The following is a 111564-nucleotide window of genomic DNA, read 5'->3' as shown; positions in this document are numbered from 1 at the left end:
GAAGCCGCGGATGGGCCCCGTGCCGAAGGCCAGCAAGGCGACCCCGACGATCAGGCTGGTCAGGTTGGAGTCGAAGATGGTCGCCCAGGCGCGGTCGAAGCCCAGGTGTATGGCCTGCTGCGGCGACGCGCCGTGGCGCAGTTCTTCGCGGATGCGTTCATTGATGAGCACGTTGGCGTCGATCGCCATGCCCAGCGTGAGCGCGATGGCCGCGATGCCCGGCAGCGTGAGCGTGGCCTGCAGCATGGACAGCACGGCCAGCAGCAGCAATACGTTGAAGGTCAGGCCGATGGTCGAGAACAGGCCCATCAGGTGATAGTAGATGATGATGAAGACGGCGATCGCGATGAACCCGTAGAGCGTGGCGTCGAAGCCCTGCTTGATGTTGTCGGCGCCCAGGCTGGGGCCGATGGTGCGTTCTTCGATGATCTCCATGGGCGCCGCGAGCGCGCCCGCGCGCAGCAGCAGCGCGGTGTCGGCGGCTTCCTGGGCGGTCATGCTGCCGCTGATCTGCACCTGGCCGCCGGGAATCTCGCTGCGGATGACGGGCGCCGTGACCACTTCGCCCTTGCCCTGTTCGAACAGGACGATGGCCATGCGCTTGTTGATGTTGTCGCGCGTGACGTCGCGGAAAATGCGGGCGCCCTTCGAATCCAGCGTGAGGTTGACGGACGGCTGCTGGGTTTGCTGGTCGCGGCCGGGCTGCGCGTCTTGCAGGTTCTCGCCGGTCAGGATGACCTGGCGGCGCAGCAGCAGGGGCCGGCCGTCGCGGTCGTTGTAGCGTTCCAGCCCGAACGGCACGGTGCCGGCCGAGAGCGCGGCCATGGCCGACGGGGAGTCGTCGACCATGCGGATTTCCAGCGTGGCGGTGCGGCCCAGGATTTCCTTCGCCTTGGCCACGTCCTGGACGCCGGGGAGCTGGACCACGATGCGGTCGGCGCCCTGCTGCTGGATGACGGGTTCGGCCACGCCCAGCTCGTTGATCCGGTTGTGCAGCGTGGTGATGTTCTGTTTCAGCGCGTTGGCCTGGACCTGGGTGACGGCGGCTTCGGTGAGCCGGCCGGTGAGCAGGAAGCGCCCGCCGCTTTCGCCGCTGGGCGTGAAGGCCATGTCGGGCATGGCGCGGCGCAATTCCGAGACGGCGGCGTCGCGGTCGGCCGCGCTATTGAACGAGGCGACCAGCGACATGTCGCTGCGTTCGACGCCCGCCAGCGGCACCTTGGCGTCGCGCAGGGAATTGCGCACGTCGCTCGCCAGCGAGTCGTAGCGCCCGGTCAGGGCGCCCTTCATGTCGACCTGCAGCAGGAAATGCACGCCGCCGCGCAGGTCCAGCCCCAGATACATGGGCCGCGCGCCCAGCGAGGACAGCCAGTTGGGCGAAGCCGGCAGCAGGTTCAGGGCGACGGTGTAGTCGGGATTGGACGGATCGGGGTTGAGCGCTTTCTCGATGATGTCCTTGGCCTTGAGCTGGACGTCGGTCGATTCGAAACGCACGCGCACCGTACCCACCGGCCCGTTCATTTCAAAAAATGAACCGGTGGGGGTGATGTTGTTTTGCGCAAGAATGCCTTCGACCCTGCTGAGGACGTTGTTGTCGACCTTGACCGTGGACTTGGCGCCCGCCACCTGGACGGCAGGCGACTCCCCGAAGAAATTGGGTAGCGTATACAGCAGTCCGATGATCAGGGCCACCAGTACGGTGAGGTATTTCCAGAGTGGATAGCGATTCATTGTCGGTCAACAGGCTGTGGCAAAGAAAATGCCCCGGTGCTGGCGGGGCGCGCGCGGGAAATCAAAGCGCCTTGATGGTGCCCTTGGGCAGAACCGAAGTGACGGCCGTGCGCTGCACGATGACTTCCACCGGCTTGTCCGCCAGGGTGGTGACCTCGACCGTGATGTAGCTGTCGCTGACTTTGCTGATCTTGCCCAGCAGGCCGCCGGAGGTAATGACTTCGTCGCCCTTGGCCAGGGCGGAGACCATGTTGCGGTGTTCCTTCTGGCGCTTCATTTGAGGCCGGATCATCAAGAAGTAAAGGATCACGAACATCAGGATGATGGGCAGCATGCCCATCAGGGCGTTCTCGCCCCCCGGGGCGGCGGCCTGGGCGGTGATCAGTGCGAAGGTGTTGATAGGGGCCATCAAATGTACTCCTGTGGGTTTTTTAGTTAACTGTCTATTGTAGCGACATCTTTCTCATTCGATGCCGCTCGCCCGGTCGCGCGCGAATTTTTCCCGCCATGCGCCGAATTCGCCTTTTTCGATGGCGGTGCGCATCTCGCCCATGATGGCGAGGTAGAAATGCAGGTTGTGCAGCGTGTTCAGGCGCGAACCGGTGATTTCGTTCGATTTCTGCAGATGGTGCAGGTAGGCGCGCGAGAAATGGCGGCAGGTGTGGCACGAGCAGGACGGATCCAGGGGCCGGGTGTCGTCGCGGTAGCGCGCATTGCGGATCTTGACGTCGCCATGGCGCGTGAACAGCCAGCCGTTCCGGGCGTTGCGGGTGGGCATCACGCAGTCGAACATGTCCACGCCCCGGCTGACGCCCTCCACCAGGTCTTCCGGCGTGCCCACGCCCATCAGGTAGCGGGGGGCGTGTTCCGGCAGGCGGGGCGCCACATGGGCCAGCACCCGCATCATGTCCTCCTTGGGCTCGCCGACCGACAGCCCGCCGATGGCATAGCCCTCGAAACCGATGTCGACCAGGCCGGCCAGCGACTCGTCGCGCAGCGATTCGTACATGCCGCCCTGGACGATGCCGAAGAGCGCATTGGGGTTTTCCTGCTCCAGGAAGGCGGTGCGCGAGCGCCTGGCCCAGCGCAGCGACATGCGCATCGAGCGGGCGGCCTCTTCCGGGGTGGCGGGCCGGCCGTCGATGGCGTAGGGCGTGCACTCGTCGAAGACCATGGCGATGTCCGAATTCAGTGCGCGCTGGATGCGCATGGATTCTTCGGGGGTCAGGAACAGCCTGGCGCCGTCGATCGGGGAAGCGAACTTGACGCCTTCCTCGGTGATCTTGCGCAGGCCGTTCAGGCTGAACACCTGGAAGCCGCCGGAGTCCGTCAGGATGGGCTTGTGCCATTGCATGAAGCCGTGCAGGCCGCCGTGCTTCTCCATGACTTCCGTGCCGGGCCGCAGCCACAGGTGGAAGGTGTTGCCCAATACGATTTGCGCGCCGATCTCTTCGAGCTCGTGCGGCAGCATGGCCTTCACGCTGCCGTAGGTGCCGACCGGCATGAAAATGGGGGTTTGAACCACGCCGTGGCTGAGGGTGATTTCCCCACGGCGGGCCGCGCCGTCGGTAGCCAGCAGCTTGAACTGTAGACCGGTCGTCATTGCTCGGGTTTTTCTATGAACATGGCATCGCCGTAGCTGAAGAAGCGATACCTGGATTGGACGGCGTGCGCGTAGGCGCGGCGTATGGGCTCCATGCCGGCCAGGGCGGACACCAGCATCAAGAGGGTGGACTGGGGCAGGTGGAAATTGGTGATCAGGGCGTCGACCCAGGAGAACTCATAGCCGGGGGTGATGAAAAGGCGGGTGTCGCCTTCCAGCGGGCCCGGCCCGGGCGCTTGCCGCGCGGCCGATTCCAGGGCGCGGACGCTGGTGGTGCCCACGGCGACGACGCGCCCGCCGGCCGCGCGGGTGGCGCGCAGCAGCTCGATGGTCGCCGGCGGGACGCTGTAGCGTTCGGCATGCATGACGTGCTCGGACAGGTTTTCGGTCCGGACGGGCTGGAAGGTGCCGGCGCCCACGTGCAGCGTCACGAAGGCGCGCGCCACGCCCTGGGCGGCAAGGCGGTCCAGCATGGCCTGGTCGAAATGCAGGCCGGCGGTGGGCGCCGCCACGGCGCCGGGCTCGCGCGCATAGACCGTCTGGTAGCGCTCGTCGTCCTGGCGGCCGGCGGCATGCTCTATATAGGGGGGCAGGGGCGTGGCGCCATGGCGCTCCAGAAGCTCGAGCACGCTGGAAGGGAACACGAGCTCGAACAGTTCGCCCTGGCGGCCGCGCACGTCCACGGTGAACTGTTCCGCCAGCACCAGCCGGCTGCCCGGCTTGGGCGATTTGCTGGCCCTGACATGGGCCAGCGCCGTGTCGGCGCGGGTGATGCGCTCGACCAGGACTTCGACTTTGCCGCCGCTTTCCTTGCGCCCCGCCAGCCTGGCCTTGATGACCCGGGTGTCGTTGAAGACCAGCAGGTCTCCGGGCCGCAGCAGGCCGGGAAGATCGATGAAGTTCCGGTCGTGCAGCGCTCCGCGCGCATCCAGATGCAGCAGGCGGCTGCCGGCTCGTTGGGACGCGGGGGTCTGGGCGATCAGTTCCGGGGGAAGTTCGTAGTCGAACTGCGAAAGATGAAGACTAGGGTTCACGCGAGAAATGGGTTCTGGTGGGCCCGCCGGACGGGCCTGAAATGATTTTGTCCCGGTATTTTAAGCCGCGGCGTGGAAATTCCGCTTTGGCGGCCTCCCGGCGCGCCGCAGTTTGGTTATGCTGAGGGTTTTTCGGGAGCGGATATTCATGTTTCTGTCGCTGTCGCGGTCGGGGGCCGGCCTGGGCCGCCGGATCCGTGGATGGTCGCGGCGCCTGGGCGCCGCCTTGCTGCTGGCGGGCCTGTGCGCCGCGCCGGCGCTGTCTCAAAACCTGCCCAAGGAATTGGCCGACGCCTGGCGCGCCACGCGCCTGCCCCAGGGCGCGCTGTCGCTGATGGTCAAAGAGATCGGCGGCCCGGTGCTGTTTTCCGTCAATCCGGATACGCCGCGCAACCCGGCTTCGGTCATGAAAATGGTCACCACCTGGACGGCGCTGTCCGGCCTGGGGCCGGACTACACCTGGCGCACGGCGTTCTATGCCAAGGACGGCGGCCGGATCGACGCCCAGGGCACGCTGCAGGGGCCGCTGTACCTGAAGGCGGCCGGCGACCCTCTGTTGACGATGGAAGAGCTCTGGGGGCTGTTGCGCGAATTGCGCCTGCGCGGCGTCAAGAACCTGAGCGAAGTCATCGTGGACCGCTCCGTGTTCGGCCCGGTGGCCATCGATCCCGGCGTGTTCGACGGCGCGCCCGATCGCCCGTACAACGCCAGTCCGGATGCCATGATGGTCGGCCTGGGCGCACTGCGGGTGCTGTTCCAGCCGGATCGCGCCGCGCAGAAATGGGTGCCCGTCCTGGATCCGCCCGTCAAGAGCTACCGGGTGAACGGGGAGGTCAAATGGAGCGGCGGGACCTGCACCGGCTCGCCGTCCGTGTCCGCCCAGGTGGCCGCCGTGGGCGCCGAAATCGTCATCAACGTGTCCGGGACCGCTCCGGCCTCCTGCGGCGAATTCAGCGTGTACCGGCTCGCGATCTCGCAGCCGGAGTATTTCGCGGCCTTGTTCCAGATGCTGTGGAAGGAACTGGGCGGCACGCTCGCCCGCGGCGTCAAGGACGGCAGGATGCCCGCCGGGCTGCGCCAGGTCGTATGGCACGAATCTGAAACGCTGGCCGACACCATCCGGCTCATCAACAAGCAGAGCAATAACGTCATGGCCAGAACCCTGCTGCTCACCTTGGCGGCGCAAACCCACGGCGAAGGCGCCACCCCGCAGACGGGCGCGGCGGCCGCGCTTGCGGTGCTGAAAAGCCAGGGCGTGGACACTCGCGGCTGGGTCATCGACAACGGCGCCGGCCTGTCGCGCGAGGGCCGGCTCACGGCGCAGGGGCTGGTCGGCATGCTGGAAGCCGCCTGGCGTTCGCCCATGATGCCCGAGTTCATGTCCTCGCTGGCGATCTCCGGGGTGGACGGCACCGTGCGCCGGCGCCTGCGGGACGACCAGACGAAAGGCATGGCCCATCTCAAGACCGGCAGCCTGCGCGACGTCCGGGCCCTGGCCGGCTATGTGCTCGGCGCCAGCGGCAAGCGCTACATCATCGTCAGCATCGTCAATGACGAACGCACCGGCGCCGCGCGGCCCTTTGGCGATGCGCTGATCAGCTGGCTCGCGGCGCGCTAGGCGGCCGCGAGCAAACAAGAAGGAAAGAAAGGAAGCCCTATGCCCATACATGAAATACGCCACCCCTTGATACGCCACAAGCTGGGCCTGATGCGCCGCGCGGACCTCAGCACCAAGAATTTCAGGGAGATGGCCCAGGAGATCGCCTCGCTGCTCACCTACGAGGCCTCGAAGGACCTGCCGCTGGAGCCCGCCACCATAGACGGCTGGTGCGGCCCGCTGGGCGTCGAAAAGCTGGCCGGCAAGAAGGTGACGGTCGTGCCGATACTGCGGGCCGGCATCGGCATGCTCGACGGCGTGCTGAACCTCATTCCCGGCGCCAAGGTCAGCGCGGTCGGCATCGCGCGGGACGAGGAAACATTGAAGGCCCAGACCTATCTTGAACGGCTGGTGGGGCAGCTGGACCAGCGCCTGGCCCTGATCGTGGACCCCATGCTGGCCACCGGGGGCTCCATGGTCGCCACCATAGACCTGCTGAAGAAGGCGGGCTGCCGCAACATCCGGGCCCTCGTCCTGGTGGCGGCGCCGGAAGGCATCCGGGCGGTCGAAACGGCCCATCCCGACGTCCATATCTACACGGCGTCGATAGACAGCCATTTGAACGAGGACGGCTACATCATCCCGGGCCTGGGCGACGCCGGCGACCGGATTTTCGGCACCCGGCAGAAAGCGTTGTGAGCATTCCCGGAGCGGCGTCGGCTCCGGGCACAAACTTTGCTTACGTTTTCATCGTCGGGGATTCTTGTCCTTCGGCTTGGATACGGTATAGTGAAGAAAGGTTTTTTTAACGGGCGTTGCACATGCGATTAAGATGGTCCATAGGCACGGCGGTTTTTTCTCTGGGGCTGGCATTGCCGGCCTGGGCCGGCCTGTGCCAGGCGCCCTTCATGCGCGAGGGCGGGCAGACCCAGCTGGTGGGGTCGGGCGCCATGCAGCTGGGGGCGGATTTGTCGTTCACCCAGGTCAGCCGGCAGGGCGACAACGACTGCCAGGCGCGCGTGCAGGGCGTGGCGCGTTTCGGGCTGGCCGGCTTGCCGCCGGGCAAGTCGTCGCTGGACTACTTCATGGTCGTCAAGAACGGCCATGCCACCTTCGAGCGCCGCGACGACGACGGCAAGCGCGTGCCGGTCAGCGGCAAATTCGACCTGCGCATGCTGGGGCTTTTCGCCTACGGCGACTCCACCTTGCGCCAGGGGCAGACTTTCCCGGCCCTGCGCTTCCAGATCGACCTGGATAAGAAAGCCGTCGACACCAAGCCCATCGTGGTCCACACCAGCACCAAGACCGTGGGCCCCAGGCAGCGCATCCAGACTTCCGCGGGCGAACAGGCCTGCTGGCCCATCCGTTACACGCGCCGCACCGAGGCCACGCAAGCCAGTTTCAGCGGCCTGGTGCTGCCCATACCGGCGACCGATTCCGAAGTAACCGATTGGTTCTGTTCCGACCTGCATATGGTCATGAAGCAGGAAAGTCGGCAAAATGGAATTGCTTCGCAAGTCGAAGTCACCCGGCTGCAATAGCGGTTGCAGCCGTTAACTTGTCCATAACCCTTCAGGAGTACACCATGGCAATAAAGAAAAGAGTGCAAGCGACGGAAGACGAATTCATCGATAGCGTGAAGGAAAGCCTGGACGACGCCGAGAAGCTGCTGCGCGAGGCCGCGGAGGCCACCGGCGAAAAGGCGGCCGAATTGCGCGAAAGCGCCATGCGCTCGCTGAAACGGACCCGCGAGGCGCTTTACGACACGCAGGATGCGCTGCTGGAACGCGGGCGCCGCGCGGCGCGGGCCACCGACGAATACGTTCACGACAACCCCTGGCAGGCGATCGGCATGGCCGGGCTGGCGGGCGTCTTGATCGGTGCGCTGATCTGCCGTCGCTGATTTCCGCCGGCAGCGTCTGGCGGTATCCCTCCACATGAAAAAAAAGGCAGCTTATGGCCCTACGTCAATCGGTCGGTGATCTTGCCTGCACCCTGTTGTCCATCGTGCGCACGCGCATCGAGCTGTTTTCGCTCGAAGCGTCGGAGCAGAAAGGGCGGCTCGTCGTGCTGATGGGGCTTACGGCTGCCGCACTCCTTTTCCTGACGCTTGCGGTGCTGGTGTTTTCCATCGCCGTGGCGCTTTATTTCTGGCCCACCGAGCAGCGCTACATGGCGTTGTGCGTGCTGGCGCTCTGCTACCTGGTGATCGGCGCGGGCTTTTTGTGGGCCGTCCGGCGCAAGCTGGTCCATGGCGCCATGCCGTTCGCGGCCACCATAGACGAACTGCGGCGCGACCTCGCCCTCGCCGAGCGCCTGCGCGAGCCCTCCGATGCGGCGCGGCCGCTGGGCGCGAAGGAGCTACCATGAGCAAAGGCATGACCGCCAAGGACCGCGCCCTGAAAATCGAACTCGCCCGGGCGCGGGCGGCGCTCGAGCGCCAGAGCCTGGTGCGCAGCGCCCGCGACGTCGGCGCCGAACTGCGTCCCCGCGCGTTGCTGCGCAGCGTGCTGCCTTCGTCCGGCGGGGGCACGGTTTCCCATTGGCTCGCGCAGGCGGTGTCGCTCACGCGCCGCTATCCCTTGCTGACGTCCGGCGTCACCGCCGTGCTGTCCGGCCGCGGAAAGCGCCGGCGCCTGCTGCGCATCGCCGGCGGCCTGCTGCTGAGCTGGGGCATAACGAAAATGGCGGGGGCCAAGAAGGGCGCCAGTGCCGGCTCCCGCGCGGGCCCCGACCCTTCATAAAAGCCTTATCGGCCTCCGCTTGCCGCCTACAGCCCGAGTTCGCCCCACATGGCGTCCACCCGGGCTTTCACCGCCGCGTCCATGACGATGGGCCGGCCCCATTCCCGCTGCGTTTCCCCCGGCCATTTATTGGTTGCGTCCAGGCCCATTTTCCCGCCCAGGCCGGACACCGGCGATGCGAAATCCAGGTAGTCGATGGGCGTGTTCTCGACCAGCACGGTGTCGCGCACCGGGTCCATCCGGGTGGTCATGGCCCAGACGACTTCCTTCCAGTCGCGGACGTCCACGTCGTGGTCCACCACGATGATGAACTTGGTGTACATGAACTGGCGCAGGACGCTCCAGAGGCCGAACATGACGCGCTTGGCGTGGCCGGGATACTGCTTGCGCATGGAAACCACGGCCAGGCGGTAGCTGCAGCCTTCGGGCGGCAGGTAGAAATCCACGATTTCCGGCAGCTGGCGTTTCAGCAGCGGGACGAAGACTTCATTCAGCGCGACCCCCAGCACCGCCGGCTCGTCGGGCGGCTTGCCGGTGTAGGTGCTGTGGAAGATGGGGTTGCGCCGCATGGTGATGCGCTCGACCGTGAAGACGGGGAACCAGTCCTGTTCGTTGTAGTAGCCGGTATGATCGCCGTAGGGGCCTTCCAGCGCCGTTTCGTAGCGCGTGTCGGCGGGGCCGGCATTGCCTTCGGGCACGGCGGGCGGCAGCGCCCTGGGGTCCGTCGAGGGCAGGATGTGTCCTTCCAGGATGATTTCCGCGAAGGCGGGCACGGACAGGTCGCTGCCCAGGGCTTTGGCGACTTCGCTGCGCGAACCGCGCAGCAGGCCGGCGAACTGGTATTCCGAGAGGCTGTCCGGCACGGGCGTCACGGCGCCCAGGATGGTGGCCGGGTCGGCGCCCAGCGCGACCGCGATGGGGAAGGGCGTGCCGGGATGCGCCAGCGAGTGGTCGCGGAAGTCCAGCGCGCCGCCGCGGTGCGACAGCCAGCGCATGATCAGCTTGTTGCGCCCCAGCTGCTGCTGGCGGTAGATGCCCAGGTTCTGGCGCCGCGCATTCGGCCCGCGCGTGACGACCAGGCCCCAGGTGAGCAGCGGCGCCACGTCCCCGGGCCAGCAGTGCTGCAGGGGGATCCTGCCCAGGTCGACGTCGTCGCCCTCGAGGACGATTTCCTGGCAGGGCGGGTTCTTGATGGTTTTGGGGCTCATGTCCCACAGCGCGGACTTGAGCTTGGACACGGTCGCGAAAGCGTCGCGCAGGCCGCGCGGCGCCTCGGGTTCGCGCAAGGTGGCCAGCAGTTCGCCGGTATCGCGCAGCGCGGCGGTGTCGTCGGCGCCCATGCCCCAGGCCACGCGCTGCGGGGTTCCGAACAGGTTGGCGAGCACGGGCATGCCGCAGGGCGCGCCGCCATGCACCGGGTTCTCGAACAGCAGGGCCGGGCCGGCGGCGCGCAGGACGCGATCGCAGATCTCCGTCATTTCCAGCCTGGTGGACACCGGCGCCTGGATGCGTTTGAGCTGGCCCGCGCGTTCGAGTTGCCCGATGAAGTCTCTAAGATCACGATATTTCACAGATATTGGCCTATTCGCTTATATTGCGGAACCGTGGAAGGTTAACATCCACTGTCGCTATTTTATTGGGATGGGGCGTATGGTAGCCGTTGATTCCGAGAATCTGCTCAGCCGGTCCGCAAGAAGCCTGGTGAGCTGGCTGGGCGAATTCGTGCATGTCTGTGCCATCTATTCGGGCATCGCCGTGCTGGTCACCGCCGTGTTCGGCATGACGGTGCCTTCGCTGCGCCATCAGGTCGCGCAGGTATACGACGCGGTCGTGCTGGCATTGCGGCCCGACGGCTTCAAGCAGGACTTGCTGGCCGTCTACGGCGCGGCGTACAGCGACGGGCTTTTTTATACCGACGATAAAACGCCTCGCCCGGATGCCGGCGGCGCTTCCCCCGCCGACGCCGCCAAGCCCGCGGTGGCGTCCATCCAGAGCTTCAGCGCGGCGCTCAAGGCCTCCATCGCCGACCAGCACGTCACGGGCATGACGTCGGCGCAGTTCCAGGCCTTGCGCAGCTATATCGCCCGCAAATACCGGATCGCGCAGAGCGTGGCGGGCGCCATCGTCAACACCGCCTTCATCGTCGGCCAGGAAAAGAACCTGGATCCGCAGCTGATCCTGGCGGTGATCGCCATCGAGTCCCGCTATAACCCGTATGCCGAGAGCCACGTGGGGGCTCAGGGCCTGATGCAGGTCATGACCAATGTGCACCGCGACAAATTCGAGCCCTTCGACGAAGGCATGATCGCCGCGCTGACGCCCATCGCCAACATACGGGTGGGCGTGCAGATTCTGCACGACTGCATCGAGCGCCGCGGTTCGCTGGAAGGCGGGCTGGCCTGTTATGTGGGCGCCACGGGCCCCGGCGACGGCGGCTACGGCGCCAGGGTGCTGGCGGAGCGCCGGCGCATCGCCCTGGCCTCGGGCATCCCCGTCGGGCGCTAGCGGCTAGCCGCCGACGAGCCGCTCGATGCGCGCGATGGCTTCCTGCAGGCGGTCCAGCCCGGTCGCGTAGGAGAACCGCATGGTATGGGCCGCGTGCGCCGGGCCGAAATCCATGCCCGGCACGGCGGCGACGCCCGCCTCGTGCAGCAGGCGATGCGAGAATGCCGCGCTGTCGCGGCTGTGCCGGCTGATGTCGGCGTAGATGTAAAAAGCGCCGTCGGGCACGACCGGCACATGCAGGCCCAGGCGCTCGAATTCAGGCAGCAGGTAGTCGCGCCGCTGCTTGAACGACAGGCGCCGGTTCTCGTAGATGTGCATGACCTCGGGGTCGAAGCAGGTGAGCGCCGCATGTTGCGCGAGCGCCGGCGCGCAGATCGCCAGGCTGGCAGCCAGTTTTTCGACGGCGGCCAGCATGTGGGGCGGCACGATCATCCAGCCCAGCCGCCAGCCGGTCATGTGGAAGTATTTCGAGAAACTGTTGATGACGATGATGCCGTCGTCCAGCGTCAGCGCGCTCGAGGGGCGCTCGTCGTAATACAGGCCGAGGTAGATTTCGTCCATGATCACGAAGCCGTCGCGCCGCTTGACTTCGGCGATCAGCGCCTGGAGGTCCGCCCGCGCGATGCTGGCGCCCGTGGGATTGCTGGGCGACGCGATCAGGACGCCCTTGGTGGCGGGGCCCCAGTGCGCGCGGACGTCGTCCGCGTTCAGCTGGTAGCGCTTTTCCGGCGTGGAGGGAATCAGGCGGGGCAGCCCGCCGGCGGCCATGATGAAGTTCTGGTTCGCCGGATAGGAGGGGTCCGGCATCAGGATTTCGTCTCCCGGGTTGATCAGCGCCATGGCGGCCAGCAGCAGCGCGCCGGAGGCGCCCGAGGTCACCACCACGCGCGACGGGTCGACCGTGGCGCCGAAGCTTTGCCGGTAGTAGTGCGCAATGGCGTCGCGCAGCGGCGAGATCCCCGACGGGGGCGTGTAGCCGCTCAGCCCCGCCTGCGCGGCCCGGTGCATGGTTTCCACGACCTGCGGCGGAGCCGTAAAATCGGGTTCGCCTATGCCCAGGCTGATGACGTCCCGCCCCTGGGCGTTCAGGACGGCGGCCTGTTTGAATAATTCCACGGCGTAGAATGGCATGACTTGTTCAGTACGCTTGGCAAGGCGGGGCATAAGGCGAAGATTCCGGGCAAAAGCAAGATTGTAAGCCGCCGCGCGCGAGCGTGCCCGGGGCGGATTTTCAGCACAAAGGATCCAGAGACATGCAGTCCAGCTCTCGCCGCGCCTTCCTGACGGGGCGCCGCGGCGCCCAAACGCCATGGGAAGCCTTCTGCCGCGCCATGCGCCGCGCCGTCGAAGGCTCGTTCTTCGAATTCGAGCTGCCCGGCGCGGAACACAGCGCAAGACTCATCCCCAAGCAGGCGACGGACGTCCTGCATGCGCGCAAGCTGTGCGCCGAGCACGGCGTCCTGTTTGCGCTCGACGGCGTGCCGCAGGCGGCCAGGCTGGACGAGCAGCCGGTGTTATGGGTGGAGCCCGGGCGCGATCTGAGCGCCTGCCGGCGGCTGGAAGCGGGCAGCAGCAAATGGTTCGTGCAGCCGGGCTGCCTGCTGGGGGAATTGGAAGCGGCCGGGCTCGCGCAGTTCAGCGACATGCCCTGCCATCTGTCCGTCGCGGCATGGCTCGCGGATCGCACCCTGTGCGACTGGGAGGCCGGGGCGACGGCCAAGTCCGGCATCGTGCATGCGTCCGTGCTGCTGGCCGACGGCGCCAGCGTGAGCCTGGGCGCTTTCGGCGAACGGAACACCAAGCCGCTGCAGGGCGCGCGCTTGCAGCAGCTCATTCCGGCGCTGTTCCGGCTGGCGGCGGGGCCGGACGCCCAGGCATGCCGGCTTGCGGGCCGCTGGCCGGCGCGCTACCGGCTCGACGCCTTGCTGCCGGCTCCCGGGCGGGTCGTCAATCTGGCCCACCTTCTGCTGGGCCATGGCGGCGATCTCGGCTGGATCGAATGGGTGGTCATCGACGAAGGGCTCGCCGAGCCCCTGGGCGAACCGCCCTATTCAGAGCGCTATACGCCGCGCCGCGCGGAGGAAAGCGGCGTCGGGCTGCAGGCCAGCGAACTCGACGCCGGCGTGAAATCCCTGTTCGACCCGTCCTTCCGCCTGCCGTTTCCGGGCCAGGATCTATAGGCCTCGTCCGCCATTTCCGGTATTCCAAACCGGGGCCAAGCGATAGAATGTGCTCTGGTTCACTCTTTAAAAGCACGCCATCATGGAAGAAACCCTGCGCAAAGCGGCCCTCGAATACCACGAGCATGGGCGTCCCGGAAAAATCTCCGTCACGCCCACCAAACAGCTGTCCAACCAACGCGACCTGGCGCTGGCCTATTCGCCGGGGGTGGCGGCCGCATGCGAGGAAATCGTGGAGGACGCCCGGAACGCGTTCCGCTACACGGCGCGCGGCAACCTGGTGGGCGTCATCACCAACGGCACGGCGGTGCTGGGGCTGGGCAACATCGGCGCGCTGGCGTCCAAGCCCGTCATGGAAGGCAAGGCGGTGCTGTTCAAGAAGTTCGCCGGCATCGACGTCTTCGACATCGAAATCAACGAAACCGACCCGGACAAGCTGGTGGACATCATCGCGGGCCTGGAACCGACTTTCGGCGGCATCAACCTCGAAGACATCAAGTCGCCCGAATGCTTCCACGTCGAGCGCAAGCTGCGCGAACGCATGAACATCCCGGTGTTCCACGACGACCAGCACGGCACGGCCATCTGCGTATCGGCCGCCTTCATCAACGGGCTGCAGGTGGTGGGCAAGAACGTGGACGAGGTCAAGGTGGTGGTGTCGGGGGCGGGGGCGGCGGCGCTCGCCTGTCTGGATCTCATGGTCGACCTGGGCCTGCCCTTGAAGAACATCTGGGTCTCCGACATCGAAGGCGTGGTGTACCAGGGCCGGGCGGCGCTCATGGACCCCGTCAAGGAACGCTATGCGCAAGACACCTCCGCGCGCACGCTGGCCGAAATCATCGACGGGGCCGACGTCTTCCTGGGGCTGTCCGCCGGCGGCGTCCTGAAGCCCGAAATGGTCGCCCGCATGGCGCCGCGGCCCCTGGTGCTGGCCTTGGCCAACCCCAATCCCGAAATCCTGCCCGAAGCCGCGCATGCGGTGCGCGACGACGTCGTCATGGCCACGGGGCGGTCCGACTACCCCAACCAGGTCAACAACGTGCTGTGCTTCCCCTACATCTTCCGGGGCGCGCTGGACGTCGGCGCCACCACCATCACGCGCGGCATGGAAAAGGCGGCGGTCATGGCGATCTGCGGGTTGGCGCGCGAAGAGCAGAGCGACGTCGTGGCGGCCGCCTACGGCACTTACGGCGTGTCCTTCGGCCGCGACTATTTCATACCGAAGCCTTTCGACCCGCGCCTCATCGTGCGCATCGCGCCCGCGGTGGCCAAGGCCGCCATGGACGACGGCGTGGCGGCGCGCCCGATCGCCGACATCGAAAGCTATGCCGAGCAATTGCAGCAGTTCGTCTATCGCTCGGGCTCCTTCATGAAGCCGCTGTTCTCGACCGCCCGGCGCATCGTGCGGGAAGGCGGCAAGTCGCGCATCGTCTTCACCGAAGGCGAAGACGAGCGCGTGCTGCGCGCGGTGCAGATCATCGTCGACGAAAAGCTCGCCCGCCCCATACTCGTGGGGCGGCCTTCCGTGCTGGCCGACCGCATCGAAAAATACGGCCTGCGCATCCGGCTGGGGCATGACGTCGAGGTCACCAATCCCGACTACGACGAACGTTTCCATCGCTACTGGACGACCTACTGGGAAATCATGTGCCGGCGCGGCATCAGCAAGGAAATGGCGCGCGTGGAAATGCGGCGCCGGCTGACCCTGATCGGCGCGATGATGGTCCATCTCGGCGACGCCGACGGCATGGTCTGCGGCACCGTCGGCGCCTACGCCGACCACCTGCGCTTCATCGACGAGGTCATCGGCAAGGCGCCCGGCGCCAAGACCTATGCCGCCATGAACATCCTGCTGCTGGCCGAGCGCACCTTGGCGCTTGCCGACACGCACATCAACGACAACCCCGATGCCGAACAGATCGCCGAGATCGCCATCGCGGCCGCGGCGGAAATGCGCCGCCTGAACATGGAGCCCAAGGTCGCCCTGCTGTCGCGCTCCAATTTCGGCACGGGCAGCTCCTCGTCGGGGGCCAAGATGAAAGCGGCCCTGGACCTGGTGCGCGAACGCGAGCCCGCGCTGGAAATCGACGGCGAAATGCACGGCGACTGCGCGCTCGACGAGGCCTTGCGCCGGCGCATCCTGCCGTCCACCAGCCTGCACGGGGAAGCCAACCTGCTGATCTGCCCCAATGTGGACTCGGGCAACATCGCCTACAACCTGCTGAAGACCGCCGCGGGCGGCAACGTGGCCGTCGGCCCCTTCCTGCTGGGCGCCAATGCGCCCGTCCATATCCTCACGTCCAGCTCGACGGTGCGGCGCATCGTGAACATGGCCGCGCTGACCGTGGTAGATGCCAACACACCGCGCGCTTGAACCGTCCGGCGCGCCCAATGCCTCGATCGGCCTGGTCCTGACCGGCGGCGGGGCGCGCGCGGCCTACCAGGCGGGCGTCCTGGCGGGCGTCATGGATATCCTGAACCCCGGGCGCGGCAAGGGGTTCACCTGCCCCTTCGACGTCATCACCGGCTCGTCCGCGGGCGCGATCAACGCCGTTTCCCTGGCCTGCCATGCGCACGACCCGCAAACCGGCATGGACCGGCTGGAGGCGCTCTGGGGCGGCATCAGCACCGGGCGGGTCTATCATGCCGACGCCCTGCGCCTGGCGCGCACCGGCCTGCGCTGGTTCGCCATGCTGGCGGTGGGCTGGCTGTTTCCCGACCTGCGCAACCGGCAGCCGCGATCGCTGCTGGACAACGAGCCACTGGGCGAATTGCTGCGGGCCAGCCTGGATTTCGACCAGTTGCGCCACAATCTCGATGCCGGCATCCTGCAGGCGCTGGCCGTGACGGCCGCCGCCTACACGACCGGCGAGCACCTGACCTTCTATCAATCGCGCGGCACGATCAAGCCCTGGAAGCGCTCGCTGCGGCAGGCCGTGCCCTGCAATATCGGCGTCGATCACCTGATGGCCTCCAGCGCCATCCCTTTCGTGTTCCCCGCCCAGGCCATTCTGGTCGGCGGGCGCACCTATTGGTGCGGCGACGGCTCCATGCGGCAAATGGCGCCCATGAGCGCGGCCATACACCTGGGCGCAAAGAAGATCATGGTGATCGGCACCGGCTTCAAGGACGACACCCACACCGAGGAAAGGCAGACCGATCCCAAATACCCTTCGCTGGCGCAGATCGGCGGGCATGCTTTGTCGAATATCTTCCTGGACAGCGTCTCGATGGATGTAGAGCGCACACAACGCATCAACCACTTGCTTGCGCAACTGCCGCCAAATGTATTAAAAAGCGAGTCGCTGCATCTGGTGAGCACACTGGTGGTGACGCCGAGCCGGTCGCTGGATGAAATGGCATTGGCCCATTTCAGGCGGATACCGCGGGCGGTGCGTACCCTTTTCCGTGTTCTCGGTGTATCGTCTGCTTCCGGGCCAACGACGGGTGGTTCCTTGTTGTCGTATTTGCTGTTCGAAGCAAGCTATACGCAGGAACTCATGCGTCTGGGGCGGTCCGACAGTCTGAGCCGTATTGAAGAAGTCAAAGCGTTTTTCAAGGAGACGCCCGAATGAGCCAAGCGCAGTCGTTGCAAAGTAAATTGCAAAAAGGCGGTTTGATCGATGTTTCTGCCGTCTCTCAGGCCGAGGCCCTCGACGCCGCCAAAGCGGCCGGCATGACGGCTTTGGTGGTCGACTGCGACCGCGCGCGCAGCCGTTCGGCGGTATTGCGCGCGGTGGTGAAAGCGGTGGACTTCCCCGAATTCTTCGGCGGCAATCTCGACGCCCTGTACGATTGCCTGTGCGACACCGTGCTCGATCACAAGCAGGGCCTGTTCCTGTGGTTCGACAACCTCCATTCCGGCGACCCCGCGCTGGCGGAAGACTCCGAGGCGATCCTGGCGGTATGCGAAGACGTCGTGGAGTTCGCCTCGAACAACGACCGGCATTTCACCTATGGCGTGGTGCATGCGGGCAAGCATCCCGACCCCGAGCCCGGGGTGGAGCCCACCCCCTATTCCGGCGGGGACGCCTGAGGCGTCAACAGGCCCGGGCCGGCCTCATTCCCAATTCCGCAGTGCGCTGACCGCCGCGATCAGGGCGATGCCTGCCGTTTCCGTGCGCAGCACCCGGTTGCCGAAGCGGACGGGCGTAAGGCCCGCCTGTTCCACCAGGGCTTGTTCCTGGGGCGACCACCCCCCTTCGGGGCCGACCAGCAGGCGTATGCGGTCCTTGCTGCGGTCCAGCGCGTCCGGCAGGCTCTGGGCCGCTTCCGGATGGCAGAACAGGGTTTGCGCCGCCGCGTCGGTCTCCCCCAGGCAGGCGGCGAGGCTCAGCGGTTCGGAAATTTCCATCAGGCGGTTGCGGCCGCATTGTTCGCTGGCGGCCTGGGCCACGCGGCGCCAGTGTTCCATGCGCTTGCGCAGGCGCTCGCCGCTCAATTGCGTCACGCTGCGCTGCGCCTCGATGGGGACCAGGCGGGCGGCGCCCAGTTCGACGGCTTTCTCGATCACCCAGTCCATTTTGTCGCCCGAGGGCATGCCTTGCGCCAGCGTGATATGGCCGGGCAGCTCGGCTTCCGTGGCTTCGTGCGGGCCGGTGCGGGCATAAGCCTGTTTTCCGTCGATGAGCAGCGTCGACGGGTATTGGCCGCCCAGGCCGTCGAACAGCATGATGCCGGTATCCGGCTTGAGGCGCAGCACCCGGACCGCGTGGTGCGCCAGGGCGGCGGGCAGTTGTATGGTGGCGTCGGGCGCGAGCGGCGCGGGGCAATAAAAGCGGGGTGCGGACATGGGCGGCGCGGCAGGGCTTGCAATCGGACTATGATACCGGATGCGCCTGAAGAGGGATGCCGCACGGTGGTAAAATCAGAGGCTTTGTAAACCTACTGATGGGGCCGGCCACGTTCGCCGCCGCGCCCCCGCGAGTCGACAATGAGCCTTACGCCTGCCCAAGATTCGTCCATGGCCAACGCAATACGCGCCCTGGCCATGGATGCGGTTCAACAAGCCAATTCGGGACATCCCGGCGCACCGATGGGGATGGCGGAAGTCTCCCAGGCCTTGTGGACGCGCCATCTGCGGCACAACCCCGCCGACCCTTCATGGGCCGACCGCGACCGCTTCGTGCTGTCGAACGGCCATGGCTCGATGCTGATCTACGCGCTGCTGCACCTGTCGGGCTACGACCTGCCCATGGAAGAACTGCGCAATTTCCGGCAACTGCATTCCCGCACGCCCGGCCACCCCGAAGTGGGCATCACGGCGGGCGTGGAAACCACCACCGGCCCGCTGGGCCAGGGCCTGGCCAATGCGGTCGGCATGGCGCTGGCCGAAGCCTTGCTGGCGCAGGAATTCAACCGCCCGGGGCATGGCGTCGTCGATCACTACACCTATGTGTTCCTGGGCGACGGCTGCCTGATGGAAGGCATCTCGCACGAAGTATGTTCGCTGGCCGGCACGCTCAAGCTGTCCAAGCTCATCGCGTTCTATGACGACAACGGCATCTCCATCGACGGCCGCGTCGAGAACTGGTTCGGCGACGACACCCCCGAACGCTTCCGCAGCTACGGCTGGAACGTGATCCCGGGGGTCGACGGGCACGACGTCGAGGCGGTCGACGCGGCCATCGTCCAGGCCAAGGCCTATGCGGCGCTGGGCAAAGGCCCCACCCTCATCGCCTGCCGGACCGTCATCGGCAAGGGCGCGCCCACCATGGCGGGCACAGAGAAAGTGCACGGCGCCGCCCTGGGCGCCGCTGAAATCGCCGCCACGCGCGCCGCCCTGAATTGGCCGCACGAGCCTTTCGTCATTCCCGATGCGGTCTACGCCGCCTGGGATGCGCGCGCGCAAGGCGGCAAGGCGCAGGCGGAATGGCAGGCCCGCTTCGACGCCTATGCCCAAGCGTTCCCGGCGGAAGCGGCGGAATTGCGCCGCCGCCTTTCCGGCGAACTGCCCGCCAGCTTCCAGGCAAGCGCGCAGGCGCTCATCGACGCCTGCAACCAGAAGGCCGAAACCGTGGCCACGCGCAAGGCATCGCAACTGGCGATCAGCGCGCTGGTCGGGATCCTGCCCGAAATGCTGGGCGGTTCCGCGGATCTCACCGGCTCCAACCTGACCGACTGGAAGGGCGCGGAGCCCGTCCGCGCGGGCGAAGGCCATCTGCACTTCGGCCGCCACATCAATTATGGCGTGCGCGAATTCGGCATGGCGGCCATCATGAACGGCGTGGCCCTGCATGGCGGCTACCTGCCTTTCGGCGGCACCTTCCTCACTTTCTCGGATTACTCGCGCAACGCCATACGCATGGCCGCGCTCATGAAGCAGCGCGTGGTGCACGTGTTCACCCACGATTCCATCGGGCTGGGCGAAGACGGCCCGACCCACCAGTCGGTCGAGCACGCCGCCAGCCTGCGCCTGATTCCCAATCTGCATGTCTGGCGGCCCTGCGACACGACCGAAACGGCGGCGGCCTGGGTCGCGGCGCTCGAGCGCCCGGCCAGCGTCGGCATGAAGGTCCGCGACGGCGGCCCCAGCGCGCTGCTGCTGTCGCGCCAGAACCTGCCTTTCGTGCCGCGCGACCAGGCGGCCATCGCCGGCATCCGCCGCGGCGGCTACGTGCTGCGCGATGCCGCCGAGCCCAAGGCCGTCATCATCGCCACGGGCTCCGAAGTGGCCCTGGCGCTGGCCGCCCAGGAACAGCTGGCGGCGCGCGGCATCGCGGTGCGCGTGGTTTCCATGCCCTGCGCCAACGTCTTCGACGCCCAGGACGACGCCTGGAAGGAATCCGTACTGCCCAAGGGGCTGCCGCGCGTGGCGGTGGAAGCCGGGGCGACCGGTGGCTGGTACAAATATGTCGGCCTGGAAGGCGCGGTGGTCGGCCTCGACACCTACGGCGAATCCGCTCCGGCCGGCGCCTTGTTCAAGTATTTTGGCTTGACTGCCGAGCATGTTGCCGCGGCCGTCGAACGAGTTCTATAAAGGAGATTTGCAATGACCATACGCGTGGCGATCAATGGCTATGGCCGCATCGGCCGTAATATTCTGCGTGCTCACTACGAAGGCGGCAAGAAGCACGACATCGAAATCGTGGCCATCAACGATCTGGGCAACCCCAAGACCAACGCCCACCTGACCCGTTACGACACCGCGCACGGCAAGTTCCCGGGCACGGTCACGGTCGACGGCGATTACATGGTCGTGAACGGCGACCGGATCCGCGTGCTGGCGAACCGCGACCCCTCCGCCCTGCCGTGGGGCGAGCTGGGCGTCGACGTGGTGCTCGAATGCACGGGCTTCTTCACCAGCAAGGAAAAAGCGAGCGCCCACCTGAAGGGCGGCGCCAAGAAAGTCATCATTTCCGCGCCCGGCGGCAAAGACGTCGACGCCACCGTGGTCTACGGCGTGAACCACGAAGTGCTCAAGGCCAGCGACACGGTCATTTCCAACGCCTCGTGCACCACCAACTGCCTGGCGCCCCTGGTCAAGCCCCTGCACGAAAAGCTGGGCGTGGTCAGCGGTCTGATGACCACCATCCACGCCTACACCAATGACCAGGTGCTCACCGACGTCTACCACGAGGACCTGCGCCGCGCGCGTTCGGCCACGCACAGCATGATCCCCACCAAGACCGGCGCCGCGTCGGCGGTCGGCCTGGTGCTGCCCGAGCTCAACGGCAAGCTGGACGGCTACGCCATCCGCGTCCCGACCATCAACGTGTCCATCGTCGACCTGTCCTTCGTGGCGGCGCGCGACACCTCCGTCGAGGAAGTCAACGGCATCCTGAAGGCGGCCGCCGAATCCGGCCCCCTGAAGGGCATTTTGCAATACAACGAAGAACCCCTGGTTTCGGTCGACTACAACCACGATCCCGCCTCCAGCACGGTCGACGCCGGGCTGACCAAGGTCTCGGGCTCGCTCGTCAAAGTGTCTTCCTGGTACGACAACGAATGGGGTTTCTCCAACCGCATGCTCGACACCACGGTCGCCTTGATGACGGCCAAATAAGCATTTGGTCATCCGGACAAGGGCGGGGCAACCCGCCCTTGTCGTGTATGATCGACCGAAAGGAAGCCATTGATATGCCCAAGATCAAAACCCTTACGTCGCTGGCGAAAGCGGGCCACCTGGCCGGCAAGCGGGTGTTCATCCGCAGCGACTTGAACGTGCCGCTGAAAGACGGCCAGATCACCGAGGACACGCGCGTGCGCGCATCGGTGCCGGCCATACGCATGGCGCTGGATGCGGGCGCGGCCGTCATGGTCACGTCGCACCTGGGGCGTCCCACCGAAGGGGCCGTGCGCCCCGAAGACTCCCTCGCGCCGGTCGCGCGGCGCCTGTCCGAACTCCTGGGCCAGCCGGTCGAACTGCGCACGGACTGGGTCGACGGCGTCGAGGTCGAGCCGGGCCGCGTCGTGCTGCTCGAAAACTGCCGCTGCAATGTGGGCGAGAAAAAGAACGACGACGGGCTCGCGCGGAAAATGGCCGCGCTGTGCGACGTCTACGTGAACGATGCCTTCGGGACGGCGCACCGCGCCGAGGCCACGACGCACGGCATGGCGCTGCACGCGCCGGTGGCCTGCGCCGGCCCCTTGCTCGAGGCCGAACTGCGGGCCCTGGGCCGCGCGCTCGAAAATCCCGCCCACCCCATGGTGGCCATCGTCGCCGGCTCGAAGGTGTCGACCAAGCTGTCCATCCTGCAGGCGCTCGCCGCCAAGGTCGACAAGCTGGTGGTGGGCGGCGGCATCGCCAACACCTTCATGCTCGCGGCCGGCCTGCCGGTGGGCAAGTCGCTGGTGGAAGCCGAACAGGTCGACCAGGCCAAGGCCGTGATCGACATCATGAAGCAGCGCGGGGCCGACGTCCCGATACCCGTGGACGTGGTCTGCGCCGAAACCTTCAGCGCCGACGCGCCGGCCACCGTCAAGCGGGCCGGCGACGTCGCCGAGAACGACATGATCCTCGACATCGGCCCCGAAACCGCGCAGCAGCTGGCCGGCATCCTCAAGCAGGCCGGCACCATCGTCTGGAACGGGCCGGTCGGCGTTTTCGAATTCGATGCCTTCGGCAACGGCACGAAGGTCGTCGCGCAGGCCATCGCGGATTCCGACGGTTTCTCGATCGCGGGCGGCGGCGACACGCTGGCGGCCATCGCCAAATACGGCATCGAGGACCGCATCGGCTATATCTCGACGGGCGGGGGCGCCTTCCTGGAATTCCTGGAAGGCAAGACCCTGCCCGCGGTGGAAGCGCTGCAGCAGCGCGGAGATTGACTAGGGGCCCGGCCCCGGGAGACGAACACCATGATCCACAAGAACTTCATCGCCAACCAATGGGTGGCCGCGCTGGCCGGCCAGACGCTGCCGGTATACGATCCATCCAGCGGCGAGATGTACGCTGAAATCGCCCGTTCCGGCGCGGCCGACATCGACGTCGCCGTCCACGCGGCCCGCAGCGCCCGCGAAGGGGAATGGGGGCGCATGGCGCCGGCGGACCGCAGCCGCCTGCTCTGGCGCATCAGCCAGGCGCTCCTGGCGCAGCGCGAAGAGCTCGCCGCCATCGAATCCAGGGATACGGGCAAGCCCATGAAGCAGGCGCGCGCGGACGCGGCCGCCGTGGCGCGCTATTTCGAGTTCTACGCCGGCGCGGTCGACAAACTCCATGGGCAGACCATACCCTACCCCGAAGGCTACACCGTCTTCACCGTGCGCGAGCCGCACGGGGTGACCGGGCACATCGTGCCCTGGAACTATCCGCTGCAAATCTTCGGGCGCAGCGTGGGCGCGGCGCTGGCGACGGGCAACGCCTGCGTCGTCAAGCCCGCCGAAGACGCCTGCCTGTCGGTGCTGAAGGTGGCCGAGATCGCGATGGCCACGGGTCTGCCGGCGGGCGCGCTCAATATCTGCACCGGCCTGGGCATCGAGGCCGGCGCCGCCCTGGCCGAGCACGCGGGCATAGACCACGTGTCGTTCACCGGCTCGCCCCAGACCGGCCGGCAGGTGGCGCAGGCCGCCGCCGCGCATTTCGCGCCGGTCACGCTGGAACTGGGCGGGAAGTCTCCGCAAATCGTGTTCTCCGACGCCGACATCGACGCCGCCTTGCCCGTGCTGCTGAACGCCATCATTCAAAACGCGGGCCAGACCTGCTCCGCGGGCAGCCGGCTGCTGGTTCAGCGGGCGGTCTATGCCGACGTGGTCGGGCGGTTGTCCGAGCTCTTCCGCGCAACGCGCACCGGCCCGGCGGCCGACGATCCCGACTGCGGTCCCCTGATCAACGCCAAGCAGCACCAGCGGGTAAGCCAGTTGCTTGCCGGCGCCGACGACTCCGGCGTGACGGTGGCGGCGCGCGGCGTGCTGGACGCCAATGCGCCCAAAGGCGGCTACTACCAGGTGCCCGTCCTGCTGAGCGACGTCCCGCCCGACCACCGCCTGGCCCAGGAGGAAATTTTCGGCCCCGTGCTCTGCGCCATTCCCTTCGATACCGAAGAAGAGGCGCTGCGCATCGCCAACGGAACCCCCTACGGCCTGGCGGCCGGCGTCTGGACCCAGGACGGCGGGCGCCAGCTCAGGATGGCCCGCAAGGTCCGCTCCGGCCAGGTCTTCGTCAACAACTATGGCGCGGCGGGGGGTGTGGAGCTGCCGTTCGGCGGGTCCGGCCAGTCCGGCTACGGCCGCGAGAAGGGCTTCGAGGCCCTGTACGGATTCACCACCGTCAAGACGGTGGCGATCAAGCACTAGGCGGGAGGCAACGGCATGCAAGAACGCCTGGTGCGCCGGCAGCCCGACCAGTTGCTGGTCGGGCTGGTGTCGGTCTCCGATCGCGCTTCCAGCGGCGCTTATCAGGACCAGGGCATACCCGCCCTGCAAGGCTGGCTGGAAGGCGCGCTGACCCGGGCGCCGCAATGCGTGTCCCGCCTGATCCCCGACGAGCCCGACCGCATCTCCGCCACCCTCGTCGAACTGGTCGATGAGCTGGGCTGCGACCTGGTCCTCACCACCGGCGGCACGGGCCCGGCGCGGCGCGACGTCACGCCCGAGGCGACGCTGGCGGTGGCCACCAAGGAAATGCCCGGTTTCGGCGAGCAAATGCGGCAGGTCAGCCTGAAGTTCGTGCCCACCGCCATCCTGTCGCGGCAAGTGGCCGTGATCCGCGAAACCGAGGGCCATGCGGCCCTGATCATCAATCTTCCGGGCCAGCCCAAGGCCATCAAGGAAACGCTGGAAGGCCTGCGGGACGAAAACGGGGCGGTGCTGGTGCCGGGCATCTTCGCCGCGGTGCCGTACTGCATAGACCTGATCGGCGGCCCCTACGTGGAAACCCGCGCCGAGGTCTGCAAGGCTTTCCGGCCCAAATCCGCGATACGCGGGTAAGGCCGCGGGGCGGCCTGACGCCACCCCGCATTCGGGTAAAATGGCCGGATTCAATCACCAATCGATTTCAGGAGTCTTGTCATGGCCCTTGTCTCCATGCGCCAGCTGCTCGATCATGCAGCCGAGAACGGCTACGGTATTCCCGCCTTCAACGTCAACAACCTCGAGCAAGTCCAGGCCATCATGGAAGCCGCTGCCGAGACCGACAGCCCCGTCATCATGCAGGCGTCGGCGGGCGCGCGCAAATATGCGGGCGAAGGCTTCCTCAAGTACCTGATCCAGGCCGCGGTGGAATCCTATCCCCACATCCCTGTCGTCATGCACCAGGACCACGGCCAATCGCCCGCGATTTGCCAGGGCGCCATCGACCTGGGCTTCTCCAGCGTCATGATGGACGGTTCCCTGAAGGAAGACGGCAAGACCATCGCCGACTACGAATACAACCTCGACGTCACGCGCCGCGTGGTCGAAATGGCCCATAAGGTGGGCGTCACGGTGGAAGGCGAACTGGGCTGTCTGGGTTCCCTGGAAACCATGAAGGGCGACAAGGAAGACGGCCACGGCGCGGAAGGCACCATGACCATGGAACAGCTGCTCACCGACCCCGAACAAGCCGCCGATTTCGTCTCCAGGACCCAGCTCGACGCGCTCGCCATCGCCATCGGCACCAGCCATGGCGCCTACAAGTTCACCCGCAAGCCCACCGGCGACATCCTGTCCATTTCGCGCATCAAGGAAATCCACCGCCGCCTGCCCAACACCCATCTGGTCATGCACGGCAGCTCCAGCGTGCCCCAGGAGCTCCTGGCCGAAATCCGCCAGTTCGGCGGCGACATGAAGGAAACCTACGGCGTGCCGGTCGAGGAAATCCAGGAAGCCATCAAGTACGGCGTGCGCAAGGTCAACATCGACACCGACATCCGCCTCGCCATGACGGGCGCGATCCGCCGCTTCATGGCCGAGCACCCCTCCAAGTTCGACCCGCGCGAATACCTCAAGCCGGCGCGCGAAGCCGCCAAGGCCATCTGCAAGCAGCGCTACGAACAATTCGGCACGGCGGGCAACGCCGGCAAGATCAAGCCCATTTCCCTGACCGACATGGCGCGCCGCTATGCCGCCGGCGAACTGGCCCAAGTCGTTCAATAAATGTTTTCGTTCTGGTGTTGAGCCCGTCCCGCCCGGCCCGACGGTCGGCGGGATGTTTCATTTCAAGGATACATCGTGGCGCAGTCCCTTCATCAATCCAACATCAAATCGCTGCCCTTGCTGGGGCGCGGCAAGGTACGCGACATGTACGCGGTCGGCGACGACAAATTGCTGATCGTGGCGTCCGACCGGATTTCCGCCTTCGACGTCATTCTTGACGACCCCATACCCGGCAAAGGGCAGGTGCTGACCGAGCTCACCGAGTTCTGGCTGCGGAAGCTCGCGCACATCCTGCCCAACCATTCCACCGGCATCGACCCGCGCGATGTCGTCGCCGCGGACGAACGCGACCAGGTGGCCGGGCGGGCGGTCGTGGTGAAGCGCCTCAAGCCCATCCTGGTCGAAGCGGTGGCCCGCGGCTACCTCATCGGCTCCGGCTGGAAGGACTACCAGGCCACGGGCAGCATCTGCGGCATCGCGCTGCCGCCCGGCCTGCGGCAGGCCAGCCGCCTGCCGCAGCCGATATTCACGCCGGCCGCGAAGGCCGAGTTCGGCCAGCACGACGAAAACGTCGATTTCGACTATGTCGTCAAGGCCGTCGGCAGGGAACTGGCCGAACAGATACGCGACGTCACCCTGCGCCTGTACACGGAGGCCGCCGAATACGCGGCCGGCAAGGGCATCATCATCGCGGACACCAAATTCGAATTCGGCCTGGACGAGCACGGAACGCTGCACCTCATGGACGAGGTCCTGACGCCGGATTCGTCCAGGTTCTGGCCGGCCTCGGAATACGCGGTCGGCATCAGCCCCCCTTCGTTCGACAAGCAGTTCGTCCGCGACTGGCTCGAGACCCAGCCCTGGGACAAGACCCCGCCCGCGCCCCGGCTGCCCGCCGAAGTGCTGGAAAAGACGGCGGCGAAGTACCGCGAAGCGGCGGCGCGCCTGACAAGCTGAACAGCGAGGATCATTCCATGGCCGAATTCCAATTGACCGACGCAGGCGAGGCCGCCGCGGACCCCGTGGTGGGCATCATCATGGGGTCGTCCAGCGACTGGGACATCATGAAAAACGCGGTTGCCGTGCTCGAAGAGTTCGGCGTTCCCCATGAAATGCGCGTCGTGTCCGCGCACCGCATGCCGCTGGACATGGTCGACTATGGCGCGCGCGCGGCGGGCAGGGGCTTGCGCGCCATCATCGCCGGGGCCGGGGGCGCCGCCCATCTGCCGGGCATGATGGCCGCCTTGACGCCGGTGCCGGTCTTCGGCGTGCCGGTGCCGTCGCGCTATCTGCGCGGCGAGGACTCGCTGCTGTCCATCGTGCAGATGCCCAAGGGCGTGCCGGTCGCCACCTTCGCCATCGGCGAGGCCGGGGCCGCGAACGCCGCGCTGCACGCCGTCGCCTGTCTTGCCATGACCGATTCCGCGCTGCTGGAAAAGCTCCAGGCTTACCGCGCGAGGCAAACCGAAGCCGCCCGGGCCATGGTCGTGCCCCCGCACGTCACCCTGTAGCCGCCGCCCTTCGTTTCTTTCCCATCACGCTATCGATACAGGTCGTTTCCATGAGTGAGGTCTCCACGTCTTCTCCTATTTTGCCGGGCGACTGGCTGGGCATGATAGGGGGAGGGCAGCTTGGGCGCATGTTCTGCCATGCGGCGCAAAGCATGGGCTACAAAGTGGCGGTGCTGGACCCCGACGAATACAGTCCCGCCGGCGCGGTCGCCGACATGCACATTCGCGCCGGCTATGAAGACCCCGACGGGCTGGCGCGCCTGGCGGCGCGCTGCAAGGCCGTCACCACCGAATTCGAGAACGTGCCCGCCCGCAGCCTGGCGATCCTGGCGGAAGCGTCCTCCGTCAGCCCGTCCGCCGCCGCCGTCGCCATCGTCCAGGACCGCATCAGCGAAAAGGCCTTCATCGTCAAGACCGGCGTGCCCGTGGCGCCCCATGTCGCCATCCGCCATGCGGACGACATCCGCGCCGCGCCGCCCGAGCTCTTTCCCGGCATTTTGAAGGTCGCGCGGCTGGGCTACGACGGCAAGGGCCAGGCCCGGGTCAAGACGCGCGAAGAGGCGCTGGCCGCCTTCGCGGAGTTCCAATCCGCCGAGTGCGTGCTCGAAGCCATGCTGCCCCTGGACAGCGAGCTGTCCGTCGTACTGGCGCGTGGCATGGACGGGCGGACGGTGGTGTTCCCGTCGGCGCGCAACGAGCATCGGGACGGCATTCTCGCCATTTCCACCGTCGACGCCGTCTCGGCCGCCACGCCTCAAGCCGTCGCCGCGGCCGATGCCGCGGTGGCCATCGCCCAGGCGCTGGAATACGTGGGGGTGCTGTGCGTGGAGTTCTTCATCTTGCGCGACGGCAGCCTGGTCGCGAACGAAATCGCGCCGCGGCCCCACAACAGCGGCCACTACACCATGAACGCCTGCGTCAGCAGCCAGTTCGAACAGCAGGCGCGCGCCATGGCGGGCATGCCGCTGGGCAACGCGGGCTGCCACATGTCCGCCATCATGCTCAATATTCTCGGCGACCTGTGGTTCGACGCCGCCACCGGTGCAAAACGCGAGCCGGATTGGCGGCGCGTCCTGGCGGTGCCGGGCGCCAAGCTGCATTTGTATGGCAAGGCCGACGCCAGGCCGGGCCGCAAGATGGGCCACGTGAACATCGTCGCCGCCACCATGGCCCAGGCCGAAGCCGCCGCCGCCGAAGTCGCCGGCGCGTTGGGCATCGCGTTCCGGCCATGAACGCTTCGGCGCCCGATATGGACCAAATGCTGGACGAGGCCGCCCGCCGCCTGGCGGCGGGCGGCCTGGTGGCTTTCCCCACCGAAACCGTATATGGCCTGGGCGCCGATGCCGAGAATCCGGCCGCCGTCGCCCGCATCTACGCGGCGAAGGGCCGCCCCGTGGGCCATCCCATCATCGTGCACCTGGCGCCCGAGGCGGATCTCGGCTATTGGGCGAGTTCGGTGCCGCCCGAGGCGCGCGCGCTGATCCAGGCTTTCTGGCCGGGGCCGCTGACCCTGATTCTGCCGCGGGCGCCGCACATTCCCGATGCGGTCAGCGGCGGTCAGAGCAGCATAGGCTTGCGCTGCCCCTCGCACCCGGTGGCGCAAGCCTTGCTGCGCCGGTTCGCCGGCTTGAAGCCGGGCGGCCAAGGCGGCGTGGCGGCGCCGTCGGCCAATAAATTCGGACAGGTGTCTCCCACCCACGCCGCGCACGTGCGCAGCGAATTTCCGGAATTGGACCCGGCCGAGCTGCTGGTGCTGGAGGGCGGGCCGTCCCAGGTGGGCATCGAATCCACCATCGTCGATGTCTCGCGCGTCGCCGATGGCGTGGGACCCATGCTGCTCAGGCCCGGGCACGTCACCGCCGCCCAGATCGCGGCCGTGCTGGGCAGGGAGCCCGCGCGGCCCGACGCCGGGGCGCCGCGCGCATCGGGCACGCTGAAAGCCCATTACGCGCCACGCACGCCGCTGCGGGTGATGCCCAGGCAGGACATAGCGCGCATATCGCGGGAAGATCGCCAGGGCCGTATCGCGGTGGTGGCCTTCGAGCCGCTCGCGGGCTCCGCCGGACCGGGCGTCGATTGGATTGCGGCGGCCCATGAACCCGAAGCCTACGCGCGCGAGCTGTACGCCTTGCTGCGCCGCCTCGATCAGCAAGGCTATGCCGGCATCGTGCTCGAGCGGCCGCCGGCGCTGCCCGCATGGCAGGCGGTCAATGACCGCATCGGCCGGGCGGCGGCGGCGTTCAGCCGGGAGGCCTAGAGCGGGATGCCGCCTGCCTTCAGCGTTAACCGGCCCTAGGCAAAGCCGGCGCCGGCGGCGTCTTCCGCCCGTATCCCCAGGAAAGCGCCGATGTGCCGGGCCAGCAGGGCGGGATATTCCAGATGCGGCGTATGCCGGCATTTTTCCAGAATCATGAGTTCCGCGTGACCGACGTGGCGCGAGATTTCGTACAGCTGGTCCAGCGTGCTGTATTGGTCGTCCCTGCCTTGTATCGCCAGCAGCGGGGCGGATATTCGGGCGAGGCAGGCCGTGATGTCCCAGCGGCGGAATTCGGGCGAGGTCCAGCGGCGGCTCCAGCGCCAGAAGACTGCGTCCGGATGGTCGTGCAGGGGCGCCAGGTACCGCTGCAGGGCCGAGTCCGTGTACTGGCGCTGCAGTTGCCCGATGAGGTCGAAATTGATGCCGGTCGCGTAGACGTGGGGCGCGATGGCGACCACGGCGCTCGCCAGCCGGGGAAAGGCCGCGGCATAGTGCAGCGCGATGGATCCGCCGTCGCTGTGGCCCACGATGACGGGGCGCTCCGCGGCCGGGTCGATGCCGGCGGCGCTGAACAGGGCGGGCATGGCTTCGGTGGCCTCGCGCTCCAGGTAGTCTTCGGGCCATTCATCCGGGTGCGGCGCCGGCCCGGAGCGGCCATAGCCGCAACGCGAAAAAACGAAGCCCCGGCAGCCCAGCGCGTCGCACAGGGCGGCGGGCCAGCCGCGCCAGGCGTCTATCGAGCCCAGGCCTTCGTGCAGGAACACCAGCAAGCGCGCGTGCTTGCGTTCGGGCGCGATCCATTGCGCTTCGATCTCGGCGGCGCCGCCGGGCCGGCGCACAAGGAGTTTCTGGTGTTCGGGTCTGGCCATGCCGCCTACCTTTTAACGTTAACAGGCCCTACGGATATTTTTGCAGGATTTCGACGCCATTGCGCACGGCGGTGATCTCGGCCATGATGGACACCGCGATTTCGGGCGGCGTACGGGAGCCGAGATACAGCCCGACCGGGCCGCGCAGTTTTCCGATTTGCGCGGGGGCCAGGTCGAACAGTGCCAGGCGTTCGCGCCGTCGTTCATTGTTGCGGCGCGAGCCCAGCGCACCGACATACATCGCCGGGGACTTCAGGGCTTCCAGCAAGGCCATGTCGTCCAGCTTGGGGTCGTGCGTCAAGGTTAACACGGCGCAGTGCGGGTCCGGCCGCAGGCGAACGATCAAGTCGTCGGGCATTTCGCGCGACAGCTGCACGCCGGCGATATCCCATTCATCCAGGTATTCTTCGCGGGGATCGCAGACGATCACCTGGTAGCCCAGGCTCAGCGCGATATTGGCGACATAACGCGATACCTGCGCCGCGCCGATGATGATCAGGCGGAATTGCGGCCCGTGGGTGGTGATCAGCCGGCGTTCGTCGTACTGGAGCGCGCGGGCGTGGTCCGCCGGGGCCAGCGTGACCGTCCCGTCGAGCAGGTCCAGCCGGCGCTGCATGAGCCGCCCCTGGCGCAGCGCCGCCAGCAACTCCGCCAGGCCCGATGCCGGCGTGGCGGGCTCGATCACCAGCTGCAGCGTGCCGCCGCAGGGCAGGCCGAACCGGTGCGCTTCGTCGGCCGTCAGGCCATAGACGAGGGTCTCCGGCAGGGGGCCCGGGCATGCGCCCTGCTGTACTTTGCGTATCAGGTCGTCCTCGATGCATCCGCCCGAGACCGAGCCTTTCACGTGGCCGTCGTCGCGGATGGCCATCATGGCGCCGGGCGGGCGGGGGGCGGAACCCCAGGTATGGACGACGGTGGCCAGCATGACCCGCCTGCCTTCCGAAATCCATTGAACCGCCGCGGCGAGTGCTTCGATGTCTGTGCTGTCCATGTCGTGTCTGTGCAGGGGCGCCGGGCCTTGCGCCGGCGGTTGGGAAAGCGCCTCAGGCCTCGGCCGGCGGCGCGTCCGGTTCGGAGGGCGTGTCGAGAGACCGCAGGCGCTTGGTGATGATGGCGATGAATGCGGCGCTGGCCGGGCTCAGGGGGCGCCGCGGGTGCGTGACGCACACCACCTGCCGGACGAGGCGGGGCGAGACGATGGGATAGCAGCGCAGCCCGTACCGCTCCTGGCGGTTGGCGATGGAGATGCGCGGCAGGATGGTGGCGAACTGGGTGCGCTCGACCAGTTTCAGGATGGAAATGACGGAGTCGGTTTCCAGCTTCGGGGAAAGGTCGACGTCTTCCGCCTGGGCGAAGCTTTCCAGGATGGCGCGCAAGCCATGGTGGCGCGTGGGCAGCGCCAGTTCGAGCTCCTGGACAGTGCGGAAGGGCACGCTGGGCGGCAGGGATTGCCGGTAGTCGGTGCTGGTGATCAGCGTGAGGTCCTCGTCGATGATGTGGTCCATGTTCAGCCCCAGGGGCCGCCTGGGCTTGTTGATGACGGCGGCGTCCAGCTGGCCGCCCGCCACCCAGTCCGCCAGCATGGTGCTGTAGCCGTCGGCCACCGTGATGGTGACTTTGGGATGGGATTCGGCGTATTCGCGCAGGGCGTCCGCCAGGACGCCCTGCGCGATGGACGCGATCATGCCGACATTGACGTGGCCGCTGAGTTCGCCGTCGGTGTGCAGCAGCTGGTCGCGCGCATGGACGATGTCGCGCAGGATGGGAAGGAACAGCCGGTACATCTGCCTGCCGGCATTGGTGGGCTGCATGCCTTGCTGGCTGCGTTCAAAAAGCTTCTGGCCCAGTTCTTCTTCCAGCTTTGCGATCTGCATGCTGAGCGCGGGCTGCACGATGTTGAGCCGCTTCGCCGCCCGGGTGACCGTGCCTTCTTCGAACAGGCAGACGAAATATTGGATCTGGCGTAATTCCATGGCCTTCCTTTTAGGTCCAAAGCAATAGTGATTTTTAATATCAAAAATAATGATATTTAAAAACCGCTATTTTTTTCAGATTGATGAAGTATATGGCATAAATCATGAAGAGACACATTCATAAACATCATTAATAATGATTAAAACAATAACTATATATTAATTGATCTGATTATCGGCCGGCACTACACTCGCTTCTTCATCATGTCGTCCAGCCCTGCGGGGCCGGATGCGGTCTGAAGCGAACGGGAGGCGGAATGTCGGTAATCGATGGGCACGGCGGTCGGCGCGGGGCGGAAGCGCTGCGCATCCGCGACCTGCGGGCGTATCCGGTGTCGGTGCCGGTGCCCGCCGGCAGCGGCGTGACGCTGGGCGTCGGGCGCGCCGTCAAGCGCGACGCCGTGATCGTCAAGGTGACGACGGACTGCGGCCTGGTGGGCTACGGAGAATCCCATCATGGGCGCGCGCACACCACGATTGCGCATTTCATCAACACCGCCTTGCGTGACATGGCGCTCGGCCACGACGCCGGCGACACGGTCGGCATCTGGCGCCGGATCTATGAGCGGCAGGTGCGCGGCATGGGGCTGGGAGCCGCCTGCGTCCTGGCGATGAGCGGGCTGGACATGGCTTTGTGGGACATACGCGGCAAGGCCGCGGGCCTGCCCTTGTACCGCCTGCTGGGCGGGTCCTCGCGCCCGCTGGCCGCGTATGCCGGCGGCGTGGCGCTGGGCTGGCAGGAGCCCGACAGCCTGGTCCAGGAAGCATCCGGGCACGTCGAGCGCGGCTACACGGCGATCAAGCTGCGGATCGGCGACCGTGTCGAGCGGGATCTCGCGCGGGTCGCGGCGGTGCGCAAGGCCCTGGGCGACGGCGTGCGCATCATGACCGACGCCATGATGGCCTACAGCCTGGAAGACGCGGCGCGGGCTATGCCGGCGCTCGACGAATTGAACGTGGGCTGGCTGGAAGAGCCTTTCGCCCCGCATGATTACCGCAGCTATGAACTGGCGCGACCGTTCGGCAAGCTGCCGTTCGCCGCCGGGGAAAACCACTACACCCGCTTCGAATTCACGCGCCTGATCGACGACCGGGTCGTTTCCGTGCTGCAGCCCGACCTTTCCAAGGCGGGCGGGCTGACCGAATGCCTGCGCATCGCGGCGATGGCCTCCGCCTACCACCTGCCGGTTCATCCGCACATCTCGATGACCGGGATCAACATGGCGGCCACGGTCCATTTTCTCTGCGCCGTCGACAACCCCGGCTATTTTGAAGCCGACGCCTCGCGCAACAACCTGCTGCGCGACGAACTGGTCCACGCGCCGTACGCGCTCGACGGAAACGGCTGTGTCCGGCCGCTGGAGGCCCCCGGCATCGGCGTGGAAGTCGACGAGGAATTTCTACTGAAACATCCACCCATAGAGGGACCCGCATATGTTCAATAAAAATGAAGAGACAAACCGATCCGGCGCGATTCGCCCGGGGCGGGCTTTCCGCAGGCTGCGCCGCGCCTTGCTGGCGACCGTGGCAGTGTCGCTGGCGGGAGCCGGCCTGGCGGCCCCCGCGGCGGCGGCGTACCCCGAGAAGCCCGTGAAGATCATCGTGCCGTATCCGGCCGGCGGCTTCAACGACACCCTGGGCAGGCTGATGGGCAACAAGCTGGGAGACATCTTCGGGCAGTCCTTCATCGTGGACAACAAGCCGGGCGCGGGCACCATGATCGGCACCTCGCAGGCGGCCAAGTCGCCGGCCGACGGCCACACCCTGCTGGTGGTGCAATTTCCTTTCGCGGCCAATCCCTGGCTGTACAAGAACATCGCCTACGACACGCGCAAGGATTTCGCGCCCATCATGCTGGCGGGGCGTTCGCCCATGGTGCTCGTGGTCAATGCCGAGTCGTCCATCCGCTCCATGTCCGACCTGCTGGAGAAGGCGCGCAAGAATCCCGGCGCGATCAACTATGGTTCGTCCGGCCCGGGTTCTTCGAACCACCTGGCCATGGCGCTGTTTGAAGGCATGGCCAAGATTTCCCTGACGCAGGTGCCGTACAAGGGCAGCACGCCCATGCTCACCGACCTGGCGGGAGGCCAGATCGAGGTCGCGTTCGACGCGCTGCCGCATGCCTTGCCCTTCATCCAGTCGGGCAAGATCCGCCCCATCGCGATCGGGCATGCCACGCGTTCGCCCGTGCTGCCCGATGTGCCCACCGTGACCGAGGCCGGGGTGGCGGGATACGAGGTTTCTTCCTGGCACGGATTCGTTGCGCCCGCGGGCACGCCGGACGACATCCTGGCGACGCTGAACCGGGAAATGAACAAGGTGCTCCAGATGGACGACGTCAAGCAGGTGTTCGCCGAACAGGGAGTGACGCCCGACGGCGGCAGCCGCGCGGCGTTCGCCGACTTCATCAACGGCCAGCTCGACCTGTGGAAGCGCGTGGTCCAGGAAGCCAAGATCGAAGCCCAGTAGGAGGCGCCGGCCGGGTTTGTCAAGGCGCGGCGTGGAAGGGGCCTTCAAGCCCGCGCATCGTTGTTTCTATTACCGAGGAGATGAAAATGAAGCATTTTGGTATGAAGTTCCTGGCGGCGGCAGGCCTGTGCCTGGCGGCGACCGTGGCGCACGCGGCCGACGCCGCCGCCAAGTATCCGGAAAAAATGATACGCATCGTGGTGCCCTACGCGCCGGGCGGTTTCAATGACACGCTGGGGCGGCTGTTCGCCCGCAAGCTGCAGGAGGCGTGGGGCCAGCCGGTCGTGGTCGAGAACAAGGGCGGGGCGGGCACCATCGTGGGCACAGAGATGGTGGCGCGCGCCACGCCGGACGGCTACACCTTGCTGATCAACGGCTTTCCGCTGATCCTGAACCAGTATCTGCACGAGAAGCTGCCCTATGACACGGCGAAGGATTTCGTGCCCGTCATCGCCGGCGCGCAATCGCGCAATCTGCTGGTGGTCCGCGCCGATTCGCCGATCAAGACCGTCGCCGACCTGGTCGCGCGCGCCAAGGCGGAGCCCGGCAAGTTCAACTACGCATCGGCCGGCAACGGCAGCTCGAACCACGTCACGATGGAGTATTTCAAGAACGAGACCGGCGCCCAGCTGACGCAGATTCCCTACAAGGGCAGCGCGCCCATGATCACCGATCTGCTGGGCGGGCAGGTCGACGTGATGTTCGACAACGTGCCGCACGTGCTCCCGCACGTTCAGGCCGGCAAGATGCGCGCGCTGGCCATTACTAGCAAGGAAAGGTCCAAGCTGGCGCCCGACGTGCCCACCGTCGCCGAGCAGGGCTATCCCGATTTCGAAGTGGCCGTGCCCTACGGGCTGTTCGCGCCGGCCGGCACCCCGAAGGAAATCGTGGCCAAGATCAACGCCGAGTTGCAGAAGGCGATCGCCACGCCGGAAGTGCAGGACATCTTCGCCAAGCAGGGCGTCGAGACGCTGAGCGGTTCCCCGGAGGATTTCCAGAAATTCTTCCAGGCTCAGATGGACAAGTGGTCCAAGGTCGTCAAGGCCACCGGAATCAAGGCCAATTGAGCAGCCGGTTTCGAAGCGAGAGGTCGTAGGCCATGCAGCAGCAAGTAGAGGATCGGACCGGGGCCGCGGCGGCTGAACGGCCGCATGTCGGCCGCCGCGCGGAACGCATCGAGGATGCCACCCTGTTGACGGGGCGTGGACGCTACGGCGACGATGTGGGCGTCAAGCCCGGCACGCTCTACGCCGCCGTCGTGCGCTCGCCGCACGCCCATGCCCGCCTGCTGGGCGTGAATGCCCAGGCGGCCCTGGCGCTGCCGGGCGTCAGGACGGTGCTGACCGGCGAGGACGTCAGGGCCTGGTCCCGGCCTTTCGTCGTCGGCGTCAAGCAGCCCATGGAACAATGGGCGCTGGCCATGGACAGGGTGCGCTACGTGGGCGAGCCCGTCGCGGTGGTGGTCGCGGAATCCCGCTACATCGCCGAAGACGGCGCGGACCTGGTCGAGGCCGCCTACGAGCCGCTGCCGGTGGCCGTGGAGATCGAGCAGGCGCTGTCCGGGGATGCGCCGGTGCTGCACGACAAGGTCGGCGGCAACGTCGTCAGCGAGCGGAACTTCAGCTATGGCAACCCGGACCAGGCATTCGCCACGGCGGCCCATCGGATCGAACTGACCGCGAAGTATCCGCGCAATTCCTGTACGCCGATCGAAGGCGCGGTCGTCATCGCCGAGTACATCTCCCCCGAAGACGGCTATGAAGCCAGCTCCAACTTCATGGGGCCGTTCTCGCTGCATACGGTCATGGCGCTGGCCCTGAACGTGCCGGGCACCCAGCTCCGGCACCGGGGCTTCCGCGACTCCGGCGGCAGCTTCGGCGTCAAGCAGGCGGTTTTTCCCTACATCGTGCTGATGTGCCTGGCGGCGCGCAAGGCCGGCGCGCCGGTCAAGTGGGTCGAGGACCGCCTGGAGCACCTGGTCGCGGCCACCACCGCCACCGGGCGCCTGACCCGGCTGGAGGCCGCGGTCGATGCGGAGGGGCGCATCATCGCGCTGGACTACGATCAGGTGGACGACTGCGGCGCCTATCTGCGCGCGCCCGAGCCGGCGAGCTTCTACCGCATGCACGGCGTGCTGACCGGCGCCTATGCCATCCGCCACCTGAAGGTCCGCAATCGCATCCTGCTCACCAACAAGATGCCCACCGGGCTGGTGCGCGGGTTCGGCGGCCCGCAAGTCTATTTCATGCTCGAACGGCTGATGCAGCGCATCTCGGTGGAGCTCGGCATCGATCCGCTAACCGTGTACCGGCGCAATTTCGTGCGGCCCGATGCCTTCCCGTACCGGGCGATCGCCGGCGCGCTGCTCGATTCGGGAGACTACGAGCGCCTGATGGACAAGGCCGTGGCGCAAGGCGGGCTGGACGAACTCTGCCAGCGCCGCGCCGCCGCCCGTGCCGAGGGCAGGCTGTATGGAATCGGCTTTTGCGCCATCGTCGAGCCCTCCATCTCCAACATGGGCTACATCACCATCGCGCTCACCCCCGAAATGCGCGCCAAGGCGGGTCCGAAGAACGGCGCCATCGCCGCGGCCACCATCAGCGTGGATCCCCTGGGCGGATTGACGGTGGTGGTGGCTTCGTCCCCCGCGGGCCAGGGCCACCGGACGGTATGCGCCCAGGTGGCGGCCGACGTGTTCGGGCTGGATCCCGGCCAGATCACCGTGAACGTGGATTTCGACACGCAGAAGGACGCCTGGTCGGTCGCCGCGGGCAATTATTCCAGCCGCTTCGCGGGGGCGGTGGCGGGCACCGTGCACCTGGCCGCCACCCGGCTGCGCGACAAGCTGGCGCGCATCGCCGCCAGGCAGCTGGACTGCCGGCCCGATGAGCTCGAGTTCCGGGACGGGAAAATCCAGGTCAAGGGCGACGCCTCGCGCAGCCTGCCTTTCACCCGCACGGCGGGCAGCTCGCACTGGGCGCCCGGGCTGTTGCCCGAAGGCATGGAGCCCCCGGTGCGGGAGACCGTTTTCTGGACGCCCGAGCAACTGACGCCGCCCGACGAAGAGGAGCGCGTGAACACCTCGGCCGCCTACAGCTTCACTTTCGATTTCTGCGGGGTCGAGGTCGACCGCGACACCGGCCGCGTGCGGATAGACCGCTACGTCACCGGCCATGACGCCGGCCGCCTGCTGAATCCCGCGCTGGCCGACGGCCAGATCCGGGGCGCCTTCGCGCAGGGGCTGGGCGCCGCCCTGATGGAGGAATTCCAGTACGGCCCGGACGGCAGCTTTCTGTCGGGCACGTTCGCCGATTATCTGGTGCCCACCAGCTGCGAGGTGCCGGAGCCCGTGATCGTGCATCAGGAAACCTGGTCGCCGTTCACCCCGCTGGGCGCCAAGGGCCTGGGCGAGGGCAACAACATGAGCACGCCGCCGTGCATCGCCAATGCCGTGGCCGACGCGCTCTCCGTCAAGGACCTCATGCTGCCGCTCACGCCGTCCCGGGTGATGGACCTGATCGGCATCGAGGACCCGCCCTCCACCCGGGCGCCGGCCGACGCGGCGCCGCCGCCGGCCAAGGGCGGCAAGGCCCTGACCGCGAGCGGCGAAGTCCAGCTGGCCGCCGACCGGGAAGCGGTGTTCGCCGTGCTGCTGGACCCGAACGCTCTGGCGAAGGTGATTCCGGGCTGCAATGCGCTGCAGAGCACGGGCAAGAACCGGTACAAGGCCGACGTGACGGTGGGCATCGGAATGATCAAGGCCCGCTATGCGGCCGAGGTGAGCCTGAGCGAGCTCGACCCGCCGAACAGCCTGCGGCTGTCCGGCGCGGGGCTGTCCAGCGTCGGTTCCGCGCAGGGCACCGGCATGGTAAGGCTGGAATCCAATGCGGGCGGCACGCTGCTCAAGTACGACTACGAGGCCCAGGTGTCGGGCAAAGTGGCCGCGGTGGGCGGGCGGATGCTGGAAGGCGCCGCGCGCATCGTCCTCGGCCAGCTGTTCGAGCAGCTGGGCCGGCAGGCGTCGGGCGGCGGCGCCGCCAAGGCTCGGCTTTCGCTCTGGGCGCGCCTGCTGCGGTTCCTGAGGAGGGCGAAATGAAGCCATATGCATTTGACTACCTGGCCGCCGGGTCCGCGGAAGAGGCGGTCGCCTTGCTGGCCCAGCTGGGCGGCGACGCCCGGATTCTCGCGGGCGGGCAATCCCTGATGGCGGTGCTGAACATGCGCCTCGCGCAGCCGTCCGCCCTGATCGACGTCTCCGCCACGGCGGACCTGAACTACGTGCGCGTCGAGAAAGGGCATCTGGCGGTCGGGGCCGCGGCGACGCAGGCCAGCGTGGAATGGCGCGCCGGGCTGGCCGACGAAGTCCCTTTGCTGGCGCGGGCGATTCCCTATATCTCCCATTTCCAGATCCGGAACCGCGGCACCGTCTGCGGTTCGGTCGCACACGCGGACCCCAGCGCGGAACTGCCGCTGGTGCTGACGGCGCTGGACGGCGCCGTCGTGCTGCGCAGCAAGAAATCGCGGCGCAGCCTGAAGGCGGCCGAATTCTTCCAGGGCATGCTGACCACGGCCCGCCGGCCCGACGAACTGGTCGAGGAAGTGCATTTTCCCCTGGCCAGGCCGGGGCAGCGGGTGGCGTTCCAGGAGTTCGCCGCCCGGCACGGGGATTTCGCGATGGCGGCGGTGGCCGCCGTGGCCGACGGGCGGCGCGTCCGTCTGGCGGTGGGGGGCGTCGCGGACCGCCCGATGGTGCGCGAATGGGAAGGGCTGGACGAATCCGGCATCGACGATGCGCTCAATGAATTCGCCTGGGATCTGCAGGCGCAGGACGACCATCACGCAAGCGCGCGCTTCCGCAGGCATCTGGTGAGGCGCCTGGGAAGAAAGGCCATCGAGACGGTACAGGCGAAGGAGGTACAGGCATGAGCCAATTGAAGAAGGGGCAGACCCGCAGCGTGACGCTGACGCTGAACGGCAACGTCCGCAGCGGGGATTGCGAAGCGCGCACCTTGCTCTCGGACTTTCTGAGGCATGAGCTGGGCGTGACGGGCACGCACGTCGGCTGCGAGCACGGCGTCTGCGGCGCCTGCACGGTCCAGATCGACGGCGTGGCGCAGCGCTCCTGCCTGACCCTGGCGGTGCAGGCGGAGGGCAGGCGGGTCGACACCGTCGAAGGCCTGTCCGGCCATGAGGACGGCCTGAGCGACCTGCAGGCCGCCTTCCGCCGCAATCATGCCTTGCAGTGCGGGTTCTGCACGGCCGGAATCCTGATGTCTTGCGACGATTATCTCCGGCGCAAGCCGGATCCCACGGAAGCGGAAGTCAGGGAGATGCTCTCGGGCCATCTCTGCCGCTGCACCGGGTACACCAATATCGTCAAAGCGGTACTCGAGACGGCTGCGGAAAGGCGCGCCGCCGTCTCCAACTGAATGGAACACCGGAGAAGGAAATGCTGGATTTGGGTAGAACATTCCTCCAGAGCATGGAACGCAGCCCCGCCGCGCCGGCGATCGTCGACGGCGACAAAAAGCTGAGCTATGCGGAATGGGGGGCGGAGATCGCGCGGCTGGTCCGCGGGCTGCGGGAATTGGGGCTCGCGCGCGGCGACCGGGTGCTGGCGGTGATGCAGAACCGCTATGAGATGGCGACCCTGCACTGGGCCTGCCAATTCATGGGCCTGGTCGTCACCCCGCTGAACTGGCGCGCCAAGCCGGAAGAGGTCGGATACTGCATCCAGGATGCGCAGGTGAAGGCCGTTTTCTATGAAGCGGTCAGCGAAGAGGCCGTGCTCGGCGCCCCCGAGGCCGGCGGCATCGCCCGCGTGTCCGTCGGCGCCGTCCGCCGCGAGGGCGGCGCGAGCTTCGAAGCCCTGTGCTCGCAGGGCGCGGACGAACTGACGCCGTGCGCCGACAGTGGCGATTATTCGCTCATGCTCTACACCTCGGGCACCACGGGCAAGCCCAAAGGGGTGCCGCGCCGCCATCGGCACGAGCGCGCGGCCGCCCTGGGGCACGTGGCGCAGAATCTTTACCGCACGGGCGAGCGCACCCTGGGCGTCATGCCGCTGTATCACACGATGGGCGTGCGTTCCCTGCTGTCCATGGCGCTGGTCGACGGCGTGTTCGTCTGCATGCCGCGGTTCGACGCCCGGGGCGCCCTGGCCCTGATCGAATCGGAAAAGATAAGCTGCCTGTACCTGGTCCCCACGCTCTACCATGAAATCCTGGGCGCGCTGGAGCACCGGAAGACGGACATCGGGTCGGTGCGGAAGCTGGGGTTCGCCGGCGCGCCCATGTCGGACGGCCTGCTGAGGAAAGTCCAGCAAGTGTTCCAGCCGGAACTATTCGTCAATCACTATGGCTCGTCCGAGATCTACACCGTCTCGATCAACCAGCGCGCCCTGGACAAGCCCGGCTGCGCGGGGCGCGCCGGCATCAATGCCCGCCTGAGGCTGGTGAGGCTGGATGCGGCGGGGCCGGACGAGCAGGTGGAGCGGGGCGTGGAAGGGCAGATCATCGCCGACCTGGCGGGCGACGAAGCCTTCGAGGGGTATTGGAACCGGCCCGACGCCGACGCCAAATCGATGCGCGGCGGCTGGTACTTCACCGGCGACACCGGCTATATCGACGGCGACGGCGACCTCTTCGTGACGGGGCGGGTCGACGACATGATCATCAGCGGCGGCGAGAACATTTCCCCGGTCGACATCGAGTCGGTCCTGTCGCTGCACGAGGCGGTGGACGAAGTGGCGGTCACCGGCCTGCCCGACGAGAAATGGGGGCAGCGCGTCGTCGCGTTCGTGAAGCGCAGGCATGCCGTCGACGCGGGCGAGCTCGATGCGCATTGCCGCGCGTCGGACCTGCTGAACTTCAAGCGCCCGCGGGAATACGTGTTCGTCCGCGAGATTCCCAAGTCGCCGGTCGGAAAGATTTTGCGCCGCAAGCTCGTGGCGGGTGAATACGAGAGCGACCAACCAACAGGAGTCACAGAAACATGAGTCTATCGTCAACGCACACCGTCTATCCGGACCTCCGGAGCTGGCTGCGCCGTCTTTCCGAGACCGACCGCGTGGCGGTGCTGCGTGAGAACACGCCGCTCAAGCATAGGCTGGCCGCCATTGCGAAGCGGCTGGACGGCAGCAAGGCGGCTTATTTTCCCAAGCCAGACGGGCACCCGATCCCCGTGATTTCGGGCTTCATGTCGCGCCGCGGCTGGATCGCCGAAGCCATGGGCGTCGACGAGGGCGAGTTGCTGGCGCGTTTTCGCCAGGCGGCCGACAACCCCTTGCCCTGGAAGGAGACGCCCGCGGGCCAGGCGCCCTGCCAGCAGGTGGTGCACCGCGAGGTCGACATGCACGACCTGCTGCCCATACCCACGCACAGCGAGCACGACAGCGGCCCTTACATCACGGCGGGCATGGTCATCGCGCGCAATCCCGTGACCGGCGTCCAGAACGTGTCGATCAACCGCATCCAGGTGCACGGCAAGCGCCGCATGGCCCTGCTCATGCTGCCGCGGCACCTGCACGCTTTCTACAAAGCGGCGGAGGCCGCGGGCCAGGCCTTGCCCATCGCGATCGTGATCGGCGCCGACCCCTTGACCCTGCTGGCGTCGCAAGCCATCACGCCCATCGATTACGACGAACTGGAGATCGCGGGCGCGCTGCACGGCAAGCCGCTGGAGGTGGCCAAGTGCCTGAGCAACGAGGTGCGCGTGCCCGCCCATGCGGAAATCGTCATCGAGGGGCGCATCTTGCCGGGCGAGCGCGACGAGGAAGGCCCTTTCGGGGAATTTCCCAAGTACTACAGCGCCCGTGAGTTCCGCGAAGTCATCGACGTGGACCTGGTCTCGCACCGGCGATCCCCCATCTACCACACCATCGTGCCGGCGGAGATGGAGCACCTGCTGCTGGGCTCCATCCCCCGGGAGGCCACGCTGCTCGCGCATCTGCAGCGCAGCTTTCCCGGCGTGCTGGACGTGCACCTGTCCATCGGGGGCGTGGGCCGCTACCACCTGTTCGTCAAGCTGCGCAAGACGCACGAGGGCATGCCGAAGAACGTGATCCTGTGCGCGTTCGGCGCGCACTACGACATCAAGCACGTGGTCGTGGTCGACGAGGACGTGGACGTGCACGAGCCGCAGCAGGTGGAATGGGCCGTTTCGACCCGCTTCCAGGCGGACCGGGATCTCGTCGTCATCGCGGGGGCGCAGGGTTCCGTCCTGGATCCGTCCACCACGCTGTATCACGGCGGCCGGGACACCGCCGAACTCGAGCTCCATCAGCAAGGCATGAGCGCCAAGATGGGGCTGGACGCCACACGCCCCGTCCGCTATCACGATCACGTGTTCACCAAGGTCATGATCCCGGGCGAAAAAGACATCGACCTGTCGGCCGAGGTCGTGCCGGGCGTCCGGATCGACTGGGACAGCCTCTGAGAACCGCCATGCAGAGTTCCAAGAAGAAACTGATCGTGGCCATTACAGGGGCCAGCGGCGCGGTGTACGGCGTACGCATACTCCGGCACCTGCAGACCCTGCCCGATTGGGAGAGCCATCTGGTGCTGTCCCAGTCGGGCGCGCTGACGGCGTCGCAGGAACTGGACCTCACCCGGGCCGAGATCGAATCCATGGCCGGCGTGGTCCATAGCGTCAAGAACATAGGCGCCACCATCGCCAGCGGGTCCTTCCCCAATGCCGGCATGATCGTGGCGCCGTGCTCGATGAAGACGCTGGCCGCCATCGCCTTGGGGCTGGCCGACAACCTGGTGGCGCGCGCGGCCGACGTCGCCCTGAAAGAGCGCCGCCGGGTGGCCCTGATGACCCGCGAAACCCCGTTGAACCTGGCGCACCTGCGCAACATGACGGCGGCGACCGAAATGGGGGCCATCATCTGCCCGCCGGTCCCCGCCTTCTATGCCCGGCCGGCGTCCATCGACGACATGGTGGACCATACCGTGGGCCGGGTCCTGGACCTTTTCGACATTCCCCATGACAAGCTGACCAGGCGCTGGGACGGCATCCGCCCCGCCGGCGCCGATTCATATTAACTTACACTTCCGGCATCGCCGAAGAAAGGAACAACATCGTGTCCCAACTCAAACATTCCGCACAGGACAAGCTCGAACGGCTGGACGGCTTCCATGTCAGCATCGACGCCCGGACCGGGCGCGCGGACGTCGTGCTGGCCCGCCCGCCTTTCAACATCATTTCCATGGCCCAGCGCGACCAGCTGCGCCTGGTGTTCGAATCGCTGGACGAGAACGACGAGGTGCGCGTCATCGTCCTGCGCGCGGAAGGCGAGCATTTCTCCAGCGGCGGCGACATCAAGGGCTTCCTGGAGGCCAGCCCCGAGCACGTGTCCAAGCTCGCATGGAATATCGCCGCGCCGGCCCGCTGCTCCAAGCCGGTGATCGCCGTGAACCAGGGCTATTGCTTCGGCGTCGGCTTCGAAATCTCGCTGGCCTGCGATTTCCGCATCGTGACCGACACGACGCTCTACGCGCTGCCCGAGCAGAAGCTCGGCCAGATTCCCGGATCCGGCGGCTCTGCCCGCCTGCAGAAGATGGTGGGCATCACGAGGACCAAGGACGTGGTCATGCGTTCGCGCCGCGTGCCGGGGCGGCAGGCTTACGATTGGGGCATCGCCACCGAGTTCGTCCCGCTGGCCGAACTCGAAGCCGCCACGGACAGCCTGGTGAAGGAGCTGCTGTTCTTCTCGCCCCTGGCCCAGCGCACGGCCAAGAAGCTGCTCAACGACACGGACGATGCGACGCTGTCCGTGGCGATAGAGCTCGAAGGCCATTGCTACAGCCGCCTGCGGTCCTCCGACGATTTCCGTGAGGGCGTCGAAGCCTTTCATGGAAAGCGCGCGCCGAAGTTCATCGGATCATGATCGGTTCCCGGATGAGCATATGGGCATGAACGCCATGTTGTCGATCGCCGATCTTCAGAAAGCCGCGAAGCGCCGCCTGCCTGCGGGCATATACGGCTATGTCGACGGGGCGTCCGAAGACCATCGCACCTTGCGGGCCAACCGTTCCGCCTTCGAGCGCTGGGCGTTCACCCCGCATGCGCTCGTCGATGTGTCGCGGCGATCGCAAAGCACCGGCCTGTTCGGAAAGACCTGGTCCATGCCCATCGGGATCGGCCCCATGGGCGTGTGCGGGGTGGTCGCCTACGATGGGGACTGCGCGCTGGCCAGGGCCGCCGCTTCGGCGGGCGTGCCTTTCGTGCTCAGCGCCGCGTCGACCACGCCCATGGAGCGTGTGCTGCGCGAGAATCCGGACGCCTGGTACCAGGCCTATCTGCCGGCCAATATGGCGGTCATCGAACCCTTGCTGCAGCGGGTGCGCGCGGCGGGCGTCGGCGTGCTGGTGGTGACGGTGGACGTGCCCATCGCCTCCACGCGCGAGAACGAATTGCGCAACGGCTTTTCGATTCCTCTCAGATGGACGCCGAAGCTGGTTGTGTCGGGCATGCTGAAGCCCGGCTGGCTGCTGGGCACCTTCGCCAGAACGCTGGCCCGGCAGGGCATCCCCCATTTCGAGAACTTCACCGCGGAACGCGGCGGCCCCATCATCGTGGCGCAGAAAGGCGATCATCGCGCCGGCCGGGCCGCAATGAGCTGGAAGGAAATCCGCGCGATACGGGATTCGTGGAAGGGCAAGCTCGTCGTCAAGGGCATTTTGCGCGCCGAAGACGCGCGCACCGCCGAAAGCATAGGCGTCGACGGCGTCTTCGTGTCCAATCATGGCGGCCGCCAGCTCGACGGGGCCGTCTCCACGCTGGCGGTGCTGCCCGAGATCGCGGCGGCGACGACCCGCGCGGCGGTCATCGTCGACGGCGGCTTTCGCCGCGGCACCGACGTGATCAAGGCCATGGCCCTGGGTGCGGATTTCGTATTCGCCGGGCGGCCCTTCATGTACGGCCTCGCCGCGGGCGGCGAGGCGGGCGCGCGCCATGCCTTGAATCTATTGAAGAAAGAGATCGATGTGGACCTGGCGCTGCTGGGCTGCCCGGACCTGGCGGAAGTCGACGGGCGCTATCTCAGGGACATGCGTGCCGCCGCGGCGTCCGCGGGCCGGCAGGAACAAGACAATGTTTAGCGTTCCGTGGCGCCGTCGCGCGCCTTGCGCGGCCGCGCCCAGGGACACAGGGAGAAAAAAACAATGAGCGAAGGAAACGGATTGCGCACGGGCGGCCAGGTGCTGGTGGACGCCTTGCGCCTGCATGGCGCCGATACGGCATATTGCGTGCCGGGGGAAAGCTTTCTGGCGGTGCTCGACGCCTTGTACGAATTTCGGGACGAGTTCCGCCTCATCGTCTGCCGCCAGGAAGGCGGCGCGGCCCATATGGCGGAAGCCCATGGCAAGCTCACCGGCCGGCCGGGAATCTGCTTCGTCACGCGCGGGCCGGGCTCCACCAATGCCAGCATCGCCATCCATACCGCCAGGCAGGACTCGACGCCCCTGATCGTCTTCGTGGGGCAGGTGGGGCGCGACTGCATGGGCCGCGAAGCCTGGCAGGAAATCGACTACCGGCACATGTTCGGCCATATCGCCAAGTGGGTCGAGCAGATCGACGACCCGCGCCGGATTCCGGAGTTCATCAGCCGGGCCTTCCACGTGGCGACTTCCGGCCGGCCCGGGCCCGTGGTGCTGGCCCTGCCGGAGGACATGCTGGTCGAGCCGGTCGCCGCGGCGAGCGCCCGGCCCTTCCGGGCGCCGCATTCGGCGCCCGCGGTGGCGGACATGCTGGCCTTGGCCGCCGCGCTGGAGTCGGCGGAGCGTCCCATGATGATCCTCGGCGGCGGAGGCTGGACCCGCGAAGCCGGCGACGACATCGGCCGCTTTGCCGCGGCCTTCGACCTGCCGGTGGCTTGCGCCTTCCGGCGCCAGGATCTCCTGGACAACCGCCACGACAGCTATGTGGGCGAGGCCGGCCTGGGCATGAACCCCAAGCTGGCCGCGCGCATCAAAGAGGCCGACCTGATCCTGGCCGTCGGCGCGCGCCTGGGTGAAACGACGACCAGCGGCTACAGCCTGCTCGACGTGCCATGCCCCGCGCAGAGGTTCCTGCACGTGCACCCCGATCCCAACGAACTGGGCCGCGTCTATCAGGCGGAGCTGTCCATCGTTGCGGCGACGAAAGACTTCGCCAAGGCCGCCGCCGCGCTGGAGCCCGGCCGCAAGACGCCCGCCTGGGGCGCATGGACCCGGGCCGCCCGGCGGGATTACCTGGACTTCCTGGCGCCCGAGCCGATGGACGGCGCGGTCAACCTCGGCGAGATCGTGAAGCACCTGAGCGACACCCTGCCCGCGGACAGCATCATCACCAACGGCGCGGGCAACTACACGCTATGGGTGCAGCGCCACTACCAATACCGGGGCCTGCGCACGCAAATGGCGCCCACGAGCGGGACCATGGGCTACGGCGTTCCGGCGGCGATCGCCTCGAAGGTGGTCCACCCGGACAAGACCGTGGTGTGCTTTGCCGGCGACGGCTGCTTCCTGATGAACGGGCAGGAGCTCGCCACCGCGATCCAGTACGGGCTGGATCCCGTCTTCATCGTCGTGAACAACGGCATGTACGGCAGCATACGCATGCACCAGGAGCGCCATTATCCCCGGCGGGTGCATGGCACCGATCTGGTGAACCCGGATTTCGTGGCCCTTGCGCGGTCGTATGGCGCCTATGCCGAGCGGGTCGAGCGCACGGAGGATTTCGCCCCGGCGTTCGAGCGGGCGCGCGCATCGGGGCGCGCCGCATTGCTGGAACTGCGGGTCAGCCAGGAGGCCTTGTCCCCGCGCCTGACCATTACGGGCTTGCGGGGCGCATAGCCAGATCGGAAGCCTGGTCGACGTCGCGCACGCAGCCGGCGTCGTCGACGTCGATCAGGCACAGGTCCCGGCGATGGGCCGCCAGGACGGATTTCGCCCCCTGGTCGCCCTGGATGGCGCTCAGTTCCGGAAGGTAGCGGTGGTGGAACCAGACGGGATGGCCGCGGAGGCCCTGGTGGACGGGCGCGGCCAGCGGGTGGTCCGCGGCGGCGTCCAGGACCTTCCGGATGGTCGCGGGCCGTATGAAGGGCAAGTCGGCCGGGGTGATCAGCCAGCCCTGCGCCTGGGCGTGCCGGCGCACGGCCCAGGACAGCGTGCCGCCCATGCCGCCTTCGGACGCTTCGGTCAGCAGGGACGCGATGCCGTGCGCGGCCAGCATGGCCGCATGTTCGTGGTCTTCCCGCCCGAGTATGACGGTGGTGTCCGGTAGCACGCCCTGGTAGGCCAGCGCGGTGCGCAGGAGCATGGGGACGCCGTCCACGGGCTCCAGGCGCTTGTCGCGCCCGAATCGCCTGGACCGCCCGGCGGCCAGGATGATCGCGGTGATGGGCTGCATGGGGTGTTGTGTTATATAGTTGCGTATTTCGCCCGGCGCTTGGCGGCATCGGCCCGAAGCGGGGTTGACGGCCGGCACTGAAGCCGGATGGCTGGGGTTGGAGCATTGTAATGAAATTTAATGAGCTGAAAGCGGGAATGGTGTTCAAGCATCCGCCGGTGGTGGTCGGCGAGGAGGAGATGCTGGCGTTTGCGAGGGCCTATGACCCTCAATGGTTCCATGTCGACAAGGAAGCGGCGCGCAAGGGGCGCTGGGGCGGGCTGATCAGCAGCGGCTGGCTGACGTGCGGCGTGGCGATGCGGATGGCGGTCGCGGCGGTTCTGCACGATTCGGAATCGTTCGCTTCCCCGGGGGTGGAACGCTTGCGGTGGATTCTGCCGGTGCGGCCGGGCGATGCGCTTCGCCTCGAGGCCACGATCGATTCGGTGCGCGTGTCTTCTTCGCGCGATGACCTGGGAATCATGCGCTGGACCTGGCGCCTGTTCAACCAGCGCGACGAACATGTGTTCGAGGTCGAGGCGACCAGCCTGTTCGACCTGGGCGGCGGCGAACCTCAAGGCGCGTGATGCGCCGGCCGGCCCTGGCCCGCTCCGGGCGCCAGGGCGCCCCCGGGGCAATTGTTATGTAGTTGCTATTTCCTTGCGGCGCTCCCTCCTAGACTGGTCACGACGATGACCAGCCTTGAGGAGGATGAATATGGCGCGTTTAGACCCATTGACCCGGGAAACCATGTCCGAGGAGCAGCGCGAGCTGTGCGACTGGTTTGCGGAGACCATTGGCGGAGACATGATGGCGACGCACCGGACATGGTTGCGCAGCACGGCCTTCGCACCGCACATTTTCCACTATGCGGCCTATCTGCGCCGCCGCAGCATGGACTACCGCAAGCGCGAGCTGGTGATCCTGATCGTCGGCAGGGCGTGCAATGCGCCCCTGGAGTGGATGGACCACCTGCCCACCGCTCGCGAGGCGGGTATCGAAGAGCACATCATCGCGGCATTGTCGGAATACCGGCTGCCTCGCTTCGAGCGCGAGGATGACCGCATTCTCTATCAGTTCTGTGTCGAGCTATTGAACACCTATCGGGTGACGGACGACACCTTCCGGCAGGCATTGAACGCGTTCGGCGATAAAGTCGTCGTGGAGCTGGTGGCCATTACCGGCCTGTACGTCACGCTGGCGATGCTGATCGGCGCCTTCGATTTCGATGCGCCGCCCGGCGTTCCCATGCCGTTCCGCGTCGACGTGAAGCCCAACACATTGATGCCGCAGCCGGCCTCCCTGGCGGATTGGCCGGCCTGACCTTTTCTGTTGTGCAGACTAGCGCGCCGGCCGCCGCGCTCGAGCGGATGCCGGCTGAACTCCGAAATTGCGTAGAGGTGATTCTGATGAAAATCCCACGTTTCCTGTTGAGCGCCATTGGTTTATGTTCCGCGCTGGGCGTCGCGCACGGCGCGGCCGCCGCGGAGGCCTGGCCGGCCAAGCCGATCACGATCATCGTCGGCTACCCGGCCGGCGGCAGCAACGATATCGTTGGCCGGATCGTTGCGAAAGGGCTGTCGGAGCGGCTGGGCGTCCAGGCCGTCGTCGACAACCGGACCGGCGCGGCCGGCAGCATAGGCGCCGAAGCCGCGGCCCGCGCGAAGCCGGACGGCTACACGCTATACATGATGTCCAGCGCCCAGGCGCTGGCGCCCAGCATCCGCAAGGGCTTGAACTACGATCCCGTGACGAGCTATGACCCCATCGCGCTGGCGGTGTCGACCACTTATGTGCTGGCGGTCAATCCGAAAGACAAAGCCGCCAACGTGAAGGAGCTGATCGAAGAGGCGAAGGCCAGGCCGGGACAGATGAAGTATGCGTCATCCGGCATAGGCGCCGGCATCCACCTGACGAGCGAGCGTTTCAAGAGCCTGGCTGGCGTCGATATCGTGCACGTGCCTTACAGGGGGGATACGCCGATGATCACGGACCTGATGGGCGGACACGTTCAGATGGCCTTCATCCCGATTCCGGGCGCGCGGTCCTATGTGGCTTCCGGCGCGTTGCGCGGCCTGGCCGTAACCAGCGACGAGCGGATCGCCGCGCTGCCCGATGTGCCGACGTTCGAGGAAAGCGGCGGGCCGAAAGGTTTGAACATGAGCGCCTGGTGGGGGCTGGTCGCGCCCGCGGGAACGCCCAAGGACGTCCTGGACAAAATCGAGGACGCCGCTGTCCAGACGCTCAAGAGCGAAGAGGTCCGGCGGCAGTTCGCCGAGCTGGCGTTCGAACCCGGTTCATTGACGCGCGAGGACTTCCGCAAATTCATCGCCGAAGAAAAAGAGAAGTTCGCGGAGATCATCCGTGCGTCCAACATCAAGGTCGAGTGACCGCATGTCCGCAACGCGGAGCGGGCCGTGCGCCCCTGAGCGCATATTGATCATGGGCGCCGGCGCCGTCGGCGGCTACATCGGCGCGCTGCTGCACCAGGCGGGATGCGCCGTGACCTTGGCGGACGGGTGGCAAGCGCAGGTGGACGCCATTGGGCGGCACGGCCTGGTGCTCGAATCGCCGGAGGGGACGAGCACGTTTCGCCCGCCCGCCATCCCCCTGTCTCGCCTCGATCGCTTGGCCGTCCGTCCGGACTTGATCCTGTTGTGTACGAAACTCTACGAGACTTCGGCCACGCTGGACGCGCTGGCCCGGGCGGGCTTGTCCGGCATACCGCTGGTCAATCTCCAGAACGGCTTGGTGGATGAAGCGATTGCGGCGGCCGTCGGGCGGGACCATGTCCTGGGTGGAATCGCGACGGGATTGAACGTGGCGATCATCGAACCGGGCCGCATTCGCCGCGATAGCGCGTCCGGGCTGGGCGAGGTGTTCCAGATCGGCGAATTGAACGGCGAGCGCAGCCGGCGTGCCCATCGGATCGCCGAACTGCTTGCCGTCGTGGATCATGCCGTCGTGGTGGATGACTTGCTGGCCCGGAGATGGCGGAAATTGAGCCTGAACTGTTTGTCCTCCGGCTTGTGCGCCATCAGCGGCCTGGCGGTCTCGGCGCTGTACCGCGATCCGCATGCGCGGGCGCTGCTGCCGCGGCTGGGAAGCGAAGCCTTGTCGGTGGGCGACGGCCTGGGCTATGCATCCAGCATGCTGTTGGGCGTGGAAGCCGCCGTCTGGCATGGCGCGGCGGTAGCCGAGCCCGGCGCGCGCGAACGGTTGCACGCGGCGTTCGACGCCCAGGCATTGGCGCAGCGCGTGGATTTCCGGTCAGGCATGCTGCAGGACATGCTGCGCGGCCGGCCGACCGAAGTCGAGTTCTTCAATGGCTGCATCGCCCGCCGCGGCCCGGCCTGCGGCAAGCGCGCGGACACCCATGCGGCGGTGGCGGAGAGGGTGCGCCAAGTGGAGCGTGGCGCCATGCCGATGGGCGCCGGCAACCTGGCGGACCTGGCTTGCCGGCTCGGCGGCAAGGCGTAGCCGCCGGCGCGGCTTTCAGTCTTGTACGATGATCTGTGAAAGCAGGCCCCGGTCGGTGATCTGTATGTTGCCGTAGCCGACCTGCAGCATGCCCGCCTGTTCCATCCGTTTGAGTTCGCGGTTGACGGCATGCCGCGATACGCCGAGCAGATGGGCCAGTTCATCCTGCGTTTGAACGATCAGCCCGGGGGATGCCGCTTCGTTGCCGGAGGCCGTGTCGACGAGCATGTCCAGCAGGCGGGCAAGCCGTTGCCGCAGGGACAGCAGCGCCAGTTCGTCGATGATGCGGTTGGCCGTGCGTATGCGGTCGCACAGCGCGTGGCTGAAGCATTTGTAGGAGGCGGGGTATTGGTCCAGCACGGCAAGAAAGTCGGGGCGCGGGATGATCAGCACCTTGGCCGCCGACAGTACGCGGCTGTCTCGCAGGGAAGGCTTCCCGTCGAGCGCGGCGGCAAGGCCGATGATGCCGTCGAACTCCGTCATGGACAGGGTGAATTCGTGCCCTTCGAGCGAGACGGTGCTTGCGCATATGGCGCCGCTGATGAGGATGCCGACCCCGGGAGGGTGCTCGCCCTTGCGGGTGAGCAGCGCGCCGCGTTCGAGCGAGAGCACGTATGCCCGGCTTGCGAAGGCCGCCAGCACTTCGTCGGGCAGCGACTCGAACCAGCGCGTGGCCTTGATGACGTCATGGGCGGAAACAACCTGGGGCGGACGGATCGCGCTGCGTGATGGGGAGGTTGCCTTCGTCATTCGCAAACGTCAAGAGGGGAGGCCCATTGGGGCCTTCATCCTAGCATGGTCCGACCGAATCGCAACTCGGGATTTCCCCTGCGAAATCCGCGCGCAAATGTAATCAAGGTCATATTTCAGGCGGGCCGGCGCTCGATAGAATGGCCGCATGAAATCACCTATCGTATGCCTGACTTTCGACTTCGACGCCCTGTCGCTCTGGCTGGCGCGAGGCCTGTCGACGCCCACGCCGCTGTCGCGCGGCGAGTTCTGCGCCGTCGGGGCGGAACGCGTGCTTCAGCTGCTCAAAGAGCGGGGCGTGACCAGCACCTGGTTCATTCCCGGCCTGACGCTGGAAACCTATCCGGAAATCTGCCGCCGCGTCATGGCCGCCGGGCATGAAATCGGCCATCATGGCTGGACGCACGTCCCCCCGGCGCAGCTCTCCCGCGAAGAAGAGGAAACCGGCCTGGAGCGGGCCAATGCGTCCATCCGGCGGTTGACGGGCAAGAACGCCGTCGGGTATCGGTCGCCCTCATGGGATCTGAGCGAGCACACGGTCGAGCTGCTGCTGACGCACGGGTTCGAATACGACTCGAGCCTGATGGGGCATGACTACATGCCCTATCCAGTGCGGCAAGGCGACGTCGTGCCGTTCGATGAACCCGCCACCTTCGGCCGCGAAACCTCCTTGATCGAGCTGCCGGTCAGCTGGTCGCTGGATGATTTCCCGCATTTCGAATACTTGCGGGCCGGCGGTTCCGTCATACCGGGCTTGCAGAATGTGAGCAATGTGCTGGAAAACTGGACGGAGGACTTCCTTTACCTGAAGGAAAGCCTGGATTGGGGCATCATCACCTTCACCTTCCATCCTTTCGTGATCGGCCGGGGGCATCGGATGCGCCTGCTCGATCGCCTGATACGCCGGTTCCAGGATGAAGGCGCGCAGTTCGTGAGCATGCGGGACGCCGCCGCGATGTATCGATCACATCGCGCCGCACCGAGCCCGCACGCCTGAGAAAAATCAGAAGAACGCCTGCAGCCCCGTTTGCGCCCGGCCCAGAATCAGCGCATGGACGTCGTGCGTACCTTCGTAGGTATTGACGACTTCCAGGTTGACCAGATGCCGGGCCACCCCGAATTCATCCGAGATCCCGTTGCCGCCCAGCATGTCGCGCGCCATGCGGGCGACGTCCAGCGCCTTCCCGCAGGAATTGCGCTTCATGATGGACGTGATCTCCACGGCCGCCGTGCCTTCGTCCTTCATGCGGCCCAGGCGCAGGCAGCCTTGCAGGCCCAGCGTGATTTCGGTTTGCATGTCGGCCAGCTTCTTCTGGATCAGCTGATTGGCGGCCAGGGGGCGGCCGAACTGCTTGCGGTCCAGCGTGTACTGGCGCGCGGTGTGCCAGCACGCCTCGGCGGCGCCCAGCGCGCCCCAGGCGATGCCGTAGCGGGCCGAGTTCAGGCAGGTGAAGGGACCGCGCAGGCCGCTGACGCCGGGCATCATTTGTTCCGCGGGGATTTCGACCTCGTCCATCACGATTTCGCCCGTGATCGACGCGCGCAAGCCGACCTTGCCGTGTATGGCGGGGGCGGACAGGCCCTTCATGCCTTTTTCGAGGATGAAGCCGCGGATCTTGCCGTCGTCATCGCCGCCCACCACTTTGGCCCACACGACGAAGACGTCGGCGATGGGCGAGTTGGTGATCCACATTTTGTTGCCGCTGAGCTTGTAGCCGTCGGCCGTCTTGACGGCGCGGGTTTCCATGCCGCCCGGGTCGGAGCCATGATTGGGCTCGGTGAGCCCGAAGCAGCCTATCCATTCGCCGCGCGCCAGCTTGGGCAGGTACTTGCGCTTCTGTTCTTCGCTGCCGAATTCATTGATGGGCACCATGACCAGCGAGGACTGCACGCTCATCATGGAGCGATAGCCGGAGTCGATGCGTTCGACTTCGCGCGCGATCAGGCCGTAGCTGACGTAGTTCAGGCCCGCGCCGCCGTATTCTTCGGGGATGGTGGCGCCCAGCAGGCCGAGTTCCCCCATTTCGGAGAAGATCGCCGGGTCGGTCTGTTCGTGGCGGAATGCCTCGAGGACGCGGCTTCCGAGCTTGTCCTGGGCGTACGCGTACGCGGCGTCGCGCACCATGCGCTCTTCTTCGGTGAGCTGGGAATCCAGCAACAAGGGGTCTTGCCAATGAAAGGAAGGGGCTGCCGACATGATGGGGCTCCGAAATTAAGACGTTCAAATAGAAAGAGTGGGGCGCCGGCCGCACGCGGCGCGGCGCGCCGTCATGACCGCGACGCCAGCGCCTGGCGGCGTATTTTTTCCAGCGTCGTCGTCGGTGAAATGGTTTCAGGGTCGAGCAGGCAATGCAGGATGGCCGGCTTGCCGCTGGCCAGCGCGCGCTCGAGCGCGGGCGCGAACTGCTCGGTGGTTTCGACGCGTTCGCCGTGGCCGCCGAAGGCCTGGGCATAGGCGGCGAAATCCGGATTCTTCAGCGAGGTCGCGGACAGGCGCGCGGGGTATTCGCGTTCCTGGTGCATGCGGATGGTGCCGTACATGCCGTTGTCGATGAGGAGCACGATGATGGGCAGGTCGTACTGGACCGCGGTCGCGAATTCCTGGCCGTGCATCATGAAGCAGCCGTCGCCGGCGAAGCAGACCACCGTCCGGTCGGGGTGGATGCGCTTGGCGCCGACGGCGGCCGGCAGGCCGTAGCCCATGGAACCCGAGGTCGGGGCCAGCTGGGTGCCGTATTGCGTGAAGGGATGGAAGCGATGCAGCCAGGTGGCATAGTTGCCCGCGCCGTTGCACATGATGGCGTCGGGCGGCAGCACGGTGCGCAAATGCGCCATGACCTGGCCCATCTGGAAATCGCCCGGGTGGGTGATGCGCAGCGGGTCCGTCCAGGCTTCGTAGCTTGCCCGCAGGCGGGCCAGTTCGTCGTTCCAGGCGGGGGCCGCCTGGGTGAGGTCCTGGCCGGCCAGCGCCTGCGTGAACGCGACCGGCGACACATTGATGGCGAGGTCGGCGCGATAGACGCGATTCAGTTCTTGCGGATCGGGCTGGACGTGGACCAGCGTTTGGTCGGGGACGGGAATGCCCAGCAGCGTGTAGCTCTGGCTGGGGACTTCCGACATGCGCCCGCCGATCAGCAGCACCAGGTCGGCTTCCTTGATGTACTGGATGAGTTCGGGGTTGCTGCCCAGGCCGACGTCGCCGATGAAGCAGGGGTGGCTGGTCGGGAACAGCATCTGGCGCCTGAACTGCACGGCCACCGGCAGCCGGCAGGACGCCGCGGCGTCGGCGAACCGCGCCACCGCGTCGGCGTCCCAGCGCGACCCGCCCAGAATGGCCACGGGCTTGCGCGCGCCGGCCAGGAGCTGGCGCAGCGCATCCATTTGCGCCGCCGTGGGCATGCTTTCGACGACTTCATAGCGGGGCGCGTCGGCGACCTCGGCCTGTTCGACCAGCATGTCTTCGGGCAGGGCGATGACGACCGGACCCGGCCGGCCCGACGTGGCCACATGGAAGGCGCGCGAGATGATCTCGGGTATGCGTTCCACCTGGTCGATTTCCGTGACCCACTTCGCCTGGGTGCCGAAGACGGCCCGGTAGTCCATTTCCTGGAAGGCTTCGCGTTCGCGCATGCCGCGCTCGATCTGGCCGACGAACAGAATCATCGGCGTGGAGTCCTGCGAGGAGATGTGCACCCCCGCCAAGGCGTTGGACGCGCCGGGCGCGCGCGTCACCATGCAGATGCCCGGCTTGCCGGTAAGCTTGCCGTAGGCGTCGGCCATCATGGCGGCGCCGCCTTCCTGGCGGCACACGGTGACCTGTATGTCCTGGTCGTGCAGGCCGTCCAGCACGGCCAGGTAGCTTTCACCCGGCACGCAGAATACGTGTTCGACGCCTTGGGCGACCAATTGGTCGACCAGGATGTGGCCGCCGATGCGGGCGGGCAATGGGGAATTGGGACGCTTGTTCATAAGGTGGGAGGATAATGTGCGTTGCCTGCACAACGCAATTGATAAAATTGCACAATGTCTTGCTTATTACGCAAGACACCATCACGGCTCAATAGCCGATTCTACCGTCCTAGCCACCGGAGCGGAACCGACATGAGAAACGGAGTGCCGAACCTCGGCGCCCTGCAGGCCTTCGAAGCCACGGCCAGACTGGGGTCTTTTTCCCGCGCGGCGGAGGAACTCGCGCTGACGCACAGTGCCGTCTACCGGCAGGTGACCGGGCTGGAAGAGCGCCTGGGCGTGCAGTTGCTGACCCGGGTGCGGCGCCGCGTGGCGCTCACCGACGCCGGCGCGGAATATGCGGCGCGCGTCCGGCATCATCTGGAGCAACTGGAAAAGGACACCTTCGGGCTGATCTCGCGCGCCGCGCTGGGCCGCAGTCTGCACATCGCCGTGCTGCCCACGCTGGCGACCACCTGGCTGCTGCCCAGGCTGCCCGGCTTCCAGCGCAGGCACGGCGACGTATCGGTCAGCCTGTCGGCGCGGACCCTGCCCTTCCAGTTCAAGGACCATCCCTTCGACGCCGCCATCTACCATGCCGCGCGGCCCTGGCCGCAGACTTCCGGCATCAAGCTCTTCGATGAAGAAGAGCTGCTGCCGGTCTGTGTTCCCGAACTGCTCGGCGCCGGCAAAGACCCCCGGGAGGCATTGGCCGCCATGCCGCATCTGCATATGCTGTCCCGCCCGGACGCCTGGCGTTTCTGGTACGAGGCCCAGGGCTGGGAATATCCGCCGTCGATCAGCGCGGGCCCGCGCTACGAACTCTTCACCATGACGCTGGCGGCCGTGCGGGCCGGCCTGGGGGTGGCCTTGATGCCGCGCTTCCTGGCGCGCGACGAACTCGATTCGGGCCGGCTGGTCATGCCCGCGCAAGGAGTGCTGAAGGTGAAGGAAGCATATTTTTTCAGCTACCCCATGGCGGGTGAGCGTTCGGACGCCCTGCTGGCCTTCGAGGCCTGGCTGGCGGGGCTGTCGTTGCCGGGGAGGGCGGACGAATGAAGCGGCTGATGCGCAGCATTGCCCGGCCGGGCTTCGCCGGGTCCGGATGGCGCCGCTGGGCCGGCGCGCTGGCGCTGGCTTGCGCCGCCCTGGCGAGCGCCGGCGCCGCGCCGCAAGCCAAGGAAGACATCCAGCCCGAGGGCGGCTCCGGCTTCACCGAGCGGCGCTTGGCGTTCGCGCAAGACTACATGGTCAGCTCGGCCAATCCCCTGGCGACCCGGGCGGGCTTGCAGATGCTGTCCGAAGGCGGCAGCGCCACCGACGCGACGATCGCGGCCCAGCTGGTGCTGGCCCTGGTCGAGCCGCAGTCCTCGGGCATAGGCGGCGGCGCCTTTGCCGTCGGCTACGATGCCGCCGGCGGCAGGCTGCACGCCTGGGACGGGCGCGAGACCGCTCCGGCGGCGGCGCGCAGCGACCGGTTCATGAACGGGGGCAAGGCCTTGCCCTTCTGGGACGCGGTGCACAGCGGCCGTTCGGTGGGCACGCCCGGCCTGGTCCGCCTGCTGTGGCGGATGCACGCCGCGCAAGGGCGCCTGCCTTGGGAACGCCTGTTCCAGCCGGCCATCGCGCTGGCCGAGGACGGCTTTGCCGTTTCCCCGCGGCTGCACGCGCTCCTGGAGGAAAACCGGGACCTGCGCCGGCAGCCGGCCGCGGCGGCATATTTTTATGACCGGCGGGGCGCGGCCTGGCCGGTGGGGCATATGCTGCGGAACACGGCTTTTGCCGATGTGCTGAGGGCGCTGGCGCAAGAAGGGCCGGCCGCGTTCTACGAAGGCCCGGTGGCGGAAGCCATCGTCCGGGCCGTCGCCTCGCATCCGGTTCCCGGCGACCTGAGCCTGGACGACTTGCGCAGCTACCAGGCCAAGGAACGAGCCGCCTTGTGCACGCCTTACAAGGCCTACGTGCTATGCGGCATGCCGCCGCCCAGTTCCGGCCCGCTGGCCGTCATGCAGATCCTGGGCATCCTGTCGCACACGCCCATTGCCGGCCTGCCTCCCGATTCGCTCGAGGCGGTCCATCTTTTCTCCGAGGCCGGGAAACTGGCCTACGCGGACAGGGACTTCTACGTCGCCGACCCCGATTTCCAGGACGTCCCCGTGCGGGCGCTGCTCGATCCCGCGTATCTCGAGCTGCGGGCCGGCCTCATCGCGGCCGACCGCAGCATGGGCCGGGCCCCGCCCGGCGACCCCGCGGCCATGCTGGCGCGGCGCGGCCGCGACGATTCCCCCGAACTGCCGTCCACCACGCACATCGTGGCGGTCGACAAGGAACGCAATGTGGTGTCGATGACCAGCTCCATCGAAACGGCATTCGGCAGCAAGATATTCGTGAAAGGCTTTCTGTTGAACAACCAGCTGACCGACTTCTCGCTGTCCGGCGCCGACGCGCGGGGCAGGCCGGTGGCCAATCGCGTCGAACCGCTGAAGCGCCCGCGCAGTTCCATGGCGCCCATGCTGGTGCTGAGGGACGGGCGTCCCGTCCTGGCCATAGGCTCGCCGGGCGGAGCGGCCATCATCAACTATGTGGCCAAGACGCTGCTGGGCACGCTGGACTGGGGCATGGACATCCAGCAAGCCATCGATCTGCCCAATCGGGGCAGCCGCAACCACTTCACCGAATTGGAGAAAGGCAGCCCGCTGGCCCCCCTGGCCCCGGCTTTGCGGGACATGGGGCATGAGGTCAGGGAGGTCGAGTTTCCCAGCGGGCTGCAAGGCGTCGCGATCACGCGGGACGGCTTGCAGGGCGGGGCCGATCCGCGCCGCGAGGGGCTGGCCGCGGGCCGCTAGGGGCTCAGAGGGGTTGACCCCTCGTCCACCCCTTGGCCCTCATTTAAACACCACGGTCCGCTGCCCGTTCAGCAGGATCCGGTGCTCGACGTGCCAGCGCACCGCCCGCGCAAGCACCAGGGATTCGACGTCGCTGCCGACCTGGGTCAGGTCCTGGGGACTCATCGAATGATCGACCCGTTCGATATCCTGCTCGATGATGGGGCCTTCGTCCAGGTCCGCCGTGACGTAATGGGCGGTGGCGCCGATGATCTTCACGCCGCGGGCATGCGCCTGGTGATAAGGGCGGGCGCCCTTGAAGCTGGGCAGGAAGCTGTGGTGGATGTTGATGGCGCGTCCCGTCAGCTTGCGGCACAGGTCGTCCGACAGGATCTGCATGTAGCGGGCCAGCACCACCAGGTCGACGTTTTCCTTTTCGACCAAGTCCAGGATCTGCTGCTCCTGCTGTGGCCGGGTCTCGGGCGTCACGGGCAGGTGATGGAAGGGAATGCGGTAGGCGGCCGCCATGCGCGCATAGTCCGTATGGTTGGACACGATGCCGGCGATCGCCACCGGAAGCTGGCCGCTGTGCGCGCGGAACAGCAGGTCGTTCAGGCAATGGCCCTGGCGGCTGACGAGCAGCAGCAGCCGGCTTTTGCGTTGCGCGTCGTAGATGCGCGCCTGCATGCCGAAGCGCTGCGCCACCGGCGCGAAAGAGTGTTCCAGCGCTTCCACGCTCATGGCCGAGGGCAGCATGAAATGCACGCGCAGAAAGAATCTTTCGGTTTCGAGGTCGCCGAATTGCTGCGCGTCGATGATGTTGCCGTCCAGTCCCAGCAGCCAGCCGCTCACGTTGTGGACGATGCCGGTGCGGTCGGGACAGGAAAGCGTGAGGATGTAGTCGTTCATGGCCTAGATGTTGCGAGTGGCTTGATGAAGGGCTTGGCCGGCCTCCCGGGCGATGGCCAGGCAGGCGGTCAGGCCGGGGGATTCGATGCCGAAGAGATTGATCAGGTTGGGGACCCCGTGAGTGGCCGGGCCGGCGATCACGAAGTCCGCGGCGGGCGCGTCGGGCCCCACGATCTTGGGGCGGATGCCGGTATAGCCGGGGTTCAGCGCGCCGTCCGGAAGGTCGGGCCAATAGCTGCGCACCGCGCCGTAGAACACCTCGGCGCGGCCGGGGTCCAGGGTGTAGTCCTCGCCGTCCACCCATTCCGTGTCGGGACCGAATTTCGCCTGTCCGCCCAGGTCCAGCGTCAGGTGCACGCCCAGCCCCGCGTGGCTGGGCATGGGGTAGATCAGGTGCCGGAAGGGTGAACGCCCCGACAGCGTGAAATAGCTGCCTTTGCAGTAATAGGCCTGGGGTATGAGGTCCGCGGGCTGGCCTTGCAGGCTGCGCGCGACCTTGGGGGCGGACAGGCCGGCGGCGTTGACGACCAGGTTGGCGCTCAGTTCCATGCCTTCTTCGCCTTCGAACTCCAGGTGGAATTCGCCGGACTCCAGTACCCGGCCCTGCTTGAAGCGGGTGTGGAAGACGCTCTGGGCGCCGTGGTTTTCCGCGTCGCCCTGCAGCGCCAGCATCAGGGCGTGGCTGTCGACGATGCCGGTGGACGGCGACACGAGCGCCGCATCGCAGCGCAGGGCCGGCTCCAGCTCGCGCGCCTCGGCCCCGCTGATGCGGTACAGGTCGTCGACGCCGTTCAGCTTGGCGCGCCCGGCGATTTCATCCAGCCGGGCGCTCTGCTCGGGCGAGGCCGAGACGATGAGCTTGCCCAGGCGCTGGTATGGGATGCCGCGCTCCTCGCAATATGCGTACAGCATGTGCTTGCCGCTCACGCACAGCCGCGCCTTGAGGCTGCCCTGCGGATAATAGATCCCCGCGTGGACGACTTCGGAATTGCGTGAGCTGGTGCCGGTGCCGATGGCTTCCGTGGCTTCGACGATCAGTACTTCGCGTCCGGACAGTGCGAGCTCGCGCGCTACCGCCAGGCCGACGACGCCGGCGCCCAAGACGACGCAGTCTATATCTGCCATAGTGTGTCCTGCCTTGCTAAATGAAAATGATGGGAGGCCTATGCGAGCCCTACGTACTGGATAAAGGCTCTGTGGAAGGGGTGAGGTCGAAGTCGCCGGCGTGGTAGACCAGCGGCTGGTTGAAGTTGCGATGGCAACGCTCGACCTGCCCGATGAAAATGATGTGGTCCCCGGCCTCGTGCCGGGCGAGGTTGTAGCATTCGAACCAGGCCGCGCATTCCGGGTCGTCCAGCATCAGGGTGCCGCCCGGCGCCCGCGCAAGCGCGACGTTCCGGAATCTTTCGGATTGCGGCCCATGCGCGAAGCGCTTCGCCAGATGCAGCTGCGTCGATGCCAGCACATGGACGACATAGCGGCGCGCCTGCAGATAATGCTGCAAAGAGCTCGCCGCCTTGGTCAGGGACCAAAGAATCATGGGCGGCTCCAGCGACACCGCATTGAACGAGCTGATCGTCAGGCCCAGGGGGCGGGCGTCCGGGGTGGTTTCGGTCGTGACGACCGTGACGCCGGTCGCAAAACGGCCCAGGGCCGAGCGAAAAAAAAGCGCATCGAAATCGGCTGGGGTGGCGGCCATGCGTAGGGAAGCCCCGCCGGTTCAGGGTGCGAGCCGGGACTTGACCCAAGCCTCGTCTTCCAGCTTGAAAACCAGGCGGTCATGCAGGCGGGAAGGGCGCCCTTGCCAGAATTCGACGTAGTCGGGCCGCAGGCGGTACCCGCCCCAATGTTCGGGCCGGGCGGGGTCGTCGCCCAGCTTGCCGGTGAGCTCGATGGCGCGCGCCTCGAGTTCGGCGCGTGTGATGGGGCGGCTTTGCGGCGACACCCACGCGCCGATGCGCGAGCCCAGCGGACGGCTGCGGTAGTATTCGTCGGACTCCTGCGCCGAGGTCTTTTCGATGCGGCCTTCGATGCGCACCTGGCGTTCCAGGGCAGGCCAGAAGAACAGCAGGCCGGCGTAGGGGTTGCCGGCCAGTTCCTGGCCCTTGCGCGACGAATAATTGGTGTAGAAGACGAAGCCGTCCCGGTCGAAGCCCTTCAGCAGCACGATGCGCGCGGACGGCCGGCCGTCCGGCGTGGTGGTGGCGAGCGTCATGGCATTGGGCTCGGGGACTTCGGCCTTGAGCGCATCGTCGAACCAAAGAGTGAATTGCTCGAACGGAGTGGCGGCCAGGGACGCCTCGAGCAGTTCGAATTTTTCGTAGTTCTGGCGGATATCGGCAACGGACATGATGGCGAGAAATAGGAGACCAGCCGATAGTGTACCGGAACCGGTGCCGCCGCGAGGCCTCAGCAGTGCGCCGGCTGGGATTCGCGCAATTGCCGGACGAGCGCCTGCAGGCGCTTGTCGTGGATGTTCGAGCGCTGAAGGGCGCGCGCCGTTTCAAGCACGTATTCGACGCAAGGCCCGTAGCTGCCGCGGGCATTGCGCACGATGTGGAGCAGGCGGTCGGTGGGCAGGCCGCGCACGTAGGCGTCGGTGTTCCGGTTCATGGTGAACGCCAGCGCCGTGACCGGGCCGTCGTCCGTCCGGCAGACCAGCCATTTGGGAAGATAGGCGCCGCTGGGCATTTCGCGCCGCCACAGGGCTTCCATGGTGTGCGGGACGTCGTGCGCGGGAATGCGGAATGCCATGCCCCGGCAGGAGCCGCCGTTGTCCAGCCCGAAGACCAGGCCGGGCTGGTCGGGCGTGCCGCGATTCACGCGCGACCACAGGCAAAGCGCCCGGTGGTAGCCGTGCAGCAGCGCGATGCGGCTTTCGGCATAGTCGAATTCGGGACGCCAGATCAGTGAACCGTAACCGTATACCCAGACATCCTGATCTTCCTGCCACTGGGCAAGCGAGGCTTGCAGTGACGCGTGGCGCTCGGCTTCGGTGAGAAGGCGGAAGTTGCTGGGCGCGGGCATGGCATGGGGATCGGGGGTAAAAACGGTGTTCACTTTGTGCGCGTCTCCGGTGATGAAGGGATGGGCATATTTTAAGCCAGCCCGCTCCTTCCTTCCGTCCGTCTTCGCGCGGTGTCGTTTTTTTGACATGGCGGCGCGCGGGCCCGGTGCGAGCCTGCGTGTACACTTTCGCCTGGGGCCAATGCCGCCTGTCTTTTAGCGTCGGCGGGCCCCAAGGCCCCCGGCCAGGGCGCCGGCGCAGTCAGTCCTGTTCAGAGCAAACCATGTCCGATTCCCATTCCATCGATTTTCAACGCCGTTTTGGCGGGCTCGAACGCCTGTTCGGGCCGGCCGGCCTGGAACGCCTGCGCGCCGCCCACGTGGTGGTGGCCGGCATCGGCGGCGTGGGCTCGTGGTGCGCGGAAGCCCTGGCGCGCTCGGGCGTGGGCGGAATCACCCTGGTGGACCTGGACCACATTGCGGAATCCAATGTCAACCGGCAGCTGCACGCCTTGACCGATACGCTGGGCCAGGCCAAGGTGGTCGCCATGGGACAGCGCATCCGCGGCATCAACCCGGGCTGCCGCCTGAGCATGGTGGACGACTTCATCAGCCCCGAGAACGTCTCCGGCCTGCTGCCGCCGGATGCCGGCGTGGTCATCGATTGCACGGACCAGGCGGCCGCCAAGGTGGCGATGATCCTCGAGGCCCGCGCGCGCGGCATGCCCATCGTGGTGTGCGGCGGCGCGGGCGGCAAGACCAGCCCATTGGCATTGAGGGCGGGCGACTTGTCCATGGCCGCCAACGATGCGCTGTTGTCCAAGCTGCGCAACACGCTCAGGCGCCAGCACGGTTTTCCCCGCGCGGCCGACCGTGCCGGCAAGGCGCTGAAGCGCATTCCCCGAATGGGCGTGCGCGCCTTGTGGTTCGACCAGCCCACGCTGCTGCCCGAACTATGGGCGGGCGCGGCCGATGCCGGCGCACCCGCCCTGCGGCCGGAAACCGGCGAACTGGCCGCGCGGGCGCCCGGCGCCGCGGCCTTGCAGGGCTTGTCCTGTGCGGGATACGGCTCGGCGGTCACCGTCACGGCCTCCATGGGCATGGCGGCCGCCAACGAAGCCCTGCAATGGGTGCTCAGCGGCCGTTTTCCGGGTTGACGCCGATTTCCCGCCGCTTGTGCACGACCAGCTCGTCGATTTCCAGGCGCTGGATGCGGGCGCGGCCGATTCTGAGCCGCCCGATAGCCAGGGCGCCGATGGCGAGCGCACCGATCGCCAGGGCCCCGATCGCCAGGGCGCCCACGGCTTTGGCGCCCGTGCCGGACATGGCGGTGTGCGCGAGGGCATGGTTTTTTTCGGGCATGGTCATTCCTTGTCGTCGGGCAGGGTGATGGTGCCTTCCAGGTACTGCACGCAGTCGCCGGACACGTGCACGCGGTCGCCGTCCACCCTGCAGAAGAGCTCGCCCGACCGGCGCGACGCCTGGAGCGCCGACAGTTCGTTCTTGTTGAGCCGTTCCGCCCAGTAGGGGGCCAGCCCCGCATGGATGGAGCCGGTGACCGGGTCTTCATCGCCGCCGTTGGCGGGCCAGAAATAGCGCGAGGCGAAATCGTGGGCGTCGCCCGGCGCCGTGACGGCGACGTCCAGCGGGGCCAGCCTTTTCAGGAGATCCAGCCTGGGAACGACCGCCCGCACCTGCCTTTCGTTCTGGTAGATGGCGATGTAGGCCTGCTGGTTGCGCAGGACGGCCGCCGGCATGATGGTCAGGCCTTCCAGCAGGGCGGTGGGCGGATCGGCCACCGGGCGGGGAGCCCGGTTCGGAAAGCTCATTTCGATCAGGCCCGAGTCCAGCCGCGTGGCGGTCAGCTCGCCCAGCGCCGCGGCATGGAAGCGTATGGGCGACACGGCCATGTCGTACTTGAGCATGACGAAGGCGCTGGCCAGCGTGGCGTGCCCGCAGAAGGCGACTTCGGTCAGGGGCGAGAACCAGCGTATGTGGAAGCGTTCGTCGGCTTCGCGCACGAAGAAAGCGGTTTCCGACAGGTTGTTCTCGGCGGCGATGGCCTGCATGGTGGCATCGGGCAGCCAGGTGTTCAGGGGCACCACTGCCGCGGGGTTGCCCTTGAAGGGAGTGCTGGTGAAGGCGTCGATGTAAAAGATGGAGAGCTTCATGATTGGGGAACCCCATTGAGTCGAGGGCGAAAGGCGTCAGCTTCGCGCAGGGACGGCCAGCCCCCTGGCGACGGCCGGACGGGCCAGGAAGCCGTCCAGGACGCGCTGCACGTTGCGGAAGTCATCATAGCCCACCAGCCCGCCGGCGTCGTAGAAGCCCACCAGATTGCGGACCCAGGGAAGGATGGCGATGTCGGCGATGGTGTAGTCGTCTCCCATCACCCAGTCGCGCCCGTCCAGGCGCTGGTCGAGCACGCCCAGCAGCCGCCGGGATTCGGCCACGTAGCGGTCGCGGGGGCGTTTGTCTTCGTAGTCCTTGCCGGTGAACTTGTGGAAGAAGCCCACTTGGCCGAACATGGGGCCGATGCCTCCCATCTGGAACATGAGCCACTGGATGGTCTCGTATCTGGCCGCCGCGTCCTGCGGCAGGAAACGGCCGGACTTCTCCGCCAGGTAGATCAGGATGGCGCCGGATTCGAAAAGCGCCAGCGGCGCGCCGCGGGGCCCGTCGGGGTCGAGGATGGCGGGAATCTTGTTGTTGGGATTGAGCGACAGGAATTCGGGCGAATTCTGGTCGTTGGTGTCGAAGCTGACCAGGTGGGGCTCGTACGGCAACCCCGTTTCTTCCAGCATGATGGACGCCTTGACCCCGTTGGGCGTGGGCAGCGAGTAGAGCTGGATGCGGTCGGGATGCCGCGCCGGCCACTTGCGCGTGATGGGAAAGGCGGAAAGATCGGTGGTCATGGTGTCGGGTCCTTGTCTTCGAGGTCATTGAATACTATGGCCGCGTCCAGCCATCCGCGCAAGGCATTGGAAACGCGCAGCGCGGAGGCATGCAGCAGGTCGGCGCGGGACAGCCTGGCCTCTCGCGCCAGGCCTTGCTCCAGCAGGCGGGCGCGCTGCACCCCGGGCAGGGCGCCGCAGTCTACCGGCGGCGTGAGCCACACGCCCGCGTCGTCCCGCACATACAGATTGCTGCGGCTGCCTTCGCAGGCTTCGTCTTTGTCGTTGCAGTACAGCACGTCGAAATAAGCAGGGTGCGCGCCCAGCCAGCGCTGGGCCGGTTCGTACCAGGGGCGGTGCGTGGTCTTGTGCCGCAGCCAGACGTGCTCGGCCTGCAAGGGCGCCGCGGCCAGGCGCAGGGCCACGGGCTGCACCGTGGCGGGCAGGGCCGCCGCCTCCAGCGCATGCCGGCCGTCGGCATGCAGCAAGAGCCGCAGCCGGTGGGCGCGGCCGGCGTCGAGCCCCGCGACGCATTGCCGGATGGCCGCGCGCAGCGGCGGACCCGGATAGGCGTAAGCCAGATCGCGGCAGGACGCCTGCAGGCGGCGCAGGTGGAGGTCCAGCAGCGGGACGGCGCCGCCGGGTTCGACGCGCATCGTTTCGATGAGCTGGATGTTCATGCGGGTTCCGAAGGCCGATTGAGGATGCGGGCTTTCCAGTGGCATTCCTGCCATTCCTGTTCCGGATCGGAATCGTGGACGATGCCGCCGCCCACTCCGAAGACGCCCGTGCGTTCATTGTGCATTTCTATGCTGCGGATCGCAACATTCAGCGAGCAGTCCCCATCCGGGGCGAGCCAGCCCACGCTGCCGCAGTAAATGCCGCGCTCCGCCGCTTCGAGCCGCCCGATCATGCGCATGGCGGCGATCTTGGGCGCGCCCGTGATGGAGCCGCAGGGAAACAGGGCGCGCAGCAATTGCTCCAGCGATGCGCCGGGCGCGCGGGCGGTGATGGTGGAGGTCATGGTCCAGACCGAGGGATAGCGCTCCAGCGAGAACAGGGCGTCCACTTTCACCGAGCCCGGCGTGGCGATCCGCCCCAGGTCGTTGCGCAGCAGGTCGACGATCATCAGGTTCTCGGCCCGGTTCTTCTCGCTGTTTTTCAGGGCGGCGGCCGCGCCCTCGTCCAGGGCCGGATCGGCGTGGCGCGGCGCCGTGCCCTTCATCGGCCTGACGGTGAGCACGTCGCCGCGGCGTTCCAGGAACAATTCGGGCGAGAACGACAGCACGCGGCGCGCGCCGTCCTCGATGTAGGCGCAATGGGCGGCGGGATGGCTGCCGGCGATCGCGCGGTACAGCGCCTCGGGCGGCACGGCGGATTCGACGGCGATCGGAAAGGTGAAATTCACCTGATAGAGATCGCCCCGGGCGATGGCGGCGCGGATGTCGGCGATGCGGTCCGCATGGGCCTGTTTTTCCATGCCGGCCCGGGCGCGCGACAAGGCGGCGGGGGCGTCGACCGCCGGCCAGACCGGCACGGCGTCCATGTGCTCATAGGCCAGCGCGGTGAGCCTGGGCCGCCGCGGCGCGCCGTCCGCCGGCGCCGGACCGGCGAGCGGCTGCGCCTGGAAGGCCGGCTCCAGCCATGCGCCCAGCTCGTAGTCGAGCAGCAGCGCCAGCCAGAAGCCCTGTTTCTGCGCCGCCTCGATTTCCGCGAAGGCGGCGGCCAGCTCGCTTGCCGCGTGGGCGCGGACGGCTCCGCGAAAGCCGCGCATTTCCCAAGCCTGCCCCGTCAGGCGATTTTCGAAACGGCATCGATTCATTGCCGCGCCGATTGCATGAAGGCAGCCAGCACCGCGCCGGTGTGTGAACGGTCCTTCAGGCCGATCACCTGTTCCGGCGAACCCTGGGCCACGAGCCGGCCGCCGCCGCTGCCGCCTTCCGGCCCCAGGTCCACGATCCAGTCGGCTTCCGCGATGACGTCCAGATTGTGCTCGATGACGACCACGGTGTTGTCCGCGTCCACCAGCCGGTGCAGCACGTGGATGAGCTTCTCGACGTCGGCGACGGACAGGCCCACAGTCGGCTCGTCCAGCACGTACAGGGTATGCGGGACGCGCGACGCGCGGCCGGTCTTGATCAGGCCGTCCGTCAGGCGCGCCTTGGCCAGTTCGGCCACCAGCTTGATGCGCTGCGCCTCGCCGCCCGAAAGAGTGGGCGAGGGCTGGCCGAGCGTGAGATAGCCCAGCCCCACGTCCTGCATCAGCTGCAGGATGCGCGAGATGCGCGAATGCGCCGAGAAGAACTCCACGGCCTCGTCGACTTCCATCTTCAGCACCTCGCCCGCGCTCTTGCCGCGCCAGGTGACGCCGAGGGTGTCCTTGTTGAAGCGCTCGCCGTCGCAACCGTCGCAAGGCACCTTGACGTCGGGCAGGAAGCTCATTTCCAGCGTGCGCATGCCCTGGCCTTCGCAGATAGGGCAGCGGCCTTCGCCGGTATTGAAGGAGAAGCGCGCCGCCGTCCAGCCCCTGATGCGGGCCTCGCGGGTGTCGGCGAACAGCTTGCGCACGTCGTCCCAGAAGCCCACATAGGTGGCGGGGCAGGAGCGCGGCGTCTTGCCGATGGGGGTCTGATCGACCTCCAGCACCCGGTCCACCTGCTGCCAGCCGGTGATGTCCACGCAGCCATGCCAGGCGGGCGCCTTGCCTTGCGAGACCGCCTGGGCGAGGTTGTCCAGCATGACGTCGCGGGCCAGCGTGGACTTGCCCGACCCCGACACCCCGGTCACGACGCTCAGCCGCCCGACCGGCAAGGCCGCGTCGACGTTGCGCAGATTGTGCAGGTGCGCGCCCTGCACGCGTATCATGGGCGCGTCGCCGGCGACGGGGCGGCGCGGCCGCAGCGGATGGGCCAGCGGATGCTTGAGATAGCGTCCGGTGACGGACGCGGGGTTGTCCATGATTTCCTGGGCCGTGCCTTGCGCCACGATCATGCCGCCGCGCACCCCGGCGCCCGGGCCGACGTCAATGATGTGCGAGGCGCGCCGGATGGTGTCGTCGTCGTGCTCGACCACCACCAGTGTGTTGCCGTTTCCTTCCAGGGCCGCAAGGGCGTTGAGCAGGATCTGGTTGTCGCGCGCGTGCAGCCCGATGGTGGGCTCGTCCAGCACGTAGCACACGCCCTGCAGGTTGGAGCCCAGCTGCGCGGCGAGCCGTATGCGTTGCGCCTCCCCGCCCGACAGCGTGGGCGCGGCGCGGTCCAGCGCCAGGTAGCCCAGGCCGACCTCTCGCATGAAATTCAGCCGCCCGCGGATCTCCGCGAGTATGTCGCGCGTGATCTCGCCTTCGCGCCCCGGCGCGACCAGGCCGGTGAAGAACGAGTGCGCGTCGGACACCGGCATGGAGGCGAGTTCCGCGATGGACTTGCCGCGCCAGCGGAAGGCGCGCGAAACGGGGTTGAGCCGCTCGCCATGGCAGCTGGCGCAGGGCTCCGTGCTGCCTTCGTACCAGGCGTTCCAGGCCGTTTCCTCGCCGGTCTGCTCGGCGTCGAAGCCGGCCAGCTGCAGGCCGGTGCCGAAGCAGCTGTGGCACCACCCATGCTTGGAGTTGTACGAGAACATGCGCGGGTCCGGCTCCGGGAAGCTCGTGCCGCAGCTCGGGCAGGCGCGCTTGACCGAGAAATGGCGCTGCGTGGCGGCCGCGGCCGCCAGCCCGCCCCGGCGGCGCTCGTCGAGCGTCAGCGCGGTGTCGGGCGTGAGGCCGACGAGCACGCTCATGCTGCCCTGGCCGTGCTCGAGCGCGGCGCCCACCGCCGCCCGCAAGCCCGCCTCGGCGCCGGGATCCACCAGCAGATCCGCGACCGGCAGTTCTATGGTGTGCTCTTTGTAGCGATCCAGCCGCGGCCAGGGCGAGACGGGGATGAATGCGCCGTCCACCCGCAAATGCGTATGCCCCTTGCCGGCGGCCCATTTGGCCAGGTCGGTGTAATACCCCTTGCGCGCGGTCACCAGGGGCGCCAGCACGCCGATGTGGCGGCCTTTGTATTCGCGCAGGATCTGGGCCACGATCTGATCCGGCTTCTGAGGCTCCACCGCGACGTTGCAGTCGGGGCACATCTGCGTGCCGAGCTTGACGTACAGCAGGCGCAGGAAGTGGTGGATCTCGGTCATGGTGGCCACGGTGGACTTGCGCCCGCCCCGGCTGGTGCGCTGTTCGATCGCGACGGTCGGCGGTATGCCGTAGATGGCGTCCACGTCCGGCTTGCCGGCGGGCTGCACGATGGCGCGCGCATAGGCATTCAGCGATTCCAGGTAGCGGCGCTGCCCTTCGTTGAACAGGATGTCGAAGGCCAGCGTCGATTTGCCCGAGCCCGACACCCCGGTGATGACGGTGAAGGTGTCGCGCGGGATGCGGACGTTGATGCCTTTCAGGTTGTGCTCGCGCGCGTTCAGTATCTCTATGCTGTGGCCGGCCGCGCCCTGCGCCTGGTAGTCGGCCACGGGCTCCGCCAGCTGGCGCGCCTGCTGCGATTTTTCTTCGTAGACGATGGCGCTGTCGTATTCGGCCAGGGCCATCCCGGTGTGGGACGCGGGGTTGCGCATGAGATCTTCGGGCGTGCCCGCGCCCACCACTTGCCCGCCCGCGTCGCCGCCTTCGGGCCCCAGGTCGATCAGCCAGTCGGCCGCCCGTATGACGTCGAGATTGTGTTCGATGACCAGCAGGGAGTGGCCCGCGCCCAGCAGCTTGCGGAAAGCCCGCATGAGCCGCGCCACGTCGTCGAAGTGCAGGCCGGTCGTCGGCTCGTCGAACAGGAGCAGGCTGCCCTTCTTGGCCACCCGCGCCGACGAGATGCCGCTGCGCGCGGCGGCCGCCAAGTGCCCCGCCAGCTTCAGCCGCTGGGCTTCCCCGCCGGACAGCGTGGGAACGGGCTGGCCCAGGCGCAGGTATTCCAGCCCGACGTCGGCGAGCGGCGCCAGCCCCCACTGCACGTCGCGCAGGCCGCTGAAGAACTCCAGCGCCTCGCTGACGGTCATTTCCAGCACCTGGTCGATCGACGCGCTCTTGCCCAGGTGCTCGACCTTGACCTCCAGGATCTCCGGCCGGAAGCGCTTGCCGTCGCAATCGGGGCAGCGCAGGTAGACGTCGGACAGGAACTGCATCTCGACATGCTCGAAGCCGGTGCCCCCGCAGGTCGGACAGCGGCCGTCGCCGGTATTGAAGCTGAAGGTCCCGGTCGTGTAGCCGCGCTCGCGGGCCAGGGGCGCCTGGGCGAAAAGCTTGCGTATGGCGTCGAAGGCGCCCACATAGCTGGCCGGGTTGGAGCGGGCCGTCTTGCCGATCGGGGTCTGGTCCACCAGCACCACGTCGGCCAGCTGCTCGGCACCCAGCAGGCGGTCGTATTCTCCCGGCGCTTCGGTCGGCTTGCCTTGCTGCTTGAGCATGGCGGGGTAGAGCACGTCCTGGATCAGCGTGGACTTGCCCGAACCGGACACCCCGGTCACGCAGACCAGCCGGCCCAGTGGAATGGAGACGGAAACGTTCTTGAGGTTGTTCGCGCGCACGCCTTCCAGCAGCAGCCTCGGCGTGCCGTCCGCCACGGGCATGGGCCGCGGGGCCTCCACCTTCAGCCGCCCGCCCAGGTAGTTGCCGGTCAGCGTCCCGGCCGCGCGCAGGGCGTCGGGCGTGCCGTCGAAGACCACCCGTCCGCCGCGTTCGCCGGGCCCGGGGCCCATGTCCAGTATCCTGTCGGCGGCGACCATGACTTGCGGATCGTGTTCCACCACGACCAGGGTGTTCCCGTTGGCGCGCAGCCTGTGCATGATCTCCACCACGCGATGCATGTCGCGCGGATGCAGGCCGATGGACGGCTCGTCCAGCACGAACAGCGTGTTGACCAGCGAAGTGCCCAGCGCGGTCGTGAGATTGATGCGCTGGACCTCCCCGCCCGAAAGCGTGCGGCTCTGCCGGTCCAGCGACAAATACCCCAGCCCCACGTCGCACAGGAACTTCAGGCGGCTGCGCACTTCGTTCAGCAGCAGGTCGACGGCCGCGTCCAGGGCGCCGCCGAAACGGATGTCCAGGAAGTAATCGCGCACCCGCTCGATGGGCAGGCGCATCAGGTCGTGGATGCCCAGGCCGGGTAGGGCGTCGAGCCGTTCGCGGCTCCAGTCCGCATGGACGGGCCGGAAGCGCGGGTAGCGGCCGTCGGCGCCGTCCTGCGTGTCGCTGCCCAGCCGCCACAGCGTGGCGTCGGGCTTGAGCCGCGACCCCCCGCATGCGGGGCAGGGGGTGTAGCTGCGGTATTTGGACAGCAGCACCCGCACATGCATCTTGTAGGCGCGCGATTCGAGCCAGTCGAAGAAGCGCTGCGCGCCATACCATTGCGTCTTCCAGGCGCTGGGCCCCCCCTTCCAGTCGGGCGCGCCGTCGATGACCCAGCGCTTTTCGCGCTCGTCGAGCTGCTCCCAGGGCACGTCCAGCCGCACATCGGCGGCGCGGGCGTACTGCTCCATTTCGGTCTGGCATTCCTTGTAGCTGCTCGTCTGCCAGGGCTTGACGGCGCCGCCGCGCAGGGTCTTCTTTTCGTCGGGCACGACCAGGCCGTAGTCTATGCCCATGACGCGGCCGAAGCCGCGGCACGACTCGCAGGCGCCGAGCGGGGAGTTGAACGAGAAGGTGCTGGGCAGCGGCGTGCTGTATTCGATGTCGCAATGCGCGCAATGAAGCCGGTTGCTGAAGCGCCAGACGGTTTCCGCCGCGCCGGATTCGGCCGATTCGGGCATGGCGTGGACGGCGATGTGGCCGTCGCCCTGCCGCAGCGCGGCATCGAGCGCCTCCATGACGCGTTCCGGCTCGGCGCCGCCGTAGCGGAAGCGATCCTGGACCACATGCAGCACCCGCAGGGTTTCGGGCTTGGCCGGCGACTTCTTTTTCGACTTGCCGGCGTGGGCGGCGGGCGCGCGCGTCTGCGTTTCTTCGTGGTGCACGCGCGTGTAGCCCTGCTGTTCCAGGAAGCCGCGGACCTCTTCTTCCGTGTAGTTCGACGGAATCACGATGGGAAAGGTGATCACCAGCCTGGGGTCGCCGTCCCGGGTCAGCGCGGCCAGCTGCCGTGCGATCGACTGGGCGTTGTCGCGCTGCACCAGCGCTCCGCAGCACCGGCAATACAGACGGCCCAGCCGCGCGTACAGCAGCTTCAGGTGGTCGTTGAGCTCGGTCATGGTGCCCACGGTGCTGCGCGAGTTGCGAACCGGGTTGACCTGGTCGATGGCGATCGCGGGCAGTATGCCTTCTATCCGGTCGACCTGGGGCTTGTCCATGCGGTCGAGGAATTGGCGGGCGTAGGGGGAGAAGGTCTCGACATAGCGGCGCTGGCCTTCCGCGTACAGGGTGTCGAAGGCCAAGGAGCTTTTGCCCGAGCCGGAAACGCCGGTGATGACCAGCAGTTTGCCTGTGTCTATGGATACGTCGAGGTTCTTGAGGTTGTTCTGGCGTGCGCCGAAAATGCGGATGTGTGAGCTCATGCGGATATCATAATCTTTCTGCCCCACGAGCAATACGGCAAGCGCCCCGCAGCCCCCATCATGTGCGGCGACGAGTTTTAAGGTAGAATAGCTGGTTAATTTTTCTTGGTCGCGATGTGCGTTTAACCCTTATTTGAACCCGCGCGCCTTTTGCCAGCAAATACCGGAGAACCATCATGGCGGAAATCAAACGTACGCGTCGCAACACCCTTGAGCGCCGTTGCCTGGGCAAAGCCTTCAAGCGTCTTTTCGTGCGCGCGCCCAAAGGCGTTTTCAAGATGCTCGAAAAGGTCAAGCGCGCCTGAAGCTTCACCGGCGCACCAGTCGACATGGCAGTTTTCGTCGGGCAAACGCGGCCATCTGCATTGAAAATGCGGGAACATGCGACAAAATTATGACGAAAAGTAAGACTGGCAAGGAAACCGCAGATCATGGGTCTGCGGTTTTTTTTTGGCCTATGATGGCGGCATAAAAAGACTTCATATGCATATCCATCATGTCTTCCTGGCGCCATCTATTCACGGTTGTCACGCCTACCTATAACCGGGCCCACACTCTGGAAAGAGTGTATGCGTCGCTGCGCGAGCAATCGTTCCAGGATTTCGAATGGGTCATCGTGGACGACGGCTCGACCGACAACACCCGCGCCATGGTCATGAGCTGGCAGCAGGAGGCCAGCTTCCCCATCCACTACATGTGGCAGCGGAACCAGCACAAGAAAACGGCATTCAACCGGGGCGTCCGCAAGGCCAGCGGCGAACTGGTCGTGGCGCTGGACAGCGACGACAGCCTCGATACCAACGCCCTGTACACCATGGCCCGCGTCTGGAGCGACATTCCCGAACGCGAGCGGTCGCGGTATGTCGCCATCACCGGCTTGTGCGCCAAGCCGGACGGCCGCATCGTGGGCGATATGTACCCGCGCGACGTATTCGACGCCACGGCGCTCGACATGACCTTCAAATACCATGTCAAGGGCGAGAAATTCGGCTGCCTGCGCACCGACGTCCTGCTGCAGTTTCCCTTCCCCGAGGAGATCGCCGGTTTCGTGCCGGAAAGCCTGGTGTGGCGGGCGATCGCGCGCGCCGGCTATTTGACCCGTTTCGTCAACCAGGTGTTTCGCGTCTACCACGACAGTTCCGATTCATTGTCCAGGCAGGGCGCGGAAAGCCAGCAGCATGCCCTGGGCCTGTGGCTGCTGGCGCAGGACACCGTGGTGGAATGCCTGCCCTGGTTCCGCTACCGTCCGCAGGCGTTTCTATTGGCGGCCGCCCGCTATACGCGTTTTTCGCTGCATCTGCGCCATAACCGGCAGGGGTTTCCCGCCGGCCGCAAGCTGAAGGGCCTGGCGTCGCGCGCGCTGGTGGGGCTGATGTGGCCGGCCGGCGCGGTGCTCTACATGCGCGACCGCCTGAAGGCAAGCTGACGCCGCAGCGCGGGGCCCGGGCCTGGAGCCGCGCCTATTGGCGCCGGCAGCCTCAGTGCAGGGTGCGCGGCGTGCCGGGACCGCCGCTTCCGTAGGAGTCGCGGCCGTCCGCGTCGCGGTCTTCGCCGTCATCGCCGCCATCCTCGTCGTCGAGGTCGTCATCGTCATCGCTTTCAGGGGCGAGTTCGTCGGTCATGACGAAGGGCAGGACGTCGTGCAGGGTGTCGGCCCAGGCGACTTCCTCGCCTTCCTGGTCCACTTTGATGAAGCGTACGCCTTCGAGGTCGGACAGCTGTATGGCCCACAGGTATTCGCAGTCGAAGACGTCGCCGTCGGCGATGGTCATGCCGCCCTTGTTGCCGATGATTCTGGCATTGGGGCCGCCGATCTGGACGACGACGAAGTCGGAAGGGTCGTCTTGTATGTCGAGGGGAACGGCGAAGATGACCCATTCGAATCCCGTTTCTTCGGCGTCCATGACTTCGGCCAGCACGGGCTTGCCCATGTAGGCGCTCAGGGCGTCTGCGCTGCGGCCCAGCAGATCGAGCTCGTCGGCGGTGAAGACGAGGGGCGGTTCTTGGGTGTCGGACATGGGAGGATCGGGCTGTGAAATGGTTATTTTAAAACATCGATGGCGGGCGCGGGCTCCCGCGGCGGCGCATCGGACTCCTTGCCCGGTTCCGGCCTACAATCGATGCTTTTCCATTTCCCATTTTTCTTGTTATGGCTCAATACGTATACACGATGAACCGGGTCGGCAAGATCGTGCCGCCCAAGCGCCAGATTCTGCGTGATATCTCCCTGTCGTTCTTCCCGGGCGCCAAGATCGGCGTCCTGGGCCTCAATGGCTCCGGCAAGTCCACCCTGCTCAGGATCATGGCCGGCATCGACCGCGACATCGAAGGCGAAGCCATTCCGATGCCCGGCATCAAGATCGGATACCTGCCCCAGGAACCCGTGCTCGATCCCGAGCACACCGTCAGAGAATCCGTCGAAGAAGGGCTGGGGGAGCTGTTCAGCGCCCGCAAGCGCCTTGAAGAAGTCTACGCGGCCTATTCCGAGCCCGATGCGGATTTCGACAAGCTCGCCACGGAGCAGGCCGAGCTCGAAGCCGTCATCGCCGCCGCGGCTTCCAGCGGCGCGGACGACATCGAGCACCAAATGGAGATCGCCGCGGACGCCCTGCGCTTGCCGCCCTGGGACGCGCGCATCGGCAATCTTTCAGGCGGCGAGAAGCGGCGCGTGGCGCTGTGCCGCCTGCTGTTGTCCAAGCCCGACATGCTGCTGCTGGACGAACCCACCAACCACCTGGACGCGGAAAGCGTGGAGTGGCTGGAAGTCTTTCTGCGGAAATTCCCGGGCACCGTCGTGGCCGTGACCCACGACCGCTACTTCCTGGACAACGCGGCTGAATGGATACTGGAACTGGATCGCGGCCACGGCATCCCCTGGAAAGGGAACTACAGCTCCTGGCTCGAGCAGAAGGACGACCGCCTCAAGCAGGAGGAAGCCAGCGAATCCGCCCGCCAGCGCACGATCAAGAAGGAGCTGGAATGGGTGCGCCAGAATCCCAAGGGCCGGCAGGCCAAGGCCAAGGCGCGCCTGGCCCGCTTCGAAGAGCTCTCTTCGCATGAATACCAGAAACGCAACGAGACCCAGGAAATCTTCATACCCGTGGCCGAGCGACTGGGCAATGAGGTGATCGAATTCGAGAACGTCAGCAAGGGGTACGGCGATCGGCTCCTGATCGACAACCTGAGCTTCAAGGTGCCGGCCGGCGCCATCGTCGGGATCATCGGCCCCAACGGCGCCGGCAAGTCCACTCTGTTCCGGATGATCGCGGGCAAAGAACAGCCGGATTCGGGCCAGGTCAAGGTCGGCAAGACGGTCAAGCTGGCGTATGTGGACCAGTCGCGCGAATCCCTGCCGGACGAAAAGACCGTGTTCGACGCCATTTCCGACGGCGCCGACTTGCTGACGGTCGGCCGCTTCGAGATGCCTTCGCGCGCCTATCTGGGCCGGTTCAATTTCAAGGGCGCCGACCAGAACAAGACGGTGGGCAAGCTGTCCGGGGGTGAACGCGGGCGCCTGCATCTGGCCAAGACCCTGATCGCGGGCGGCAACGTGCTCCTGCTGGACGAGCCCTCGAACGACCTCGATGTCGAAACGCTGCGCGCGCTCGAAGACGCGCTGCTGGAATTCGCGGGCAGCGTCATGGTCATCAGCCACGATCGCTGGTTCCTGGACCGCATCGCGACGCACATCCTGGCTTTCGAAGGGGATTCCCAGGTCGTGTTCTTCGACGGCAACTATCAGGAATACGAGGCCGACAAGAAGCGGCGCCTGGGCGAGGAGGGTGCGAAGCCCAAGCGTTTGCGGTATAAAGCGCTGAAGTAGCCCCGCCTTGGAAGGAAGCCGCCATGCACACTCTGAGTACGCACGATTCGATGCTGCTGGTCGTCGACATGCAGTCGGCCTTGCTGCCCGCCATCCAGGATCACCAGGCGCTGGCCGCGCGCGCCGGCCGCCTGGCGCAGGCGGCGCAATTGCTGGGCGTGCCCGTGGTGGCCACCGAGCACTGCGCCGGCAAGATCGGCCCCACCGCCGACGCCCTGCGGCCCTGGGTGGACCACATCGTCCAAAAGACGCATTTCGACGCCACTCGCGAAGCCGGCTTTCTTGCCGAGCTTCCGCGCGGCCGGCACGACGTGTTGTTAATTGGCGCCGAGGCCCATGTGTGCGTGTTACAAACCGGCCTGGGGCTGGCCCGGCTGGGGCTGTCGCCCATTCTGGTCACCGACTGCATCGGTTCCCGGCGCGCGTCCGACTATCACGCCGCATGCGCGCGCTGGCGCCATCATGGGCTGGAAGCCATCAGCGCCGAAATGGCCATGTTCGAGTGGCTGGAATCCCCCGACCACCCGCATTTCAGGGAAGTCCTGGCGCTGGTCAAAGCGGGCTAGGCCCTGTTGGCGCTACGAGGCGGGCGGCACTGGCCGGCCACTGGGGGCGGGCCGGGCGCCCAGGCTGATACATTTGTTTCGTGCTCTCACAAGCTCATCGCTTTGCGTCTTGATTACGAAACAGGATTTCGGCTACCTTGAGCGGTGTGTATTTGTTTTACGGAGATAGAAAAATGAAATCGACGACATGGGCAAAACTGGGCGCGGCGGGTGTATTGGCCGTGGCCATGGCGGGGTGTTCGTCCTGGGACAACATGAGCCATCGCCAGAAAAGCGCGGTGACCGGCGCGGGCATCGGCGGTGTCGCCGGCGCGGTGGTGACCGGAGGCGGCGTGCTGGGCACCGTGGGCGGCGCGGCCATCGGCGGGGTCATCGGCGACCAAGTCGGCAAGAACCGATAGGCCGGCGGCGCCGGGGCGGCCATGAGGGCGGCCTGCGTGCGCGGCTGAAGCCGGAGGACCGTGTGGGGCTGGGCCCTGCACGGTTTTTTTTATGCCGAACGCCCTTCGGGTTGCGGCATTTCGATTTTGACTTCCAGGATTTCCAGGGAATCCTGGCGTTCCAGGTTGACTTTGATGTCGTCGGGGTTGATCTTGACGTAGCGGGAAATGACCTCGACCAGTTCCTTCTGAAGGCGGGGCAGGTAGTCGGGCGTGACGCCGTCGCCCCGTTCGTTGATCAGGATGAGCTGCAGGCGGTCGCGGGCCACGCTTGCCGAGGTTTTCTTCTGCCCGCGAAGGAATGACAGGAAGGACATGTTATTTCCCCCCGAATAAGCGCTTGAACAGGCCGGGCTTTTCGTATTCGACGAATTTCAGGGGCTTTTCTTCGCCCAGGTAGCGGTCGACGACGTCCATGTAGGCCACGGCGACGTCGGTGTCGCGCAGATGGATGGCCGGGATGCCCTGGTTGGAAGCCTGCAGGACCGATTCCGATTCGGGAATGACGCCGATCAGCTTGATGCGCAGGATGTCTTCGATGTCCTTGAGCGACAGCATTTCGCCTTCGGCGACACGCTTGGGGTTGTAGCGCGTGAGCAGCAGGTATTCCTTGATCGGTTCCTCGCCTTTTTCGGCCCGGCGCGACTTGGCGGACAGGATGCCGAGGATGCGGTCGGAATCGCGCACCGAAGAGACTTCGGGATTGGTGACGACCAGCGCGTCGTCGGCGAAGTACGAGGCCATGAGGGCGCCGGTCTCGATGCCCGCCGGGGAGTCGCACACGATGTATTCGAAGCCCATCTCGCCCAGGTCCTTCAGGACTTTTTCGACGCCTTCGCGGGTGAGGGCGTCTTTGTCGCGGGTTTGGGAGGCGGGAAGAATGAATAGGTTTTCCAGCTGCTTGTCGCGTATCAAGGCCTGGTTCAGCGAGGCCTCGCCCTGGATCACGTTGACGAAATCATAGACGACGCGGCGTTCGCACCCCATGATGAGATCGAGATTGCGCAACCCCACGTCGAAGTCAATGACCACGGTCTTGTGGCCGCGCATTGCCAATCCCGAAGAGAAGCTTGCACTGGTGGTTGTTTTGCCCACGCCGCCTTTGCCGGAGGTCACCACAACAATTCGCGCCATGACGATAGAGTTCCTTATGGTTTTTGGTAAATCACGTAATCGTAATGCATATCGGTCCCGAAAATACTGAAGCGAACGGCATTTCCGGTGCTGCTTCGCAACAAATATTATCCGCTACTTGGTCAGGGGCGTGAGCTTCAGGGTGTCGTCCTCCAGGTGCACGATGGTCGGCCGGTTGCGCAGGGAATCGTCGAGCTGGGTTTCGATGACGCGGTAGACGCCGGCGATGGCCAGCAGCTCGGGGTCGAGCTGGGTCGTGAAGATGCGGGCGCTGGCGTCGCCGCGCGCGCCGGCCATGGCCTTGCCGCGCAGCGGGCCGTATACGTGGATGTTGCCGTCGGCGATGACTTCCGCGCCCTGGCTGACGACGCCGATGACGATCAGGTCGGTGTTGCGCGCATAGATGCGCTGGCCGGACCGCAGCGGCCGGTTGATGACCATGGCCGCGGGCGCCGGCTCCGCGGGAGCGTCCGAGGGCGCCGGCTTGGCCTTGGCGGCGGGTGCCTGGGGTTCGGCCGCGGGCGGCGCCACGACCGGAACGTCTTTGTCGGGCGCGGGCGTGCTGGCCGGGCGCGGCGTGGGGCTGGACAGGTCCACCGCGGGCAGGCCGTGGGCCAGGGCGCCGGCCAGCATGGCTTCGGGGGCCACCACGCCGACGGGGTGCAGCTTGTGGGCCTTCAGCGCCTGGACGAGCGCGCCCCAGTCCGCGGGCTGGTCCAGCCTGCTTGCGTCGAGAACCACGGGCTCGTTTTCGAAGAAAGCGCCCGCATCGTTCATTCTTTGCGCCAGGGCGGCCGTCAGCGCGTCGGTTTCATGGCTGTGCAGCACGACACGGACGGCATACAGGGTGGCGCTTTTGAAATCCAGCGCCAGCTGGCTTTTGCGGGAGGGGGATGAGTCGCTCACTGATCTGATTCGCAAATAAAGTTACATGTCCCGGGTTCATTTCTGGGGCGCCCAGGAATCCTTTAGGGTCGTGCTGCGGTTGATGACCGGCTTGTCGGCCGTGGAGGCTTCGCGATCCGCCACGAAATAGCCCAGGCGCTCGAATTGCCAGGACTGCCCCGGATCGGCGACGGTGCCGGGCTCCAGCCAGCCCTGAACCACCCGGCGCGAATCGGGATTGATGGCGGCGAGGAAGTCCTTGTCGCCGGCGTCGGGGTGCGGATCGGCGAACAGGCGGTCGTACAGCCGGATTTCGGCCGGCACGGCATGCGCGGCGCTGACCCAGGTGATGTTGCCCTTCACCTTGATCGCGTCGGCGCCCGCCGTGCCGCTCTTGGTGTCGGGCAGGTATTCGGCATGGACTTCGACGACATTGCCGTCGGCATCCTTCACGCAACCGGTGCAGCGGACGACGTAGGCGTATTTCAGGCGCACCGTGTTGCCGGGGTAAAGCCGGAAGTACTTCTTGGGCGCCTCTTCGCGGAAATCGTCGCGTTCGATCCAGAGTTCGCGGGTCAGGGGGAATTCGCGCTGGCCGGCATCGGGGTCGTGCGGGTTGCGCGGCGCGCGGCAAATCTCGGTCTGGCCTTCCGGATAGTTGGTGAGCACCAGCTTGATGGGATCCAGCACGGCCACGGTGCGCGGCGCCTTGGGGTCGAGATCGTCGCGCAGCGCTTGTTCCAGCACGCTGTAGTCGATGCGGGAATCGGCCTTGGACACGCCCAGGCGTTCGCAGAACAGCCGGATGGACGCCGGCGTATAGCCCCGGCGGCGCAGGCCGGCCAGGGTGGGAAGGCGCGGATCGTCCCAGCCGTCCACGTGGCCTTCGCGCACCAGGTGCAGCAGCTTGCGCTTGCTGGTCACCACATAGGTGAGGTTCAGGCGGGCGAATTCATACTGCTGCGGCAAAGGGCGCGACAGCTGCCCGAGGTCGGCCAGGTGGTTCAGGATCCAGTCGTAGAACGGCCGCTGGTCTTCGAATTCCAGCGTGCAGATGCTGTGGGTGATGCCTTCCAGGGCGTCCTCCACGGGATGCGCCCAGGAGTACATGGGATAGATGCACCATGCGTTGCCGGTGCGGTGGTGCGCGACGTGGCGGATGCGGTACAGCACGGGGTCGCGCATATTGATGTTGGGCGAGCCCATGTCGATTTTGGCGCGCAGCGCCATGCTGCCGTCGGGATGCTTGCCGTCCCGCATCTCGCGCAGCAGCCGCAGCGATTCCTCGGCGGGCCGGTTGCGCCATGGGGAGTCCGTGCCTTTTTCCGTCAGGGTGCCGCGCGTGGCGCGCATTTCGTCGGCGCTTTGTTCGTCGACGTAGGCCAGGCCGGCCCGCACGAGCGCTTCGGCGAACTCGTACATGTATTCGAAGTAGTCGCTGGCGAAATAGCAGTTGTTCTCGTCGCCGTTGGTCCAGTCGAAGCCCAGCCATTTCACCATGTCGATGATGGCGTTGACGTATTCGTCTTCTTCCTTTTCAGGGTTGGTGTCGTCGAAGCGCAGGTGGCAGGCGCCCTGGTAGTCGCGGGCCAGGCCGAAGTTCAGGCAGATGCTCTTGGCGTGGCCGATGTGCAGGTAGCCGTTGGGCTCCGGCGGAAAGCGCGTGCGGATGCGCGCGGCGTCGATGGCGCCCTGCCGCTGGACGGAGGCCGGACCCGGCCGGCCCGCCCAGCGTTTTTCCGCATAGCGGCCTTGGGCGAGGTCGTTTTCAATGATGGTGCGCAGAAAATTGGATACCGGAGCGGGGGTGGGCACTGAGGTCATTACGATATTGGAAACAGGATGTCGAGTGAAGTAAGCATTTTGCCACGTTCGCCGATATTTGCCTCCCGGCCGCGGCCAAACTGGCGCCGGACGGTTTACAAATGGCGAAGTGGCTCTAAACTAGCGCTCATTATGACGTACTCGACATTGTGGTTATCACAAATCCAGTTCTTTGCCAGCCTCGGTTTCATGCTGATGTTTCTCGTCATAGAGCTGGGGCTGGCCTGGGTGCTGCTGTACTTCAAGCTTCGCGCCTTCGGGCGCGAGCATGCCGCCTGGACGGCCGCCTACCGTTTTTGGGTGCGGGTGTTCGCGCTGGCTTTCGTGCTCAGCTTTGCCGCGAGCATGCCGGTGTTGATCCAGCTGGGCGGCCTCTGGCCCACGCTGATGGAAAAAATCGGCGACGTCGCCGGTCCTCTGCTGGCGGCGGGCATTTTGTCCACTTTCATCTTCAAGTCCTGTTTCCTGGGCGCCATGCTGTTCGGGCAGCGCCATCTGTCCGAGAAGCTGCACGCCCTGGTGGTCTTCATGGTGGCGCTGGGGGTGACCGCCTCCTCGTTCTGGATGCTGGCCCTGCTCTCGTGGATGCACGTCCCGACCGGCGCCCGCATGCTGGACGAACGCTACTGGGTAATCGACTGGGCGGACATCATCTTCAATCCCGCGCTGCCCTGGTATGGGGGGCTGTTCATGCTGACCGGGCTGCTGACCGCCGCCTTCCTGGTGTTGGGCATCATCGCGCTGCAGACCCTGCGCCGCCCGGTGGACGAAAGCGGGCGCCTGGTGTTCAAGACGGCCGCCTGGCTTGCCGGCGCCAGCATCGTGCTGCAGGCCGCGCTGGCGGCGGGGGCGGGCGGCATGACCGCGCAGTATCAGCCCGCCAAGGCGGCGGCGGTGTCGGGCTATTGGCATAGCGGCGAACTTCCCCGGGTGGCCCTGTTCGACGCGTCCGGCGCCCAGGACCGGGCCGGCGACGAGGAATCGATCTGGCACGCGGCGGCCGGCCACTGGCTGGGCCGCGACAAGAACGGCCGCTACCGCGGGCTGGACCAGTTCGCGGGCATGGCCCCGCCGGTCGCCGTCACCTTCTGGTCCTACCGTCTCGCGGTCTTCACGGGGCTGCTCATGCTGCTCGTGGCGGCGGTCACGCTGCTGCGTGGCAGGCGGCGCGGTTTCGATCCCGGCGCGCTGTCCCGGGGCTGGCGCCGGGTGCTGATCGCCATGAGCTTTTCCGGCTGGCCCATGCTGCTGGGCGGCGCGGCCTACGTGTTTTTCGGCTCCTTCCCCTATGCCGTGACGGGGACGATCACCGTCAGCGAAGTCACCGGCGACACGCCTTTCGACATCATCCTGGGGGGCTATCTGGCCTACCTGCTTTTCTATGCGTTGTTCCTGGCGGGCTTCTTCCAGATGCTGCGGCACATCGTGCGCTACGGCGTCGTGCCCGTCGCGCGCCACAGGGGGCGGGCATGATCGATTCCTTGGCCGTGGCGCTGGGCCTGGGCGCCCAGGATCCATCGTTCTGGATGCCGCTGGTCTTCATGGCGCTGTTTTACGGAATCGTGGTCGCCGGAACGGTGCTCGACGGCTTCGACATCGGCGTGGGCTGCCTTGCCCTGTTCGCGCCCAGGGCGCTGCGCCCGCGCATGCTGTCCCTGCTCAGCCCATGGCGCGACGCCAATGAATTCTGGCTGTTCCTCGGCCTGGGCCTGTTCGTGTCGGCTTTCCCCCATGCCTGGGGCCACGTCATGAGCGCCCTGTACCTGCCCATGTGCCTGCTCGCCCTCGGCGTCCTGCTGCGCTCGGTCTCCTTCGAGATGCGCCTGCGGGCCCACAAGGAGCTGCAGGGGCGCTGGCTGGCGGGCTTCGCGGTCGGTTCGCTGATGACGGCGCTGGCCCATGGCGCGCTGCTGGCCCAGATCGTGGTGACCTACCAGTCGCGCTCGGGCTATCTGTGGTTCACCGTATTCGTGGCGGGCTGCGCGGTGGCCGCCTATTGTCTGTTGGGCGCGGCCTGGCTGATCATGCGGGTGGCCGGGGAACTGCGCGCCCGCGCGGTGATGTGGGGCCGCCGGGCGGTGCGCTGGGTGGCGGCGGGGACGGTGGCGGTATCGCTGGTCCTCGCCTTCGACAATCCGGGCGTGTTCCTGAAATGGAGCGACGGGCCGCGCTGGCCGAACATCGCCTTGCTGTGGGGCGCCATGCTGCTGTGCTTCGTATCCATTGAAATGTGCTTGCAGCGCATGATCAACCGGAGCTACCGAACGACGGCCTTGCCTTTCGTGCTGACGCTGTTGATTTTCCTGGCGGTGCTGGGCGGGCTGGGCTACAGCTTTTTTCCTTATCTGGTGCTGGACGATGTGACGATCTGGGACGCGGCGGCTTCGGTGGGCTCCTTGCGGCTGATTCTTTCGGGCACCATCATTGCGTTGCCCGTCGCCTTGATTTTCAACATCTGGGTGTACCGGCGCATGTTCGGGCTGTCGATCCCGCCGGCGCCGCCGGAATACGCGGGCTAGGGCCTGTTGACAGGCCCCAGGCGCTCAAGGGCGGGCAAGCGGCAGCCGCACGCTAACCTGCAGCCCGCCGGCCGCCGCGTCTTCTAGCGCCAGGCTGCCGCCATGGGCGCGCACGATCGCTTCGGCCAGCGCCAGCCCCAGGCCCACCGACCCCGTGCGCGTGCGGGCGTCGTCCAGGCGCGAGAACGGGCGCAAGGCTTCCGCGCGGCGCTCGGCCCGGATGCCCGGGCCATGGTCGGACACCGTGATGACGGCGCCGTCCTTGTCCGCTGCCAGCCGCACTTCGACCGGCGGCTTCCCGTGGTTGAAAGCATTGGTGATGAGGTTGTCCAGGAGGCGGCCCAGCGCCACCCTGTCGGCATTCAGCACCAGATTCTCCGGCCCCGCGTCGATATAGCGCACGTCGCTGCCCGTGCTCGTCCAGGCCGCCAGCTGTTCCTCCAGCCAGGCGTTCAAGGGCAGCGGCTCGAACTGATAGGAGCGCCGGTCCGTGCCCCGCACGAAACCGATGAACTGGTCCACCATGCGCTGCATGTCCTGCAGGTCCTTGCGCATGCCGTCCTTGAAATGAGCGTCGTCCAGCATTTCTATGCGCAGCCACATGCGCGAAAGCGGCCCCTTCAAGTCGTGCGGAAGCCCGGCAAGCAGCGTGCGGTGCACCGCGTCCGTTTCCGCCAGCGTGTCCAGCATGGCGTTGAAGCGTTCTCCCAGTATGCGCGTTTCGGTTGGCCCCGAGGGCGTCACGCGCTGCGGCTGGCCCGCGGCCAGCTGGTCCGCCGCCCGGGCGAGGCGGGTGAGGGGGCGCGTGATATGCCAGGAGAAAGCGGCGGAAAGCAACAGCAGCAGCCCCATGCCGCCCAGCCAGACGGCGATCATCGGCGTGGACACGGGGGGCGCGAGGCGGTCCAGCCGGATGACCAGCCACTCGCGGCTGGCGCGGCCGTCTTCCGTTTCCGGCGTGGGCAGCAGCGAAATATAGAGCCTGGGCTCCGGCCCGCGCGACAGCGCGACGCGCGTGTCGTCGTCCAGGCGCTTGTTCAGCGCGTCGACGAAGGCCCGCAAGTTGTTGCGTATGTCATTCGGCGGGCGGGACGACGGCGGGCCGTGCCGGTGCCTGGGGGGCGGGCGGCGCTCTTCCAGGCTGGCGTCGGGCGGCAGGCTGCGCGACCACAGCCGCCATTGGTTCTCCGAGGCGATCTGCACGAAGCGCGCGCGCTGCTCGGCGGGAATCTCGGCCAGGGCGGCGCGCAGCGTCCGGATGGTGGTGGCGGTCAGCTCGACGGCCACGTCTTCGTTGAACTTCTTGCGATAATGCGACACCGTTGCGAAGGTGGCCGCCTGCACCAGCAGAATGGTGCCCAGCGTGAGCAGCACCATGCGCGCATGGAGGGATCGCGGGATCAGGAAACGCAGCATGGATCAGGGCGAAAACCGGTAGCCCACGCCCCACACCGTCTGGATCCACCGGGGCTGCTTGGGATCGTCCTCGATGGCGCGGCGCAGGCGCAGCACGGCGATGTCTATGGCGCGGTCGTTGCGCTCGCCTTCGTCGTCGTCGCGCGCGAGCGCGAGCAGGCGATCGCGCGACAGCGGCTTGCCCGGGTTGTTGACCAGGGCTTCCAGCAGGTTGACCTCGCCGCCGGTCAGCTTGATGGGCACCTGGTTCTTGAACAGCTGCCGCGTGGCGGGGTCGAACAGGAAGGGGCCGAATTCCACCGGCTTGTCCTTGGTGAGGGCCGACGCGCCCTTCTTGCGGCGCAAGACGGCTTCGATGCGGGCGAGCAGTTCGCGCGGGTCGAAGGGCTTGCCGAGGTAGTCGTCGGCGCCGGCTTCCAGGCCGATGATGCGGTCCACCGTTTCGTCGCGGGCCGTGAGTAAAATGACGGGTATGTCTTCCCCCAGCTGGCGCAGGCGCCGGCAGGCCTCGGCGCCGTCGCCGTCGGGCATCATGCGGTCCAGCACGATCAGGTCGGGCGAATAGCGTTGTATCCGGGCGGGCAGATCGCTGGCGTCGGGCGCGAGCAGGGTGTCGTAGTGATGGCGATTCAGGTAATCGGCCAGCAACTGACGCAGGGCGGGGTCGTCGTCGACGACCAGCACTTTTACAAGAGGGTTTTCCATGGCTGCAAGTGTGCCCTCAAGCGTTTCCGCCTGGCAAGCGCGGGAAACGGATTGAAATAGTTGGGTGGCAAGCGTAAGGTGGCGGGACTTCATTTTCTCAGAAACGGCATGATTCAGTCTTCCTTGCGGTCGGTGCGCCAGCGGCTGGGCGCTTATTCGTGGTTGTCCGAGCTGCCCGCCATGCTGTGCTGGGCCGCGCTGGTGGGCATCCTGGGCGCTTTCGCCACCATCGCTTTTCACCAGGGCATGCATCTGCTGCAGAAGCTCGCCACGGGCGGCAGCGGCACGATCGCGGGGGTCACCGAAAGCCTGCCCTGGTACGGGCGGCTGGCCTTCCCCGCGCTGGGCGGCGTCGTGGCGGGCTTCCTGCTGCTGGGCGCGCGCAAAATCAAGGCCGGCAGCAATTCCGACTACATGGAAGCGGTGGCCATCGGCGACGGCCGCCTCTCGATCCGGCAGGGCATGCTGCGTTCCATGTCCTCGCTCTTCACGGTGGCCTCGGGCGGCTCGATCGGGCGGGAAGGGGCCATGGTCCACCTGGCGGCGCTCAGCGCCTCGGCGATCGGCCGCTTCACTTACTTCAATACCGCGCGGCTGCGGCTGCTGGTGGCCTGCGGCGCCACCGCCGGCGTGTCGGCCGCCTACGGGGCGCCCATCGCGGCGGCGTTCTTCGTGGGCGAAATCGTCCTGGGCACCATGCGCATGCACAGCCTGGGACCCATGCTGGTGGCCGCCGCAAGCTCGAATATCGTCATGCGCATGACGGGCAACTACCATACGCTGTATGCCATGCCGGACGTCCCCTCGCTGTCCGGCGGAGCGGTCCTGCCTTTCGTGGCCCTGGGCGTGGCCGGGGGGCTGTGCGCGCCGCTGTTCCTGAAGTTCCTGGATTTCGCCAAGCGCTCCTTCCAGCGCACCGGGCTGCCCCTGCCCGCGCGGCTGGGCTTGGGCGGCGCCTTGCTGGGGCTGTTGCTGATTTTGATGCCCGAGGTCGCCGGCAACGGCGACAACGTGGTCCATTCCATGCTGCATTCGCCCTGGGCCTGGCACGCCGTCCTGCTCGTCCTGGCCTGCAAGGTGCTGGCGACGGCGCTCACCGCGGGCTCGGGCGCGGTGGGCGGGGTCTTCACCCCGGCCCTGTTCGTGGGCGCCGCGCTGGGAACCCTGTTCGGGATGGCGCTGCAGGGCGTATGGCCGGGCATGTCCGTGCCGGTCTATGTGTACACGCTGGTGGGCATGGGCTGCTTTCTGGGCGCGGCCGCCAGCGCGCCGCTGATGGCGATACTGATGATCTTCGAGATGACGCTCAGCTACCAGATCGTGCTGCCGCTGATGCTCGCCTGCGTGGTGGCGCATTTCGTTTCGCGCGCCGTGGCCGAGATCGCCATGTACGAGGTCACCGTGGTCCGCGAACGGGATATCGCGCTCAGGCAGCGTTTGCGCAACACCACCATCGCCGACCTGATCCGCCCGGCGGTGACGGTCGTCTCCACCACGGCGCCGGTGCGCGAAGCGCTGCAGATGTTCGTCGAATATCCCGTCAAGTATCTGTACGTGGTGGATGAAAAGAATGTTTACCAGGGCGTCATTGCCCAACAAGACCTCACCAGTTTATTGTTGAGCCAGGGCGATATCCAGGAAACGCTGGCGGGCGACGTCCTGAGGCTCGATTTCGTCAAGACGCTGCGTCCGGACATGAGTCTGGACGAGGCACAGGAGTACCTGGTGCATTTCAGCGGCGAGCGCCTGCCCGTGGTCAGTGCGGACGAGCAGCCCCGCCTCCTGGGGGTGGTGTACAAGTCCGCCGTCCTGGAAAAATTCAGCATGCTCAAGAAAATGGCCGACGCCAGCGCGGAAGAGATGCTGGCGTTTCCCGTGTCCGTGGGGCAGGGTGGGCGCGAGCGGCGCAAATAGGCACTTGCTTGTGATGGATTTCAAGGTTTCAAACAGAAAACGGAACTTGTGGCCGCTGTGCGGCTGTGGCGCCCTGGCGCTGTGCATGGCCGCGCCGGCCCCGGGCGCGCCGGGCACGGGCCCGCAGCTCAGCGATCTTGCACCCGTGAAGCTATTCCCGGTCACCTTGCCGACGACGGAGCCGCCCGCGCCGCTGCCCGACCCGGGTCCGGCGCCGCCGCAGGGCCATGCCGCCGAGGACGGTCACGATGTTCCGGACATCCCCTACGATTATTTCTGGGCCGTCGACGACGCCATGCCGGCGCTGGACCGCTCTTTCGCCGTGTCGGGCTCCGGCTTGCTCGGCCCGCAGGAGCGCAAGCGCAAGTCGGCATCCCACGGCCGCTGGCTGCCGCCGGCGTCCCGCGACCCCTGGACGCTCGGCAGCCGCAATTGGCGCTATTCCGACGCCGAAGGGCTGAACCTGACCCTGGGGAACGAAGAAATCGAAATACCCGCCTGGGGGCGGGCCGTTCGCCTGGGCGGGGTCAGCCTCAGCCAGTCCTCGCTGGTCAGCTCGGACTACGCCGATTCCTGGCGGTATTCCCTGTCGCTGGGCGCCCTGGACCAGACCACGGCCGAACAGGGCGACCTGGTCTACGGCGAAACCGCCGGCAATCTGGTGCTGCGCTACGGCCTGAACCGGGACCTGAGCATCGAATCGCAGACCCAGCTGGCGCCGGACCTGGCTACCCACGGCATAGGGGGGAAATACCAAACAGGCTGGGGGGCATGGAGCGCCGGCGTCGCGCGGGCCACGCAAGGCCTGTACACGGGCTGGCGCTACCAGGCGGCCTATACCGTCAAGGTGCTGGACGACGTGGAACTCAGCTGGCGCAACGAGCGCTATACGCCCGGTTTCGTGGATCTCAGCCGCTATGGGGCGGATGCGTCGAACGGCGGAACGGTGCAGACGGTATCGGCGAAACTGCCTTTGGGCCGCTGGGGGGACCTGAGCGGCAGCTTCCAGAACGAAAGCGTCGGGTCGGGCGCCGCCCGGCGCAGTTTCGGGCTGGCGCAGCAGTTCTGGTACAGCCCGAATCTGCGCATCGGCCTGAAGGCCCAGCGGGAGGTCGTCACCGGCGACTATGATATAGGGATTCGTTTTTCGGTTCCCATCTATTGAGCATGTCGGCTTCTCCCCTTGAAACTTTGCAGCGGGTCTTCGGCTACGATTCTTTTCGTGGCGACCAGAAGGCCGTCATCGATCACGTCGTAAGCGGCGGGGACGCGCTCGTCCTCATGCCCACGGGCGGCGGCAAGTCCTTGTGCTATCAGATACCGGCGCTGGTGCTGCCCGGCACCTGCGTGGTGGTGTCCCCCCTGATCGCGCTGATGCAGGACCAGGTGGATGCGCTGATCGAGCTCGGGGTCAAGGCCGCGTTCCTGAATTCGTCCCAGGACTGGCGCACCGCGCGCGACGTCGAGCAGGCCTTCCTGGCCGGGGAGCTGGACCTGCTTTATGTCGCGCCGGAACGCCTGCTGACGGACCGCTGTATGGACCTGCTGTCGCAGGGGCGGGTCTCGCTGTTCGCCATCGACGAGGCGCACTGCGTGTCGCAATGGGGCCATGACTTCCGGCCGGAATACCTGGGTCTTTCGATACTGCACGAACGCTGGCCCGAGGTCCCGCGCCTGGCGCTGACGGCCACCGCCACCGCGGCGACGCGGCGCGAGATCGCCGAGCGCCTGGAGCTGAACCAGGCGCCGCATTTCGTCGCCAGCTTCGACCGGCCCAACATCCAGTACCGCATCGTGGAAAAGAACGAGGTGCGCAAGCAGCTTCTGTCGTTCATCCAGGCCGAGCACGAGGGGGACTGCGGCATCGTCTACTGCCTTTCGCGCGCCCGCGTGGAGGAAACCGCCACCTTCCTGTGCGACAACGGCATCCCCGCCCTGCCTTACCACGCCGGCCTGAACGCGGCGGTCCGGGCGCAGAACCAGGCGCGCTTTCTGCGCGAAGAGGGCATGGTCATGGTCGCCACCATCGCTTTCGGCATGGGGGTGAACAAGCCCGACGTCCGTTTCGTCGCCCATATCGACCTGCCCAAATCGGTCGAGGGCTACTACCAGGAAACCGGCCGCGCCGGGCGCGACGGGCTGCCCGCGACGGCCTGGCTGGCCTATGGCTTGCAGGACGTCGTCCAGCAGCGCCGCATGATCAATGAATCGGCGGGCGACGATGCGTTCCGGCGCAGGCTGGGCCAGCAGCTGGACGCCATGCTGGGCTTGTGCGAGACCGTGGGCTGCCGCCGCCAGCGCCTGCTGGCCTACTTCGACCAGCAGATCGAGCCTTGCGGCAACTGCGACACCTGTCTGGAACCGCCGCAGGCCTGGGACGGCACGGTGGCGGCGCAAAAGATTCTCTCCGCGGTCTATCGCCTGTGGCGCGAGCGCGGCCAGCGATTCGGGGCGGGGCACCTGATCGACATCCTGCGCGGCAAATCCACGGACCGCATCACGCAGTACGGGCACCAGACCCTGACGGTGTTCGGCATCGGGGCGGACCTGTCCGAGCAGGCCTGGCGGGGCGTGCTGCGGCAGTTGCTCGCGCAAAGCCTGCTGGCGGTGGACCAGGAAGGCTACGGCACCTTGGCGCTGACCGAGGGCAGCCGCGCGGTGCTCAAGGGCGAGCACAAGCTGCTGTTCAGGCGGGAGCCCGAAAAGAAGGCGCGGGGGTCATCGCGGGCGGCGGGCGCCGCCGGCGGCCGCGCAAAGGGGCCCGCCGTGGATCTTCCGCCCGATGCGCAGGGGCGATTCGAGGCCTTGCGCAGCTGGCGCTCGGAGGTCGCGCGCGGGCATGGCGTGCCCGCCTATGTGATTTTCCATGATGCCACGCTGCGCGAGATCGCCACCCAGTGCCCCGGCACGCTGGACGACCTGAGCCACATCAGCGGCGTGGGCGTCCGCAAGCTGGAAGCCTACGGCGAGGAAATCCTGCGCTGCCTGGCCCTGGCATCAACCCCCCAGGGCGGCTGACCCCGGCCCGCCGAAGAGATCGCCGCTGCCGTGGGTCGGCCCGCGGGGCGCGAGCCCCAGGTGGCGCCAGGTGGATTGGGTGGCGATGCGGCCGCGCGGCGTGCGCTGCAGGAAGCCCTGCTGGATGAGGAAGGGTTCGATGACGTCCTCGATGGTGTCGCGCTCTTCGCCGATGGCGGCGGCCAGGCTGTCGACGCCGACCGGCCCGCCATCGAATTTGTGGATGATGGCCTCCAGCAGCTTTCTGTCCATGAGGTCCAGCCCCTGCGGGTCGACTTCCAGCATGGCCAGCGCGGCGCCGGCGACGTCCGTGTCGATGCGGCCGTTCGCCTTGACTTCTGCGTAATCGCGCACGCGGCGCAGCAGCCGGTTGGCGATGCGCGGCGTGCCCCGGGAACGCCGGGCGATCTCGGTGGCGCCGTCGGGCGTGGTTTCGGCGTTCAGCAGGTGGGCGCTGCGCGTGACGATATGGGTGAGGTCTTCGGCGCTGTAGAATTCGAGCCGGGAGACGATGCCGAAGCGGTCGCGCAGGGGGTTGGTGAGCATGCCGGCGCGCGTGGTGGCGCCCACCAGGGTGAAGGGCTGCAGATCGATCTTCACGCTGCGCGCCGCCGGCCCCTCGCCGATCATGATGTCGATCTGGAAGTCTTCCAGGGCGGGGTAGAGGATTTCTTCCACGACCGGGGAAAGCCGGTGGATTTCGTCGATGAAGAGGACGTCGTTCTTTTCCAGGTTGGTCAGCAGGGCGGCGAGGTCGCCCGCGCGTTCGAGCACCGGGCCGGACGTCTGGCGCAGCTGCACGCCCATTTCATGCGCAATAATATGGGCGAGCGTGGTCTTGCCCAGCCCCGGCGGGCCGAACAGCAGGACGTGGTCCAGGGCTTCGTTGCGGTTCCGGGCGGCGGCGATGAAGATCTCGAGCTGCTCGCGGACCCGGTGCTGGCCGATGTACTCGTTCAGTGCCTTGGGGCGCAAGGCGCGTTCGATGGATTCCTCGTTCGGGGAGGCGCTTTGAGGCGCCACGATGCGTTGCGGCGCCGGAATGCTGGACAAGGAATCGGAATGTATGGCCATGATGGAAGTGCTGAGTATATTTACAGTATCGCGATGCTAAGCATACTCTACCACGCCGGCATTTCAACGCGTCGGCCAATTGCAACATCGGCGCGGATACGTTACCTTCAATATCCCCTTTTCGGGTCTTCATCCCATCCCCAACTTCAGAGGCTTTCTTCATGAGTGACCGCATACCGACCTACGAAGACGTCATGCAGGCCAGTAATGCGCTGATCGGCGTTGCGCACCGCACGCCGGTCCTGACATCGCACACCATCAATGCCAGGCTGGACGCCCAGGTGTTCTTCAAGTGCGAGAACTTCCAGCGCATGGGCGCATTCAAGTTCCGCGGAGGCTACAACGCGCTGGCCGGCCTCACCGAAGAGCAGCGCAAGGCGGGCGTGGTGGCGTTTTCCTCGGGCAACCACGCGCAGGCGGTGGCGCTGGCGGCGCGGATGTTCGGGGTGGCCGCCACCATCGTCATGCCGCATGATGCGCCCGCGGCCAAGAAGGAAGCCACGCTGGGCTACGGGGCGCGGGTGGTGTCTTACGACCGCCTGACGGAAGACCGCGAGGAAGTTGCGCGCGGCCTGGTCGAGAAGCACGGCCTGTCCCTGATTCCGCCTTTCGATCATCCGGACGTGATCGCAGGCCAGGGCACGGCGGCCAAGGAGCTGTTCGAGGAAGTCGGCGAGCTAGATGCCTTGTTCGTGCCTTTGGGGGGCGGGGGGCTGTTGTCGGGGTCTTTGTTGTCGGCGCACGCGCTGAGCTGCGTCTGCGACGTCTATGGGGTGGAGCCGCGCGCCGGCTCGGACGGGCAGCAGTCCTTCCGCGGCGGGTCGGTGGTGCGCATCGCGCCGCCCAAGTCCATTGCCGACGGCGCGCTCACCCAGGCGCTGGGGAGGCTGACTTTCCCCATCATCCGCAAGTATGCGCGGGACATCCTCACGGTGTCGGACGAGCAGCTCATCCAGGCGATGAAATTCTTCGCCGAGCGCATGAAGATCGTCGTGGAGCCCACGGGCTGCCTGGGGGCGGCCGCGGTGTTCAACGAGGTGGTCCCGGTCAAGGGAAAGCGGGTGGGGGTCCTGCTCAGCGGCGGCAACGTCGACCTGAAGGCTTACGCGGGGTATCTGCAAAGCGCCTAGGGGCCGGTGCCGCCCCCGCCCGTCACCCGCGCGCCAGCGACTTGAGCGCCAGCCGTATGCCCTCGGTCACTTCCACGCCCTCGGGCAACTGCTTCAGCGCCGCCTGGGATTCGCTGCTGGAATATCCCAGCGCCAGCAGCGCGTTCGCGATGTCGTCGCGTCCCGCCGCCGGGCCGCCCGCGCTCCCGCCGGCGGACAGATCCGCGCCCAGCTTGCCCCGCAGTTCCAGGAGCAGGCGCTCCGCCGTCTTCTTTCCGATGCCCGGCACCCGCGTCAATCGCCCCGTTTCCTGCTGCGTGATGGCGCCGGCCAATTCCTCGACACTCATGCCGGACAGCACCGACAGCGCCGTGCGCGCGCCGATGCCCGTCACCTTGATCAGCGCCCGGAACGCGCTGCGTTCGCCGGGCGAAGAGAAGCCATAGAGAATGTGGGCGTCCTCGCGCACGGCCAGATGGGTGTAGAGCGTCACCTTGGCGCCGTTTTCGGGCAGCTTGTAGAGCGTGCTCATGGGCACGTCGATCTCGTAGCCCACGCCCGCCACGTCGATGCAAACCATGGGGGGGGATTTTTCCAGCAGGATGCCGGTAATGCGTCCGATCATGCGATTTCCTTTATGCGGCCGCGGCCAATGCGGCCACGGTCAACCGAGTATGCGCCCGCCGCGTATGCGCCGGCCCGCCGCCGGGCCCAGCCGGCCGGCGCCTTGAAGACGGGCGGTGATGGGGCTGAAGTGCGCATGGCAGATCGCGCAGGCCAGCGCATCGGCGGAGTCCGCCGCGGGCAGGCCGTTCAGGCTGAGAAGATACTGCACCATTTTCTGGACCTGATCTTTGGTCGCGTGGCCGTTGCCGACCACCGACTTCTTGATTTGCAGGGCGGTGTACTCGTGCACGTCCAGCATGCTGTCCGCCAGCGCGCACAGGGCGGCGCCCCGCGCCTGCCCCAGGAGCAGGGTGGACGAAGGATTGGTATTGAGGAAGACTTTTTCCAGGGCCGAGACGTCGGGCTGCGCGGAGGCGACGATTTCCCGTATGTTGTCGAGAATGACCTTCAGGCGGTCGGCCAGCGGGCGGTCCGCCGGCACCACGATGGTGCCGCTGCTGACATAAGCCAGGCGGCCGCCGCTGGCGTCGATGATGCCGAAGCCCGTGCGCCGCAGGCCGGGGTCTATGCCCAGAATGCGCATCAGTGGCGGAAGTGGCGCGCGCCGGTGAACACCATGGCGATGCCGCGCTCGTTCGCAGCGGCGATCACCTCGTCGTCGCGCACGCTGCCGCCGGGCTGGATCACGCAGGTGGCGCCGGCATCGGCGACGACGTCCAGGCCGTCGCGGAAGGGGAAGAAGGCGTCGGACGCCACGGCCGAGCCCTGCAGGGAAAGCCCCGCGTTCTCCGCCTTGATGGATGCGATGCGCGCCGAGTCGATCCGGCTCATCTGCCCGGCCCCGACGCCCAGCGTCATGCCGTTGCCCACGAACACGATGGCGTTGGACTTCACGTACTTGGCGACTTTCCAGGCGAAGACCAGGTCCTGCATCTGTTCGGCCGTGGGCGCCAGCGTGGTGACCACCTTGAAAGCGTCCTGGGGCACCTGGTAGTCGTCGGGATTCTGGACCAGCCATCCCCCGCCCACGCGCTTGATGTCGAAGTCGTTGCGGCCGTCGCCTTGCGGGACTTCCAGGACGCGCACGTTCTTCTTGGCGGCGAAGACGGCCAGCGCCTCGGACGAATAGCCCGGCGCCAGCAGGACTTCGACGAACTGGCCGCTGACCGCTTGCGCGGCGGCTTCGTCCACCGGACGGTTGAAGGCGATGATGCCGCCGAAAGCCGAGGTGGGGTCGGTCTTGAAGGCCTGCCGATAGGCATGCAGCGGGCTGTTTCCGACCGCCACCCCGCAGGGATTGGCGTGCTTGACGATGACGCAGGCGCCGGCCTGGAAGCTGCGCACGCATTCCCAGGCGGCGTCGGCGTCGGCGATGTTGTTGTAGGAAAGTTCCTTGCCCTGCAGCTGGCGGTAGCTGCCCAGCAGGCCGGCCCTGACCGGATGGTCGGTGTAGAAGGCGGCGGACTGGTGCGGGTTCTCGCCGTAGCGCAGCACCTGGTGCCGCTGCACCTGCAGCGTGAGCGTGGCCGGCCAGGGGTCGCGCGCGGGCGCCTGGTCCTGGGCGGGTTCGGCCTCGGCCAGGCTGCTCAGGTACGCGGCGATGGCGCCGTCGTAGGCGGCGGTGTGGGCGTAGGCCTTGGTGGCCAGTTCCAGGCGCAGGCCGTATGACGGCGCGCCTTGCGGCCCGTCCATGTCGGCCAGCACGCGCGCGTAGTCGGCCGGGTCGATGACGACGGTGACGCCGCCTTCGGGCGTGCCGTGGTTCTTGGCCGCGGCGCGCAGCATGGCGGGGCCGCCGATGTCGATGTTTTCAACGGCATCCGCGAAGGTGCAACCCGGCTTGGCGATGGTTTCGCGGAAAGGGTACAGATTGACGGCCAGCAGGTCGATGCGGTCGATGCCGTGCTGCTCGATGGTGGCAAGATGCTCGGCGCTGTCGCGGCGCGCCAGCAGACCGCCGTGTATCTTCGGGTGCAGTGTCTTCACGCGGCCGTCGAGGATTTCCGGCGAGCCGGTGTGGGCGGCCACCTCGGTCACGCTCAGGCCGGCATCGGCCAGCAGCCTGGCCGTGCCCCCCGTGGACAGCAGGCGGACGCCGCGCTGCGCAAGGGCCTGGGCGAATTCAACAATACCGGTTTTGTCGGAAACCGAAAGTAGGGCGGTCTGGATTTTCATGGAATGAGCAGTCTAGGGTTTTGAATCAGGGTTGCAGATTGTGGGCGATCAGCTTCTTGCGCAGGGTGCTGCGCGTGATACCCAGCATTTCGGCAGCCTTGGACTGGTTGCCGTGCGATTGTTCGAGAGCAACTTGCAAAACCGGACGTTCGACGCAATGGATGACCATGGCCAGCATGTCGCGCGGCTCGGAGTCGCCCAAGTCCGTCAGGTAACGCTGCAGTTGGTCGCGAACGGATTGTTCCAGGGGGTTTTTATTACTCATGATCGTTGGTGGTGGTTTCTGGGCGCGTTCAGGCTAAGCCGGAACCGCCGTGGCCATGATGGGCTCGTTGGGTGGATGGCGGTCAAACCACTGCTCGATGGCGCGGGTTTGCTCGCTGGTGCTGCAAATCTGGTTGATGCGGGGTAAAAATTCGGCGGCGTCGGGCAGCCCCGACAGATACCAGCCGATATGCTTGCGCGCCGAACGCACGCCGGTGAATTCCCCATAGAACCGGTAGTGTTCTTCGAGGTGGTCCAGCAGGCGGGCCCGGAGTTCGCCGAACGTGGGGGGCGGCAGGTGTTCGCCGGTTTTCAGGTAGTGGCTGATTTCCCGGAAGATCCAGGGGCGGCCCTGGGCCGCCCGCCCGACCATGACGGCATCGGCGCCCGTGTACTGTAGTACGTATTCCGCTTTTTCGGGACTATCGATATCCCCATTGGCGACGACGGGAATTTCAACGGCGTTTTTTACTTCGCGTATGGTGTCGTATTCCGCCACGCCCTGGTACAGGTCGCAGCGCGTTCTGCCGTGCAGCGTGATGGCGGCGATGCCGGCCTCTTGCGCCAGCGTGGCGATTCTGACCGCATTGCGCGAATTCCGGTCCCAGCCGGTGCGGGTCTTGAGCGTTACCGGCACGCCCAGGGGGGCGCAGGCCTGGACCACGCTGCGCAGGATGCGCAGCACGCGGCCTTCGTCGCGCAGCAGGGCGGAGCCCGAAGCCACGTTGCATACCTTTTTCACCGGGCAACCCATGTTGATGTCGATGATGCGCGCGCCCTTTGCGACATTGAAGGCGGCGGCTTCGGCCATCATTTCGGGGTCCGCCCCGGCGATCTGCACGGCAATGGGGTCGATTTCGCCGTCGTGGTCCAGGCGGCGCGAAGTCTTCACGCTGTCCCACAGCCGGGGATTGCTGGCCGCCATTTCGGACACGGCGTATCCCGCCCCCAGCGCTTTGCACAATTTGCGGTAGGGGCGATCGGTCACCCCCGCCATGGGGGCGACGAAAACCGGATTCGGAAGGAGCCAGGAGCCGATGCGCATGGCGGGGATTTTAACCCTCCTGCGATTTAACGTTATAGCGGCCTCAGCTGCGCAGGCCCTGCAGCAGTTGCCGCGCCAGGGGCGCGCGCAGCGGCGCGAGCATGTCCAGGGCCAGCAGCGCCAGCCCGCCGGCGTGTTCCATGAGAGGGTTTCCCGTCGCGAACACGCGCGGCAGGGTGTCGGTGATGGCCATCGTCAGCCAGCGGTCGGCCCGGCGCCTGCGGGCGTAGGCCGACATCAGCGGCGCGGCATCGTCTTCGGGGCGGACCAGCCACGGTATCAGGGCCTGCGCCAGCTGCGCGGCGTCGCGCAGGCCCAGGTTCAGGCCCTGCCCCGCGACGGGGTGCAGGGTTTGCGCGGCATTGCCGATGGCGACGGTATAGGGGTTCACCAGGGCGGGGCCGGCATGCATGCTCAAGGGGAAGACGTGCCGGTCGCCGATGCCGTCCAGCCCGCCCAGCCGGTCGCCGAAGGCGGCCTGCAGTTCGGCGATGAAGGCGCCGTCGTCCAGGTCCCGGCGCCGCGCCGACTCGTCGGGCGGGCCGCACCAGACGACGCTGTACAGGTCTTCGCCATGCGGGTGGGGCAGAAGGGCCAGCGGCCCCTGCCGGGTGAAGCGTTCGTACGCCCAGCCGGCGCGCGGGCGCGCGGCGCGGACGGTGGCCAGCACGGCATGCTGCCCGTAGTGCCGTTCTATGCCGCGCGGGCGGACGCCGTCGGACTGGACGAGCAGGCGGCTGCTGAAGGCGGGCCCGGACTCCGGCTCGAAGTGTACGCGGCCGCCGTGCATGTGCTGCGGCGGCGCGCCGTCGACCAGGCTGACCCCGCTGCGCTGGACGGCGTGATGCAGGCTGCGCAGGACGGCGTCGTAGGACGCCACGCTGCCCAGCCGCGGCACGTTCAGCTCGGCGTGCTCGATCAGGGTCCGGCCCAGGCGGCCCCGCTGCGATACGTGCACGGTCTTGATGTCGGCGGATTCCATGGGCCATGCATGCACCTGTTCCAGCAGCAGGCGGCTGCCCTGGTTCAGCGCGAGGGTGCGGGGGTCGGGCGCCGCCCCGGGCCGGCCTTGCGGGGCGGGCGCCATGCCGAGTTGCCGGCCGATCAGGGCGATGCGGCCGGGCTCGGCCGCTTTGGCGGCCAGCATGAGGGCCAGCGCGCTGCCTACGGGGCCCGCACCCATAATGGCGATATCATAAGTGGGCGTATTCATGTGCACTCCCGGGGCGGGGCCCCGAACGATTCATCCGGGGCGCTGGCCCCTAAAACGATTATGACTGAATTTACCATTCCGGTTCCCCATCGAAGCAAAGTCGCGGCCGCCTGGCTGGCCTGCCTGTTCGGCGTGTTCGGCGCGCATTGGTGGTACATGGGCCGCCGCTGGGCGTGGGCCGTGACGGCGTTTTCGGTTGCGATGATCGTGCTGGCGCAGCTTTACCCCGTCTGGTGGGACAGCCCGCCCTTTTTGCTGCTGCTCATCCCGGCCACGGCCGGTTATATCGATACGCTGATCTACGCCCTGACGCCGGACGAGAAATTCGACGCCCGCTACAACCGCGGGTCGCGTCAGGAAACGAAAACCGGCTGGGACGCCGTGATCGTCGCCATTTTCACCACGCTCTTCGGCAGCACCGTGCTGATGGCCGGCATCGCCGTGACCGTCATGCACGTGTATACCGCGATGGGCTGGCTGGACGGCCTGGCGTATTAGGGCCGGCAGGCGGCGCCCGCCGCGGAAAATGGTAGAATCCGTCAGCCTCATCTCGATGGGGCGACTTTCCGTCATTGGGGAGTAGCCGCTACGGCCGCAGCCGTAGAGCCGACGTCAACACGCTTGGTGATTCCACCATGGCGCCGGCAGTTGGGCAGCCCAGGCTGCAAGACCAGGCGAGACCATTGGCCACCATGCGCTGCCTATAGCCGGGCGCCGCGCAGTGGTGTGCCTTGGTTCATCTTACGCCCGGCCTCGTCTTCATGCTTGCCCTCATTCTCTTCTTTGCCTCCGCATTCGTCATCTACCTGGCCTGCGAGTTCTTCGTCAACGGCGTCGAATGGCTGGGCTGCCGCCTCAAGCTCGGAGCGACCGCGGTCGGCACCTTGCTGGCCGCATTCGGCACCGCTTTGCCGGAGAGCGCCGTCACCTTCGTGGCCGTGGTCTTTGGCGCCACCCCCGAACAGAAGGAAATCGGCGTGGGCGCCGCCATGGGCGGCCCCCTGGTGCTGGCGACCGTGGCCTATTCTGTCGTCGGGCTCATCCTGTGGCGTAGAAGCCGCGCCGGCACGGGGCCCTGTAGCCTGCATGTCGATACGGAGCGCCTGGCGCGCGACCAGCTCTGGTTCATGCTGATTTTCGTGGCCAAAGTGGTGCTGGGCCTGCTGGTGTTCAGCTGGAAGCCCTGGCTGGGCCTGCTTTTCCTGGCGGCATACGGGCTGTATGTCCGGCGCGAGCTGAGCATGGACGAAGGGTCGATGATCATGGAAGAGCTGGAGCCCCTGAAGCTGCGGCCCAATGACCCGTCCTTGTTCTGGGCGGCGCTGCAGACGGCGCTGGCCCTGATCGTCATCGCTTTCGCTTCGCGGATATTCGTGCTCCAGATCGACGAGCTGAGCGGCTGGTTCGGCGTGTCGCCCCATATCGCCGCCTTGCTGCTCGCGCCGGTGGCGACCGAGCTGCCCGAGATACTGAACGCCTTCATCTGGGTGCGGCAGGGCAAGGAAAGGCTGGCGCTGGCGAACATATCGGGGGCGATGATGATACAGGCCACCATCCCGAGCGCCATGGCCATCTTCATGACGCCCTGGGAGCTCGACGCGCCGCTGATTTCGGCGGCCGCGATGACGATGCTCAGCATCGGCATGCTGTACCTGCTGCTTCGGCGCAACAGGCTGCGCCCGCCCCAGCTCGCGGCCGCCGGAGGGTTCTACCTGCTGTTCGTCTGCCTGGTGGCGCTGAAATCCTGACTTCAGGCTTGTTCATGATAAATCAATGGGTTAGAATGTATCACCTTTGTTTTATAGGAGCTGTGTGGTGAATCCAGACCCCGGCGATAGTTGCGGCCGATCGTGCAGATCGGCTGATTCGTTCCCAGGCGCGTTCAGGCTGTAGGCAGGCTCACCAAGCATAGCTACGCCACGCCCCTGGTTTTCATGGGCGTGGTGGTTTCAAGAATGCCATCCGGTATTCGACCCCCCGTCGTATTTCACTCGAGTCCATTGCCTGGCAATGGGCCGCGCGCCGCGTTCGCGGCGCGCCGGTATGCATAAGGGGGCTTTCATGCGTTTGTTCAATTTGTTTCTGCGTCGCGCGGGGGTTCGGCCCGCGCCCCTGCGCGCGCCCAGCGGCGTGTCCCGGCTCACGGTGGTCTGCCCGCGCCATTCGCTGCCCGACATCCGCAAGCGGATATACGCCGATTTCGAAGCGGCGGGCCTGCCCATCCAGGAGCTCATGGTCGATCATGCTTCGCATCACGACATGGCTAGCGCGTGCATCACGGTGCAGTGCCCGCCCGAACTCCGGCCGGCCCTCATGGATCAGGCGCGCCAGCTGCGCGCCTTCCCAGGCGTGCATCAGGTGCACTGGGGTGACAAAAGGCAGATTGCTTTAAACTGAGGGCTGTTGTTTTTATTGGATCCGGTCGCCCATGAATCTCATCGATTGGCTTACGCCTTGGGAATTTTCTCCAACGCTGGTGCTGATGTTCATTCTGGGCGGCTGGCTGTTCATACGCGGCCAGCGCGTGCATCGCGTAACGCTCGCGCGCCAGTTTTTTTTCTGGGCCGGGGTGGCGTTCCTGTATCTGTCCATGCATACCCGCATCGATTATTACGCGGAACGCATGTTCTTCATACACCGTTTGCAGCATCTGGTCCTGCATCACCTGGGGCCGCTGCTCATCATGGGGGCTTATCCCGGCCAGGTGCTCCGGGCCGGCCTGCCCATGAAGTGGCGCTACCGCCTGCGCGATTTCCGCCTCAGCCGCGGCGGAAAGGCGCTCGAGGCGGTGCTCACCAACAAGATATTCGTTCCCTTCCTGTTCGTCATCCTGGTGCTGGGCTTCCTCATCCCCACGGTCCAGTTCTATTCCATGCTCGACTGGCGCCTGTACCGGTTCATGAACTGGTCGGTGGTCATCAGCGGCTTCATGTACTGGAATCTCATCCTCGACCGCCGCCCCAGCCCGCCGGCGGTGCTGTCGCCGGGGGGGCGCATTCTTTCGCCGGTGATCACCATGGTGCCCCAGATGGTCGTCGGCGCCATCATCACCTTCACCGAATACGACCTGTATCCCATCTTCGACCTGTGCGGCCGCGCCATCCCCGGCATGTCGGCGATCACCGACCAGGCCATAGGCGGCCTGACCATGTGGGTCCTGGCCGGCTTCGTCGAAGTCTTCGGCCTGCTGTTCGCGCTGTCGACCCTCATGCGCCTGTCGGCCAGAAACCGTTTACCCAACAAGCAGGACCGCAGGCGCAGCCGGCACTCGATGGCCGCCCCCGTTTCCTGACCCGCCCGGACGCATGACCAGCAGACACACCACTTCATCCAGCAAGACAGGCGCGCGGCTGCTGTGCGCCGCATTGGCGGCCGCGCTCGCGCTGCCGGTGGCGCCGGCGGCACAGGCGCAACCCATGGGCATACCCAGCATGGGTTCCGCATCCTCCGCCGAACTGTCCCCTTCGCTCGAGCGTACGCTGGGCGACGCCATCATGGAGCAGGGCAGGCGGGACCCCACCTATATTCCCGACCCCGACGTCAATCAATACCTGACCGACATGGGGCGCGAGCTGGTAAGGCAGGCGCCGGGCGGCACGGACCAGCGCATCAACGTCTTCGCCGTGCGCGACCCGCAGATCAACGCGTTCGCGCTGCCGGGCGGGTATATCGGCATCAACAGCGGCCTGGTGGTGTCGTCGCAGAGCGAATCCGAACTGGCCTCGGTCGTGGCGCATGAAATCGGGCATGTGGTCCTGCGCCACATCGCGCGCGGCATGACGCAGCAATCGCAGAACAGCGGCGTCATGATGGCGGCCATGGCCGCGGCATTGCTGGCGGCGCTGGCGGGCAGCGGCGACCTGGCCATGGGCGTCGCGGCATTCGGCCAGGCGGCGGCGGTGGACCGCCAGCTCGGCTTTTCCCGCCAGGCCGAACAAGAGGCGGACCGGATCGGGGTCGAGATGATGCGCAAGGCCGGCTTCGACCCCCAAGGCATGGTGCGCATGTTCGGTCAGCTGAGCAATGCCGCGCGCCTGAACGAAGGGCAGGGCGGAGGCGGCTATTCCAGCACGCACCCGCTGTCCATACAGCGCATGTCCGACATCCAGAACCGCGTCCGGGAAGCCGCGGCCTCGCCCAAGAAGGACAGCGATTCGTACTGGTACGTCCGCGCCAAGCTGCGGGTGCTGCAGTCCCGCGACAGCCAGTCCATGCGCAACGCGCTCGACAAGCTGCGCCTGGACGCGCAGCAGCGCGGCGGTGTGGAGCAATCGGCCGCATGGTATGGGCTGGCCTATGCCGCCTGGCAGAAGAAGGAGCTGGAAGGGGTGCGCCAGGGGCTCGCCAACGCGGCCCGCGGCGGCCGGCAGTCGCCCGAAATCGCGGGGCTGGCCATACAGCTGGCGCTGCACGAGGGCGATTACGCCGGCGCCGCCAAGCGCGCGGCCGAGGCCTGGGAACGCTGGCCCGACAGCCAGGGCGTGGCCCTGGCCAGGGTCGAGGCCATGCAGAAAAGCGGGCAGGACCAGCAGGCCGTCGCCTTTCTCACCGAGCTCACGCGCAAGTGGCCCGAAGTGCCCAGGCTGTACCAGCTGCAGGCGCAGAGCCAGGAGCGTCTCGGCCAGAAGATCGATGCCCGGCGCACGATGGCCAAGTACTATGAGCTGATCGGCGCGCTGCCGACGGCGGTCGACCAGCTGGAACAGGCGCGCAACCTGAGCAAGGATTTCTATATGCAGTCGCAGCTCGATGTGCAGATCCGGACGCTGAAGGAGCGCTTGAAGTCCGATCGGGAACTGCTGGAGCGGTTCAAGTCCTGAGCGGCTTGCCGCGCGGCCCGGATTGCCTCGTTCGTGCCATGGAACACGGCCTGCCTGGCGCATGGGGCGTGGCGAGCGACGATCAAGCCCCCGTCTCAAAGAAGCGCGCCAGCCTGATCGGCAGCCAGCCCAGGTCCGCGGGAAAGCGCCCCGTGACGAAACTGGCATGGCCGCCCTCGGCCGGCTGATGAAGCAGGATGCTGCCCGAACAATCCACCGAGCCCGGCAGCGAAGGAGCCGGAACGAACGGATCATTGCGCGCATTCAACACCAGCGTCGGGACGGCGACGCTGCGCAGCAAACGCTTGCTCGACGCACGCGTCCAGTAATCCAGCGCATTCTTGTAGCCATGCATGGGCGCCGTGTACAAATCATCGAACTCGCGCAGCGACTTCGCCTGATTGAGCCTGAAGACATCGATGTTTCCAGGAAAGCGCTTCGCCTTCTCCTGGATCTTGACCTTCATGGAGCGCAGGAAATAGCGCGAATAGATATGCCGGCCCGCCCAGGTCTCGGACAGGCACACCCCGCAAGCCACCAGATCCATCGGAACGGACACCGCCGCACAGGCATTCAGCCAGCCCAGGCCTTCGGCCTGTTCCCCCACATGCTTCAGCAGCGCATTGCCCCCGAGCGATACGCCGACCGCGTGCCACCGGGCATGGGGCAGGCGCCCGCGCACCGTTTTCAGCATGAAATCGACGTCTTCCGAATCGCCCGAGAAATACGCACGAGCCATGCGATTCGGAAAACCGGAGCAGCTGCGGAAGTGGGCGATGGCGACCATCCAGCCGCGCGCGCGGAAATGCTGGGCGATCGACTGGGCATAATGGCTGCGGCTGCTGCCTTCGAGCCCATGGAACAGGATCAGCGCCGGGATGTCCGCGCCGGCGGGGACCGTGGTCCAGTCGTCATCGCGCATCCAGCGGTGCGCGGCCGTGTGCGCCAGCGTGGGATCGGGCTTGGTCAGTTCGCCGCCGGCCAGCCGATCGGCGAACAGGCCGGGGCCGGTCCAGTCGAAATCAAGGAAGTCGCCGTCGGGCGTGTCCACGCGCTCGCGCACGAAGGCGATGCGGTGGTAGCGCGCGGCGAGGGTGCCGTAGAGCGTCTGTAGATGGCTCCCGGGCAGCCAGGGCGGCGTCGGACAGGGCGAGGTATCGATCTTTGCTGACACGGACCGCCTTCAATGCAAAGTATCGGGGCGATCCTGCAGGCCGAACAGGCCTGCTTCCTGCGGCGCCTGGGACGCATGGTGCAGGATCATTTTCCAGCCCGACGGGCCCTTGTGAAAGACGTTGGTGGTATAGCACAGGGACGATTGCCTGCCTTGCGGCGTGTCGACGATGATCTGTTCGACCAGCACGTGAACGGAGCTCATGACGCCGGCGATGACCAGCGGCTTCAGCGGCGTGACTTCGATGGGGCCGCTGGCGAATATCTGCTGCCAGGTGCTTTGCAAGGCGTCGTGGCCCACGGTGCGCAGGCCGCCCGGGTGCACGCAGACCACGTCGTCGTCCGCCCAGACGCGCATCATCATGCCAAGGTCTGCTTTGCGCATGGCTTCGTAAAAGGCGTGCTCGGCTTCTTCGGGCGTGGTGAACATGGTCCGTTGCCTGGGTGTGGCGGGGTGAATGGTGAATGAGCGGAGGGCGTCAATGGTGTCCGTGGACTTTTTCGCCTTCCTTCAGTTGATAGGCGGCGCTGCAGTATGGGCAGAGCGCCCTGCCGGTTTTCACCACTTCGATGTAGACCCGAGGGTGCATGCTCCAGAGCGGGGCATGGGGCCCCGGGCAGTAGACGGGCAGGTCCTTGGCTTCGACATAAATGGTTTCGTCCTTGGGCGTGACGGGGGCGGGGCTGCTCATGGGGATCCTAAATGCGTATGGGTTGTAGCGATGACTGCGGGCTCAGACCTTGCTGAGCCAATGGTGGTATTTGGCGTTCTTGCCGTGCACGAGATCGAAAAAGGCTTGCTGCAGCTTTTCCGTGACGGGGCCGCGGCTGCCCTTGCCGATGACGCGGCGATCGACCTCGCGTATGGGCGTGACTTCGGCGGCGGTTCCGGTGAAGAAGGCTTCGTCGGCGATGTAGAGATCGTCGCGGGTGAGGCGCTTGGTGACCATGGGAATGCCCAGGTCGGCCGCCAGCGCGTGGATGGTGGACCGCGTGATGCCGGTGAGCGCCGAGGCGATTTCGGGTTCGCACAGCACGCCGTCCTTGACGATGAAGATGTTTTCGCCCGAGCCTTCGGCCACGAAGCCTTCGGTGTCGAGCAGGATGGCTTCGTCGTAGCCGTGGTCGAGGGCCTCGGCGTTGGCGATGATGGAGTTGGCGTAGGTGCTGGCGACTTTGGCGCGCGGCATGGTCACGTTGACATGCTGGCGCGCATAGGACGAGACCTTGACCCGTATGCCTTGCTGCAGCGCTTCTTCGCCCAGGTACGCGCCCCAGGACCAGGCGGCGATGGCCACGTGCACTTGCGCGCCCTTGGGCGATATGCCCATTTTTTCAGAGCCGTAGAACACCAGGGGCCTGATGTAGCAGGATTCCAGGCCGTTGCGCCGAACGACTTCGCGCTGGGCCTCATTGATGGTGTCCTGGTCGTAGGGGATGCCCATTTGGTAGATGTGCGCCGAATTGAACAGCCGGCGGGTGTGGTCCTGCAGGCGGAAGATCGCGGTGCCGATGTCGGTATGGTAGGCGCGCACCCCTTCGAAGACGGCCAGGCCGTAGTGCAGGGAATGGGTCAGGACGTGGGTGGTCGCATCGCGCCACGGCACGAGTTCGCCGTCATACCAGATAAAGCCATCGCGATCAGACATGGACATGGTGCTCTCCCGAAAAAAGTGATTTGATTGTACCAAGCGAGCCGGCCTTACAATAGCGGCTTTTGGCTCGAGGTCGGACGGCGGTGGCGGAATCGGGATTTGCATCATGGTGGCCGGAGGCCCATAAGCGGCAAAGCTTCATGGCCGGCTTTCGCGACGTCTTCACGGCGCTGGTCGCGACCAGCACGTGGGGCTTCGTCACGGGCATCGCGATGGTCAAGTCGGGACTGACCGAAACCATGGCGGCATGGATGACGCTGCTGGTGTACGCGGGGTCGGCGCAGCTGACGTCGCTGCCGCTCATCGTGTCCTCGGCGCCGATCTGGCTGATCTTCGCCGCCGGCATGGTGGTGAACCTGCGCTTCATCATTTTCGCGGCGGCGCTGCAGCCCTTTTTCAGGCACATGCACTGGTTCAAGCGGCTGGTGCTGGGCTTTCTCAGCACCGACATCGCTTTCGTGTTCTTCATGGCCCGCCATGGGGACCGCAAAGGCCCGGCCACCACGGAACAGCTCTGGTACCTGCTGGGCATGATCATACCGGGCTGGCTGTCCTGGAACATCTTCTCGATGGTCGGCATATACCTGGGGGGCTTCGTGCCGGCCAGCTGGTCGCTGGAGTTCGCTGCCATACTCGCCCTGATGGCGGTCGTCATTCCCCTGGTCAAGACACGGCCCATGGCCATGTGCCTGCTGACGGCTGGAACCATCGCGCTGGTCGGCCAGGCCCTGCCTCTGAGGCTGGGCCTGCTGGCGGCGGTCATCGGCGGCATCGCGGCGGGCGTGCTGGCCGAGCGGCTTCAGCATCGCGGCAAATCCAGGAAGCGGAAATGACCGGAAATCTCGAATACGATCTTTACATCATCGGCGTGATCGCGGCCCTGACGGTGTGCAGCATCATCACGCGCTCGGGCTACTATGTGTTCGGCGACTATCTGCCGCTCAGCGATTCCGTGCGCCGCGCCCTGCGCTATGCGCCCACGGCGGCGCTGGTCGGCATCATCGTCCCGGACCTCATCCCGCTGGGCGACCCGGACGGCGGGGCGTCCCTGCTCAAGCTGGCGGCGGCGCTGGTGGCGGTCGGGCTGTACTGGCGCACGAAGAGCACCTTGCTGGTCATCGTGGGCGGCATGGTCGCGTACTGGATACTGAGGGCTTTATTCGTTTCCTGAGGCGCGGCGTAACGAAACGTAGGCTTTTAACGACAAATGCCTGTTTTTATTGGCTTTGTTATGCATGGGCAGCGCCGCTTGCCGGGCAGCCGGGAGCGCGTGCGGTAAAATACAGCGGTCCCACAAGCTAGGCGCGGGGTTTTCCTGCGCCAGGCATAAACCACTTTCAATGACAGACACTATCACCACACCCACCAGTACCCCTGCTGCGACCTTTTCCGATTTCGGCCTGCATCCAAGCATACTTCAGGCGATAGCCGCAACGGGATACACCCATCCCACGCCCATCCAGGCCCAGGCCATACCCATCGCCATGGAGGGCCGGGACGTCATGGGCGCCGCGCAGACCGGCACCGGCAAGACGGCCGCGTTCACGCTGCCCATCTTGCACCGGCTGATGCAGTTCGCCAATACCAGCGCGTCGCCGGCGCGGCATCCCGTGCGGGCCCTGATCCTGACCCCCACGCGGGAACTCGCCGACCAGGTGTACGAGAACGTCGCCACATACAGCGCGGCCACTCCGCTGCGGGCCGCCGTCGTGTTCGGCGGCGTCGACATCAATCCGCAGCGCGACGCCCTGCGCCGCGGCTGCGAACTGCTGGTCGCAACGCCCGGGCGGCTACTGGACCACGTCGAACAGAAGAACGTCAATCTCGGCCAGGTGGGCATATTGGTGCTGGACGAAGCCGACCGCATGCTGGACATGGGCTTTCTGCCCGACCTCGACCGCATCATGCGCCTGCTGCCGGTCAATCGGCAGAGCCTGCTGTTTTCCGCCACCTTCAGCAACGAGATCCGCAAGCTGGGGCGCAATTTCCTCAGGAATCCCGTCGAGATCGAAGTGGCGGCGCGCAACGCCACGGCCGACACCGTCAGCCAGATCGCCTATCCGCTGTCCAGCGGCGAAAAGCGCGCGGCCGTCGTCCACCTGGTCAAGTCCAAGGGGCTCAACCAGGTCATCGTTTTTTCCAATACCAAGATCGGCACGGGCAGGCTGGCGCGCGAACTCGTGCGCGACGGCGTCAAGGCCGAATCGATACACGGCGACAAGAGCCAGCTCGACCGCATGAAGGCGCTCGACGCCTTCAAGGCCGGCGAGCTCGAGGTCCTGGTGGCGACCGATGTGGCGGCCCGCGGGCTGGACGTCGCCGGCGTGCCCTGCGTCATCAACTACGATCTGCCGCACAATGCCGAAGACTATGTCCACCGCATCGGCCGCACGGGCCGCGCCGGCAAGAGCGGCGAGGCCATCGCCTTCTACACGCCCGACGAAGAGCGCTACCTGCTCGACATCGAAAAACTGATCAAGGCCAAGATCCCCCGCGGCCAGCTGGCCGTGCCGGCTTCGGCGCGGCGGCCGCCTGCCGTCCGGGAAAGGCGCGCCTATGCGCCCGGCGCCACGGCGCAAAAGCCCGTGGACGAATTCTTCTACAAGCCTTATGTGCCTGCGCCGGCTGCCGCCGCGCCCGCAAGCAAGCCCGAGGCGCCGGCGTCCGCCAGCAAGAAGTCGGTGGGCGTGCTACTGGGCGGCGGCCGGCAGTAGCGTCCCCAGCTGGCCGGGGCCGCCTTCGATGACCTCCGCGGCGTCCTGCAGGCTGGCCACCAGCTTTTCCAGGTGGCCGATGTACGGCAGCATGGTTCCGAAGAACAGGTTCCCTTCCTGGCTTTGCACGAGTATGGTCGGGAAGTTCTCGACGTCTTCGTCGTCGAGCAGCTCAGGGCATTCTTCGATGTCCACCCACACGAAAGCATGCTGCGGCCATTTCTGTGCGAGGCCGTCGAAATCGGGCCGGTATTGCCGGCAGGTGTCGCACCAGGCCGCGCAATAGCAAGCGATGACCAGCCCTTCGCGGCGCGCCAGCCGGGCCTGCAAAGCGGGGGTGTCGTGTTGTGGATCGTATACCGGCATAGAGACAAAAAGCACCTAGTTTGACTATGATAGTCATGTCGTGATCTAAAGGCTACGCATGAGCGAATACACCCTTGCAGTCAAAACCGGAGACCGGCGCGCGACTGGCCTGGCGGCGGTCGGCCTGGCATTCAGGCGGGCGCTGGTTTCGCAGTTCCACCCGAAGATGCTGGCGGCCATGTTCCTGCCCTTCGTCATTGCCTTGCTGGGGGCAATTATATTGCTTTGGGGTTTCTGGGACCCGCTCACCACGTGGCTCAACGCCCAGGCCGCCGAATGGGATTTCATCAACCAGGTCGACCAATGGCTGCTGGCCATCGGCCTGTTTTCCCTGAAGCTCTACCTCATTCCCTTGCTCGCCGTCGGCATACTCCTGCCCCTGGCGGGCATTCTGGGCCTGGTCATCGCGGCCGTGTTCGTCATGCCCATCGTGCTGCGGCACCTTGAAAAACACCAATACCAGGGGCTCTCGCGCCAAGGGCAATACGTGACCGCCGTCGGCGCCTGGAACGCCGTCTGGGTCGGCCTGCTGTTCGTGCTCGGGTGGCTGGCGACCATGCCTCTCTGGCTCATCCCGCCCATGCCGGTGGTGCTGCCGCTGTTCTGGTGGGCCTTCGCCTTTACACGCATGCTCAGGGTCGACGCCATCGTGGAACACGGCAGCCCGCAAGAGCGCCGTCTGCTCTGGAAGCGGCACAATCGCCAGCTGTGGCTGATCGGCGCCATACTTTCGCTGGTCAATCTGTTTCCGCCCGCATGGCTGTTTCTTCCGGTGTTTTCCGCCCTGGTCTTCGCGCACTTCATGCTCGAAGCCCTGACGCAGCTGCGCGCGCAGAAAGTCGTAGACGTCTGAAACAAAAAAAGGAAACCAGCCTCACATGAGCACGACCCCACCCAAAATCCGCCTGATCATCATCGGAGACGAAATCCTTTCCGGCCGCCGCCAGGACAAGCATTTCGCCAAGCTGGTCGAACTCCTCAGCCAGCGCGGGCTGCAGCTGGGGGGCGCGGAATTCATCTCCGACGAGCGCGCCGTCATCGCCGACACCCTGCGCCGCAGCTTCCGGACGGGCGACATCGTGTTCTGCTGCGGCGGCATCGGCGCCACGCCGGACGACCAGACCCGCCAGGCGGCCGCCGAGGCCCTGGGCGTCGAGCTCGCCCTGCATCCCGAAGCGGCCAGGCTGATCGCCGAGCGCTGCGCCGACAATGAACGCCGGGGCCAGGGCAGCGGCGACATGTCGCTGCCCGAGAACCAGCAGCGCCTGCAAATGGGCGTATTTCCCGTGGGCGCCGAAATCGTCCCCAATCCCTACAACAAGATTCCCGGGTTCTTCATCCAGGACCACACTTTCATGCCGGGTTTTCCGGTCATGGCCTGGCCCATGATGG

The 111564-nt window shown here is 66.6% G+C and carries 106 protein-coding genes and 1 riboswitch (2 of these 107 running past the window's edge); of the genes, 62 read left to right on the top strand and 44 right to left on the bottom strand.

The window, feature by feature from the left end:
• The 4 genes from secD to queA form a co-directional block, all read right to left on the bottom strand.
• On the bottom strand, positions 1-1731 hold the 5' portion of the coding sequence (gene secD, locus H0A72_RS09210; protein ID WP_180154778.1) for a protein translocase subunit SecD. It extends 144 nt beyond the left edge of the window; only the first 1731 of its 1875 coding nucleotides appear in the window; it begins with the start codon at positions 1729-1731; its stop codon lies off the left edge, out of view.
• A 61-nt stretch (positions 1732-1792) separates the two neighbouring features.
• Complete coding sequence (gene yajC, locus H0A72_RS09205) at positions 1793-2140, bottom strand: preprotein translocase subunit YajC (protein ID WP_180154777.1); 348 nt, start codon at positions 2138-2140, stop codon at positions 1793-1795.
• A 54-nt stretch (positions 2141-2194) separates the two neighbouring features.
• Complete coding sequence (tgt, locus tag H0A72_RS09200) at positions 2195-3334, bottom strand: tRNA guanosine(34) transglycosylase Tgt (protein WP_180154776.1); 1140 nt, start codon at positions 3332-3334, stop codon at positions 2195-2197.
• Positions 3331-4368, bottom strand: coding sequence for a tRNA preQ1(34) S-adenosylmethionine ribosyltransferase-isomerase QueA (queA, locus tag H0A72_RS09195; protein ID WP_180154775.1), 1038 nt, complete (start codon positions 4366-4368; stop codon positions 3331-3333). Before queA ends, tgt begins: the two co-directional genes overlap by 4 nt.
• Before the next feature lie 148 nt (positions 4369-4516).
• Here queA and dacB point away from each other — a divergent pair, with 148 nt between their 5' ends.
• The 6 genes from dacB (at position 4517) to H0A72_RS09165 (ending at position 8709) form a co-directional block, all read left to right on the top strand.
• Positions 4517-5986 carry a D-alanyl-D-alanine carboxypeptidase/D-alanyl-D-alanine endopeptidase gene (dacB, locus tag H0A72_RS09190; protein ID WP_180154774.1) on the top strand — a complete coding sequence of 490 codons (1470 nt, stop codon included), beginning with the start codon at positions 4517-4519 and terminating at the stop codon, positions 5984-5986.
• Between the two features lie 39 nt (positions 5987-6025).
• Positions 6026-6664 (top strand): uracil phosphoribosyltransferase, encoded by a 639-nt coding sequence (upp, locus tag H0A72_RS09185; protein ID WP_180154773.1) that lies wholly within the window; start codon positions 6026-6028, stop codon positions 6662-6664.
• Positions 6665-6786: 122 nt separating this feature from the next.
• Positions 6787-7506, top strand: a complete 720-nt coding sequence (locus H0A72_RS09180; RefSeq protein WP_180154772.1) for a hypothetical protein — start codon at positions 6787-6789, stop codon at positions 7504-7506.
• A 44-nt stretch (positions 7507-7550) separates the two neighbouring features.
• Positions 7551-7868 (top strand): ElaB/YgaM/YqjD family protein, encoded by a 318-nt coding sequence (locus tag H0A72_RS09175; protein ID WP_180154771.1) that lies wholly within the window; start codon positions 7551-7553, stop codon positions 7866-7868.
• Positions 7869-7921: 53 nt separating this feature from the next.
• Positions 7922-8335, top strand: a complete 414-nt coding sequence (locus H0A72_RS09170; protein WP_180154770.1) for a phage holin family protein — start codon at positions 7922-7924, stop codon at positions 8333-8335.
• Positions 8332-8709 (top strand): hypothetical protein, encoded by a 378-nt coding sequence (locus H0A72_RS09165; protein WP_180154769.1) that lies wholly within the window; start codon positions 8332-8334, stop codon positions 8707-8709. Before H0A72_RS09170 ends, H0A72_RS09165 begins: the two co-directional genes overlap by 4 nt.
• Before the next feature lie 26 nt (positions 8710-8735).
• Here the strand turns inward: H0A72_RS09165 and ubiD are convergent, their stop codons facing one another.
• The gene (gene ubiD / locus H0A72_RS09160; RefSeq protein WP_180154768.1) at positions 8736-10280 is read right to left on the bottom strand and encodes a 4-hydroxy-3-polyprenylbenzoate decarboxylase; all 1545 of its coding nucleotides are present in this window, start codon (positions 10278-10280) and stop codon (positions 8736-8738) included.
• 79 nt (positions 10281-10359) lie between these two features.
• On the opposite strand from ubiD, the gene H0A72_RS09155 reads away from it, so the two are divergent.
• A complete protein-coding gene (locus tag H0A72_RS09155; RefSeq protein ID WP_180154767.1) occupies positions 10360-11214 on the top strand; it encodes a transglycosylase SLT domain-containing protein in 855 nt (284 codons plus the stop codon).
• Positions 11215-11217: 3 nt separating this feature from the next.
• Here the strand turns inward: H0A72_RS09155 and H0A72_RS09150 are convergent, their stop codons facing one another.
• Positions 11218-12378: a pyridoxal phosphate-dependent aminotransferase gene (locus tag H0A72_RS09150; protein WP_180154766.1), complete on the bottom strand. Its 1161-nt coding sequence runs from the start codon at positions 12376-12378 to the stop codon at positions 11218-11220.
• Between the two features lie 89 nt (positions 12379-12467).
• Between H0A72_RS09150 and H0A72_RS09145 the strand changes: the two genes are divergently transcribed.
• From H0A72_RS09145 to H0A72_RS09130, 4 genes are all read left to right on the top strand, one after another.
• Positions 12468-13394, top strand: a complete 927-nt coding sequence (locus H0A72_RS09145) for a hypothetical protein (protein WP_180154765.1) — start codon at positions 12468-12470, stop codon at positions 13392-13394.
• Between the two features lie 82 nt (positions 13395-13476).
• On the top strand, positions 13477-15768 hold the full coding sequence (locus H0A72_RS09140; RefSeq protein ID WP_180154764.1) for an NADP-dependent malic enzyme: 2292 nt from the start codon (positions 13477-13479) through the stop codon (positions 15766-15768).
• Positions 15746-16969 carry a patatin-like phospholipase family protein gene (locus H0A72_RS09135; protein WP_180154763.1) on the top strand — a complete coding sequence of 408 codons (1224 nt, stop codon included), beginning with the start codon at positions 15746-15748 and terminating at the stop codon, positions 16967-16969. The genes H0A72_RS09140 and H0A72_RS09135 overlap by 23 nt, the downstream gene beginning before the upstream one ends.
• On the top strand, positions 16966-17430 hold the full coding sequence (locus H0A72_RS09130; RefSeq protein ID WP_180154762.1) for a barstar family protein: 465 nt from the start codon (positions 16966-16968) through the stop codon (positions 17428-17430). Before H0A72_RS09135 ends, H0A72_RS09130 begins: the two co-directional genes overlap by 4 nt.
• A gap of 24 nt (positions 17431-17454) precedes the next feature.
• On the opposite strand, the gene H0A72_RS09125 is transcribed toward H0A72_RS09130, so the two are convergent.
• On the bottom strand, positions 17455-18186 hold the full coding sequence (locus H0A72_RS09125; RefSeq protein ID WP_180154761.1) for a 16S rRNA (uracil(1498)-N(3))-methyltransferase: 732 nt from the start codon (positions 18184-18186) through the stop codon (positions 17455-17457).
• Positions 18187-18357: 171 nt separating this feature from the next.
• Here H0A72_RS09125 and tkt point away from each other — a divergent pair, with 171 nt between their 5' ends.
• The 10 genes from tkt (at position 18358) to H0A72_RS09075 (ending at position 29675) form a co-directional block, all read left to right on the top strand.
• On the top strand, positions 18358-20373 hold the full coding sequence (gene tkt / locus H0A72_RS09120) for a transketolase (RefSeq protein ID WP_425502494.1): 2016 nt from the start codon (positions 18358-18360) through the stop codon (positions 20371-20373).
• A gap of 12 nt (positions 20374-20385) precedes the next feature.
• Positions 20386-21399, top strand: coding sequence for a type I glyceraldehyde-3-phosphate dehydrogenase (gene gap / locus H0A72_RS09115; protein WP_180154759.1), 1014 nt, complete (start codon positions 20386-20388; stop codon positions 21397-21399).
• Positions 21400-21473: 74 nt separating this feature from the next.
• Positions 21474-22664, top strand: coding sequence for a phosphoglycerate kinase (locus tag H0A72_RS09110; protein ID WP_180154758.1), 1191 nt, complete (start codon positions 21474-21476; stop codon positions 22662-22664).
• 30 nt (positions 22665-22694) lie between these two features.
• Complete coding sequence (locus H0A72_RS09105) at positions 22695-24128, top strand: aldehyde dehydrogenase family protein (RefSeq protein ID WP_180154757.1); 1434 nt, start codon at positions 22695-22697, stop codon at positions 24126-24128.
• 15 nt (positions 24129-24143) lie between these two features.
• On the top strand, positions 24144-24761 hold the full coding sequence (gene mog / locus H0A72_RS09100; RefSeq protein WP_180154756.1) for a molybdopterin adenylyltransferase: 618 nt from the start codon (positions 24144-24146) through the stop codon (positions 24759-24761).
• An 81-nt stretch (positions 24762-24842) separates the two neighbouring features.
• Entirely contained in the window at positions 24843-25907 is a 1065-nt protein-coding gene (gene fba, locus H0A72_RS09095; RefSeq protein ID WP_180154755.1) for a class II fructose-bisphosphate aldolase, read from the top strand.
• Positions 25908-25982: 75 nt separating this feature from the next.
• Entirely contained in the window at positions 25983-26864 is an 882-nt protein-coding gene (locus tag H0A72_RS09090; RefSeq protein WP_180154754.1) for a phosphoribosylaminoimidazolesuccinocarboxamide synthase, read from the top strand.
• 17 nt (positions 26865-26881) lie between these two features.
• Positions 26882-27418 (top strand): 5-(carboxyamino)imidazole ribonucleotide mutase, encoded by a 537-nt coding sequence (gene purE / locus H0A72_RS09085; RefSeq protein WP_180154753.1) that lies wholly within the window; start codon positions 26882-26884, stop codon positions 27416-27418.
• Positions 27419-27468: 50 nt separating this feature from the next.
• Positions 27469-28650, top strand: a complete 1182-nt coding sequence (locus tag H0A72_RS09080) for a 5-(carboxyamino)imidazole ribonucleotide synthase (RefSeq protein WP_180154752.1) — start codon at positions 27469-27471, stop codon at positions 28648-28650.
• Positions 28647-29675, top strand: a complete 1029-nt coding sequence (locus tag H0A72_RS09075) for an L-threonylcarbamoyladenylate synthase (RefSeq protein ID WP_180154751.1) — start codon at positions 28647-28649, stop codon at positions 29673-29675. Before H0A72_RS09080 ends, H0A72_RS09075 begins: the two co-directional genes overlap by 4 nt.
• A gap of 35 nt (positions 29676-29710) precedes the next feature.
• On the opposite strand, the gene H0A72_RS09070 is transcribed toward H0A72_RS09075, so the two are convergent.
• The 3 genes from H0A72_RS09070 to H0A72_RS09060 are packed head-to-tail and all read right to left on the bottom strand — an operon-like array spanning position 29711 to position 32517.
• The gene (locus H0A72_RS09070; RefSeq protein ID WP_180154750.1) at positions 29711-30544 is read right to left on the bottom strand and encodes an alpha/beta fold hydrolase; all 834 of its coding nucleotides are present in this window, start codon (positions 30542-30544) and stop codon (positions 29711-29713) included.
• 28 nt (positions 30545-30572) lie between these two features.
• A complete protein-coding gene (locus H0A72_RS09065) occupies positions 30573-31535 on the bottom strand; it encodes an XdhC family protein (protein ID WP_180154749.1) in 963 nt (320 codons plus the stop codon).
• A gap of 52 nt (positions 31536-31587) precedes the next feature.
• Complete coding sequence (locus tag H0A72_RS09060; RefSeq protein WP_180154748.1) at positions 31588-32517, bottom strand: LysR family transcriptional regulator; 930 nt, start codon at positions 32515-32517, stop codon at positions 31588-31590.
• A gap of 257 nt (positions 32518-32774) precedes the next feature.
• Here H0A72_RS09060 and H0A72_RS09055 point away from each other — a divergent pair, with 257 nt between their 5' ends.
• The 12 genes from H0A72_RS09055 (at position 32775) to H0A72_RS09000 (ending at position 47825) form a co-directional block, all read left to right on the top strand.
• On the top strand, positions 32775-33962 hold the full coding sequence (locus H0A72_RS09055) for a mandelate racemase/muconate lactonizing enzyme family protein (RefSeq protein WP_246436908.1): 1188 nt from the start codon (positions 32775-32777) through the stop codon (positions 33960-33962).
• The gene (locus H0A72_RS09050; RefSeq protein WP_180154747.1) at positions 33952-34986 is read left to right on the top strand and encodes a tripartite tricarboxylate transporter substrate binding protein; all 1035 of its coding nucleotides are present in this window, start codon (positions 33952-33954) and stop codon (positions 34984-34986) included. Before H0A72_RS09055 ends, H0A72_RS09050 begins: the two co-directional genes overlap by 11 nt.
• A gap of 86 nt (positions 34987-35072) precedes the next feature.
• Positions 35073-36053: a Bug family tripartite tricarboxylate transporter substrate binding protein gene (locus H0A72_RS09045; RefSeq protein ID WP_246436907.1), complete on the top strand. Its 981-nt coding sequence runs from the start codon at positions 35073-35075 to the stop codon at positions 36051-36053.
• A 32-nt stretch (positions 36054-36085) separates the two neighbouring features.
• The gene (locus tag H0A72_RS09040) at positions 36086-39082 is read left to right on the top strand and encodes a xanthine dehydrogenase family protein molybdopterin-binding subunit (RefSeq protein WP_180154746.1); all 2997 of its coding nucleotides are present in this window, start codon (positions 36086-36088) and stop codon (positions 39080-39082) included.
• A complete protein-coding gene (locus H0A72_RS09035) occupies positions 39079-39912 on the top strand; it encodes an FAD binding domain-containing protein (protein WP_180154745.1) in 834 nt (277 codons plus the stop codon). The genes H0A72_RS09040 and H0A72_RS09035 overlap by 4 nt, the downstream gene beginning before the upstream one ends.
• Positions 39909-40415 (top strand): (2Fe-2S)-binding protein, encoded by a 507-nt coding sequence (locus H0A72_RS09030; RefSeq protein WP_180154744.1) that lies wholly within the window; start codon positions 39909-39911, stop codon positions 40413-40415. The genes H0A72_RS09035 and H0A72_RS09030 overlap by 4 nt, the downstream gene beginning before the upstream one ends.
• 20 nt (positions 40416-40435) lie before the next feature.
• Positions 40436-41983, top strand: coding sequence for an AMP-binding protein (locus H0A72_RS09025; RefSeq protein ID WP_180154743.1), 1548 nt, complete (start codon positions 40436-40438; stop codon positions 41981-41983).
• Positions 41980-43422: a UbiD family decarboxylase gene (locus H0A72_RS09020; RefSeq protein ID WP_180154742.1), complete on the top strand. Its 1443-nt coding sequence runs from the start codon at positions 41980-41982 to the stop codon at positions 43420-43422. Before H0A72_RS09025 ends, H0A72_RS09020 begins: the two co-directional genes overlap by 4 nt.
• An 8-nt stretch (positions 43423-43430) precedes the next feature.
• On the top strand, positions 43431-44033 hold the full coding sequence (locus tag H0A72_RS09015; RefSeq protein WP_180154741.1) for a UbiX family flavin prenyltransferase: 603 nt from the start codon (positions 43431-43433) through the stop codon (positions 44031-44033).
• Positions 44034-44071: 38 nt separating this feature from the next.
• Complete coding sequence (locus H0A72_RS09010; protein ID WP_180154740.1) at positions 44072-44878, top strand: enoyl-CoA hydratase-related protein; 807 nt, start codon at positions 44072-44074, stop codon at positions 44876-44878.
• 25 nt (positions 44879-44903) lie between these two features.
• Positions 44904-46091: an alpha-hydroxy acid oxidase gene (locus tag H0A72_RS09005; protein ID WP_246436906.1), complete on the top strand. Its 1188-nt coding sequence runs from the start codon at positions 44904-44906 to the stop codon at positions 46089-46091.
• 63 nt (positions 46092-46154) lie between these two features.
• Positions 46155-47825 carry a thiamine pyrophosphate-binding protein gene (locus tag H0A72_RS09000; RefSeq protein ID WP_180154738.1) on the top strand — a complete coding sequence of 557 codons (1671 nt, stop codon included), beginning with the start codon at positions 46155-46157 and terminating at the stop codon, positions 47823-47825.
• Here H0A72_RS09000 and H0A72_RS08995 read toward each other — a convergent pair.
• Positions 47803-48381 carry a nucleotidyltransferase family protein gene (locus H0A72_RS08995; protein WP_180154737.1) on the bottom strand — a complete coding sequence of 193 codons (579 nt, stop codon included), beginning with the start codon at positions 48379-48381 and terminating at the stop codon, positions 47803-47805. The two genes, H0A72_RS09000 and H0A72_RS08995, sit on opposite strands and share 23 nt — an antisense overlap.
• 110 nt (positions 48382-48491) lie before the next feature.
• Between H0A72_RS08995 and H0A72_RS08990 the strand changes: the two genes are divergently transcribed.
• The 4 genes from H0A72_RS08990 to H0A72_RS08975 all read left to right on the top strand — a co-directional run bounded on the left by H0A72_RS08990 (position 48492) and on the right by H0A72_RS08975 (position 51840).
• Complete coding sequence (locus H0A72_RS08990; protein ID WP_180154736.1) at positions 48492-48947, top strand: MaoC family dehydratase; 456 nt, start codon at positions 48492-48494, stop codon at positions 48945-48947.
• Positions 48948-49077: 130 nt separating this feature from the next.
• Entirely contained in the window at positions 49078-49683 is a 606-nt protein-coding gene (locus H0A72_RS08985) for a carboxymuconolactone decarboxylase family protein (RefSeq protein WP_180154735.1), read from the top strand.
• Between the two features lie 86 nt (positions 49684-49769).
• Positions 49770-50750 (top strand): Bug family tripartite tricarboxylate transporter substrate binding protein, encoded by a 981-nt coding sequence (locus H0A72_RS08980; RefSeq protein WP_180154734.1) that lies wholly within the window; start codon positions 49770-49772, stop codon positions 50748-50750.
• Positions 50751-50754: 4 nt separating this feature from the next.
• Positions 50755-51840: a ketopantoate reductase family protein gene (locus tag H0A72_RS08975; protein ID WP_180154733.1), complete on the top strand. Its 1086-nt coding sequence runs from the start codon at positions 50755-50757 to the stop codon at positions 51838-51840.
• 15 nt (positions 51841-51855) lie between these two features.
• On the opposite strand, the gene H0A72_RS08970 is transcribed toward H0A72_RS08975, so the two are convergent.
• Positions 51856-52590, bottom strand: a complete 735-nt coding sequence (locus H0A72_RS08970; RefSeq protein ID WP_180154732.1) for a Crp/Fnr family transcriptional regulator — start codon at positions 52588-52590, stop codon at positions 51856-51858.
• A gap of 148 nt (positions 52591-52738) precedes the next feature.
• Between H0A72_RS08970 and H0A72_RS08965 the strand changes: the two genes are divergently transcribed.
• Positions 52739-53587, top strand: a complete 849-nt coding sequence (locus tag H0A72_RS08965) for a polysaccharide deacetylase family protein (RefSeq protein WP_180154731.1) — start codon at positions 52739-52741, stop codon at positions 53585-53587.
• Between the two features lie 6 nt (positions 53588-53593).
• On the opposite strand, the gene H0A72_RS08960 is transcribed toward H0A72_RS08965, so the two are convergent.
• Together H0A72_RS08960 and H0A72_RS08955 are read right to left on the bottom strand one after the other, a co-directional pair.
• On the bottom strand, positions 53594-54787 hold the full coding sequence (locus H0A72_RS08960) for an acyl-CoA dehydrogenase (RefSeq protein ID WP_180154730.1): 1194 nt from the start codon (positions 54785-54787) through the stop codon (positions 53594-53596).
• A 71-nt stretch (positions 54788-54858) separates the two neighbouring features.
• On the bottom strand, positions 54859-56559 hold the full coding sequence (locus H0A72_RS08955) for a thiamine pyrophosphate-binding protein (protein WP_180154729.1): 1701 nt from the start codon (positions 56557-56559) through the stop codon (positions 54859-54861).
• A gap of 132 nt (positions 56560-56691) precedes the next feature.
• Between H0A72_RS08955 and H0A72_RS08950 the strand changes: the two genes are divergently transcribed.
• Both H0A72_RS08950 and ggt read left to right on the top strand, forming a co-directional pair.
• Positions 56692-57597: a LysR substrate-binding domain-containing protein gene (locus H0A72_RS08950; RefSeq protein WP_180154728.1), complete on the top strand. Its 906-nt coding sequence runs from the start codon at positions 56692-56694 to the stop codon at positions 57595-57597.
• On the top strand, positions 57594-59384 hold the full coding sequence (ggt, locus tag H0A72_RS08945; RefSeq protein ID WP_246436905.1) for a gamma-glutamyltransferase: 1791 nt from the start codon (positions 57594-57596) through the stop codon (positions 59382-59384). The genes H0A72_RS08950 and ggt overlap by 4 nt, the downstream gene beginning before the upstream one ends.
• Positions 59385-59423: 39 nt before the next feature.
• Here the strand turns inward: ggt and purU are convergent, their stop codons facing one another.
• Genes purU through H0A72_RS08920 form a run of 5 tightly spaced genes read right to left on the bottom strand, consistent with a single transcriptional unit; the run spans position 59424 to position 63332 of the window.
• On the bottom strand, positions 59424-60272 hold the full coding sequence (gene purU, locus H0A72_RS08940) for a formyltetrahydrofolate deformylase (RefSeq protein ID WP_180154727.1): 849 nt from the start codon (positions 60270-60272) through the stop codon (positions 59424-59426).
• A gap of 3 nt (positions 60273-60275) precedes the next feature.
• Positions 60276-61397, bottom strand: coding sequence for an NAD(P)/FAD-dependent oxidoreductase (locus H0A72_RS08935; protein ID WP_180154726.1), 1122 nt, complete (start codon positions 61395-61397; stop codon positions 60276-60278).
• 49 nt (positions 61398-61446) lie between these two features.
• The gene (locus tag H0A72_RS08930) at positions 61447-61971 is read right to left on the bottom strand and encodes a flavin reductase family protein (protein ID WP_180154725.1); all 525 of its coding nucleotides are present in this window, start codon (positions 61969-61971) and stop codon (positions 61447-61449) included.
• A gap of 21 nt (positions 61972-61992) precedes the next feature.
• A complete protein-coding gene (pdxH, locus tag H0A72_RS08925) occupies positions 61993-62622 on the bottom strand; it encodes a pyridoxamine 5'-phosphate oxidase (protein WP_180154724.1) in 630 nt (209 codons plus the stop codon).
• Positions 62623-62681: 59 nt separating this feature from the next.
• Positions 62682-63332, bottom strand: a complete 651-nt coding sequence (locus H0A72_RS08920) for a gamma-glutamylcyclotransferase (RefSeq protein WP_425502493.1) — start codon at positions 63330-63332, stop codon at positions 62682-62684.
• A 230-nt stretch (positions 63333-63562) separates the two neighbouring features.
• Between H0A72_RS08920 and H0A72_RS08915 the strand changes: the two genes are divergently transcribed.
• Entirely contained in the window at positions 63563-64435 is an 873-nt protein-coding gene (locus H0A72_RS08915; RefSeq protein ID WP_180154723.1) for a tRNA threonylcarbamoyladenosine dehydratase, read from the top strand.
• Here the strand turns inward: H0A72_RS08915 and H0A72_RS08910 are convergent.
• Genes H0A72_RS08910 through uvrA form a run of 6 tightly spaced genes read right to left on the bottom strand, consistent with a single transcriptional unit; the run spans position 64413 to position 73693 of the window.
• Positions 64413-64640 (bottom strand): hypothetical protein, encoded by a 228-nt coding sequence (locus tag H0A72_RS08910; RefSeq protein WP_218953236.1) that lies wholly within the window; start codon positions 64638-64640, stop codon positions 64413-64415. The two genes, H0A72_RS08915 and H0A72_RS08910, sit on opposite strands and share 23 nt — an antisense overlap.
• 2 nt (positions 64641-64642) lie before the next feature.
• On the bottom strand, positions 64643-65449 hold the full coding sequence (locus H0A72_RS08905) for a PhzF family phenazine biosynthesis protein (protein WP_180154721.1): 807 nt from the start codon (positions 65447-65449) through the stop codon (positions 64643-64645).
• Positions 65450-65485: 36 nt separating this feature from the next.
• Positions 65486-66193, bottom strand: a complete 708-nt coding sequence (locus tag H0A72_RS08900; protein WP_180154720.1) for a glutathione S-transferase N-terminal domain-containing protein — start codon at positions 66191-66193, stop codon at positions 65486-65488.
• Positions 66190-66852, bottom strand: coding sequence for an aminotransferase class IV (locus tag H0A72_RS08895; protein WP_180154719.1), 663 nt, complete (start codon positions 66850-66852; stop codon positions 66190-66192). Before H0A72_RS08895 ends, H0A72_RS08900 begins: the two co-directional genes overlap by 4 nt.
• On the bottom strand, positions 66849-67994 hold the full coding sequence (locus tag H0A72_RS08890; RefSeq protein WP_180154718.1) for an aminodeoxychorismate synthase component I: 1146 nt from the start codon (positions 67992-67994) through the stop codon (positions 66849-66851). The genes H0A72_RS08895 and H0A72_RS08890 overlap by 4 nt, the downstream gene beginning before the upstream one ends.
• Positions 67991-73693 carry an excinuclease ABC subunit UvrA gene (gene uvrA, locus H0A72_RS08885; protein ID WP_180154717.1) on the bottom strand — a complete coding sequence of 1901 codons (5703 nt, stop codon included), beginning with the start codon at positions 73691-73693 and terminating at the stop codon, positions 67991-67993. Before uvrA ends, H0A72_RS08890 begins: the two co-directional genes overlap by 4 nt.
• A gap of 176 nt (positions 73694-73869) precedes the next feature.
• On the opposite strand from uvrA, the gene H0A72_RS22335 reads away from it, so the two are divergent.
• Together H0A72_RS22335 and H0A72_RS08880 are read left to right on the top strand one after the other, a co-directional pair.
• Entirely contained in the window at positions 73870-73998 is a 129-nt protein-coding gene (locus H0A72_RS22335; RefSeq protein WP_264129781.1) for a hypothetical protein, read from the top strand.
• A gap of 191 nt (positions 73999-74189) precedes the next feature.
• Positions 74190-75119 carry a glycosyltransferase family 2 protein gene (locus H0A72_RS08880; RefSeq protein WP_180154716.1) on the top strand — a complete coding sequence of 310 codons (930 nt, stop codon included), beginning with the start codon at positions 74190-74192 and terminating at the stop codon, positions 75117-75119.
• Positions 75120-75171: 52 nt separating this feature from the next.
• Here H0A72_RS08880 and H0A72_RS08875 read toward each other — a convergent pair whose 3' ends face one another.
• On the bottom strand, positions 75172-75711 hold the full coding sequence (locus tag H0A72_RS08875) for a hypothetical protein (protein ID WP_180154715.1): 540 nt from the start codon (positions 75709-75711) through the stop codon (positions 75172-75174).
• 131 nt (positions 75712-75842) lie between these two features.
• Between H0A72_RS08875 and ettA the strand changes: the two genes are divergently transcribed.
• The 3 genes from ettA (at position 75843) to H0A72_RS08860 (ending at position 78483) form a co-directional block, all read left to right on the top strand.
• A complete protein-coding gene (gene ettA / locus H0A72_RS08870; protein ID WP_180154714.1) occupies positions 75843-77516 on the top strand; it encodes an energy-dependent translational throttle protein EttA in 1674 nt (557 codons plus the stop codon).
• A gap of 23 nt (positions 77517-77539) precedes the next feature.
• Entirely contained in the window at positions 77540-78082 is a 543-nt protein-coding gene (locus H0A72_RS08865; RefSeq protein ID WP_180154713.1) for an isochorismatase family protein, read from the top strand.
• A gap of 173 nt (positions 78083-78255) precedes the next feature.
• Positions 78256-78483, top strand: coding sequence for a glycine zipper 2TM domain-containing protein (locus H0A72_RS08860; protein ID WP_180154712.1), 228 nt, complete (start codon positions 78256-78258; stop codon positions 78481-78483).
• A gap of 89 nt (positions 78484-78572) precedes the next feature.
• On the opposite strand, the gene minE is transcribed toward H0A72_RS08860, so the two are convergent.
• From minE to H0A72_RS08840, 4 genes are all read right to left on the bottom strand, one after another.
• A complete protein-coding gene (gene minE / locus H0A72_RS08855) occupies positions 78573-78839 on the bottom strand; it encodes a cell division topological specificity factor MinE (protein ID WP_180154711.1) in 267 nt (88 codons plus the stop codon).
• A 1-nt stretch (position 78840) separates the two neighbouring features.
• On the bottom strand, positions 78841-79656 hold the full coding sequence (minD, locus tag H0A72_RS08850) for a septum site-determining protein MinD (protein ID WP_180154710.1): 816 nt from the start codon (positions 79654-79656) through the stop codon (positions 78841-78843).
• A 114-nt stretch (positions 79657-79770) separates the two neighbouring features.
• Positions 79771-80562: a septum site-determining protein MinC gene (gene minC / locus H0A72_RS08845; RefSeq protein ID WP_180154709.1), complete on the bottom strand. Its 792-nt coding sequence runs from the start codon at positions 80560-80562 to the stop codon at positions 79771-79773.
• Positions 80563-80598: 36 nt separating this feature from the next.
• Positions 80599-82365, bottom strand: a complete 1767-nt coding sequence (locus tag H0A72_RS08840) for a glutamine--tRNA ligase/YqeY domain fusion protein (RefSeq protein ID WP_180154708.1) — start codon at positions 82363-82365, stop codon at positions 80599-80601.
• 132 nt (positions 82366-82497) lie between these two features.
• Here H0A72_RS08840 and H0A72_RS08835 point away from each other — a divergent pair, with 132 nt between their 5' ends.
• Positions 82498-83838, top strand: a complete 1341-nt coding sequence (locus H0A72_RS08835) for a cytochrome ubiquinol oxidase subunit I (protein ID WP_180154707.1) — start codon at positions 82498-82500, stop codon at positions 83836-83838.
• Positions 83835-84884 carry a cytochrome d ubiquinol oxidase subunit II gene (locus H0A72_RS08830; RefSeq protein WP_180154706.1) on the top strand — a complete coding sequence of 350 codons (1050 nt, stop codon included), beginning with the start codon at positions 83835-83837 and terminating at the stop codon, positions 84882-84884. The genes H0A72_RS08835 and H0A72_RS08830 overlap by 4 nt, the downstream gene beginning before the upstream one ends.
• 24 nt (positions 84885-84908) lie before the next feature.
• On the opposite strand, the gene H0A72_RS08825 is transcribed toward H0A72_RS08830, so the two are convergent.
• Positions 84909-86300 (bottom strand): ATP-binding protein, encoded by a 1392-nt coding sequence (locus tag H0A72_RS08825; protein ID WP_246436904.1) that lies wholly within the window; start codon positions 86298-86300, stop codon positions 84909-84911.
• 3 nt (positions 86301-86303) lie between these two features.
• On the bottom strand, positions 86304-87005 hold the full coding sequence (locus H0A72_RS08820) for a response regulator (RefSeq protein ID WP_180154705.1): 702 nt from the start codon (positions 87003-87005) through the stop codon (positions 86304-86306).
• A 108-nt stretch (positions 87006-87113) separates the two neighbouring features.
• Here H0A72_RS08820 and H0A72_RS08815 point away from each other — a divergent pair, with 108 nt between their 5' ends.
• From H0A72_RS08815 to recQ, 3 genes are all read left to right on the top strand, one after another.
• The gene (locus H0A72_RS08815; RefSeq protein WP_180154704.1) at positions 87114-88919 is read left to right on the top strand and encodes a ClcB-like voltage-gated chloride channel protein; all 1806 of its coding nucleotides are present in this window, start codon (positions 87114-87116) and stop codon (positions 88917-88919) included.
• Between the two features lie 85 nt (positions 88920-89004).
• Positions 89005-90084 carry a fimbria/pilus outer membrane usher protein gene (locus H0A72_RS08810; protein WP_180154703.1) on the top strand — a complete coding sequence of 360 codons (1080 nt, stop codon included), beginning with the start codon at positions 89005-89007 and terminating at the stop codon, positions 90082-90084.
• 2 nt (positions 90085-90086) lie between these two features.
• On the top strand, positions 90087-91937 hold the full coding sequence (gene recQ / locus H0A72_RS08805; RefSeq protein ID WP_180154702.1) for a DNA helicase RecQ: 1851 nt from the start codon (positions 90087-90089) through the stop codon (positions 91935-91937).
• On the opposite strand, the gene ruvB is transcribed toward recQ, so the two are convergent.
• Positions 91917-93011 carry a Holliday junction branch migration DNA helicase RuvB gene (ruvB, locus tag H0A72_RS08800; RefSeq protein ID WP_180154701.1) on the bottom strand — a complete coding sequence of 365 codons (1095 nt, stop codon included), beginning with the start codon at positions 93009-93011 and terminating at the stop codon, positions 91917-91919. The genes recQ and ruvB overlap by 21 nt on opposite strands.
• Before the next feature lie 161 nt (positions 93012-93172).
• On the opposite strand from ruvB, the gene H0A72_RS08795 reads away from it, so the two are divergent.
• Positions 93173-94141: a threo-3-hydroxy-L-aspartate ammonia-lyase gene (locus H0A72_RS08795; protein WP_180154700.1), complete on the top strand. Its 969-nt coding sequence runs from the start codon at positions 93173-93175 to the stop codon at positions 94139-94141.
• 22 nt (positions 94142-94163) lie between these two features.
• Here the strand turns inward: H0A72_RS08795 and ruvA are convergent, their stop codons facing one another.
• From ruvA to H0A72_RS08765, 6 genes are read right to left on the bottom strand one after another with little or no spacing between them, the layout of a single operon-like run.
• Positions 94164-94745 carry a Holliday junction branch migration protein RuvA gene (ruvA, locus tag H0A72_RS08790; protein WP_180154699.1) on the bottom strand — a complete coding sequence of 194 codons (582 nt, stop codon included), beginning with the start codon at positions 94743-94745 and terminating at the stop codon, positions 94164-94166.
• Positions 94746-94784: 39 nt separating this feature from the next.
• Entirely contained in the window at positions 94785-95330 is a 546-nt protein-coding gene (ruvC, locus tag H0A72_RS08785; protein ID WP_180154698.1) for a crossover junction endodeoxyribonuclease RuvC, read from the bottom strand.
• A complete protein-coding gene (purH, locus tag H0A72_RS08780) occupies positions 95330-96922 on the bottom strand; it encodes a bifunctional phosphoribosylaminoimidazolecarboxamide formyltransferase/IMP cyclohydrolase (RefSeq protein WP_180154697.1) in 1593 nt (530 codons plus the stop codon). The genes ruvC and purH overlap by 1 nt, the downstream gene beginning before the upstream one ends.
• Before the next feature lie 25 nt (positions 96923-96947).
• Positions 96948-97187, bottom strand: a complete 240-nt coding sequence (locus H0A72_RS08775; protein ID WP_180154696.1) for a helix-turn-helix domain-containing protein — start codon at positions 97185-97187, stop codon at positions 96948-96950.
• Positions 97188-97220: 33 nt separating this feature from the next.
• The gene (gene dusB / locus H0A72_RS08770) at positions 97221-98231 is read right to left on the bottom strand and encodes a tRNA dihydrouridine synthase DusB (protein WP_180154695.1); all 1011 of its coding nucleotides are present in this window, start codon (positions 98229-98231) and stop codon (positions 97221-97223) included.
• 43 nt (positions 98232-98274) lie between these two features.
• Entirely contained in the window at positions 98275-99444 is a 1170-nt protein-coding gene (locus tag H0A72_RS08765) for an FAD-dependent monooxygenase (protein ID WP_180154694.1), read from the bottom strand.
• Between the two features lie 60 nt (positions 99445-99504).
• Between H0A72_RS08765 and H0A72_RS08760 the strand changes: the two genes are divergently transcribed.
• From H0A72_RS08760 to H0A72_RS08740, 5 genes are all read left to right on the top strand, one after another.
• The gene (locus tag H0A72_RS08760; protein WP_180154693.1) at positions 99505-99942 is read left to right on the top strand and encodes an NINE protein; all 438 of its coding nucleotides are present in this window, start codon (positions 99505-99507) and stop codon (positions 99940-99942) included.
• 64 nt (positions 99943-100006) lie between these two features.
• Positions 100007-100108, top strand: a riboswitch (yybP-ykoY riboswitch).
• Between the two features lie 97 nt (positions 100109-100205).
• Positions 100206-101192 carry a sodium:calcium antiporter gene (locus tag H0A72_RS08755; protein ID WP_180154692.1) on the top strand — a complete coding sequence of 329 codons (987 nt, stop codon included), beginning with the start codon at positions 100206-100208 and terminating at the stop codon, positions 101190-101192.
• A 313-nt stretch (positions 101193-101505) separates the two neighbouring features.
• Positions 101506-101841, top strand: a complete 336-nt coding sequence (locus H0A72_RS08750; protein ID WP_180154691.1) for a hypothetical protein — start codon at positions 101506-101508, stop codon at positions 101839-101841.
• A 31-nt stretch (positions 101842-101872) separates the two neighbouring features.
• On the top strand, positions 101873-102736 hold the full coding sequence (locus H0A72_RS08745; protein WP_180154690.1) for a cytochrome c oxidase assembly protein: 864 nt from the start codon (positions 101873-101875) through the stop codon (positions 102734-102736).
• 13 nt (positions 102737-102749) lie between these two features.
• Positions 102750-104264, top strand: a complete 1515-nt coding sequence (locus H0A72_RS08740; RefSeq protein WP_246436903.1) for a M48 family metalloprotease — start codon at positions 102750-102752, stop codon at positions 104262-104264.
• Between the two features lie 82 nt (positions 104265-104346).
• On the opposite strand, the gene H0A72_RS08735 is transcribed toward H0A72_RS08740, so the two are convergent.
• From H0A72_RS08735 to H0A72_RS08720, 4 genes are read right to left on the bottom strand one after another with little or no spacing between them, the layout of a single operon-like run.
• Complete coding sequence (locus tag H0A72_RS08735; RefSeq protein WP_180154689.1) at positions 104347-105438, bottom strand: alpha/beta fold hydrolase family protein; 1092 nt, start codon at positions 105436-105438, stop codon at positions 104347-104349.
• Positions 105439-105447: 9 nt separating this feature from the next.
• Complete coding sequence (locus tag H0A72_RS08730; RefSeq protein WP_180154688.1) at positions 105448-105867, bottom strand: YybH family protein; 420 nt, start codon at positions 105865-105867, stop codon at positions 105448-105450.
• Positions 105868-105916: 49 nt separating this feature from the next.
• On the bottom strand, positions 105917-106129 hold the full coding sequence (locus H0A72_RS08725; RefSeq protein WP_180154687.1) for a zinc-finger domain-containing protein: 213 nt from the start codon (positions 106127-106129) through the stop codon (positions 105917-105919).
• A gap of 42 nt (positions 106130-106171) precedes the next feature.
• Positions 106172-107092, bottom strand: a complete 921-nt coding sequence (locus tag H0A72_RS08720; RefSeq protein WP_180154686.1) for a branched-chain amino acid transaminase — start codon at positions 107090-107092, stop codon at positions 106172-106174.
• Between the two features lie 140 nt (positions 107093-107232).
• Between H0A72_RS08720 and H0A72_RS08715 the strand changes: the two genes are divergently transcribed.
• The 3 genes from H0A72_RS08715 (at position 107233) to H0A72_RS08705 (ending at position 109806) form a co-directional block, all read left to right on the top strand.
• Positions 107233-107925, top strand: a complete 693-nt coding sequence (locus tag H0A72_RS08715; protein ID WP_180154685.1) for an AzlC family ABC transporter permease — start codon at positions 107233-107235, stop codon at positions 107923-107925.
• Positions 107922-108263: an AzlD domain-containing protein gene (locus H0A72_RS08710; protein WP_180154684.1), complete on the top strand. Its 342-nt coding sequence runs from the start codon at positions 107922-107924 to the stop codon at positions 108261-108263. Before H0A72_RS08715 ends, H0A72_RS08710 begins: the two co-directional genes overlap by 4 nt.
• A gap of 169 nt (positions 108264-108432) precedes the next feature.
• Positions 108433-109806, top strand: coding sequence for a DEAD/DEAH box helicase (locus H0A72_RS08705; protein WP_180154683.1), 1374 nt, complete (start codon positions 108433-108435; stop codon positions 109804-109806).
• Here H0A72_RS08705 and H0A72_RS08700 read toward each other — a convergent pair.
• The gene (locus H0A72_RS08700; RefSeq protein ID WP_180154682.1) at positions 109783-110172 is read right to left on the bottom strand and encodes a thioredoxin family protein; all 390 of its coding nucleotides are present in this window, start codon (positions 110170-110172) and stop codon (positions 109783-109785) included. The genes H0A72_RS08705 and H0A72_RS08700 overlap by 24 nt on opposite strands.
• Before the next feature lie 58 nt (positions 110173-110230).
• Here H0A72_RS08700 and H0A72_RS08695 point away from each other — a divergent pair, with 58 nt between their 5' ends.
• Both H0A72_RS08695 and H0A72_RS08690 read left to right on the top strand, forming a co-directional pair.
• Positions 110231-111025: an EI24 domain-containing protein gene (locus H0A72_RS08695; protein WP_180154681.1), complete on the top strand. Its 795-nt coding sequence runs from the start codon at positions 110231-110233 to the stop codon at positions 111023-111025.
• A 25-nt stretch (positions 111026-111050) separates the two neighbouring features.
• A protein-coding gene (locus H0A72_RS08690; protein WP_180154680.1) for a competence/damage-inducible protein A crosses the window boundary here: on the top strand, positions 111051-111564 show its 5' portion. It continues 290 nt past the right edge of the window; the window shows 514 of its 804 coding nt (coding positions 1-514); it begins with the start codon at positions 111051-111053; its stop codon lies beyond the right edge, outside the window.

Source organism: Parapusillimonas granuli (genome assembly GCF_013416525.1).
Taxonomy (GTDB): Bacteria; Pseudomonadota; Gammaproteobacteria; order Burkholderiales; family Burkholderiaceae_B; genus Parapusillimonas; species Parapusillimonas granuli.
The sequence above is the reverse complement of the archived record's forward strand: the minus strand, read 5'-3'. Positions and strand labels throughout refer to the sequence as shown.

Excerpts from the sequence above, each read along its gene's own strand:
- H0A72_RS08970 (WP_180154732.1), bottom strand. The coding sequence starts at position 52,590 with ATGACGAAGGCAACCTCCCCATCACGCAGCGCGATCCGTCCGCCCCAG.
- H0A72_RS09105 (WP_180154757.1), top strand. The coding sequence starts at position 22,695 with ATGATCCACAAGAACTTCATCGCCAACCAATGGGTGGCCGCGCTGGCC.
- H0A72_RS09000 (WP_180154738.1), top strand. The coding sequence starts at position 46,155 with ATGAGCGAAGGAAACGGATTGCGCACGGGCGGCCAGGTGCTGGTGGAC.
- H0A72_RS08835 (WP_180154707.1), top strand. The coding sequence starts at position 82,498 with ATGACGTACTCGACATTGTGGTTATCACAAATCCAGTTCTTTGCCAGC.
- upp (WP_180154773.1), top strand. The coding sequence starts at position 6,026 with ATGCCCATACATGAAATACGCCACCCCTTGATACGCCACAAGCTGGGC.
- pdxH (WP_180154724.1), bottom strand. The coding sequence starts at position 62,622 with ATGTCCGTTGCCGATATCCGCCAGAACTACGAAAAATTCGAACTGCTC.
- H0A72_RS09065 (WP_180154749.1), bottom strand. The coding sequence starts at position 31,535 with ATGGACAGCACAGACATCGAAGCACTCGCCGCGGCGGTTCAATGGATT.
- H0A72_RS08985 (WP_180154735.1), top strand. The coding sequence starts at position 49,078 with ATGGCGCGTTTAGACCCATTGACCCGGGAAACCATGTCCGAGGAGCAG.
- H0A72_RS09020 (WP_180154742.1), top strand. The coding sequence starts at position 41,980 with ATGAGTCTATCGTCAACGCACACCGTCTATCCGGACCTCCGGAGCTGG.
- H0A72_RS08900 (WP_180154720.1), bottom strand. The coding sequence starts at position 66,193 with ATGACCACCGATCTTTCCGCCTTTCCCATCACGCGCAAGTGGCCGGCG.
- H0A72_RS08990 (WP_180154736.1), top strand. The coding sequence starts at position 48,492 with ATGAAATTTAATGAGCTGAAAGCGGGAATGGTGTTCAAGCATCCGCCG.
- H0A72_RS08810 (WP_180154703.1), top strand. The coding sequence starts at position 89,005 with ATGGCCGCGCCGGCCCCGGGCGCGCCGGGCACGGGCCCGCAGCTCAGC.
- H0A72_RS08915 (WP_180154723.1), top strand. The coding sequence starts at position 63,563 with ATGTCCGATTCCCATTCCATCGATTTTCAACGCCGTTTTGGCGGGCTC.
- H0A72_RS08720 (WP_180154686.1), bottom strand. The coding sequence starts at position 107,092 with ATGTCCATGTCTGATCGCGATGGCTTTATCTGGTATGACGGCGAACTC.
- H0A72_RS08890 (WP_180154718.1), bottom strand. The coding sequence starts at position 67,994 with ATGAATCGATGCCGTTTCGAAAATCGCCTGACGGGGCAGGCTTGGGAA.
- H0A72_RS08775 (WP_180154696.1), bottom strand. The coding sequence starts at position 97,187 with ATGAGTAATAAAAACCCCCTGGAACAATCCGTTCGCGACCAACTGCAG.
- H0A72_RS08895 (WP_180154719.1), bottom strand. The coding sequence starts at position 66,852 with ATGAACATCCAGCTCATCGAAACGATGCGCGTCGAACCCGGCGGCGCC.
- H0A72_RS08875 (WP_180154715.1), bottom strand. The coding sequence starts at position 75,711 with ATGTCCGACACCCAAGAACCGCCCCTCGTCTTCACCGCCGACGAGCTC.
- H0A72_RS08865 (WP_180154713.1), top strand. The coding sequence starts at position 77,540 with ATGCACACTCTGAGTACGCACGATTCGATGCTGCTGGTCGTCGACATG.
- H0A72_RS08950 (WP_180154728.1), top strand. The coding sequence starts at position 56,692 with ATGAGAAACGGAGTGCCGAACCTCGGCGCCCTGCAGGCCTTCGAAGCC.
- H0A72_RS09040 (WP_180154746.1), top strand. The coding sequence starts at position 36,086 with ATGCAGCAGCAAGTAGAGGATCGGACCGGGGCCGCGGCGGCTGAACGG.
- purU (WP_180154727.1), bottom strand. The coding sequence starts at position 60,272 with ATGAACGACTACATCCTCACGCTTTCCTGTCCCGACCGCACCGGCATC.
- H0A72_RS08955 (WP_180154729.1), bottom strand. The coding sequence starts at position 56,559 with ATGAACAAGCGTCCCAATTCCCCATTGCCCGCCCGCATCGGCGGCCAC.
- dacB (WP_180154774.1), top strand. The coding sequence starts at position 4,517 with ATGTTTCTGTCGCTGTCGCGGTCGGGGGCCGGCCTGGGCCGCCGGATC.
- H0A72_RS09025 (WP_180154743.1), top strand. The coding sequence starts at position 40,436 with ATGCTGGATTTGGGTAGAACATTCCTCCAGAGCATGGAACGCAGCCCC.
- H0A72_RS09180 (WP_180154772.1), top strand. The coding sequence starts at position 6,787 with ATGCGATTAAGATGGTCCATAGGCACGGCGGTTTTTTCTCTGGGGCTG.
- H0A72_RS09070 (WP_180154750.1), bottom strand. The coding sequence starts at position 30,544 with ATGGCCAGACCCGAACACCAGAAACTCCTTGTGCGCCGGCCCGGCGGC.
- minE (WP_180154711.1), bottom strand. The coding sequence starts at position 78,839 with ATGTCCTTCCTGTCATTCCTTCGCGGGCAGAAGAAAACCTCGGCAAGC.
- H0A72_RS09135 (WP_180154763.1), top strand. The coding sequence starts at position 15,746 with ATGCCAACACACCGCGCGCTTGAACCGTCCGGCGCGCCCAATGCCTCG.
- H0A72_RS09030 (WP_180154744.1), top strand. The coding sequence starts at position 39,909 with ATGAGCCAATTGAAGAAGGGGCAGACCCGCAGCGTGACGCTGACGCTG.
- purH (WP_180154697.1), bottom strand. The coding sequence starts at position 96,922 with ATGAAAATCCAGACCGCCCTACTTTCGGTTTCCGACAAAACCGGTATT.
- H0A72_RS09035 (WP_180154745.1), top strand. The coding sequence starts at position 39,079 with ATGAAGCCATATGCATTTGACTACCTGGCCGCCGGGTCCGCGGAAGAG.
- H0A72_RS08705 (WP_180154683.1), top strand. The coding sequence starts at position 108,433 with ATGACAGACACTATCACCACACCCACCAGTACCCCTGCTGCGACCTTT.
- ruvC (WP_180154698.1), bottom strand. The coding sequence starts at position 95,330 with ATGCGCATTCTGGGCATAGACCCCGGCCTGCGGCGCACGGGCTTCGGC.
- recQ (WP_180154702.1), top strand. The coding sequence starts at position 90,087 with ATGTCGGCTTCTCCCCTTGAAACTTTGCAGCGGGTCTTCGGCTACGAT.
- gap (WP_180154759.1), top strand. The coding sequence starts at position 20,386 with ATGACCATACGCGTGGCGATCAATGGCTATGGCCGCATCGGCCGTAAT.
- H0A72_RS08930 (WP_180154725.1), bottom strand. The coding sequence starts at position 61,971 with ATGGCCGCCACCCCAGCCGATTTCGATGCGCTTTTTTTTCGCTCGGCC.
- H0A72_RS08935 (WP_180154726.1), bottom strand. The coding sequence starts at position 61,397 with ATGGCAGATATAGACTGCGTCGTCTTGGGCGCCGGCGTCGTCGGCCTG.
- H0A72_RS08725 (WP_180154687.1), bottom strand. The coding sequence starts at position 106,129 with ATGAGCAGCCCCGCCCCCGTCACGCCCAAGGACGAAACCATTTATGTC.
- H0A72_RS09075 (WP_180154751.1), top strand. The coding sequence starts at position 28,647 with ATGAACGCTTCGGCGCCCGATATGGACCAAATGCTGGACGAGGCCGCC.
- fba (WP_180154755.1), top strand. The coding sequence starts at position 24,843 with ATGGCCCTTGTCTCCATGCGCCAGCTGCTCGATCATGCAGCCGAGAAC.
- H0A72_RS09170 (WP_180154770.1), top strand. The coding sequence starts at position 7,922 with ATGGCCCTACGTCAATCGGTCGGTGATCTTGCCTGCACCCTGTTGTCC.
- H0A72_RS09055 (WP_246436908.1), top strand. The coding sequence starts at position 32,775 with ATGTCGGTAATCGATGGGCACGGCGGTCGGCGCGGGGCGGAAGCGCTG.
- H0A72_RS08755 (WP_180154692.1), top strand. The coding sequence starts at position 100,206 with ATGCTTGCCCTCATTCTCTTCTTTGCCTCCGCATTCGTCATCTACCTG.
- H0A72_RS09015 (WP_180154741.1), top strand. The coding sequence starts at position 43,431 with ATGCAGAGTTCCAAGAAGAAACTGATCGTGGCCATTACAGGGGCCAGC.
- H0A72_RS08995 (WP_180154737.1), bottom strand. The coding sequence starts at position 48,381 with ATGCAGCCCATCACCGCGATCATCCTGGCCGCCGGGCGGTCCAGGCGA.
- H0A72_RS09140 (WP_180154764.1), top strand. The coding sequence starts at position 13,477 with ATGGAAGAAACCCTGCGCAAAGCGGCCCTCGAATACCACGAGCATGGG.
- H0A72_RS09110 (WP_180154758.1), top strand. The coding sequence starts at position 21,474 with ATGCCCAAGATCAAAACCCTTACGTCGCTGGCGAAAGCGGGCCACCTG.
- H0A72_RS09125 (WP_180154761.1), bottom strand. The coding sequence starts at position 18,186 with ATGTCCGCACCCCGCTTTTATTGCCCCGCGCCGCTCGCGCCCGACGCC.
- tgt (WP_180154776.1), bottom strand. The coding sequence starts at position 3,334 with ATGACGACCGGTCTACAGTTCAAGCTGCTGGCTACCGACGGCGCGGCC.
- H0A72_RS09175 (WP_180154771.1), top strand. The coding sequence starts at position 7,551 with ATGGCAATAAAGAAAAGAGTGCAAGCGACGGAAGACGAATTCATCGAT.
- H0A72_RS22335 (WP_264129781.1), top strand. The coding sequence starts at position 73,870 with ATGGCGGAAATCAAACGTACGCGTCGCAACACCCTTGAGCGCCGTTGC.
- minD (WP_180154710.1), bottom strand. The coding sequence starts at position 79,656 with ATGGCGCGAATTGTTGTGGTGACCTCCGGCAAAGGCGGCGTGGGCAAA.
- ettA (WP_180154714.1), top strand. The coding sequence starts at position 75,843 with ATGGCTCAATACGTATACACGATGAACCGGGTCGGCAAGATCGTGCCG.
- H0A72_RS08880 (WP_180154716.1), top strand. The coding sequence starts at position 74,190 with ATGTCTTCCTGGCGCCATCTATTCACGGTTGTCACGCCTACCTATAAC.
- H0A72_RS09045 (WP_246436907.1), top strand. The coding sequence starts at position 35,073 with ATGAAGCATTTTGGTATGAAGTTCCTGGCGGCGGCAGGCCTGTGCCTG.
- H0A72_RS08960 (WP_180154730.1), bottom strand. The coding sequence starts at position 54,787 with ATGTCGGCAGCCCCTTCCTTTCATTGGCAAGACCCCTTGTTGCTGGAT.
- H0A72_RS08815 (WP_180154704.1), top strand. The coding sequence starts at position 87,114 with ATGATTCAGTCTTCCTTGCGGTCGGTGCGCCAGCGGCTGGGCGCTTAT.
- H0A72_RS08905 (WP_180154721.1), bottom strand. The coding sequence starts at position 65,449 with ATGAAGCTCTCCATCTTTTACATCGACGCCTTCACCAGCACTCCCTTC.
- yajC (WP_180154777.1), bottom strand. The coding sequence starts at position 2,140 with ATGGCCCCTATCAACACCTTCGCACTGATCACCGCCCAGGCCGCCGCC.
- H0A72_RS08860 (WP_180154712.1), top strand. The coding sequence starts at position 78,256 with ATGAAATCGACGACATGGGCAAAACTGGGCGCGGCGGGTGTATTGGCC.
- H0A72_RS08825 (WP_246436904.1), bottom strand. The coding sequence starts at position 86,300 with ATGCTGCGTTTCCTGATCCCGCGATCCCTCCATGCGCGCATGGTGCTG.
- ggt (WP_246436905.1), top strand. The coding sequence starts at position 57,594 with ATGAAGCGGCTGATGCGCAGCATTGCCCGGCCGGGCTTCGCCGGGTCC.
- H0A72_RS09060 (WP_180154748.1), bottom strand. The coding sequence starts at position 32,517 with ATGGAATTACGCCAGATCCAATATTTCGTCTGCCTGTTCGAAGAAGGC.
- ruvB (WP_180154701.1), bottom strand. The coding sequence starts at position 93,011 with ATGGCCATACATTCCGATTCCTTGTCCAGCATTCCGGCGCCGCAACGC.
- H0A72_RS08820 (WP_180154705.1), bottom strand. The coding sequence starts at position 87,005 with ATGGAAAACCCTCTTGTAAAAGTGCTGGTCGTCGACGACGACCCCGCC.
- H0A72_RS08730 (WP_180154688.1), bottom strand. The coding sequence starts at position 105,867 with ATGTTCACCACGCCCGAAGAAGCCGAGCACGCCTTTTACGAAGCCATG.
- H0A72_RS08700 (WP_180154682.1), bottom strand. The coding sequence starts at position 110,172 with ATGCCGGTATACGATCCACAACACGACACCCCCGCTTTGCAGGCCCGG.
- H0A72_RS08910 (WP_218953236.1), bottom strand. The coding sequence starts at position 64,640 with ATGCCCGAAAAAAACCATGCCCTCGCGCACACCGCCATGTCCGGCACG.
- H0A72_RS08975 (WP_180154733.1), top strand. The coding sequence starts at position 50,755 with ATGTCCGCAACGCGGAGCGGGCCGTGCGCCCCTGAGCGCATATTGATC.
- H0A72_RS09005 (WP_246436906.1), top strand. The coding sequence starts at position 44,904 with ATGAACGCCATGTTGTCGATCGCCGATCTTCAGAAAGCCGCGAAGCGC.
- mog (WP_180154756.1), top strand. The coding sequence starts at position 24,144 with ATGCAAGAACGCCTGGTGCGCCGGCAGCCCGACCAGTTGCTGGTCGGG.
- H0A72_RS09165 (WP_180154769.1), top strand. The coding sequence starts at position 8,332 with ATGAGCAAAGGCATGACCGCCAAGGACCGCGCCCTGAAAATCGAACTC.
- H0A72_RS09155 (WP_180154767.1), top strand. The coding sequence starts at position 10,360 with ATGGTAGCCGTTGATTCCGAGAATCTGCTCAGCCGGTCCGCAAGAAGC.
- H0A72_RS09145 (WP_180154765.1), top strand. The coding sequence starts at position 12,468 with ATGCAGTCCAGCTCTCGCCGCGCCTTCCTGACGGGGCGCCGCGGCGCC.
- tkt (WP_425502494.1), top strand. The coding sequence starts at position 18,358 with ATGGCCAACGCAATACGCGCCCTGGCCATGGATGCGGTTCAACAAGCC.
- H0A72_RS08710 (WP_180154684.1), top strand. The coding sequence starts at position 107,922 with ATGACCGGAAATCTCGAATACGATCTTTACATCATCGGCGTGATCGCG.
- H0A72_RS09080 (WP_180154752.1), top strand. The coding sequence starts at position 27,469 with ATGAGTGAGGTCTCCACGTCTTCTCCTATTTTGCCGGGCGACTGGCTG.
- purE (WP_180154753.1), top strand. The coding sequence starts at position 26,882 with ATGGCCGAATTCCAATTGACCGACGCAGGCGAGGCCGCCGCGGACCCC.
- H0A72_RS08740 (WP_246436903.1), top strand. The coding sequence starts at position 102,750 with ATGACCAGCAGACACACCACTTCATCCAGCAAGACAGGCGCGCGGCTG.
- H0A72_RS09130 (WP_180154762.1), top strand. The coding sequence starts at position 16,966 with ATGAGCCAAGCGCAGTCGTTGCAAAGTAAATTGCAAAAAGGCGGTTTG.
- H0A72_RS08715 (WP_180154685.1), top strand. The coding sequence starts at position 107,233 with ATGGCCGGCTTTCGCGACGTCTTCACGGCGCTGGTCGCGACCAGCACG.
- uvrA (WP_180154717.1), bottom strand. The coding sequence starts at position 73,693 with ATGAGCTCACACATCCGCATTTTCGGCGCACGCCAGAACAACCTCAAG.
- H0A72_RS08840 (WP_180154708.1), bottom strand. The coding sequence starts at position 82,365 with ATGACCTCAGTGCCCACCCCCGCTCCGGTATCCAATTTTCTGCGCACC.
- dusB (WP_180154695.1), bottom strand. The coding sequence starts at position 98,231 with ATGCGCATCGGCTCCTGGCTCCTTCCGAATCCGGTTTTCGTCGCCCCC.
- H0A72_RS08795 (WP_180154700.1), top strand. The coding sequence starts at position 93,173 with ATGAGTGACCGCATACCGACCTACGAAGACGTCATGCAGGCCAGTAAT.
- H0A72_RS08765 (WP_180154694.1), bottom strand. The coding sequence starts at position 99,444 with ATGAATACGCCCACTTATGATATCGCCATTATGGGTGCGGGCCCCGTA.
- H0A72_RS09050 (WP_180154747.1), top strand. The coding sequence starts at position 33,952 with ATGTTCAATAAAAATGAAGAGACAAACCGATCCGGCGCGATTCGCCCG.
- ruvA (WP_180154699.1), bottom strand. The coding sequence starts at position 94,745 with ATGATCGGACGCATTACCGGCATCCTGCTGGAAAAATCCCCCCCCATG.
- H0A72_RS08760 (WP_180154693.1), top strand. The coding sequence starts at position 99,505 with ATGACTGAATTTACCATTCCGGTTCCCCATCGAAGCAAAGTCGCGGCC.
- H0A72_RS08830 (WP_180154706.1), top strand. The coding sequence starts at position 83,835 with ATGATCGATTCCTTGGCCGTGGCGCTGGGCCTGGGCGCCCAGGATCCA.
- H0A72_RS08695 (WP_180154681.1), top strand. The coding sequence starts at position 110,231 with ATGAGCGAATACACCCTTGCAGTCAAAACCGGAGACCGGCGCGCGACT.
- H0A72_RS08980 (WP_180154734.1), top strand. The coding sequence starts at position 49,770 with ATGAAAATCCCACGTTTCCTGTTGAGCGCCATTGGTTTATGTTCCGCG.
- H0A72_RS09150 (WP_180154766.1), bottom strand. The coding sequence starts at position 12,378 with ATGCCCCGCCTTGCCAAGCGTACTGAACAAGTCATGCCATTCTACGCC.
- H0A72_RS08750 (WP_180154691.1), top strand. The coding sequence starts at position 101,506 with ATGCGTTTGTTCAATTTGTTTCTGCGTCGCGCGGGGGTTCGGCCCGCG.
- H0A72_RS08745 (WP_180154690.1), top strand. The coding sequence starts at position 101,873 with ATGAATCTCATCGATTGGCTTACGCCTTGGGAATTTTCTCCAACGCTG.
- H0A72_RS08965 (WP_180154731.1), top strand. The coding sequence starts at position 52,739 with ATGAAATCACCTATCGTATGCCTGACTTTCGACTTCGACGCCCTGTCG.